General features: G+C 72.7%; 97 protein-coding genes, 1 tRNA gene and 1 pseudogene (1 of these 99 only partly in view). 36 read left to right on the plus strand and 63 right to left on the minus strand.

From position 1 onward, the window contains the following. Nucleotides 1-516 precede the first annotated feature (516 nt). A complete protein-coding gene (locus JXZ78_RS24610) occupies nucleotides 517-1,524 on the minus strand; it encodes a stage II sporulation protein M (RefSeq protein ID WP_030018048.1) in 1,008 nt (335 codons plus the stop codon). Nucleotides 1,525-1,653: 129 nt separating this feature from the next. Here JXZ78_RS24610 and JXZ78_RS24615 point away from each other — a divergent pair, with 129 nt between their 5' ends. Further along, the gene (locus tag JXZ78_RS24615) at nucleotides 1,654-2,706 is read left to right on the plus strand and encodes an RDD family protein (RefSeq protein ID WP_238783350.1); all 1,053 of its coding nucleotides are present in this window, start codon (nucleotides 1,654-1,656) and stop codon (nucleotides 2,704-2,706) included. A gap of 194 nt (nucleotides 2,707-2,900) precedes the next feature. On the opposite strand, the gene JXZ78_RS24620 is transcribed toward JXZ78_RS24615, so the two are convergent. Next, the gene (locus tag JXZ78_RS24620) at nucleotides 2,901-3,515 is read right to left on the minus strand and encodes a hypothetical protein (protein WP_030018046.1); all 615 of its coding nucleotides are present in this window, start codon (nucleotides 3,513-3,515) and stop codon (nucleotides 2,901-2,903) included. A 132-nt stretch (nucleotides 3,516-3,647) separates the two neighbouring features. Next, entirely contained in the window at nucleotides 3,648-5,105 is a 1,458-nt protein-coding gene (ahcY, locus tag JXZ78_RS24625; protein WP_030018045.1) for an adenosylhomocysteinase, read from the minus strand. Between the two features lie 865 nt (nucleotides 5,106-5,970). Between ahcY and JXZ78_RS24630 the strand changes: the two genes are divergently transcribed. Then, nucleotides 5,971-8,481: a fructose-specific PTS transporter subunit EIIC gene (locus tag JXZ78_RS24630; RefSeq protein ID WP_030018063.1), complete on the plus strand. Its 2,511-nt coding sequence runs from the start codon at nucleotides 5,971-5,973 to the stop codon at nucleotides 8,479-8,481. Nucleotides 8,482-8,905: 424 nt separating this feature from the next. On the opposite strand, the gene JXZ78_RS24635 is transcribed toward JXZ78_RS24630, so the two are convergent. The 7 genes from JXZ78_RS24635 to JXZ78_RS24665 all read right to left on the minus strand — a co-directional run bounded on the left by JXZ78_RS24635 (nucleotide 8,906) and on the right by JXZ78_RS24665 (nucleotide 16,742). Beyond that, nucleotides 8,906-9,865: a cation diffusion facilitator family transporter gene (locus tag JXZ78_RS24635; RefSeq protein ID WP_030021696.1), complete on the minus strand. Its 960-nt coding sequence runs from the start codon at nucleotides 9,863-9,865 to the stop codon at nucleotides 8,906-8,908. Nucleotides 9,866-10,031: 166 nt separating this feature from the next. Beyond that, nucleotides 10,032-11,297, minus strand: a complete 1,266-nt coding sequence (manA, locus tag JXZ78_RS24640) for a mannose-6-phosphate isomerase, class I (protein WP_030021695.1) — start codon at nucleotides 11,295-11,297, stop codon at nucleotides 10,032-10,034. 90 nt (nucleotides 11,298-11,387) lie between these two features. Next, nucleotides 11,388-12,530 (minus strand): SIS domain-containing protein, encoded by a 1,143-nt coding sequence (locus JXZ78_RS24645; RefSeq protein WP_238783351.1) that lies wholly within the window; start codon nucleotides 12,528-12,530, stop codon nucleotides 11,388-11,390. A 64-nt stretch (nucleotides 12,531-12,594) separates the two neighbouring features. After that, nucleotides 12,595-12,777, minus strand: a complete 183-nt coding sequence (locus JXZ78_RS24650) for a Trm112 family protein (protein ID WP_030021694.1) — start codon at nucleotides 12,775-12,777, stop codon at nucleotides 12,595-12,597. A 122-nt stretch (nucleotides 12,778-12,899) separates the two neighbouring features. Beyond that, complete coding sequence (locus JXZ78_RS24655) at nucleotides 12,900-14,258, minus strand: phosphomannomutase/phosphoglucomutase (RefSeq protein WP_030021693.1); 1,359 nt, start codon at nucleotides 14,256-14,258, stop codon at nucleotides 12,900-12,902. A 203-nt stretch (nucleotides 14,259-14,461) separates the two neighbouring features. Continuing rightward, nucleotides 14,462-16,096 carry an L-lactate permease gene (locus tag JXZ78_RS24660; RefSeq protein ID WP_030021692.1) on the minus strand — a complete coding sequence of 545 codons (1,635 nt, stop codon included), beginning with the start codon at nucleotides 16,094-16,096 and terminating at the stop codon, nucleotides 14,462-14,464. A 202-nt stretch (nucleotides 16,097-16,298) separates the two neighbouring features. Beyond that, nucleotides 16,299-16,742, minus strand: a complete 444-nt coding sequence (locus JXZ78_RS24665) for a DUF3499 domain-containing protein (RefSeq protein ID WP_078624427.1) — start codon at nucleotides 16,740-16,742, stop codon at nucleotides 16,299-16,301. A 271-nt stretch (nucleotides 16,743-17,013) separates the two neighbouring features. Between JXZ78_RS24665 and JXZ78_RS24670 the strand changes: the two genes are divergently transcribed. Continuing rightward, a complete protein-coding gene (locus JXZ78_RS24670; protein ID WP_208870180.1) occupies nucleotides 17,014-17,553 on the plus strand; it encodes a metallopeptidase family protein in 540 nt (179 codons plus the stop codon). Nucleotides 17,554-17,592: 39 nt separating this feature from the next. Here JXZ78_RS24670 and JXZ78_RS24675 read toward each other — a convergent pair whose 3' ends face one another. The 3 genes from JXZ78_RS24675 to JXZ78_RS24685 form a co-directional block, all read right to left on the minus strand. Next, a complete protein-coding gene (locus tag JXZ78_RS24675; protein WP_030021689.1) occupies nucleotides 17,593-19,146 on the minus strand; it encodes a DUF5719 family protein in 1,554 nt (517 codons plus the stop codon). Next, a complete protein-coding gene (locus tag JXZ78_RS24680; RefSeq protein WP_030021688.1) occupies nucleotides 19,143-23,069 on the minus strand; it encodes a glycosyltransferase family 2 protein in 3,927 nt (1,308 codons plus the stop codon). Before JXZ78_RS24680 ends, JXZ78_RS24675 begins: the two co-directional genes overlap by 4 nt. 293 nt (nucleotides 23,070-23,362) lie before the next feature. After that, nucleotides 23,363-23,626 (minus strand): WhiB family transcriptional regulator, encoded by a 264-nt coding sequence (locus JXZ78_RS24685; RefSeq protein WP_003983763.1) that lies wholly within the window; start codon nucleotides 23,624-23,626, stop codon nucleotides 23,363-23,365. Between the two features lie 706 nt (nucleotides 23,627-24,332). Here JXZ78_RS24685 and JXZ78_RS24690 point away from each other — a divergent pair. The 3 genes from JXZ78_RS24690 to JXZ78_RS24700 are packed head-to-tail and all read left to right on the plus strand — an operon-like array spanning nucleotide 24,333 to nucleotide 27,216. Beyond that, entirely contained in the window at nucleotides 24,333-24,830 is a 498-nt protein-coding gene (locus JXZ78_RS24690; RefSeq protein WP_030021687.1) for a cysteine dioxygenase, read from the plus strand. Nucleotides 24,831-24,886: 56 nt separating this feature from the next. Further along, the gene (gene cofD, locus JXZ78_RS24695) at nucleotides 24,887-25,843 is read left to right on the plus strand and encodes a 2-phospho-L-lactate transferase (protein ID WP_030021686.1); all 957 of its coding nucleotides are present in this window, start codon (nucleotides 24,887-24,889) and stop codon (nucleotides 25,841-25,843) included. After that, on the plus strand, nucleotides 25,840-27,216 hold the full coding sequence (locus JXZ78_RS24700) for a coenzyme F420-0:L-glutamate ligase (RefSeq protein WP_050502680.1): 1,377 nt from the start codon (nucleotides 25,840-25,842) through the stop codon (nucleotides 27,214-27,216). Before cofD ends, JXZ78_RS24700 begins: the two co-directional genes overlap by 4 nt. 30 nt (nucleotides 27,217-27,246) lie before the next feature. Here JXZ78_RS24700 and JXZ78_RS24705 read toward each other — a convergent pair whose 3' ends face one another. The 3 genes from JXZ78_RS24705 to JXZ78_RS24715 form a co-directional block, all read right to left on the minus strand. Further along, nucleotides 27,247-28,161: a DNA-3-methyladenine glycosylase family protein gene (locus tag JXZ78_RS24705; RefSeq protein ID WP_030021684.1), complete on the minus strand. Its 915-nt coding sequence runs from the start codon at nucleotides 28,159-28,161 to the stop codon at nucleotides 27,247-27,249. A gap of 132 nt (nucleotides 28,162-28,293) precedes the next feature. Next, complete coding sequence (manB, locus tag JXZ78_RS24710; protein WP_030021683.1) at nucleotides 28,294-29,376, minus strand: mannose-1-phosphate guanylyltransferase; 1,083 nt, start codon at nucleotides 29,374-29,376, stop codon at nucleotides 28,294-28,296. Nucleotides 29,377-29,449: 73 nt separating this feature from the next. Continuing rightward, the gene (locus tag JXZ78_RS24715; protein WP_238783352.1) at nucleotides 29,450-30,847 is read right to left on the minus strand and encodes an N-acetylmuramoyl-L-alanine amidase; all 1,398 of its coding nucleotides are present in this window, start codon (nucleotides 30,845-30,847) and stop codon (nucleotides 29,450-29,452) included. Nucleotides 30,848-30,973: 126 nt separating this feature from the next. Between JXZ78_RS24715 and JXZ78_RS24720 the strand changes: the two genes are divergently transcribed. From JXZ78_RS24720 to JXZ78_RS24735, 4 genes are all read left to right on the plus strand, one after another. Beyond that, nucleotides 30,974-31,726, plus strand: coding sequence for a TIGR03089 family protein (locus JXZ78_RS24720; protein WP_030021681.1), 753 nt, complete (start codon nucleotides 30,974-30,976; stop codon nucleotides 31,724-31,726). A 186-nt stretch (nucleotides 31,727-31,912) separates the two neighbouring features. After that, on the plus strand, nucleotides 31,913-33,259 hold the full coding sequence (locus tag JXZ78_RS24725; RefSeq protein ID WP_030021680.1) for an LCP family protein: 1,347 nt from the start codon (nucleotides 31,913-31,915) through the stop codon (nucleotides 33,257-33,259). Nucleotides 33,260-33,488: 229 nt separating this feature from the next. Continuing rightward, nucleotides 33,489-35,324 carry an LCP family protein gene (locus JXZ78_RS24730; protein ID WP_030021679.1) on the plus strand — a complete coding sequence of 612 codons (1,836 nt, stop codon included), beginning with the start codon at nucleotides 33,489-33,491 and terminating at the stop codon, nucleotides 35,322-35,324. Nucleotides 35,325-35,434: 110 nt separating this feature from the next. Then, nucleotides 35,435-37,417, plus strand: a complete 1,983-nt coding sequence (locus tag JXZ78_RS24735) for an LCP family protein (RefSeq protein WP_030021678.1) — start codon at nucleotides 35,435-35,437, stop codon at nucleotides 37,415-37,417. On the opposite strand, the gene JXZ78_RS24740 is transcribed toward JXZ78_RS24735, so the two are convergent. The 3 genes from JXZ78_RS24740 to JXZ78_RS24750 all read right to left on the minus strand — a co-directional run bounded on the left by JXZ78_RS24740 (nucleotide 37,405) and on the right by JXZ78_RS24750 (nucleotide 41,265). After that, the gene (locus JXZ78_RS24740; protein ID WP_030021677.1) at nucleotides 37,405-38,511 is read right to left on the minus strand and encodes a polyprenyl synthetase family protein; all 1,107 of its coding nucleotides are present in this window, start codon (nucleotides 38,509-38,511) and stop codon (nucleotides 37,405-37,407) included. The two genes, JXZ78_RS24735 and JXZ78_RS24740, sit on opposite strands and share 13 nt — an antisense overlap. A 36-nt stretch (nucleotides 38,512-38,547) precedes the next feature. Beyond that, nucleotides 38,548-39,981, minus strand: a complete 1,434-nt coding sequence (locus tag JXZ78_RS24745; protein WP_050502679.1) for an MFS transporter — start codon at nucleotides 39,979-39,981, stop codon at nucleotides 38,548-38,550. 225 nt (nucleotides 39,982-40,206) lie between these two features. Then, nucleotides 40,207-41,265 carry a glycosyltransferase family 2 protein gene (locus JXZ78_RS24750; RefSeq protein ID WP_030021675.1) on the minus strand — a complete coding sequence of 353 codons (1,059 nt, stop codon included), beginning with the start codon at nucleotides 41,263-41,265 and terminating at the stop codon, nucleotides 40,207-40,209. 188 nt (nucleotides 41,266-41,453) lie between these two features. Between JXZ78_RS24750 and JXZ78_RS24755 the strand changes: the two genes are divergently transcribed. Together JXZ78_RS24755 and JXZ78_RS24760 are read left to right on the plus strand one after the other, a co-directional pair. Next, complete coding sequence (locus JXZ78_RS24755) at nucleotides 41,454-42,926, plus strand: LCP family protein (RefSeq protein ID WP_238783353.1); 1,473 nt, start codon at nucleotides 41,454-41,456, stop codon at nucleotides 42,924-42,926. A 43-nt stretch (nucleotides 42,927-42,969) separates the two neighbouring features. Next, complete coding sequence (locus JXZ78_RS24760; protein ID WP_033038451.1) at nucleotides 42,970-43,674, plus strand: hypothetical protein; 705 nt, start codon at nucleotides 42,970-42,972, stop codon at nucleotides 43,672-43,674. A 36-nt stretch (nucleotides 43,675-43,710) separates the two neighbouring features. On the opposite strand, the gene JXZ78_RS24765 is transcribed toward JXZ78_RS24760, so the two are convergent. Then, a complete protein-coding gene (locus JXZ78_RS24765) occupies nucleotides 43,711-44,265 on the minus strand; it encodes an acyl-CoA thioesterase (protein ID WP_030021674.1) in 555 nt (184 codons plus the stop codon). Nucleotides 44,266-44,469: 204 nt separating this feature from the next. Between JXZ78_RS24765 and JXZ78_RS24770 the strand changes: the two genes are divergently transcribed. Then, complete coding sequence (locus JXZ78_RS24770) at nucleotides 44,470-45,813, plus strand: LCP family protein (protein WP_030021673.1); 1,344 nt, start codon at nucleotides 44,470-44,472, stop codon at nucleotides 45,811-45,813. A gap of 83 nt (nucleotides 45,814-45,896) precedes the next feature. Here JXZ78_RS24770 and JXZ78_RS24775 read toward each other — a convergent pair whose 3' ends face one another. After that, nucleotides 45,897-47,069 carry an acyl-CoA dehydrogenase family protein gene (locus tag JXZ78_RS24775; protein ID WP_030021672.1) on the minus strand — a complete coding sequence of 391 codons (1,173 nt, stop codon included), beginning with the start codon at nucleotides 47,067-47,069 and terminating at the stop codon, nucleotides 45,897-45,899. Between the two features lie 199 nt (nucleotides 47,070-47,268). Between JXZ78_RS24775 and JXZ78_RS24780 the strand changes: the two genes are divergently transcribed. Continuing rightward, nucleotides 47,269-48,609 (plus strand): UDP-glucose dehydrogenase family protein, encoded by a 1,341-nt coding sequence (locus JXZ78_RS24780; RefSeq protein ID WP_030021671.1) that lies wholly within the window; start codon nucleotides 47,269-47,271, stop codon nucleotides 48,607-48,609. A gap of 67 nt (nucleotides 48,610-48,676) precedes the next feature. On the opposite strand, the gene JXZ78_RS24785 is transcribed toward JXZ78_RS24780, so the two are convergent. The 3 genes from JXZ78_RS24785 to JXZ78_RS24795 are packed head-to-tail and all read right to left on the minus strand — an operon-like array spanning nucleotide 48,677 to nucleotide 51,533. After that, the gene (locus tag JXZ78_RS24785; protein ID WP_030021670.1) at nucleotides 48,677-49,882 is read right to left on the minus strand and encodes a dipeptidase; all 1,206 of its coding nucleotides are present in this window, start codon (nucleotides 49,880-49,882) and stop codon (nucleotides 48,677-48,679) included. Then, nucleotides 49,879-50,418, minus strand: a complete 540-nt coding sequence (gene purE / locus JXZ78_RS24790) for a 5-(carboxyamino)imidazole ribonucleotide mutase (protein ID WP_030021669.1) — start codon at nucleotides 50,416-50,418, stop codon at nucleotides 49,879-49,881. The genes JXZ78_RS24785 and purE overlap by 4 nt, the downstream gene beginning before the upstream one ends. Continuing rightward, entirely contained in the window at nucleotides 50,415-51,533 is a 1,119-nt protein-coding gene (locus JXZ78_RS24795) for a 5-(carboxyamino)imidazole ribonucleotide synthase (protein WP_030021668.1), read from the minus strand. Before JXZ78_RS24795 ends, purE begins: the two co-directional genes overlap by 4 nt. 165 nt (nucleotides 51,534-51,698) lie before the next feature. On the opposite strand from JXZ78_RS24795, the gene JXZ78_RS24800 reads away from it, so the two are divergent. Next, nucleotides 51,699-52,136: a protease inhibitor I42 family protein gene (locus JXZ78_RS24800; RefSeq protein WP_050502678.1), complete on the plus strand. Its 438-nt coding sequence runs from the start codon at nucleotides 51,699-51,701 to the stop codon at nucleotides 52,134-52,136. Between the two features lie 135 nt (nucleotides 52,137-52,271). Further along, the gene (locus tag JXZ78_RS24805) at nucleotides 52,272-52,802 is read left to right on the plus strand and encodes a GtrA family protein (protein WP_030021666.1); all 531 of its coding nucleotides are present in this window, start codon (nucleotides 52,272-52,274) and stop codon (nucleotides 52,800-52,802) included. A gap of 93 nt (nucleotides 52,803-52,895) precedes the next feature. Here JXZ78_RS24805 and JXZ78_RS24810 read toward each other — a convergent pair whose 3' ends face one another. Both JXZ78_RS24810 and JXZ78_RS24815 read right to left on the minus strand, forming a co-directional pair. Next, nucleotides 52,896-54,143: a sensor histidine kinase gene (locus JXZ78_RS24810; protein WP_030021665.1), complete on the minus strand. Its 1,248-nt coding sequence runs from the start codon at nucleotides 54,141-54,143 to the stop codon at nucleotides 52,896-52,898. A 58-nt stretch (nucleotides 54,144-54,201) separates the two neighbouring features. Then, a complete protein-coding gene (locus JXZ78_RS24815; protein ID WP_030021664.1) occupies nucleotides 54,202-54,882 on the minus strand; it encodes a response regulator transcription factor in 681 nt (226 codons plus the stop codon). A gap of 521 nt (nucleotides 54,883-55,403) precedes the next feature. On the opposite strand from JXZ78_RS24815, the gene JXZ78_RS24820 reads away from it, so the two are divergent. Next, nucleotides 55,404-56,933 (plus strand): peptide MFS transporter, encoded by a 1,530-nt coding sequence (locus tag JXZ78_RS24820; protein ID WP_030021663.1) that lies wholly within the window; start codon nucleotides 55,404-55,406, stop codon nucleotides 56,931-56,933. A 75-nt stretch (nucleotides 56,934-57,008) separates the two neighbouring features. On the opposite strand, the gene JXZ78_RS24825 is transcribed toward JXZ78_RS24820, so the two are convergent. The 6 genes from JXZ78_RS24825 to JXZ78_RS24850 form a co-directional block, all read right to left on the minus strand. Beyond that, a complete protein-coding gene (locus JXZ78_RS24825; protein ID WP_238783361.1) occupies nucleotides 57,009-58,436 on the minus strand; it encodes a hypothetical protein in 1,428 nt (475 codons plus the stop codon). A 53-nt stretch (nucleotides 58,437-58,489) separates the two neighbouring features. Continuing rightward, the gene (locus JXZ78_RS24830; RefSeq protein ID WP_030021660.1) at nucleotides 58,490-59,623 is read right to left on the minus strand and encodes a hypothetical protein; all 1,134 of its coding nucleotides are present in this window, start codon (nucleotides 59,621-59,623) and stop codon (nucleotides 58,490-58,492) included. Nucleotides 59,624-59,655: 32 nt separating this feature from the next. Continuing rightward, nucleotides 59,656-60,687 (minus strand): COG1470 family protein, encoded by a 1,032-nt coding sequence (locus tag JXZ78_RS24835; RefSeq protein ID WP_030021659.1) that lies wholly within the window; start codon nucleotides 60,685-60,687, stop codon nucleotides 59,656-59,658. An 82-nt stretch (nucleotides 60,688-60,769) separates the two neighbouring features. Continuing rightward, nucleotides 60,770-61,543, minus strand: coding sequence for an LPXTG cell wall anchor domain-containing protein (locus JXZ78_RS24840; protein ID WP_030021658.1), 774 nt, complete (start codon nucleotides 61,541-61,543; stop codon nucleotides 60,770-60,772). 381 nt (nucleotides 61,544-61,924) lie between these two features. After that, nucleotides 61,925-62,422, minus strand: coding sequence for an ATP-binding protein (locus JXZ78_RS24845; RefSeq protein ID WP_030021657.1), 498 nt, complete (start codon nucleotides 62,420-62,422; stop codon nucleotides 61,925-61,927). A 180-nt stretch (nucleotides 62,423-62,602) separates the two neighbouring features. Continuing rightward, nucleotides 62,603-62,971, minus strand: a complete 369-nt coding sequence (locus JXZ78_RS24850; protein WP_030021656.1) for an STAS domain-containing protein — start codon at nucleotides 62,969-62,971, stop codon at nucleotides 62,603-62,605. A gap of 261 nt (nucleotides 62,972-63,232) precedes the next feature. On the opposite strand from JXZ78_RS24850, the gene JXZ78_RS24855 reads away from it, so the two are divergent. After that, nucleotides 63,233-64,240: an RNA polymerase sigma factor SigF gene (locus tag JXZ78_RS24855; protein ID WP_030021655.1), complete on the plus strand. Its 1,008-nt coding sequence runs from the start codon at nucleotides 63,233-63,235 to the stop codon at nucleotides 64,238-64,240. 143 nt (nucleotides 64,241-64,383) lie between these two features. Here JXZ78_RS24855 and JXZ78_RS24860 read toward each other — a convergent pair whose 3' ends face one another. From JXZ78_RS24860 to JXZ78_RS24905, 10 genes are all read right to left on the minus strand, one after another. Further along, nucleotides 64,384-64,833 (minus strand): hypothetical protein, encoded by a 450-nt coding sequence (locus tag JXZ78_RS24860; protein ID WP_030021654.1) that lies wholly within the window; start codon nucleotides 64,831-64,833, stop codon nucleotides 64,384-64,386. Between the two features lie 187 nt (nucleotides 64,834-65,020). Beyond that, on the minus strand, nucleotides 65,021-66,226 hold the full coding sequence (gene hutI, locus JXZ78_RS24865) for an imidazolonepropionase (RefSeq protein ID WP_050502676.1): 1,206 nt from the start codon (nucleotides 66,224-66,226) through the stop codon (nucleotides 65,021-65,023). Nucleotides 66,227-66,255: 29 nt separating this feature from the next. Continuing rightward, on the minus strand, nucleotides 66,256-67,581 hold the full coding sequence (locus JXZ78_RS24870) for a formimidoylglutamate deiminase (RefSeq protein WP_030021652.1): 1,326 nt from the start codon (nucleotides 67,579-67,581) through the stop codon (nucleotides 66,256-66,258). A 74-nt stretch (nucleotides 67,582-67,655) separates the two neighbouring features. Continuing rightward, nucleotides 67,656-68,891: an allantoate amidohydrolase gene (locus JXZ78_RS24875; RefSeq protein ID WP_030021651.1), complete on the minus strand. Its 1,236-nt coding sequence runs from the start codon at nucleotides 68,889-68,891 to the stop codon at nucleotides 67,656-67,658. Between the two features lie 59 nt (nucleotides 68,892-68,950). Next, on the minus strand, nucleotides 68,951-70,609 hold the full coding sequence (gene hutU, locus JXZ78_RS24880; protein WP_030021650.1) for a urocanate hydratase: 1,659 nt from the start codon (nucleotides 70,607-70,609) through the stop codon (nucleotides 68,951-68,953). A gap of 121 nt (nucleotides 70,610-70,730) precedes the next feature. After that, a complete protein-coding gene (locus tag JXZ78_RS24885; RefSeq protein WP_030021649.1) occupies nucleotides 70,731-71,330 on the minus strand; it encodes a hypothetical protein in 600 nt (199 codons plus the stop codon). Nucleotides 71,331-71,435: 105 nt separating this feature from the next. Beyond that, on the minus strand, nucleotides 71,436-72,479 hold the full coding sequence (locus JXZ78_RS24890) for a proline racemase family protein (RefSeq protein ID WP_078624425.1): 1,044 nt from the start codon (nucleotides 72,477-72,479) through the stop codon (nucleotides 71,436-71,438). Next, a complete protein-coding gene (locus JXZ78_RS24895) occupies nucleotides 72,476-73,477 on the minus strand; it encodes a dihydrodipicolinate synthase family protein (protein WP_208870179.1) in 1,002 nt (333 codons plus the stop codon). The genes JXZ78_RS24890 and JXZ78_RS24895 overlap by 4 nt, the downstream gene beginning before the upstream one ends. After that, complete coding sequence (locus JXZ78_RS24900) at nucleotides 73,474-75,309, minus strand: FAD-dependent oxidoreductase (RefSeq protein ID WP_063726118.1); 1,836 nt, start codon at nucleotides 75,307-75,309, stop codon at nucleotides 73,474-73,476. The genes JXZ78_RS24895 and JXZ78_RS24900 overlap by 4 nt, the downstream gene beginning before the upstream one ends. Continuing rightward, nucleotides 75,297-76,538 (minus strand): NAD(P)/FAD-dependent oxidoreductase, encoded by a 1,242-nt coding sequence (locus tag JXZ78_RS24905; protein ID WP_372498443.1) that lies wholly within the window; start codon nucleotides 76,536-76,538, stop codon nucleotides 75,297-75,299. Before JXZ78_RS24905 ends, JXZ78_RS24900 begins: the two co-directional genes overlap by 13 nt. Nucleotides 76,539-76,723: 185 nt before the next feature. Here JXZ78_RS24905 and JXZ78_RS24910 point away from each other — a divergent pair, with 185 nt between their 5' ends. Next, a complete protein-coding gene (locus tag JXZ78_RS24910) occupies nucleotides 76,724-78,106 on the plus strand; it encodes a type III PLP-dependent enzyme domain-containing protein (RefSeq protein ID WP_078624424.1) in 1,383 nt (460 codons plus the stop codon). Nucleotides 78,107-78,135: 29 nt separating this feature from the next. Beyond that, nucleotides 78,136-79,515, plus strand: coding sequence for an APC family permease (locus JXZ78_RS24915; protein ID WP_030021643.1), 1,380 nt, complete (start codon nucleotides 78,136-78,138; stop codon nucleotides 79,513-79,515). A 34-nt stretch (nucleotides 79,516-79,549) separates the two neighbouring features. Here the strand turns inward: JXZ78_RS24915 and JXZ78_RS24920 are convergent, their stop codons facing one another. The 4 genes from JXZ78_RS24920 to JXZ78_RS24935 form a co-directional block, all read right to left on the minus strand. Continuing rightward, on the minus strand, nucleotides 79,550-80,134 hold the full coding sequence (locus tag JXZ78_RS24920) for a hypothetical protein (protein ID WP_030021642.1): 585 nt from the start codon (nucleotides 80,132-80,134) through the stop codon (nucleotides 79,550-79,552). Between the two features lie 118 nt (nucleotides 80,135-80,252). Further along, on the minus strand, nucleotides 80,253-81,197 hold the full coding sequence (locus JXZ78_RS24925) for a MurR/RpiR family transcriptional regulator (RefSeq protein ID WP_030021641.1): 945 nt from the start codon (nucleotides 81,195-81,197) through the stop codon (nucleotides 80,253-80,255). Nucleotides 81,198-81,342: 145 nt separating this feature from the next. Then, entirely contained in the window at nucleotides 81,343-81,603 is a 261-nt protein-coding gene (locus JXZ78_RS24930) for a hypothetical protein (protein WP_030021640.1), read from the minus strand. A gap of 173 nt (nucleotides 81,604-81,776) precedes the next feature. Next, on the minus strand, nucleotides 81,777-82,793 hold the full coding sequence (locus JXZ78_RS24935) for a LacI family DNA-binding transcriptional regulator (protein ID WP_030021639.1): 1,017 nt from the start codon (nucleotides 82,791-82,793) through the stop codon (nucleotides 81,777-81,779). Between the two features lie 167 nt (nucleotides 82,794-82,960). On the opposite strand from JXZ78_RS24935, the gene JXZ78_RS24940 reads away from it, so the two are divergent. From JXZ78_RS24940 to JXZ78_RS24955, 4 genes are all read left to right on the plus strand, one after another. Then, nucleotides 82,961-83,857: an amidohydrolase family protein gene (locus tag JXZ78_RS24940; protein WP_030021638.1), complete on the plus strand. Its 897-nt coding sequence runs from the start codon at nucleotides 82,961-82,963 to the stop codon at nucleotides 83,855-83,857. Between the two features lie 11 nt (nucleotides 83,858-83,868). Beyond that, complete coding sequence (locus JXZ78_RS24945; RefSeq protein WP_078624423.1) at nucleotides 83,869-84,498, plus strand: cysteine dioxygenase; 630 nt, start codon at nucleotides 83,869-83,871, stop codon at nucleotides 84,496-84,498. 66 nt (nucleotides 84,499-84,564) lie between these two features. Beyond that, nucleotides 84,565-86,034: a purine-cytosine permease family protein gene (locus tag JXZ78_RS24950; protein ID WP_030021636.1), complete on the plus strand. Its 1,470-nt coding sequence runs from the start codon at nucleotides 84,565-84,567 to the stop codon at nucleotides 86,032-86,034. A gap of 10 nt (nucleotides 86,035-86,044) precedes the next feature. Beyond that, complete coding sequence (locus JXZ78_RS24955; protein WP_030021635.1) at nucleotides 86,045-86,464, plus strand: hypothetical protein; 420 nt, start codon at nucleotides 86,045-86,047, stop codon at nucleotides 86,462-86,464. A 441-nt stretch (nucleotides 86,465-86,905) separates the two neighbouring features. Here JXZ78_RS24955 and JXZ78_RS24960 read toward each other — a convergent pair whose 3' ends face one another. Continuing rightward, a complete protein-coding gene (locus JXZ78_RS24960) occupies nucleotides 86,906-88,297 on the minus strand; it encodes a cystathionine beta-synthase (RefSeq protein WP_030021634.1) in 1,392 nt (463 codons plus the stop codon). A gap of 272 nt (nucleotides 88,298-88,569) precedes the next feature. Here JXZ78_RS24960 and JXZ78_RS24965 point away from each other — a divergent pair, with 272 nt between their 5' ends. From JXZ78_RS24965 to JXZ78_RS24975, 3 genes are all read left to right on the plus strand, one after another. After that, on the plus strand, nucleotides 88,570-89,607 hold the full coding sequence (locus tag JXZ78_RS24965; protein ID WP_030021633.1) for an SGNH/GDSL hydrolase family protein: 1,038 nt from the start codon (nucleotides 88,570-88,572) through the stop codon (nucleotides 89,605-89,607). Between the two features lie 515 nt (nucleotides 89,608-90,122). Further along, nucleotides 90,123-91,343 carry an acetyl-CoA C-acetyltransferase gene (locus tag JXZ78_RS24970; protein ID WP_030021632.1) on the plus strand — a complete coding sequence of 407 codons (1,221 nt, stop codon included), beginning with the start codon at nucleotides 90,123-90,125 and terminating at the stop codon, nucleotides 91,341-91,343. Between the two features lie 380 nt (nucleotides 91,344-91,723). Further along, a complete protein-coding gene (locus JXZ78_RS24975) occupies nucleotides 91,724-92,641 on the plus strand; it encodes a hypothetical protein (RefSeq protein ID WP_030021631.1) in 918 nt (305 codons plus the stop codon). Between the two features lie 118 nt (nucleotides 92,642-92,759). Here the strand turns inward: JXZ78_RS24975 and JXZ78_RS24980 are convergent, their stop codons facing one another. Then, nucleotides 92,760-93,062: a hypothetical protein gene (locus JXZ78_RS24980; protein ID WP_208870178.1), complete on the minus strand. Its 303-nt coding sequence runs from the start codon at nucleotides 93,060-93,062 to the stop codon at nucleotides 92,760-92,762. A gap of 110 nt (nucleotides 93,063-93,172) precedes the next feature. Here JXZ78_RS24980 and JXZ78_RS24985 point away from each other — a divergent pair, with 110 nt between their 5' ends. Further along, nucleotides 93,173-93,400 (plus strand): DUF4287 domain-containing protein, encoded by a 228-nt coding sequence (locus tag JXZ78_RS24985; RefSeq protein WP_003984087.1) that lies wholly within the window; start codon nucleotides 93,173-93,175, stop codon nucleotides 93,398-93,400. A gap of 109 nt (nucleotides 93,401-93,509) precedes the next feature. On the opposite strand, the gene JXZ78_RS24990 is transcribed toward JXZ78_RS24985, so the two are convergent. Both JXZ78_RS24990 and JXZ78_RS24995 read right to left on the minus strand, forming a co-directional pair. Further along, nucleotides 93,510-94,367 (minus strand): Bax inhibitor-1/YccA family protein, encoded by an 858-nt coding sequence (locus JXZ78_RS24990; RefSeq protein ID WP_030021629.1) that lies wholly within the window; start codon nucleotides 94,365-94,367, stop codon nucleotides 93,510-93,512. Nucleotides 94,368-94,624: 257 nt separating this feature from the next. Continuing rightward, nucleotides 94,625-95,023, minus strand: coding sequence for a rodlin (locus JXZ78_RS24995; protein ID WP_238783355.1), 399 nt, complete (start codon nucleotides 95,021-95,023; stop codon nucleotides 94,625-94,627). A gap of 225 nt (nucleotides 95,024-95,248) precedes the next feature. Between JXZ78_RS24995 and JXZ78_RS25000 the strand changes: the two genes are divergently transcribed. Further along, nucleotides 95,249-95,410, plus strand: coding sequence for a hypothetical protein (locus JXZ78_RS25000; RefSeq protein WP_157851643.1), 162 nt, complete (start codon nucleotides 95,249-95,251; stop codon nucleotides 95,408-95,410). Between the two features lie 107 nt (nucleotides 95,411-95,517). On the opposite strand, the gene JXZ78_RS25005 is transcribed toward JXZ78_RS25000, so the two are convergent. The 5 genes from JXZ78_RS25005 to JXZ78_RS25025 form a co-directional block, all read right to left on the minus strand. After that, nucleotides 95,518-95,919, minus strand: a complete 402-nt coding sequence (locus JXZ78_RS25005; protein ID WP_030021627.1) for a rodlin — start codon at nucleotides 95,917-95,919, stop codon at nucleotides 95,518-95,520. Nucleotides 95,920-96,056: 137 nt separating this feature from the next. Next, the gene (locus JXZ78_RS25010; protein WP_030021625.1) at nucleotides 96,057-96,365 is read right to left on the minus strand and encodes a hypothetical protein; all 309 of its coding nucleotides are present in this window, start codon (nucleotides 96,363-96,365) and stop codon (nucleotides 96,057-96,059) included. A gap of 235 nt (nucleotides 96,366-96,600) precedes the next feature. Further along, entirely contained in the window at nucleotides 96,601-96,834 is a 234-nt protein-coding gene (locus JXZ78_RS25015; RefSeq protein ID WP_030021624.1) for a chaplin, read from the minus strand. A 284-nt stretch (nucleotides 96,835-97,118) separates the two neighbouring features. Further along, a complete protein-coding gene (locus JXZ78_RS25020) occupies nucleotides 97,119-97,520 on the minus strand; it encodes a rodlin (RefSeq protein WP_030021622.1) in 402 nt (133 codons plus the stop codon). 348 nt (nucleotides 97,521-97,868) lie between these two features. Further along, entirely contained in the window at nucleotides 97,869-98,159 is a 291-nt protein-coding gene (locus tag JXZ78_RS25025) for a hypothetical protein (protein WP_030021621.1), read from the minus strand. A gap of 343 nt (nucleotides 98,160-98,502) precedes the next feature. On the opposite strand from JXZ78_RS25025, the gene JXZ78_RS25030 reads away from it, so the two are divergent. Next, the gene (locus JXZ78_RS25030; protein ID WP_063726117.1) at nucleotides 98,503-99,099 is read left to right on the plus strand and encodes an STAS domain-containing protein; all 597 of its coding nucleotides are present in this window, start codon (nucleotides 98,503-98,505) and stop codon (nucleotides 99,097-99,099) included. Nucleotides 99,100-99,442: 343 nt separating this feature from the next. Here JXZ78_RS25030 and JXZ78_RS25035 read toward each other — a convergent pair whose 3' ends face one another. Next, a complete protein-coding gene (locus tag JXZ78_RS25035) occupies nucleotides 99,443-100,891 on the minus strand; it encodes an MFS transporter (RefSeq protein ID WP_030021618.1) in 1,449 nt (482 codons plus the stop codon). On the opposite strand from JXZ78_RS25035, the pseudogene JXZ78_RS25040 reads away from it, so the two are divergent. Together JXZ78_RS25040 and JXZ78_RS25045 are read left to right on the plus strand one after the other, a co-directional pair. Continuing rightward, nucleotides 100,876-101,430: pseudogene (locus JXZ78_RS25040) on the plus strand (helix-turn-helix domain-containing protein); the annotation flags it as partial. The gene JXZ78_RS25035 and the pseudogene JXZ78_RS25040 sit on opposite strands and share 16 nt — an antisense overlap. Nucleotides 101,431-101,615: 185 nt before the next feature. Then, nucleotides 101,616-102,071 (plus strand): MmyB family transcriptional regulator, encoded by a 456-nt coding sequence (locus JXZ78_RS25045; protein WP_238783356.1) that lies wholly within the window; start codon nucleotides 101,616-101,618, stop codon nucleotides 102,069-102,071. Between the two features lie 457 nt (nucleotides 102,072-102,528). Here JXZ78_RS25045 and JXZ78_RS25050 read toward each other — a convergent pair. Next, nucleotides 102,529-102,610, minus strand: a tRNA-Leu gene (locus JXZ78_RS25050). A gap of 437 nt (nucleotides 102,611-103,047) precedes the next feature. Between JXZ78_RS25050 and JXZ78_RS25055 the strand changes: the two genes are divergently transcribed. After that, nucleotides 103,048-103,827 carry an ABC transporter ATP-binding protein gene (locus JXZ78_RS25055; protein WP_238783357.1) on the plus strand — a complete coding sequence of 260 codons (780 nt, stop codon included), beginning with the start codon at nucleotides 103,048-103,050 and terminating at the stop codon, nucleotides 103,825-103,827. Nucleotides 103,828-103,873: 46 nt separating this feature from the next. Continuing rightward, nucleotides 103,874-106,414, plus strand: a complete 2,541-nt coding sequence (locus JXZ78_RS25060; RefSeq protein WP_030021615.1) for an ABC transporter permease — start codon at nucleotides 103,874-103,876, stop codon at nucleotides 106,412-106,414. Nucleotides 106,415-106,545: 131 nt separating this feature from the next. Here JXZ78_RS25060 and JXZ78_RS25065 read toward each other — a convergent pair whose 3' ends face one another. Then, a complete protein-coding gene (locus JXZ78_RS25065; protein ID WP_030021614.1) occupies nucleotides 106,546-107,856 on the minus strand; it encodes an SAM-dependent methyltransferase in 1,311 nt (436 codons plus the stop codon). 223 nt (nucleotides 107,857-108,079) lie between these two features. Next, nucleotides 108,080-109,483 (minus strand): NAD(P)/FAD-dependent oxidoreductase, encoded by a 1,404-nt coding sequence (locus tag JXZ78_RS25070; protein ID WP_030021613.1) that lies wholly within the window; start codon nucleotides 109,481-109,483, stop codon nucleotides 108,080-108,082. A 497-nt stretch (nucleotides 109,484-109,980) separates the two neighbouring features. On the opposite strand from JXZ78_RS25070, the gene JXZ78_RS25075 reads away from it, so the two are divergent. After that, nucleotides 109,981-110,253: a type II toxin-antitoxin system Phd/YefM family antitoxin gene (locus JXZ78_RS25075; protein WP_030021612.1), complete on the plus strand. Its 273-nt coding sequence runs from the start codon at nucleotides 109,981-109,983 to the stop codon at nucleotides 110,251-110,253. Continuing rightward, nucleotides 110,250-110,519: a type II toxin-antitoxin system RelE family toxin gene (locus JXZ78_RS25080; protein ID WP_030021611.1), complete on the plus strand. Its 270-nt coding sequence runs from the start codon at nucleotides 110,250-110,252 to the stop codon at nucleotides 110,517-110,519. Before JXZ78_RS25075 ends, JXZ78_RS25080 begins: the two co-directional genes overlap by 4 nt. Nucleotides 110,520-110,610: 91 nt before the next feature. Here JXZ78_RS25080 and JXZ78_RS25085 read toward each other — a convergent pair whose 3' ends face one another. The 4 genes from JXZ78_RS25085 to eno form a co-directional block, all read right to left on the minus strand. Then, nucleotides 110,611-111,552 carry a Ppx/GppA phosphatase family protein gene (locus JXZ78_RS25085; RefSeq protein WP_030021610.1) on the minus strand — a complete coding sequence of 314 codons (942 nt, stop codon included), beginning with the start codon at nucleotides 111,550-111,552 and terminating at the stop codon, nucleotides 110,611-110,613. Next, on the minus strand, nucleotides 111,549-112,103 hold the full coding sequence (locus JXZ78_RS25090; RefSeq protein ID WP_030021609.1) for a DUF501 domain-containing protein: 555 nt from the start codon (nucleotides 112,101-112,103) through the stop codon (nucleotides 111,549-111,551). The genes JXZ78_RS25085 and JXZ78_RS25090 overlap by 4 nt, the downstream gene beginning before the upstream one ends. A 98-nt stretch (nucleotides 112,104-112,201) precedes the next feature. Next, entirely contained in the window at nucleotides 112,202-112,651 is a 450-nt protein-coding gene (locus JXZ78_RS25095; protein ID WP_030021608.1) for an FtsB family cell division protein, read from the minus strand. A 153-nt stretch (nucleotides 112,652-112,804) separates the two neighbouring features. Then, nucleotides 112,805-113,292 carry the 3' end of a phosphopyruvate hydratase gene (gene eno, locus JXZ78_RS25100; RefSeq protein WP_030021607.1) on the minus strand. Its footprint extends 799 nt past the window's final position, so 488 of the gene's 1,287 nt are visible here — the last part of the coding sequence; its start codon lies off the right edge, out of view; it ends in the stop codon at nucleotides 112,805-112,807.

The raw sequence follows: 113,292 nt of genomic DNA on the forward strand, positions 1-113,292 counted from the left end.
CAGGCTCTCCGGGCGCTTCCCTTCGGTCTTGCGTTTCCGACTCTATCAGATCCTCGCGGTCCTGATTTTCGCCGGTGCGTTTCGGCCTTTCGGCTTCTTCGCGGTTCCAACCTTACCAGATCCGTTCCGCGTTTCCGCTTTCCGTTTCCGGCCCCTGTTGGAGCGGGGTGACCGTCCGGCTTTCGCTTTTCGGTCTTTCCGACTCTATCAGATCCGATTCGCAGTCCGTTTCCGGGCTGAATTCGTTTCCGATGTTTGTCGGAGTGGTTTGCCTTTCGACTGTTCCGACTTTATCAGAAGCGTTTCGCCGACCTGAAATCGGCGGAAGTTTCCGGATAAAGATTCGGAGGTGCTTCGTGGAATCGATGTTCCGACCGAAGCAGACGAGAGACTAACTGTCGCGCTCGAACATGTCTAGTCCGTGGCAACCGTTCGAATCTACCTCCCCGCCCTGCCCGTGTCAACGGACCTCTTGGGGAGATCAGAGATTAGCAGGTCAGCGGGGCCTCACGCACATCAGGCCGCGGTCGGTACGGGTGCCTCGCGGTCCGCCTCGTCGACGTCTCCCGTTTCGCCCGATCGGACGGCGCGGCCTCCGAGTACGTACACGTACGCGAGAAAGGCCAGCTCGGCGACGACACCGATGGTGATGCGGGCCCAGGTGGGCAGGCCGGAAGGGGTGACGAAGCCTTCGAGGACGCCCGACACGAACAGCACGGCGGCCAGACCGACGGCCACCCCGAGTGCGGTGCGGCCTTCTTCGGCGAGGGCGGTGCGGCGGGTGCGCGGGCCGGGGTCGATGACGGTCCAGCCCAGACGCAGGCCGATGCCGGCTGCGACGAAGACCGCGGTGAGTTCCAGGAGGCCGTGCGGGAGGAGGAGCCCGAGGAAGGTGTCGAGACGGCCGGCCGATGACATCAGGCCGAGACCGACGCCCAGGTTGAGCATGTTCTGGAAGAGCACCCAGAAGACGGGCAGACCGAGGAAGGCTCCCAGGACCAGGCACAGGGCGACCGCCTGTGCGTTGTTCGTCCACACCTGGGCTGCGAAGGACGCCGCGGGGTGGCTGGAGTAGTACGTCTCGTACTCCCCGCCGGGCCGGGTCATGGCACGCAGGTCCTCGGGGGCGCCGATGGCGGCCTGCACCTCTGGGTGGGTGGAGATCCACCAGGCGATGAGGGCGCCGACCGCGGTGGAGAGCAGGGCCGTCGGCACCCACCAGTGGCGCAGGCGGTAGACGGCGGCGGGGAACGACACCGTGAAGAAGCGGGCGGCGTCGCGCCAGGAGGCCTTGCGCGCGCCGGTGACCGTACTGCGGGCGCGCGCCACGAGGGAGGTGAGGCGGCCCGTGAGGGCGGGGTCGGGGGCGCTGGCCTGGAGGAGGGACAGGTGGGTGGTGGTGCGCTGGTAGAGGGTGATCAGCTCGTCGGCCTCGGCACCGGTGAGGCGGCGTTTACGGCGCAGCAGCTCTTCGAGCCGGTCCCACTCGGCACGGTGGGCCCTTGTGAAGACATCGAGGTCCATGGATTCAGCTCCTGGCGGCGCCGTGAGGTGACTGTGCCGTCAGCTTGGCAGACTGGCCCGGTCGGCAATGGGGCGGGCGGCGGTCCGGGGACGGACCGGTACGGAGTGGGGCAAGGAAGGGCGGCGCAGGTGAACGAGCTCGTGACGGGCGAGGCGGTGGTTCTGGGGCTGCGGCCGGCCCGGCTGCCGAGCCGGGCGCTGGCGGTCCTCGTCGATCTCGCGGTGACCTGGAGTGCCTACGTCCTGGTGTCGTTGCTGCTGCTGAGCGCCACGGCGTCGATGGACGAGGCGGCGAGGGCCGCGGTGTCGGTGGCGTTGTTCGTGCTGGTGCTGGTCGGGGTGCCGATCGTGGTGGAGACGCTGAGCCGTGGCCGGTCGCTCGGGAAGCTGGTGTGCGGGTTGCGGGTGGTGCGCGAGGACGGCGGGCCGGTCCGGTTCCGGCACGCGCTGGTGCGCGGCGCGCTGGGCGCTGTGGAGATCGTGCTGACGATGGGGGTGGTGGCGTGCATCGCCTCGCTGGTCTCGGCCAGGGGGCGGCGGCTCGGTGATGTGTTCGCGGGCACCGTCGTCGTACGGGAGCGGATACCCACCCCGCGCGGGATGCCGGTGCTGCCGCCCCCGCCGCCCTGGTTGGCGGCGGAGCTCGGCGCGCTGGACCTGTCGCGGGTCCCGGACAGCTGGTGGCTGACGGTACGCCAGTACCTGAGCCGAATACGGCAGCTCGATCCGCAGGTCGGCGGGGCGATGGGGGCTCGGCTGGCGGCGGATCTGTGCGGCTGGACCGGGGCGTCGGTGCCGGCGGGGATGTATCCGGCGGTGTATCTGGCCGCGGTGACGGGTGAGCGGCAGGCGCGGGAGGCGCAGCGGGCGTTCGGGGCGCCTTTGGGAGCTCCGGGGCCGGCGGCGGGAGTGTCGGGGAGCGGGGCGGCCGTCCCGGGTGGAGAGGCGCGGGTTCCGGTGCCGACGGTGCATGCGGGCGAGCCGGGGTCGGTGCGTGCGGAGACGCCGTACGCGAGGCCGGCGGCGGAGGGGGGCGGTGCGAGTGCCGGGGAGGCTCAGGGTGGTGCTGGGGAGGCTCAGGGTGGTGCTGGGGGGCCCGGCTCCGGGGCCGGGGAGGCTGGTTCCGGGGACGGGGCTGCGGGGAGCCGGGGACGGCGTACGGGGTTCACGCCGCCGGTGTGAGGGCGGTGCTGTGAGGGCGGTGCTGTGAGGGCGGTGCGCGGCCGGTGAGCCGTGCGGGTGCGGGCGTCGGGCGGTGAGCCTTACGGGCGCGGGTGTTCGGGCGGTGTGCGGTGCTCGGCCGGGCGGTGGCAGGGCCGAGCAGGCGGTGGGACGGCCGGGCGGGCGGTGGCAGGGCCGGGGTGCCCGGCGTTCGGTCAGGTGAAGGCGGAGGGCGGGGTTTCCAGGTCTTCGAGTTCGATGCCGGGGGCCGACAGGACGACGTCGCCGGCGAGGTGGACGGCGTGCTGTTCACCGGTCTCCAGGTCGTTGACCTGGTATTCGTCCGCGGTCAGCGGGCCGTTGTCAGTGGGGTGTGCTGTCCTGTTCACCAAGGCCCAGGACTGGTCGAGCGTGCGGGGTGCGAGGACGGGGGGTGTGAAGGCCACGAGGCGGGTGCGGACAGCTCCGGTGCCGGGGGCGGGGCGGAGCAGCCGGGCGGTGGCGATGAGGAAGGCGGGGGACGCGCCGGTGAAGGCGTGGGCGGGGACGTTGCCTTCGGTGGCGTGATCGCCGGTCGGGTCGGTACGGACCCAGGTGACGCCTTCCAGGGCGGCGCCGCGTACCTGCCAGCCGCCGGCGTGGAGTTCGAGGCGGATGGGGCGGCCGAGGTCGTCGAGGGTGAGGTCGACGGAGCCCGCGTGGTCTCCGGAGGGGGTGGTGAGCTGGGAGACGTAACGCCAGCCGGAGGGGCCGGTGGCGCAGTGGAAGTGTTCTTCGCCGAGGGGGGTGTGGTCGTGCGGGTCGTGGAGGGAGTAGCGGCCGCGGGGCATGGGGGTCCTTGGTCGGGTCCGGTGGTACGGGTCAGGCCCCCGCCGTGGTGCTGGGCGGGGGCCTGGATCACCGGCTGCCGGTGGTGGTGCCCGATGTGCGCGGTGGCGGGGCGGGCACCGGGTGCGCGGGGATCAGTAGCGGTAGTGGTCGGACTTGTAGGGGCCCTCGACCGTGACGCCGATGTAGGCGGCCTGCTCGGGGCGGAGGGTCGTGAGCTTGACGCCGAGGGCGTCGAGGTGGAGGCGGGCGACCTTCTCGTCCAGGTGCTTGGGCAGGACGTAGACGTCGGTCGGGTACTCCGCCGGCTTGGTGAACAGCTCGATCTGGGCCAGGGTCTGGTCCGCGAAGGAGTTGGACATCACGAAGGAGGGGTGGCCGGTCGCGTTGCCGAGGTTGAGCAGGCGGCCCTCGGAGAGCACGATCAGGACCTTGCCGTCGGGGAAGGTCCAGGTGTGGACCTGCGGCTTGACCTCGTCCTTGACGATGCCGTCGATGGCGGCGAGGCCGGCCATGTCGATCTCGTTGTCGAAGTGGCCGATGTTGCCGACGATGGCCTGGTGCTTCATCTTGGCCATGTCGGAGGCCATGATGATGTCCTTGTTGCCCGTCGTGGTGACGAAGATGTCGGCGGTCTCGACGACCTCGTCCAGGGTGGTGACCTGGTAGCCGTCCATCGCGGCCTGGAGCGCGCAGATCGGGTCGATCTCGGTGATGATGACGCGGGCGCCCTGGCCGCGCAGCGACTCGGCACAGCCCTTGCCGACGTCGCCGTAGCCGCAGACGACGGCGGTCTTGCCGCCGATGAGGGTGTCGGTGGCGCGGTTGATGCCGTCGATCAGGGAGTGGCGGCAGCCGTACTTGTTGTCGAACTTCGACTTGGTGACGGCGTCGTTCACGTTGATCGCCGGGAAGAGCAGCTTGCCGTCGCGCTGCATCTCGTAGAGGCGGTGCACGCCGGTGGTGGTCTCCTCGGTGACACCGCGGATCTCCGACGCCAGCTTGGTCCACTTCTGCGGGGACTCGGCGAGGGTGCGGTTGAGGAGCGTCAGGACCGCGCGGTGCTCGTCGTTCTCCGCGGTCTCGACGGCGGGGGCCTTGCCGTCCTTCTCGTACTCGACGCCCTGGTGGACCAGGAGCGTGGCGTCGCCGCCGTCGTCGAGGATCATGTTCGGGCCGCCGGTGGGCGAGTTCGGCCAGGTCAGTGCCTGCTCCGTGCACCACCAGTACTCTTCGAGCGTCTCGCCCTTCCAGGCGAAGACCGGGACGCCCTGGGGGTTCTCCGGGGTGCCGTTCGGGCCGACCGCGATGGCGGCCGCGGCGTGGTCCTGGGTGGAGAAGATGTTGCAGGAGGCCCAGCGGACCTCGGCGCCGAGAGCGGTGAGGGTCTCGATCAGCACGGCGGTCTGCACGGTCATGTGCAGCGAGCCGGTGACGCGGGCGCCGGCCAGCGGCTGCGCGGCGGCGTACTCCTTGCGGATCGCCATCAGGCCGGGCATCTCGTGCTCGGCGAGGGTGATCTCCTTGCGGCCGAAGGCGGCGAGGGACAGGTCGGCGACCTTGAAGTCCTGGCTGTTGGCTGCGGTCGACATTCGGGTTGCTCCCGGGGTCGAGGGTGGTTGGCTGGCAGTCTGCGGCGCGGGCAGGTGGGGACGCCGCCGCCCGGAGTTTCGCGCGGGCGGACGTACCGCATGAGCGGCACACCGTCCACGACGGCATACCGTACGGGCGGTTCCGCGTGGGCGGACACACCTCTCCCCTGGCCGCAGCGCAGTCCGTCGGAGGCCCTCTCTCCCTCGGCCGGCCCGCGGGGCGGACCGCCCGACCGCCATCAGCAGCGACGTCTGGCACTGGGCACGAATCTACACCGATCGCCCCCGGGAACCCCAGCCCGCCCTAGGAAAATACGAGCGGATGGCGAGGGCGGGGGGCTCGGCGGTCGCGGTGCGGGCGTCGGTGGTCGCGGTGTGTGGGCGACGGCGGCGGACACCGGGTGCAGGTGGTGGGGGCGGGAGCGCAGGTGGTGGGGGCGGGCGCGTGGGGGTGGAGGGGGACGAAGGTGAGCATGGCGATAGCGGGCGCTTGGGCGTGGCGGGCGGAAGCGTGAGAGTGGCGGGCGCGTGGAGGGGGCGGGCCTTGGAGAGGGCGGGCGCGTGGAGGGGGCGCGTGGAGGGGGGCGCGTGGGCGTGGGCGAGTAGGGCGGAAGCGTGGGCATGGGGGTGGCGCTTGGGCGTGGAGGGGGCGGGAGCGTGGGTATGGGGGTGGAGGCGTAGGTGTGAGGTGGTGGGCCCAGGGGAGCGGGGCGGAGGGGGCGCGTGGGTATGGCGGGGTGGTGGGGGGCTGGCCTGGGACGGTGTGGCGTAGGGCACTTTGCACCCGCCCCTCCGTATTGCAGGATGCGGGGAGCGCGAGGACACTCGCACGTCACCTTGCGCGCACGTCCGTTAGGAGAGCCACGTGACCACCAGTCCAGCTGATCCCCCCAAGGGCGCGGAGAGGGGCGGGCAAGGGCTGAAACTGCTCGCAGTGACCGCCTGCCCGACCGGCATAGCCCACACGTACATGGCCGCCGAGAAGCTGACCCAGGCGGCCGAGTCGCTCGGCCATGCGATGAAGGTGGAGACGCAGGGGTCGATCGGCGCCGAGAACGTCCTGTCTGACAACGATGTCAGAAACGCCGACGGCATCATCATCGCCGCGGACAAGGACGTCGACCCGGCTCGCTTCGTCGGCAAGAGACTGCTGGTGGTGGGCGTGGCCGAGGGCATCCGCCATCCGGAGGAGCTGATCGGCCGGGTGCTGAGCGCGCCGGTGCACGGAGCGGAGTCCGGGACGGGGTACGGGACGGAGTACGCGGCCGAGGGTGATGGGGCCGGGGGCAGGGCGGAGGGTGACGGGGCCGGGGCCGGGCACGGGGACGGGGACGGGGCCGGGGTGCGGTCCGGCCGGGGTGGTGGGGCCGGGGCCGGTGGGGCCGGGGCCGGTGGCTCCGGGGGCAAGGAGCGCAGCCTCGCGTACAAGGCGCTGATGAACGGTGTCAGTTACATGATCCCGTTCGTCGTGGTCGGCGGCCTGCTGCTGGCGCTGTCCCTGGCGGTCGGCGGGGAGGCGACGCCGAAGGGGCTGGTCATCCCGGAGGGCACGTTCTGGGCACATGTCAACGACATCGGCACCATCGGGTTCCAGCTGATGGTGCCGATCCTCTCCGGCTACATCGCGTACGCGATCGGGGACCGGCCCGCGCTGGTGCCGGGCATGATCGGCGGCTGGATAGCCAACACCGGCGAGCTGTACGACTCCAAGGCGGGCGCCGGATTCATCGGGGCGATCGTCACGGGCTTCCTGGCCGGGTACCTGGTCATGTGGATCAAGAAGGTCAGGGTTCCCCGGTTCGTCCGGCCGATCATGCCGATCATCGTGATTCCGATCGTCTCGACGGCGGTGCTCGGGCTGTTCTTCATCTACGTCCTCGGCCGGCCGATCTCGTGGGTGTTCACGCACCTGACGGACTGGCTCAGCGGGATGACGGGCACCAGCGCGATCGCGCTCGGCGCGGTCCTCGGCCTGATGATCGCGTTCGACATGGGCGGGCCGGTCAACAAGACGGCGTTCCTCTTCGGCACCGGGCTGATCGCGACCGGCAACCAGACCGTCATGGGCATGTGTGCTGCCGCGATCCCGGTGATGCCGCTCGGCCAGGGCCTGGCCACGCTGATCCGCCGGCGCCTGTACTCCGACCAGGAGCGGGAGACCGGCATGGCGTCGATCTTCATGGGCCTGTTCGGCATATCGGAGGGCGCGATCCCGTTCGCGGCGGCCCGGCCCGCACAGGTCATCCCCGCGAACATGCTGGGCGGCGCGGTCGCCGGAGCGGTCGCCGGGATGGCCGGGGTGACGGACGCGGTGCCGCACGGCGGACCGATCGTGGCGATTCTCGGCGCGGTCGGCGGGGTGCCGATGTTCTTCGTGGCCGTGGCGGCCGGGTCGGTCGTGACGGCACTGACGACGGTCGCGCTGGTGGACGTGGCGGAGCGGCAGAAGGGGCGTGCGGCGGCCGGGGAGGTCGGGATGGCCGGGGAGGCCGGGGACATCGGAGCGGCTTCGGGGACGGGTGCGGGGGCGGGGCCCGAACCCGTCCTGGCCGGCGTCGGTGTGGCCGGGGCCTTGGCGGACGGGACGGTGGCGGCCGGGGCGACCGGAGGTATGGCGGTCGGGGCGGCCGGGGTCGCGGCGGCCGAGAGCGCCGTGGCTGAGAGCGCCGCGACCGGGAACACCGTGGCCGGGAACGGTGCGGTTGAGGGCGTCGGGGGCGGTAGTGCTGTGGCTGGTGAGGTGAGAGGTGGAGAGGCTCCTGATGGGGGCGCCTCGGACGCAGGGATGCCGGACGCAGGCGTTTCGGAGGCAAGCACGCCGGACGCAGGAACGCCGGACAAGAGCACGTCAGGTGGAGACATTTCGGGTGGAGCCCCACGCGGTGAAGGTGAGGAACCCGAAGGAGAGGGATCGTACGGGGAGGTGCTTTCCGGGTACCTGACGCGGAAGACCGTGAAGGTGCGGCTGGCCTCTGACGGCAAGGAGGCCGCGATCCGGGAGATGGCGGAGCTCGCGGCGCGTACCGGCAAGGTGGCGGACGTGGACGAACTGGTCCGGGTGGCGCTGGCGCGTGAGGCGCAGGGCACCACCGGTCTCGGTGAGGAGATCGCGATTCCGCACGCCAAGACGGACGCGGTGACCGCCCCCGTCGTCGGCTTCGCGCGTTCCGCCGAGGGCATCGACTGGGACTCGCCGGACGGTACGCGCGCCAAGCTGGTGTTCATGATCTCGGTGCCGGAGGCCGCCGCCGGTGACGAGCATCTGCACATCCTGGCGCTGCTGTCGCGGAAGCTGATGGACGCGGACTTCCGGGCGCGGCTGCGGAGCGCACCGGACGAGACGGCGATTCTGCGGGTGCTGGGCGAGGTCGGGTAGCCGGGCGAGGTCGGGGAGCCGGGCGTCCGAGGGGGCCAGGTATCCGGACAGGCGGGCAGCCGGACAGGTGGGCGGCGGGCAGGCGGGCGGCGGGCAGGCGGGCGGCGGGCAGGCGGGCGGCGGGCAGGCGCCCACCGGACAATCGGCCAACCGGGCAGGCGCCCACCGGGCATCCGAACAGCCGGGCAGCGGGCAACCCGGCACCCGGGCACCCGGACACCCGAACAGCCAGGCAGACGGGCAACCCGACACCCGGGCACCCGAACACCCGGGCAGGCTGCAACCCAGCTCCGGGCACCCGAACAGCCGGGCGCCCGAGCCCCCCCCAACCCACCCAAAGCAGCCAGCCATGGAAACCGGCAGGGCCCCGCACCAGTCCCTTGGGTTCTGGTGCGGGGCCCTGCCGTACGAGGGGGGCCGGCCGTCAGGCTCCGCCCGGGGTCTTGGCCGGGTTGTCGCCCGAGGCGGCGGCGGACTCGTTGTAGATGTCGGGTTCGAGGTAGATCACGCGGGCGATCGGGACGGCGGCGCGGATGCGGTCCTCGGCGGCGTTGATCGCGTCGGCGACCTCCTTGGCCGTGTCGTCGTGCTGGACGGCGACCTTGGCGGCGACGAGGAGTTCCTCCGGGCCGAGGTGGAGGGTGCGCATGTGGATGACGCGGGTGACGGTGTCGCCGTCGACCACGGCCGCGCGGATCTTGGCGACCTGTTCGGGGCCGGCCGCCTCGCCCAGCAGCAGCGACTTGGTCTCGGCGGCGAGGACCAGGGCGATCAGGACGAGGAGGGCGCCGATGCACATCGTGCCGATGCCGTCCCACACGCCGTTGCCGGTGGCGAGGGTGAGGCCGACGCCGCCGAGCGCCAGTACCAGGCCGACGAGCGCGCCGAAGTCCTCCAGGAGGACGACGGGGAGTTCGGGGGCCTTGGCGCGGCGGACGAACTGGGGCCAGGTCTGCTTGCCGCGCAGTTCGTTGGACTCCTTGATGGCCGTACGGAAGGAGAAGCCCTCGGCGATGATCGCGAAGACGAGGACGCCGACCGGCCAGACCCAGTTGTCCAGCTCGTGCGGGTCGTGGATCTTCTCGTAGCCCTCGTAGAGGGCGAAGACGCCGCCGATGGTGAACAGGACGATGGAGACGAGGAAGCCGTAGATGTAGCGCTCGCGGCCGTAGCCGAAGGGGTGTTCCTCGGTGGCGGCGCGCTTGGCCTTCTTGCCGCCGAGCAGCAGCAGTCCCTGGTTGCCGGAGTCGGCGACGGAGTGGACGCCTTCGGCCAGCATCGAGGACGATCCGCTGAAGGCGAAGGCGACGAACTTGGCCGCCGCGATCGCGAGGTTGGCGCCCAGCGCCGCGACGATCGCCTTGGTACCGCCTGATGCACTCATGGGTGGCGCATGTCCCTTCCGTCGACCGGCTGCGGTGCGCAGCCTGCTCCGAGGCCGCTCCGAGGGCTCCTTTACGAACCCTTTAGGCGGGTCATTGTTGCAGCCCGCCCGCGGAGGCGCGCACGGGGCGCCCCCGGACCGGCGCCGGGCCTCCCCCGGACTGCCGTCAGAGCGCCACCGTCGCCCGGAAGACCGTGCCCTCTCCCGTCAGTTCCACACGCTCGCCGGCCGGTACGAAGGCCGACTCGCCGGGCACGAGCGTCAGGTCCGTACGGGATGCGGTGTCCGTACGAGAACCCGCGTCCGTACCAGAGACGGAACCGCCCTCCGAGCCCGTACCGCTCACGTGCAGAGCAACCGTTCCTGCAGTGCACAACAGAATCTGCGGCGTGCGGTCACCGAGGACGCGGGCCGCCCCGCCCGGCGCCAGGACGAAGCGCGAGAGCCGGAACTCGTCGGTCGGGGTCTCGTAGACCTCCTCGCCCGACGCCGTGGCCTCCTCCGGCCGCAGCACCCCCGCGTCGCGGGGCGCGAAGCGGACCACCCGCAGCAGTTCCGGTACGTCCACGTGCTTGGGGGTCAGCCCGCAGCGCAGCACGTTGTCGGAGTTGGCCATCAGTTCCACGCCGAGGCCGCCGAGGTAGGCGTGCGGGATGCCGGCGCCCAGGAAGAGCGCTTCGCCGGGCTGCAGCCGTACGTGGTTGAGGAGCATGGCGGCGAGCACGCCCGGGTCGCCCGGGTAGTGGTGGGCGATGGCGGCGTACGCGGCGTAGGAGTCGGCGTGCGGGCCGCCTTCGCCGGCCAGGCGCTGCGCGGCGGCCGCGGCCTGTTCGACGGTTTCGGCCGTCGCGTCGCGGTCGGCGCCCAGTACGGCGGTGAGGACTTCGCGCAGGGCGGCGTCCTCCGGGGCGGCGCGCAGGATGTCGGCGTACGGCTTGAGGGCGCTGACGCCGAGGCCTTCGAGGAGGGTGGCGGCCTCGGCCGGGTGCCGGAAGCCGCAGAGCCCTTCGAAGGGGGTGAGGGCGCAGATCAGTTCGGGCTTGTGGTTGGCGTCCTTGTAGTTGCGGTGCGGGGCGTCGGCGGGGATGCCGCGCTTCTCCTCGTCCGCGTAGCCCTCCTGGGCCTGGGTCAGGTCGGGGTGGACCTGGAGGGACAGCGGGGATCCGGCGGCGAGCAGCTTGAGCAGGAAGGGCAGGCGGGGGCCGAAGGCGCGTACCGCGTCGGGGCCGAGTTCGCCTTCCGGGTCGGCGGCTATGACGTCGGCCAGCGAGACCGGGCCGGTGCCGCGGTCGGTGCGGGAGGGGGCGCCGGGGTGGGCGCCCATCCACATCTCGGCCTGGGGTTCGCCGGTCGGTTCGGTGCCGAGGAGTTCCGGGATGGCGGTGGTGGAGCCCCAGGCGTAGGGGCGCACGGTGTTGGTGAGGCGGTCCATGTGGCGGGCTTCCTGATTCTTCGTCTGCGGTCGGGCTGCTGCCGGGGCGCGCTCAGGCCTCCCGTGTGCCCGGTGGCCGCGGCCGGGTCCTCATGTTCCCTCGGTGCCGGCGAGCGCGAGGTAGACGGCGGCGAAATCCGTGACGGCGAGGAGTTCGGCGGCCCGTTCCAGGGCGCTGCCACCGTCCGGTTCCAGTTCGCTGACGGGGGTGTCGTGCTCCAGCGCCAGTTCGCGGGCGGCGGGCGCGGCGGAGAGCGGTCCGGTGGCTTCCTCGCGGAGCAGGACGACGCGGGCGTGCAGGGCGGTGGGCTGGTCGACGCGGTCGCGGAAGAAGTCGTCCGGGTCGGCGCCGGCCGCGAACGGGCCGGCGAGCAGCGCGCCGTGCGTGGTCATCGTCTCGGGCAGTTCGCCGGCGAGGGCGGGCCGGCCGGCGAGTCCGGCCAGGACGGTCGCGAAGTGCCGGCCGACGGCTCCGGAGACGGTGCCCTCGGTCCAGATCAGCGGGAGCGCGTCGGCGAGTTCGGCGGCGAGGGTCTTGGCGGGGTTGGAGTACGTCTCGATGGCGGGGCCGCAGCGTTCGGCGACCTGGTCGAGGCGGTCGGCGAGCTGTTCGAGCAGGTCGGAGGTGGCGCTGAGCAGGCCGATCCGGTCGGCGAGCGCGAGCATCGGGATGAGCAGCGACCAGAGGGTGCCGGGGGCGGCGGGCGGCGCGCCCTCGACGTCGAACTCGGCGTCGTACGGCGTGGTGGCCAGCGGTACGGACAGGCCGCGGGCCTGGACGACGGCGTCGGCGAGCTGTCCGCCCGCCGGGGTGACGGCGACGACGGAGCAGCCGCGGCGGTACGCCTGCTCGACGAGTTGCGCGAGTCCGGGGTCGGCGCCGTCCGGGCCGGCGATCAGCAGCAGGTCGAGCGGTCCCGACCAGCCGGGCAGGGTCCAGCGCAGGGCGCCGGGCCGTGCCGCGACGCCGGTGGGCCGGATGAGGGTGACCGGGCAGGTGCCGCCGCCGAGGGCGCCGAAGAGGTCGGCGACGCAGGCGGCGGCCGGTGCCGGGCCCGCCACCAGGACGGTGCGGGGCCGGCCGTCGGGCCGCAGGTCGGCGATGCCGGACTCGGCGGCGTTACGGGCGGCGGTGCGCACCCGTGCCCCGGATTCGGCGACGCCGCGCAGCAGTCCGTAGCGGTCGGCGCCGGCCAGCGCTTCGGGTGCGTCCAACAGGGACTCGTCGAGCATGGTGTGCGCTGCCTCCGATCGCCGGTACGGGCGGGGTGGGGGCCGGACGGCTCCGGCGCCCGGGTCAGGCGGGGCGCCGGGCCTCGTCCACCAGGAGGACGGGGATGCCGTCCCGGACGGGGTAGGCGAGGCCGCATTCCGTGCCGGTGCACCGCAGCTCGGCCGGGTCGGCGTCCGACCGGTCCGCCAGCGGGGCGTGGCACGCCGGGCAGGCGAGGATCTCGATCAGGCTGGCGTCGACCGGCATGGGGGCTTCTCCTTCGGCGGAAATACGGCACTGCCAGCGTACCGCCGGGGCGTGCGGCGGGACGCGCCGCAGGTGGGCGGAGTGGGGCCGGGCAGGGCCCGGCCCCTGGTCCGCTCGGTCTTTCACCCGCGAACGATCGCCAGCACCTCGTCGCGCACCCGCTCGACCGTCTCCTGGTCCCGGGCCTCGACGTTCAGGCGGAGGAGGGGTTCGGTGTTGGAGGGGCGGAGGTTGAACCACCAGTCGGCGGCGGTGACGGTCAGGCCGTCCAGTTCATCCAGCTCCACGCCGTCGTGGCCTTCGTAGGCCGTCTTGATCGCGGCGAGGCGGCCGGTCTGGTCGTCGACAGTGCTGTTGATCTCGCCGGAGGCGGCGTACCGGTCGTACTGGGCGACCAGTTCGGACAGCGGTCCTTCCTGGCCGCCGAGCGCCGCCAGGACGTGCAGGGCGGCGAGCATGCCGGTGTCGGCGTTCCAGAAGTCGCGGAAGTAGTAGTGCGCGGAGTGTTCGCCGCCGAAGATGGCGCCGGTCCGGGCCATCTCGCCCTTGATGAAGGAGTGGCCGACGCGGGTGCGTACGGGCGTGCCGCCGTTCTCCTTGACGACCTCGGGGACGGACCAGGAGGTGATGCAGTTGTGGATGACCGTGCCGCCGGGGTGCTTGGCCAGTTCGCGGGCGGCGACCAGGGCGGTGATCGCGGACGGGGAGACCGGGTCGCCGCTGCCGTCGACGACGAAGCAGCGGTCCGCGTCGCCGTCGAAGGCCAGGCCGATGTCGGCGCCGACCTCGCGGACGCGTGCCTGGAGGTCGACGATGTTCGCCGGGTCCAGGGGGTTGGCCTCGTGGTTCGGGAAGGTGCCGTCGAGCTCGAAGTACAGGGCGTCCAGGTCGATGGGCAGGCCCTCGAAGACGGTGGGGACGGTGTGGCCGCCCATGCCGTTGCCGGCGTCCACCACGACCTTCAGGCGGCGGATGCCGGAGAGGTCGACGAGGCGGCGCAGGTGGGCGGCGTAGTCGGCGAGGACGTCGCGCTGGGTGATGGTGCCGGGGGCCGCCACGGGCTCCGGGGCACCGCCGTCGCGCCACTGCTCCACGAGCGCGCGGATGTCGGCGAGGCCGGTGTCCTGGCCGACCGGGGCGGCGCCCGCCCGGCACATCTTGATGCCGTTGTACTGGGCGGGGTTGTGCGAGGCGGTGAACATCGCGCCGGGCAGGTCCAGGGCGCCGCTGGCGTAGTAGAGCTGGTCGGTCGAGCACAGGCCGATCTCGGTGACGTCGGCCCCGCGCGCCGCGGCGCCGCGGGCGAAGGCCCGGGACAGGCCGGGTGAGGAGGGCCGCATGTCGTGCCCGGTCACGATGGCGTCCGCTCCGGTCACCTGGGCGAAGGCCGCGCCGAACAGTTCGGCCAGCGGCTCGTCCCACTGGTCGGGGACCACACCGCGCACGTCGTACGCCTTCACGATCTGCGACAGATCAGTCACAGCCAGCCCTCCTGATGTCATGACGGGCCCCAAACCTACCCGTACGAGGCCGGCGGGAGGCGGGTTCGGGGGTGGGTTCGGGGTGGGGTCCGGCAGCCCGGGTCATCTTGTGTCCCGCGCCGCGGTGGATCAATCACGGACGAAAGTCCCCTCCCTCAGCCCCGCTCCGCCCCTTTCCGCTGCCTCCCCCTCGCTCCCCGCCCCTAAGGCAGCATCCATCCCAGTACGGCCGTGCTCTGCCCCACCACGATCAGACACATCACCAGCAGCAGCCCCAGGCTCCACGGCAGCACCTTGCGCAGCAGGTCGCCCTCGCGTCCGGCCAGGCCGACCGCGGCACAGGCGATCGCCAGGTTCTGCGGGGAGATCATCTTGCCGAGCACGCCGCCGGAGCTGTTGGCCGCGGCGAGCAGGACGGGTGAGAGGCCGGACTGCCGGGCCGCGGTCACCTGGAGGGCGCCGAAGAGGGCGTTGGCGGAGGTGTCGGAGCCGGTGACGGCGACGCCGAACCAGCCGAGGACGGGCGAGAGGAAGGCCAGTCCGGCACCGGCGGCGGCGACGAAGTGGCCGATGGCGGCGGCCTGTCCGGAGAGGTTCATGACGTAGGCGAGGGCCAGGACGGAGGTCACGGTGAGGAGGGCCAGGCGCAGTTCGCGTACGGTCGAGGCCCATTCCCGTACGGCGGTGGCGGCCCGTACGCCCAGTACGGCGGCGGTCAGCACGCCGGCCAGCAGGACCAGCGTCCCGCCGGTGGCGAGCAGCGGGAGCGAGAAGACGTTGCCGCCGACCGGGTTCCCGTCCGGGTCCGCGACGTCCAGGAAGGGCCAGTCGAAGGTGCGGGTCGCTCGGGCGAGGAGGTTTTTGACGGGCGGGACCTGGGCGAGGGAGAAGACGGCGACGATGAGGGCGTACGGCGCGTAGGCGCGGACGATGTCGGCGCGGGAGTCGCGGACGTCCAGGTCTTCGCTGCGGACGCCGGTCAGGACGGCGGCCCGTACCGGTTCGGAGGCGGGTCTGCGGGTGGCCGGTACGGCGACGAGGGCGGCGGCCCCGGCCAGGGCCGCGCCGATGTCGGCGAGTTGCGCGGAGACGTAGTTGGCGGCGGCGAACTGCACGGCGGCGAAGGCCAGTCCGCAGGCGAGCGCGGGCGCCCAGGTCTCGCGCAGGCCGCGCCGCCCGTCGACCAGGAACACCAGCAACAGCGGTACGACGAGGGCGAGCAGCGGGGTCTGGCGGCCGACGACCGGGGCGACGGTGTCCAGTGGCAGGCCGGTGACCTGGGCGAGTGTGACGACGGGGGTGCCCATGGCGCCGAAGGCGACCGGCGCGGTGTTGGCGACGAGCGCGACGACGGCGGCCCGTACCGGGGAGAAGCCGAGGGCGACCAGCATCACCGCGCTGATCGCGACGGGCGCCCCGAACCCGGCGAGCGCTTCGAGCAGCGCCCCGAAGCAGAAGGCGATGACCAGGGCCTGGACGCGGGGGTCGGCGGAGAGCCCGGAGAAGGAGCGGCGCAGGACGTCGAAGTGCCGCGTGCGGACCGTCATCCGGTACACCCACAGGGCGTTGACGACGATCCACAGGATGGGGAACAGGCCGAAGAGCGCGCCCTGGGCAGCGGCGGACAGGGCCTGCCCGGCGGGCATGCCGTAGCCGAGGCAGGCGGTGGCGAGGGCGACGGCGAGGCCGGTGAGTCCGGCGCGGTGGGCGCGCATCCGTACGGCGCCGAGCAGGACGAGGACGGTGATCAGCGGGAGGGCGGCGACGAGCGCGGACAGGGCGAGCGAACCGGCGACGGGTTCCAGCGGCTGCACGAACTCCCGCTGCGGTACGGACACTCGGCCTCCCGGTGGGCAGCTCCCCCGTCACTTCCGCCATACGGAAGCGGATCTTTCGGGGGTGGAGGCATGGTGGTGCCCGCGGCGAGGCGGCGTCAATGGTGCGGACGGAAGTGACGAAGTGACGGGCGTGGCAGGGGTGACGGGGGTGGCGGGAGCGACCGGGATCCGGCGTCGGAACCCGGTCGCCCTGATCCGGACCTCAGTTGTCCGGCGACCGCAGCACCCGCAGATGTCCCCGGCGGGCGACCTCCATCGGGTGGGCGTCGCGCCCGTTCGGTCCGCTGACCTGTGGGCCGTTGCCGCCGCCCGCCGCGCGTTCCTGGGGCCGGGCCGCCTCGCGCACCGCGTTGGCGAGCGCTTCGAGGTCGTCGCCGCTGGGGCGGGCCGGACCGGTGTCGGTGGCCAGCCGCACGACTTCCCAGCCGCGCGGCGCGGTCAGCCGCTCGGAGTGCTCGGCGCACAGGTCGTAGCAGTGGGGCTCGGCGTAGGTGGCGAGCGGTCCGAGCACGGCGGTCGAATCCGCGTAGACGTACGTCAGCGTTGCGACGGCGGGGCGGCCGCACGCAGTGCGCGAACAGCGACGTACAGGGCTCACGACGTTGGACGGTACCGCACTCTTGAGCGGGCCGCGATGACTCTCCACGACCTCACCCGACCGTGTCGTCCCGGTTCGTCCGGTGCGCCTGACCTGCGGGCGCCCGGGCCGAACCGTGCGGTACGCACTGCGCCGGACGGCGCAGGGCGTCGAAACCCGTCACGACTCTGTACATTTCATGTCATTCCCCATGTCCTTCCCGGTCCGATGCATGGCCGCAAGCGGACTCGACGAGCCTACGACCGGTCGCTCGACGACATGGCACCGGATCCGCCGCTCTCCCGCGCCACCTGCCCCGGGACGGTTACGCTCGGTTCTGATGGACAGCCCCGTACCTCCTCCGGCCGACGCCGGAGGGCCCTCCGCACCGGCCGGCACCGGCGGCACCCCCGCCGCGCCCGGCGGCGCCACGCGGCCGCCCGCACCGGCGGGACCGCGCCCACGCCGCCGCGACCGGCACGGCCGCGGGATGCGCGGCCCGGTCGCCCCGCCCCAGGTGCCGCTCTCGGTGAGCCGCGCGGATTCCTTCGTCGATCTGGTCTACGACTCACGGGACCGGCTGGAACGGCGCTGGCCGCAACTGGCGGACGTCGACTTCCTGGTCGTCGAGGTGCCCGGGTTCGGCCCCGACGGGGACACCGGGCCGGCCGCCGACGAGGAGACGGTGCCGCTGGGCCGGCTGCTGCCCGCCACCGGCGACCAGGCGGAACGGGTGGTCGTCTACCGCCGCCCGGTCGAGATCCGTACCAAGAACCGCGACGAGCGGGCCCTGCTGGTCCACGAGGTCGTCGTCGAACAGGTCGCCGAGCTGCTCGGCCTGGCGCCGGAGTCGGTCGACCCGCGGTACGGGCAGGACTGACCCCGGGCCCGACGCGAGCGCCCCGGCGGCCCGCACGCCTCACTTCAGCAGCAGCCTGAGATCCTCCCCCGCCGTCGGCACCACCACCGTCCCCCGGTCGTCCGGGAGCGTCTGCACGGTGAAGGCGGGCAGGCCGCCCTGGGGCAGGGCCAGGGTCCGTGCCGCGTGGACCGGGCCGCTGCCCGCCGCCGGGGTGACGGTCAGGGCGTAGGAGCCCTTGAGGCCCTGCGGGCGCGGCGGTTCCACGGCGAGGGTGCTGCCGCCCTTGACGGTGTACGTCTTCGACACCGGCGTACCGCCTCCGCTGCCCGCCGACGCGGTGACCGTGACCTTGGCGTCCTTGCCCTTCTCCGGTGCGACGAGGGACAGCGTGCCGCCCTTGTCGCGGTTGTCGGCGACGGTGGCCCGGTCGCCGACCGGCCCGGTCGCCGGGATGAAGGCCATCTCCTGCTTGTCGCCCTTGCCGCGGGTGACCCGGAGGGCCACCGCGACGGGCGCCTTGGAGCCGTCGGCGGGGGTCAGCACCAGCGAGCCCGCCTCGCCCTTGGTGAGGTCCTTGAGGTCGGCGGCGGCCGTCATGCCGCTCTTGACGTGCAGGGTCTCCAGTCCGGCCGGGGTGATCAGGCCGTTCGGGGTGGCCAGCTGCACCTTCAGGTCGGCGTCCTCCTTGCCGGGCGCGACGGCGACGAGGTGGACGCCGGTGGCGTCGGCCGGGATGCCCGGCAGGACCGCGCCGGGCGCGGGGTCGGCCGCCGCGGGCAGCCAGTCGCCGCCCAGCTTCGCGTCGGCGGCCTGCACGGAGGCGCCGACCCGGCCCTCCCGGGCGCCCACGTGCAGGGCCGCGTCCTGGACGGGCGTGCCCGTCAGGGTGGAGATCAGGACGGGCACGGTGGAGTGCGGCGGGACGGTGATGTTCTCGCCGGAGGAGGACTTCAGCGGGCCGTCCTTGCCGCGCAGGTCGAGGTCGACGACGGCCGGGGTGTCGTCGGGGTTGGTGAGGTGGATGTAGTCCTGGCGGTCCTTGGCGGTGCTCACGCCCGGGAACCAGAAGTCGGTGTCGGGCGCCGCGCAGGACAGGCCGAGCAGGCCGCGCCCGTTGCCGGCCGCGACGCTGGTGGTCTGCTGGACGGTCCAGCCGGGCGCGAGGGCGCCGTCGGCGGACCCGGTGAGGGCGGGGGCGTCCGCGCGGTCCGTGGTCGCGGTGACGGGGATGCCGGCCTTCTTCAGGGGCGCGACGGGGGTGGCGCCCGCCTGCGGGCCCTGCTGTCCCTGGCCGGCGCCCGTCTTGCCCTTTCCGTCCTGCCCGCCCTTCCCGTCCGGCTGCTTGCCGGACGGTGCGGGCAGCAGCCCCGCGGTGCCCTCGGAACCGGCCTTGCCGCCCGTCCCTTCGGGGGTGAAGGCGGTGTACGTGGTCTCGCCGACCTCCGACGAGGTGGGCGGCGGGCACAGCAGCGCGGACCGTTCGACGGGCCGCCGGGAGGCGCCCTGGGCCGTGGTGGCGCCCGGCGTGTCCGGTGCGGCGACGGCGGCGACTCCGGTGACCGCGCCGAGAGCCACGGCCGCGCCGATCAGGGACATGATGGTGCGCTTCACTGCTGGTCGCTCCCGTCACGGCGGGGCTCGCGGTAGGAGCCGGGGTACGTCGTGCCGTCGTCGTAGGGCTGCTGCTGGTGCGGCGGCTGCTGGGACGGCTGCCGGCCGTAGTGGTACGGGTCGTAGGCGCCGGGCGGGTAGGGGTCGGCGGCCTGGTCCGGGTCCGCCGGGGCGGGGCCTGCGGCGTCCGCGTACGGCTGCCCGTACGGGTGCTGGCCGTACTGGTTCTGGCCGTACTGATCCGGTGCGTACTGATCCGGTGCGTACTGATCCGGTGCGTACTGGCCCTGCCCGTATCCCGGCTGCTGCTGCCACTGGTCGGACGTCTGCTGCTCGTACCCCTGCTGCGGGTCGTAGCCCTGCTGTCCGTAACCCTGCTGCTGCCCGTACCCCGGCTGCTGCTCGAACCCCGGCTGCTCCCCGAACCCCGGCTGCTCCTCGTAGCTCTGCTGCTGCGACACGGCCGCGTACGGGTCGGCGGTCGGGGCGGCCATCGGATCGGCCGTCGGACCGGCGGCGGGAGGCGCCGCCGGGGCGGTCACCGGCTCTTCCCCGGGCCGCGGGCCCGGGATGCCCGGCTCCGCGCCGTCGGGGGCGGCGGCCTGGGCGGCCCGCAGCCGCCGTGCGCGACGGCCCTCCCCCGAGGCGGCTTCCGCGGGCACCGCGGCCACGCCGTCCTCGGGCAGGTCGTCGTCGATCTCGCGGCGGCGGCCCGGCAGGGCGAGCACCACCAGGACCACGGCGAGCAGGCCCTGGGCCCACAGCCACGCGGTGTGGCCCATGGGGTCGTCGTAGGTGAGGTCCAGGCGGCCGCCGGACGCGGGCAGCGCGAAGCCCTGCGCCCAGCCGTCGACCGTGACCGGCTTCAGCGGCTTGCCGTCGAGGGTGGCCTGCCAGCCCGCGTCGGCGGTGTCGGCGACGCGCAGCACCCGGCCGTCGGCGCCGTCGGGCAGGTCGGTGTGGGCCGCGACGGGTCCGGCCGGGACCGGGACCGGTGCGGTGGCGCGGCCCGCGCGCGTGCCGTCCTTGGTCTCCCCCGGCACGATCGAGACCCGCGAGACGCGCTGGTCGACGCGCCACAGGGCGCTGCCGTCGTCCTGGCTGAGGCGGGTCAGGCCGGGGGTGGCGTCCAGGACGCGGCCCATGGCGCGGGGCGCGCCGTCGCGGACCAGGAGGTAGCGGATCGCGTAGCCGCCGAGCTGATTGGTCTGGTCGGCACCGGAGCCGGCGACGAGGTTGGCGACGATGCCGCCGAGCCGCCGGTCCTCGCCGGTTTCGACGGCGAGGTCGGCGTCGCCGAGGCGGGCGCCGGAGCCGCGTACCAGGGTGTACGCGACATGGCCGGCGTCGCCGTCGAGGACGAGGGTGCGGGCCTGGTCGACGGAGCCGGTGTCCTCGGCGACGAAGGCGGGGACCTGTACGGGGTCGCGGCGCTCCAGCGGCCCGGCCGCGCCGGTGATCATCCAGCTGGCCGCCGCGTACAGCGGGGCGAGCAGTGCGGAGACGGCGATCAGGACGGCGACCGGCTGTTTCCAGCCGAAGCCGAGGGTCTCCATACGGGAGCGGATGCCTTCGGCGCCGACGGCGGCGGCGCTCAGCAGCGCGAGCCCGTAGACGAGGACGGCGGGGCCGGCCCAGGCGGAGCGGTTGGCGAGCACGGCGAAGAGCAGGCCGGTCACGGCCACGGCCCAGGCGATGCGGACCGCGCGCTGCCGGTCGTCGCGCAGGGTGGCCGCCAGCGCGGCCAGCACGATGCCGAGGAGCAGCACGCTTCCGGCGGCCTTCGGGCCGCCGGGGCTGATGCCGACCAGGTCCAGTACGGACGCCGAGCCCGTGCCGAGGTCCAGCCCGGCCTCGCGGAAGAAGCGGGAGGGGTGGGCGAGCAGGGACAGCGACCAGGGTGCCAGGACGACGAGCGGGGTGGCGGCGACGGCGAGGAACCGCAGGACGTAGGGCAGGAGCAGGCCGCGGTTGCCGTCGAGGGCGCGCAGGACGAGCAGGGCGATGCCGAGGAGGACGGCGACGGGCCAGACGACCGGGGTGAAGGCGGTGGTGAAGGTGAGCAGCAGCGCGTACGCCCAGGCGGCGCGCCAGCTCGGCCGGGTGCCGGGGGTCAGCCGCAGGCCGCCGGCGGCGACGGCGGCGCGTGCCATGAGCGGCAGCAGGATCGCGAGGACGGCGGTGCCGATGCGGCCGCCGGCCAGGGCGCCGGTGGCGGCGGGCAGGAAGGCGTAGACGACGCTGCCCCAGGCGCGCAGCAGGCGGGAGGTGACCAGCGGGCGGGAGGCGAAGTAGGCGCTCAGGCCCGCGAGCGGTACGGAGCACACCAGCAGGACGGTGACGGCCAGTTTGGTGCTGCCGAGGAAGAAGGTGGCGACGAGGGCGAGGACGGCGAGGTAGGGGGGCGCGGCGGCGGTGCTGCCGGTGCCGGTGGCGTGCCAGCCGTCGAGGTAACTGGTCCAGAGGTCGCCGAGGCGGTCGGGGGCGGGCAGCAGGGCGCCGCCGGTCAGGGCGCCGGAGCCGAGGAGGGAGCGGCAGGCGACGAGCGAGACGGCGAGCAGGAGGAGGAAGAGCACCGGAGCCGGCCGGCGGGCGATCCGCTTGAGCCGGGCGAACTGTTCGATCTCCAGGTAGTCGGCGTCGTCGCCGCCGGGTCCGGACTCGACGGCGCCGTGCCGTCCGGCGGAGGCGGCTTCGGGGGCGGAGCGTCCGGCGAGGTTGCCGGCGACCTGTTCGACGGTGGCCCGTACGGTCGCGCCGGGTGGCGGGAAGAGCGGCCGCAGTTCGCTCGCGTCCGTCGCGGGGCGGCCGCGTTTCCTGCGCGCGGCGAGGATCGCGCCGGGGCGCAGCAGGGTGCCGATGAGGCCGGCGAGTTCGTCGAGGGCCTGGCCGGGGGCCTTGCCGACGAGGTAGGCGAGGACGCGCAGCAGGGTGCCGAGGACGATGCGCAGGGCGACGTACGGGAGCAGGGCGCCGCGGGTGTTGGCCAGGAGGGTGTAGACGGCGCCGGCCTTGTCGACGCGGTGGGGGCTGGCGGTGGAGCGGCCGACGCAGTCGATGGGGCGGCGTTCGCGGGCGGATGCCTCGGCGTGCCGCAGGACGGCGTCGGGGGCGACGAGGACCTGGTGGCCGGCGGCCTGGGCGCGCCAGCACAGGTCGACGTCGTCGCGCATCAGGGGCAGGCGGCGGTCGAAGCCGCCCAACTGCTCGTACACGTCCCGGCGGACGAGCATGCCGGCGCTGGAGACGGACAGGACGGGCCGTACCTGGTCGTGCTGGCCCTGGTCCTGTTCGCGGCGGTCCAGGCCGGTCCAACGGCGGCCGCTGCGGGCGATGCTGACGCCTGCTTCGAGGAGCTGGCGGCGGTCGTACCAGCTGCGGAGCTTGGGACCGACGACGGCGGTGGAGGGGCTGGAGTCGGCGACCCGCAGGAGTTCGGCGAGCGCGTCGGGTTCGGGCGCGCAGTCGTCGTGCAGCAGCCACAGCCACTGGACGGGTTCGCCGTGCGGGAGTTCCGGGAGGTCGTAGGTGTCGTCGCGCCAGGTGCGGCCGACCGGGTCCCAGCCGCTGGGGCGGCGCAGGTACGGCAGGTCGTCGGGGCCGAGGACGGGGGCGGTGCGGACGGCCTCGTCGACGGCGGTGCCGAAGCCGGAGCGGCGGGCGAGGTGGAGCACCCGGTCGTCGCCGAGGGCCTCGCCGAGCAGCCGGGCGGAGGCGTCCGCGCTGCCGGTGTCGGCGCCGAGGACCTGCTGCGGCGGGCGTTCCTGGCCGAGGAGTCCGGCGAGGACGTCGGGGAGCCAGCGTTCGCCGTCGTGGGAGACGAGCACTGCGGTGACGACGTGCCGGGGGAACTCGGGGGTGCCGTCGTGGTATTGGGCGGCGGCTTGCGCGGCCTGGCCGGCCGGCTGACTGTGCACGGACATCGAGGTAGGGGCCCTCCCCGGGGGTCTCGGGGTCCTCCCCCGGCATAGCGCTGCGCTGTGGACTGCGACGGACGGCGACGCGGTGCGGCCGACGGCACGGGTCGTGGCCGGGTGCCGGTCAGGGCGTCGGTGCGCCTCGGACGCGGCCCCACACTAATGCTTCGGCGGTGCGGGTCCGTCTGCCGCGTACACAGCGGTCCGCCTCCGGCACGTGGGCTGCGGAGGCGGACCGTTGTCTATGGGGGGATATACGGAGAATCGGTGGCCCGGCAGCCGGGCCGTCGCACTGGACGTCAGACCGCTGCCTTCTTGAGCCGGCGCCGCTCGCGCTCGGACAGTCCGCCCCAGATGCCGAAGCGTTCGTCGTTGGCGAGGGCATATTCAAGGCATTCGGAGCGGACCTCGCACGCGAGACAGACCTTCTTGGCCTCGCGGGTGGAGCCACCCTTCTCCGGGAAGAAGGATTCGGGGTCGGTCTGGGCGCACAGCGCGCGCTCCTGCCAGCCGAGCTCCTCGTCCGCCTCTTCGACCAGCAATTCCTGGAACAGCTCGGTCATGTGCGCCCCTCGTCTGTCTTTGCGTCCCCGTGATGCAGCCGTTACCGATGACGGCTGAACGACACGAGTGAAATTACAAGTGTGCCGATCCGGGCCAGTCAAGCCGAGATCTGCTATTGGGCCCCTTATTCACTCTGCGGAACCAAGCCTATGCAGAAAGTGTTCAAATCGGCAAAAAACAGGACACTTCCTCACCCGCATCACCCGTAACTTCCCTCTCACACCCAAGGACGCGACGGGCGGCGCAGCCGTTGCACCGCGTCCACCGAAGCGGGCCAGGTCACATTCAGATCACGAGACCGCAACGGCGCCCGGGAGTGCGCGGTTGTCGCCCGTGTGCTCAGCACCTCGCCTGCACAAACCTTTCGCCGCTCGCAGTAACCGGATGAGGTGAAACATTTCCCCCAAAACAGACACCCGGTTGACATGAGGCCGGGTACCCGGTCTCCTTGCATGCATGCCAGCGATTCCTGCGCTCCGCCTGACCCGTTCCTACGGGTCCCGCTGCGCTGCCCAGGCCCGCTGTCGCTGTTCCAGCTGTTGACGCCACCGAGCTCCAGCTTCTTCTCCCCGCAGTTCCCGCAGCACTCGCCGTACCAGCGGCGACCGCCGCACCCCGCACGGTTCCCGTGCCCGCCGCGCGCCGCCCGCGCCGCGGCGCTCCCCGTCTGCGCCACCTGAGCACCTTGCCGAGGAACTTCCGCACATGAACAGCGACGTCCAGATCGCCGGCGACCCGCTCGCGATCCCGCACCTGCTCCCGCCCGTCCCCGCGCACCCCTCCACCGTCGCCGGGTTCGCCGGACTCGCCCGTGAGATCGCCGCCGACCGGGCCCGCTGGGCCCCGCTCGTGCGCTACGACGCCACCACCCGCTGGTACCACCGGCTGCGCCAGGGGCCGGGCTACGAGGTCTGGCTGCTGAGCTGGCTGCCGGGACAGGGCAGCGGACGGCACGACCACGGCCCGTCCTCCGGCGTGCTGACCGTCCTGGAAGGCGAATTGAGCGAGCGCACCACGGGCGGCAGCCGGACGCTGACGGCCGGCGCGCAGCGCGTCTTCGCACCGGGGTACGTCCACGAGGTCGTCAACGACGCGCTCGTACCCGCCGTCAGCCTGCACGTGTACTTCCCCGGCCTGACCGACATGCCGATGCACAGCGCCCGCTGCGCGGCGGACGCCTCCCCCGCGGCGGTCGCCCCCTGACCGCCGTACCCCCGACCGCCTCCCGCCGGACGGCCGCCCCCTGACATGCTGGGGCCATGCGCATTGTGGTTCTCGCCGGCGGCATCGGCGGCGCCCGCTTCCTGCGGGGTGTGAAAGCAGCGGCGCCGGACGCCGACATCACGGTCATCGGCAACACCGGTGACGACATCCATCTGTTCGGGCTGAAGGTCTGCCCCGACCTCGACACCGTGATGTACACGCTCGGCGGCGGCATCAACGAGGAGCAGGGCTGGGGCCGGGCGGACGAAACCTTCCGGGTGAAGGAGGAGTTGGCGGCGTACGGGGTCGGGCCCGAGTGGTTCGGGCTCGGCGACCGCGACTTCGCCACGCACATCGTCCGTACCCAGATGCTGGGCGCCGGCTATCCGCTCAGCGCGGTGACCGAGGCGCTGTGCGCGCGGTGGAAGCCGGGCGTGCGGCTGCTGCCGATGTCCGACGACCGGGTGGAGACCCATGTCGCCGTGGACGTCGACGGCGAGCGCAAGGCCGTCCACTTCCAGGAGTACTGGGTACGGCTGCGCGCCTCGGTGGACGCGCACGCGGTGGTGCCGGTCGGCGCCGAGCAGGCCAAGCCCGCGCCGGGCGTGCTGGAGGCCGTCGCCGAAGCCGACGTGGTGCTCTTCCCGCCGTCCAACCCGGTGGTGAGCGTCGGGACGATCCTGGCCGTACCGGGCATCCGCGAGGCGATCGCGGACGCCGGGGTGCCGGTGGTCGGGCTGTCGCCGATCGTCGGGGACGCGCCGGTGCGCGGCATGGCGGACAAGGTCCTCGCCGCGGTCGGCGTCGAGTCGACGGCCGCCGCGGTGGCCAAGCACTACGGTTCCGGGCTGCTGGACGGCTGGCTCGTCGACACGGTGGACGCGGGCGCGGTGCCCGAGGTCGAGGAGGCGGGCATCCGCTGCCGGGCCGTACCGCTGATGATGACCGACCTGGACGCGACCGCCGCGATGGCCCGTGCGGCGCTGGCGCTGGCCGAGGAGGTCCGCGCGTGAGCGGCTTCGGGCCCGCGCCGGCCGCCACCAGCGGCCCCGAGACGGCCCCGGCCTACCGGGTGTGGGCGCTGCCCGGCATTCCCGAGGTGCGGGACGGCGACGACCTCGCCAAGATCATCGCGGCCGCGGCGACCGCCGGCGGACTGCCCGGGCTCGCCGACGGCGACGTGCTGCTGGTGACCTCGAAGATCATCAGCAAGGCCGAGGGCCGGATCATGGAGGCCACCGACCGCGAGGCGGCCATCGACCAGGAGACCGTACGGGTCGTCGCGCGCCGCGGCACGCTGCGCATCGTCGAGAACCGGCAGGGCCTGATCATGGCGGCGGCGGGCGTCGACGCCTCCAACACGCCGGCCGGGACCGTCCTGCTGCTGCCCGAGGACCCGGACGCCTCGGCGCGCGCCATCCGCGACGGGCTGCGGGAAGCGCTGGGCGTACGGGTCGGTGTCGTCGTCAGCGACACCTTCGGGCGGCCGTGGCGCAGCGGGCTGACCGATGTCGCGATCGGCGCGGCCGGGGTGCGGGTGCTGGACGACCTGCGCGGCGGCGTGGACGCGTACGGCAACTCGCTCAGCGCGACGATCGTCGCCACCGCCGACGAACTGGCCGCGGCGGGCGACCTGGTGAAGGGCAAGGCGGCCGGGCTGCCGGTGGCGGTGGTCCGCGGGCTGCCGCACGTGGTGCGCGAGGACGGCGCGGACGGCGACCCGGACGACGCCGGGGCCCGGGACCTGGTGCGGTCCGCCCCCAACGACATGTTCCGGCTGGGCACCTCCGAGGCCGTACGGGAAGCGGTGACCCTGCGGCGTACGGTGCGCGAGTTCACCGACGACCCGGTGGACCCCGGCGCGGTACGGCGCGCGGTCGCCGCGGCCGTCACCGCGCCCGCGCCGCACCACACCACCCCCTGGCGGTTCGTGCTGCTGGAGTCCGAGGGCGCCCGCACCGGGCTGCTGGACGCCATGCGGGACGCCTGGATCGCCGACCTGCGCGGGGACGGTTTCAGCGAGGAGTCGATCGCCAGGCGGGTGCGCCGGGGCGACGTGCTGCGCAACGCGCCGTACCTGGTCGTGCCGTGCCTGGTCATGGACGGCTCGCACACGTACCCGGACGCGCGGCGCAACGCGGCCGAGCGGGAGATGTTCGTCGTCGCGGGCGGCGCGGGCATCCAGAACTTCCTGGTCGCGCTGGCCGGGGAGCGGCTGGGGTCGGCGTGGGTGTCCTCGACGATGTTCTGCCGCGACGTCGTACGGGAGGCGCTGGACCTGCCGGCGGACTGGGACCCGATGGGCGCGGTGGCCGTGGGCCGCCCGGCGGCACCGCCGCGGCCCCGGCCGGACCGCCCGGCGGACGCCTTCGTGACGGTGCGCTGAGCGCGCCCGCGGTGCCGCGCCCGGCCGTCGCTACAGCCGGGCGATGTCCCCGACGGGGAAGCGCGGGGCGCGGCGCGGCAGGGTCCGGCCCGAGAGCAGGATGAAGCGGGCGGCGCGGTGCCGCTGGCCCTCGTACGGGGCGAGCAGATCGAGCATCTGCTCGTCGGTGCCGTCCCGCCGCCCGGTCAGCGCGTAGCCGACGATGCGCGGCAGGTGCAGGTCGCCGACGGTGATCGCGTCGGGCGCGCCGTTGGAGCGCTGGAGCGCCTCGGCCGCCGTCCACGGGCCGATGCCCTGGACCAGCTGGAGCCGGTGCAGCGCGTCCGGGAGGTCCATGGCCGCGGCCTCTTCGAGGCGGCGGGCGACCCGTACGGCCCGCACGATCGTGGCCGAACGCTTGTGGTCGACGCCCGCGCGGTGCCACTCCCACGACGGGATCAGTGCCCAGCCACGCGGATCGGGCATCACCCGCAGCCGCTCGAACGGGCCGGGCGCGGGCTCGCCGTGCCGCTGGAGCAGCAGGCGCCAGGCGCGGTACGCCTCGTCGGCGGTGACCTTCTGCTCCAGGACCGAGGGGATCAGCGATTCCAGGACCAGGCCGGTGCGGGCGAGCCGTACGCCGGGGTGGCGGCGGCGCGCCTCGTGGACCAGGCGGTGCCGCGGGGTGAACGCCGCCGGGTCGTCGCCCTCCCCCAGGAGGGCGGGCAGCCCGTCCAGCATCCACTCGGCGCCGGGCCCCCAGGCCTCGGCCTCGACCTGTCCGGCGCCGGGCCGCTCCCGTACGCACAAGGTGGCCGGCCCCTGCGGCGTACGGCTGGCCCGCCAGACCGCGCCGTCCGCCACCCGGAACGCCGGATCGCCGGGGCCGCGACCGAGCACGCCGAGGGTGCGGCGCAGGTCGTACGGGCCGGGCGGGGCCCAGGTGCGGCGGTGGGGGGCGGGCATCCGGCCAGGGTAGGTGATGCGGGTGGGCGGTGGCGGGGGCCCAGGCTCCAGTGGGGTTCCGGAGGAGTTCCCGAGGGGGCTGCCCGGCGTCCCGGGTGGTGCCCGTGTGCCGCCGCGACGCCGCCCTCCGGCTTACTGGTCGGAGGAGAAGCGGACCGAGGCCGCGGGTATCTCGGCGTCGCACCACACCCGTATGCCCTCGCGCAGTTCGTTGTCGGCGCCGACGCGGGCGCCGTCGCCGATGACCGCGCCTTCCAGCACCGTGCGCGCCCCGATGTGCGCCCCCGCGCCGATCAGGGAGTCGCGGACGCGGGCGCCCGGCTCGACGACGGCGCCCTCCAGGACGGCGCTGCCGTCGACGCGCGCGCCCGCGCCGATCCGGGCGCGGGGGCCGACGGCCGAACCGCCGGTGATCTTGGCGTCGGGTGCGACCTCGGCGGTGTCCATGACCAGGCGGTCCCCGCAGCGGCCGGGGACGGCCGGGGACGGGGCGCGGCCCAGCACCAGGTCGGCGGAGCCGCGGACGAAGGCGTGCGGGGTGCCCAGGTCGAGCCAGTAGGTGGAGTCGACCATGCCCTGGAGGTGGGCGCCGCTCTCCAGCAGGCCGGGGAAGGTCTCGCGTTCGACGGAGACCGGGCGGCCGGCCGGGATGGTGTCGATGACCGAGCGGTTGAAGACGTAGGCACCCGCGTTGATCTGGTCGGTGACGATCTCCTCGGGCGTCTGCGGCTTCTCCAGGAAGGCGGTGACCCGGCCGGTCCCGTCGGTGGGCACCAGGCCGAACGCGCGCGGGTCGGCGACCTTGGTCAGGTGCAGGGAGACATCGGCGCCGGTGGTGCGGTGGGTGTCCACCAGGGCCTCGATGTCCAGTCCGGTGAGGATGTCGCCGTTGAAGATCAGGACCGGGTCGCCGGGTGCCGAGTGCAGGCGGGAGGCGACATTGCGGATGGCGCCTCCGGTGCCCAGCGGCTCCTCCTCGGTGACGTACTCCAGGTGCAGGCCGAGCGCGGACCCGTCGCCGAAGTACGGCTCGAAGACCTCGGCGAGGTAGGAGGTGGCCAGCACGATGTGCTCCACACCCGCGGCGCGGGCGCGCGCCAGCTGGTGGGTGAGGAAGGGGACACCGGCGGCCGGGACCATCGGCTTGGGCGTGTGCACCGTCAGCGGGCGCAACCGGGTGCCCTTGCCGCCGACCAGGAGGATCGCTTCAGTCACCTTGTCTTCTCTGCTTCCTGCTGGGGTCGGCCGGTCGGCGGACCAGTGTAGGCAGATACTTTCGAACGGACTTTCAGCGCCCCTGGAGGCGGGCCGCCGAATGGCGCGCGGTGCCGAGCTTTCTGTACAGGCGGTCGCCGGGGCACTTGGTGTTGAACCCGTCCCGGTGCCCCGAGATGGCGTGCAGCTTAGCCCTGGTGCCCTTCGGGAACCGGTTGCCGCCGCCGGACACCAGGGTCGTGACGGCGCGCGGATCGACTCCGTACAGGCCGAGCTTCCAGGCCGTCAGTTTCGCCACCGCGGAGACGGACGCGGCGGACGGATTTGCATTCTCGAACGTCCCGAGGACAGCGATGCCCATGCTGTTCTGGTTGAAACCGCGGGTGTGCGCGCCCATCACCGGCTTGCTGACGCCGCCCGCGCGGCCTTCGTAGACGATGCCGCACTTGTCGATGAGGAAGTTGTAGCCCATGTCGCGCCAGCCGCTGCTCTTGACGTGGAAGCGGTAGATGCCGCGCAGCACCGAAGGGGCCTGCCGGCACGTGTAGTTGTTGCCGGTGGCGCTGTGGTGGACGAAGGCCGCCCGGACGCTCCTGGTGTACGCGAACTGCCGCTCGCGCAGCCGTTCGTCGGCGCCCCAGCCGGCCCGGGTGACGATGGCCGGGCGCGGGCCGACGTGAGAGCGGGGGGTGGTGGGGCGTGAGGTGGCGGTGGGCCGGGGGGTGGGCTCGTCGTCGTAGTCGTCGCCGGGGCCGGCGGGCTTGCCCAGCGCGGGGAGGCGGAAGACGCCGAGCAGGGCGTCGAGGGCGGAGCCGACGGTTCCGGTGTTGCGGGGCGGCTTCGGGCGGCCTGCGCCGGAGGGCTGTTCGCCGGTCCGCGCCGCCCGTACCTGCGGGGTGTCCTGGCCGGGGTCGACCAGCTCCAGGCGCATCCCGGCGGGCAGGGCGCGGCGTACGGCCGTCCGGGCGCCGCCGTCGCGGTCGCGCTCGCGTTCCGGGACGACGCGCAGCTCCACGGCGTCCGAGGCGCCGACCCACAGGGGTGCGGTGCTGCCCCGTACGGAGCCGCCCCGGCGCTCGGCGGACCGCGGGTCGGGGGCGTCGTCGTCATGGGCCTGGACGTCCTGCCAGCCGGACCAGCCGGTGCTGCCGACGGGGCGGGTACGGACCTGGACGTCGCCCTGCAGTTCGGCTGCCGGGTCGTCCCAGACGACGCCGACCAGCGAGAACGGGGCGACGCCGCGGGCCGACAGGCCCTGGGCGCCGGCGGCCGCGCTCCGGTCCGAGGTGTGCAGGGGGCGCAGGGGCAGGGAGCGGGTGCTGCCGGGAATGCCGGCGGGTACGGCCCGGGCGGAGGTGGCGGCGGGAGCGGTAACGGGTGCGGCGGTGGTCGCCCCGGCGGGCAGGGCGAGCGGGAGGGCGAGGGCCGCGGTGCACGTCACGGCGATCGAGGTAGCAAGAATGGCACGCATGGAGAAAGCGTGAACGAATGGGACATAACATGCCATTCACGAACCTGACGGCGCGTCGGCCCGGGCGCCCCCGCCCGCCCGCCGTCCGGCTGACCGACGGCCGCCGCCGCGCGTACCCTGACGCCGATGAACACCACCGATCGCACCCCCGCCGACCTGCTGCGTTCCGCACTCGCCGCGGACCCGGCCCGCCCGCTCGTGACCTTCTACGACGACGCCACCGGCGAGCGCGTGGAACTGTCCGTCGCCACCTTCGCCAATTGGGTGGCGAAGACCGCCAACTACCTCCAGGGCGACCTCGCCGCCGAACCCGGCGACCGCCTGGCGCTGCTGCTGCCTGCGCACTGGCAGACCGCGGTCTGGCTGCTGGCCTGCTCCTCGGTCGGCGTGGTCGCGGACGTCGGCGGCGACCCGGGCACGGCGGACCTCGTCGTGAGCGGGCCGGACACCCTGGAGGAGGCCCGCGCCTGCACGGGCGAGCGGGTGGCGCTGGCGCTGCGCCCGCTGGGCGGCCGCTTCCCGCAGGCGCCGCAGGGCTTCGCGGACTACGCGGTCGAGGTGCCGAGCCAGGGCGACCGGTTCGCGCCGTACACACCGGTCTCCCCGCAGGACCCGGCGCTCGCCGTGGACGGCCGGGAGCTGACCGGCGCCGAGGTGGTGGCGGCGGCGCTGGCCGACGCCGCGGAGCGCGGGCTGACCGAGGGGTCCCGGCTGTTGTCCGGCCTGCCGTACGACAGCTGGGCGGGCCTGTCCGCCGGGCTGCTCGCCCCGCTGGCCGTGGGCGGCTCGGTCGTGCTGTGCCGCAACCTGGACCGGCTGGCCGCGGACGGCCTGGCGCAGCGCGAGGAGAGCGAGCGGGTCACGCACCGCGCGGTCTGACGGGCCGCGCCCCGGGCTCCCGCCCCCTGTCCCCCGTCCGGCGGACACCTGACCCTCCGTGAGGGGCCGGTCCGCCCCCGGCGGGTCATGATCTTTGGATACGGACGCCCCTGCGGGCCCGTCCGCCCGCCGGGCGGTGGCTCCGCGCGGGCGGGACGCCGACTCCGGAGGGATGGGGACGCACACGTGAGCGACAGCCCGGAGAACCCTTCCGGCCGGCCGGGTCCGCGCGGCCCGCGGGACGCCGGCGGCGAGCCGGGTGCGCGCCCGGGCCCGCTCGCGGCCCCGCCGCTGGACCTCACGGCGGAGAGCGGCGCGACGGCCACCGGTCCGCGGCCCGGGCGCCGGTGGCTGCGCCGGGCCGCCCTCGGGCTCGCCGGGCTGGTGCTGGCCCTGGCCGGTACCGGCTGGCTGCTCTACACCAAGCTGGACGGCAACATCCGTACCGACCACGACACCCGTAACGAGCTGGAGAAGTACGAGGCGGAGCGGCCCAGGTCGGAGCCCGGGGGCGCGGAGAACGTCCTGCTGATCGGCTCCGACCGGCGCTCCGGGGAGAGCAACGGCAAGTACGGCGAGGACAACGGCACCCAGCGTTCGGACACCGCGATCCTGCTGCACGCGGCGGCGGACCGCAGGAGCGCGACGGCGGTCAGCATCCCGCGCGACCTGATGGTGCGCATTCCCGCTTGCAAGCGTTCCGACGGAAAGCAGTCGGTGCCGCAATTCATCCAGTTCAACTGGGCGTTCGAGTTCGCGGGGGCGGCCTGCACGATCCGTACGGTCGAGAAGATGACCGGCATTCGCATCGACCACCACATGATCGTGGATTTCGCCGGATTCAAGAAAATGGTGGACGCGGTGGACGGTGTCGACCTCTGCCTGGAACGGCCCGTCCATGACGACGAGGCACATCTGCGGCTGCCGTCCGGCTGGCAGACGCTGCGCGGGGAGGAGGCGCTCGGCTACGTCCGGGCCCGCAAGAGCCTCGGCGACGGCAGCGACACCATGCGCATGGAGCGCCAGCAGCAGTTCCTGGCGGCGCTGGTGAACAAGGTCCAGAGCAACGGCGTCCTGCTGCACCCCGGCCGGCTCTATCCGCTGCTGGACGCCGCGACCAGCTCCCTCACCACGGACGAGGGGCTGGCGTCACTGCGGGGTCTGTACGAATGGGTCCGTGGTATGCGCAGCATTCCGACCGACAAGGTGCAGTTCCTGACCGTTCCGCGCCAGGAGTACCGCTACGACACCGACCGCGACGAACTCGTCCAGCCGGACGCCGAGCAGCTCTTCCGGCAGCTGGGCAAGGACCGCCCGGTGACCGTACGGCCCGCTTCGACGACCCCCGCGCCGGCCCCCGCGGCGTCCGCCGTACCGGGCCGGGCGCGGGGCGCGGCGGACGCGCCGCACTCCCCGGGCCCGGCATCCGGATCGCGTAAGAATTCCGCGGACGAGGCGACGAACGGTTCCGCCCTCCCGTCCGCGACGCCCACCTTCCGGGGAACGACCGCCGAACGCGGGATCTGCCGCTGAAAGCTCGGCAAAAATACGCTCGGCCGCGCGAAAGCTGCCGAAAAGATGGGGTGAATTGCCCAGTTGTAGGGGAGTGGAATGTGTCACGGGCGTCGCTCGACGCTGAACTGGGCGGATAGTGTGAGCGATCCGGTCCGCACGACCAGGCTGACCGCGTATTGCACAACCGACCGACCGAGCGCCTTGAGGGGGAGGCGCCGCGTGGCACCGACGGAGGACACAAGGCACCGTGGACGCGCAAGGCCGTGGGCGAGGGGACGACATCGATCCCGCCGATCAGTGGGTGTTCGACCCGAACACCGGCACCTACGAGTTGCGGCTGGACCCTGGCGACGCCCCGGCGACGCAGCCGGCCGCCCGCAAGGGGCCGGCGCCCGGACGCGGCCGTGGCACGCCACGGCCCGAGGGAGGCCGGGGCGCTCCCCCGCCCCGCAGCGGTACGGGACAGCCCGGGAGCGGTACGGGACAGCCCCGCAGCGGTACGGGGCAACCCGGCAGCCGTACGGGGCAAAACGGTTCTGGAAGCGGTGGCCCCGGCCGGGACACCGACACCCGCGAGCTGCCCGCGCAGCGCGACCGGCGTGCCGGGAACCGCTCCGCGCCGCCCGGCGGCGGCGCGCCGAGCCGTCGTAAGCCCAAGCCGAAGAAGTCCGCGAAGAAGAAGGCGCTCTACTGGACGTCCGGCGCGCTCGGCTTCGTCCTCGTTGCGGGCTGCGGCGGCGCGTTCTTCCTGTACCAGCAGCTGAACGGGAACATCTCCAAGGTCGACGTCGGCAAGGAGAACCCGGCGGTCAAGGACGGCCCGGTCAACATCCTCGTCATCGGCACGGACGCCCGCTCCGGCAAGGGCAACCAGGGCTACGGCGACGCGGGCAGCGTGGGACACGCGGACACCACGATCCTGATGCACATCTCCAAGGACCGCTCCAACGCGACGGCCCTGAGCATCCCCCGCGACATGATCACCGACATTCCGGACTGCCCGACGAAGAAGGACGGCGCCACCAGGAACATCCCGGGTGAGCGCAACGTCCGCTTCAACACGAGCCTGGGCCAGGAGGACCGCGACCCCGGCTGCACCTGGCGCACCGTCGAGAAGATGACCGGCCTGTCCATAGATCACTTCATGATGGCCGACTTCAACGCGGTCAAGGAGCTGTCGGAGGCGGTCGACGGCGTCGAGGTGTGTGCCGCGAAGCCGATCGACGACCCGAAGTCCCATCTGCACCTGCCAGCCGGCAAGAGCATCGTCAAGGGCGAGCAGGCGCTGGCCTTCGTCCGTACCCGGCACTCCGTCGGCACCGGCAGCGACCTGAGCCGCATCCAGCTCCAGCAGCAGTTCCTCAGCTCGATGATCCGCAAGATGAAGTCCGGCGACACCCTCACCAGCGTGCCAAAGCTCTACGACCTGGCCCAGGCCGCCACCAAGGCGCTGACCGTGGACACCGGGATCGGCAGCGCGGGCAAGCTGGTGGACCTGGCCAAGGACCTCAGCCGGGTCGACATCAAAAACATCACTTTCGCCACAGTTCCCGTCCTGGACAACCCGAAGGACCCCGCGACCGTCGTACTGGACGAGGTGAAGGCCGGACCGCTGTTCCAGATGATCCGCGCCGACCACTCGCTGTCCAAGACGAAGGAGAAGAAGAGCAAGGGCACGTCGGACGACAAGAAGGTTCCCAAGGCCCCGGCCGACAAGGTCCGGGTGGACGTCAGCAACGGCGGCGGACCGATCGGTGCCGCCCAGGAGACGGTGGACTGGCTGCAGAACAGCAAGGCCGCGAAGCTGTCGACCAACGCCGGCAACGCGCCGACGAAGCTGGCCGCGACCCGGCTGGAGTACGCGCCGAACCAGGCCGACCAGGCGGCGGCCCTGGCCGACTGGATGGGCCTGCCCAAGAGCGCGCTGAAGAAGACCACCGCGGACGCGGGGCCGAAGGTCCCGATGAAGCTGATCCTGGGCAAGGACTTCGAGGGACCGGGCAAGTCGATCGAGGCGCCGACGAAAACGCCGGACGGCGTGCAGAACGTGAACGCCGACGACCAGAACGTCTGCGCCAAGTAGCCGGACACCGGCCGGGCTCCCCGGCCGGTCCGCGGCTGCACGGGGCAGCCGGAAAGACCAAGCGAGCCCCGGCCGCCGTGACCGGCGCCGACTGACGGGGGAGAAACCCAATGCGGCACAGCAGTGCGCGTGGCGACGGGCCACGACGGCGCCGGCCCGACGCCGAGAGTCTGGGCTGGGACGACAGCCTGTACGGGAACGGGAACGGGAACGGCGACGGACGGGACGGTGCGCCACGGCCGGCGGGCCAGGGGGGTACGCCTCCCCCGGACGCCCCCGGCGCCCCGGACGCCCCCGGTGTCACCGGCACGCCGTCGGCGGGCGGCGGCACGGCCGTTCCCCCGGTGATCACCGGTGGGGTGTCGGGGCCGCCCGTGATCACCGGCGGCGTCGCGGGCCCGGCCATGGGCGGCGACGCCCCGGCCGGCCAGTCCCCCGCACCGGGCGTCACGGGCACGGCCGTCACGGGTACACCGGCTGCCGGTACGGCTGCCACCAGTACCCCCACCGCCACCGCCACCGCCCTCAAGGAAGCCGCGGACCCCGGCTCCTCCCCCGCCGACGGCTCCGAGCCCGAGGCCAAGGGCTCCCGCCGCGCGCGCAGACCCCGCAGCAAGGCCCGGCGCGTCCTGCGCTGGAGCGCGATAACCCTGGCCGTGCTGATAGTCGGCACGGCCGGCGCCGGTTACTGGTACTACGAGCACCTCAACGGCAACCTCCGCAAGGACGCCCTGGACCTGGGCTCCGGCGGTCTGGAGAAGCCCGAGCCGAACGCGTTCGGGCAGACTCCGCTGAACATCCTGCTGCTCGGCTCGGACGGCCGGAACAGCGAGAAGAACATCGAGCTGGGCGGCGCCCGCCAGGACGCGGACCGCAAGCCGCTGGCCGACGTGCAGATGCTGCTGCACGTCTCCGCCGACCGCAGCAACATGTCGGTCATCTCGATCCCGCGCGACACCCGCGTGCCGATCCCGGAGTGCAAGGACCCGGACGACGGCAAGGTCTACCCGCAGACCACCGCGGCCATCAACACCTCGCTCCAGCACGGCGGCCCCGGCTGCACCGTCGCCACTTGGAAGGAGCTGACCGGCATCTACATCGACCACTTCATGATGGTCGACTTCGCCGGCGTGGTGGACATGGCGGACGCGATCGGCGGCGTACCCGTGTGTGTGGACAAGAACATCTACTCGCACGACAAGAAGGGCCACGGCAGCGGCCTGAAGCTCACCGCGGGCACCCACTCGGTCAAGGGCGTGCAGGCCCTCCAGTGGCTGCGCACCCGTTATGGCTTCGAGGACAACACCGACATCGGCCGGGCCAAGGCCCAGCACATGTACATGAACTCGATGGTCCGCGAGCTCAAGGCGGGCACCAAGCTCACCGACCCGATGAAGCTGCGCGACCTGGCCGAGGCCGCCACCAAGGCACTGACCGTGGACGAGGGCCTGGGCACCGTGAAGAAGCTGTACGACCTGGGCGGCGACCTCCAGCGGGTGCCGACCGAGCGGATCACGATGGTCACCATGCCCTGGCAGTACGCGGCACGCGGCGAGTACGTCGTGCCCAAGCCGGGCGACGCCGAGCAGACCTTCTCCCTCGTCCGCAACGACACCGCGCTGGACGGCAAGGACAAGAAGAAGAAGCCCGCGCCCGACCCGCAGCCGACGACGGCCAAGGACAAGCTGGAGGTCGTCGTCCAGAACGGCACCAACAGCACGGTCACCGGCCCGGTCTCCGGCCGCGCGAACGTGATCGCCGGCCACCTGGCGTCCCTCGGCTACACGAGCGCCGGCACGGACTCCCGCCTCACCACCCAGGCCGACACCACGATCACCTACCCGGCCAAGGAGGGACGCGGCGACGCCCTCGCCCTCGCCAAGGCCCTCGGCCTGCCCAAGGACGCGGTCAAGGAGTCGCGTTCGGCGACCCGTATGCGGCTGGTGATCGGCAACGACTGGCGCAAGGGGACGTCGTTCCCCAAGCCCTCGGAGGCCGAGAAGGAGGCCGACAAGGCGCCGGACAGCGCCGACGCCCTCAACGGCGAGGACAAGAAGGCCTGTATGAAGGTGAATCCGGCCTACACCTTCTGACCGGACCGCGCCCGAGCGCGGCCGGGCGGCACCGCCGGGCCCGGGGGCAGGGTGCAGTGCGCGCCGTGCGGGCCCGCCGGCGCGCAGGCGTTCGCGGTGGTCCGCACCTCGTCGTCGACGCGCCGGTGCAGGGGCGCGGTGAAGGGCGAGGCGGGGGCCAGGGTGTCCAGCAGGGCGTGGGCGCGCTGGTGGAGGCCGGCGAGGAGGTGCCGGTACGGGGTGAGGACGTCCGGGGCGAACATCATGGCGGCCAGCCGTCGGCGGTCGGCGGGCGAGTCGGCGGCCCGGCCGAGGAGTTCCACCGCCTGCTCCCGGTCCGCGTCGGTGGCCGCGTGCAGCAGCTGGACCAGGAGGTAGGTGGCGGTGCGGTTGCCGAGGTCCTCGCTCTGGCCGGAGCGCAGGTCGTCCTCGTCGTTGCGGAACTGCGCGAGCATCCCGACGGCCTGCCCGAACTCCCCCCAGGCGGCCGCCCGCGGGTCGTCGGCGCCGTCCGCGCCGAGCGCGAGGCGGGCCGCCATCGTGGCGGCCATGGCGTAGACCGAGCCGCTCTTGTGCCGGTAGACCGTCAGGACGTCCTCGGGGCCCGTCCCGGTCGGTGAGCCGAGGATGTCACCGACCTGCCCGTCGCAGGCGGCGGTCCAGCCGTCGAGGTAGTCCGCGGTCAGGCGTTCACGCAGGGGCCCGGGCACCGGCAGCGCGGCCAGCGCGCGCAGCGGCAGGGCGTAGCCGCATTCCAGGGCGGCCGTCATGACGGCGGCCGGGTCGCCGCCGTACAGCCGGGTGCCGAGGTCGCCGTCCGACACGTCGTCAAAGGTGTTGGCGGCCCGCCACCACAGGGTGTGCACCCCGGCCACCGGGACGGCCGGTTCGAGGGTGCCCTCGACGGCGCCGTGCACAAGGAGCGGCAGCGCGCATTCGAGAGGGGTCCGCCTGCCGTGGGTGACGAGCCGTTCGAGCGCGGGCCGCAGATGCGCGAACCGGGGCCGGTAGGCGTCGAGCAGCCCGGCCAGGTACTGGCCGACCTGCGGGACGGTCTCGGTGAGCCGGGCTTCGGGGCTCGGCCGCACGGCGGCGGGCCGGGGCTGAGGGGACAAGCGTGTCTCCGTACGGTCGGGGGGATCGGTCCGGTGTCACATCGGGAGGTCCCGCGCCGCCGGTGCGCCGAGGCGGTCCTGCGGCTGCCGGTCGGCGGGTGCGGCCGCCGGGGGCAGGCCGCGGGCGAGAACTGCGGCGGCCGCCGAGGTCGTGGTCAGCGCGGTGGTGGTGACCGCGAAGGCGGCGACCACGTCGGCCGTGGCGCGCACCTGGGCGAAGAAGAGGAAGCCGTAGACGCACACGCCGAGCGCGGCGCCGAGCTGCTGGGCCGTGGAGACCACGCCGGACGCCGCGCCCGCGACCGGTTCCGGCACGGCGCGCAGGGTCACGGACAGGGCGGGGGTGACGCACAGGCCCAGCGCGCCGCCGACGGCGCACACCGCGCCGAGCAGCCAGCGGGGGTCGGTGCCGAGGGCGCTCACGGCGCAGCCCGCGTACCCGGCGGTCGCCGCGAGGGAGGCCAGGACCAGCAGCCGGACCTCCGCGCCGCGGGCCAGCCGCGGCGCGATCAGCGACCCGGCGGCGAACGCGACCGCGGCCGGCACCATGCCCGCTCCGGTGGCCAGCGGGCTCCAGCGCAGTCCCTTCTGGAGCAGCAGCCCGAGCATCAGGACGAACGCGGCGAGCCCGCAGTTGACCAGGACGATCAGCAGGATGCCGCGCCGGAAGCCGTCGGCCCGCAGCAGCCGCGGCGGTACGAGCGGGGAGCCGCCCCGGGCGTCCAGCGCGCGTTCGTGGCGCAGGAAGCAGGCGGCGACCGGGACGGAGGCGGCCAGGCAGGCCGGTCCCCACCACACCATGCCGCCCGCGCCGCCGGCCACCAGAGGGACGGCGCACAGCCCGATCGCGGCCGCCGCGAGGCCCACGCCGGGCAGGTCGGCGCGCACCGGTTCGCGGCGTACGGGCGGGTGTCCGCCCGCCGCCCACGGCAGGAGGGTGAGCGCCAGGACGCCCACCGGTACGTTGACGAGGAAGACGGCGCGCCAGCCGAGGCCGAGGACGTCCGCCGACAGCAGCCAGCCGCCGAGCAGTTGCCCGCCGATCGCGCCGAGGCCCATCACCGCGCCGATCGCGGCGTACGCCCTGCGCTGGGCCGCGCCGGTGAACAGGGTCTGCGCGGCGCGGTAGACCTGGGGCACCATCAGGGCCGTACCGGCGCCCTGGAACAGCCGGGCCAGGACCAGGACGGCAGTGGTGGGCGCCGCCCCGCAGGCGATCGAGGCGCCGGTGAAGACGGCCATGCCGAGGCCGAAGACCCTCAGGGAGCCCAGCGCGTCCCCCAGCCGGCCGCCGGCGGCCAGGCCGAGCGCGTAGACCAGCTGGTAGCCGGCGAGGACGAGCTGCTGCTGGCTGCCGTCCGCGCCCAGGTCCCGTTCCAGCGCGGGCATCGCCACGACCACGACGAAGACGTCGAGGTTGGCGAGGAACGTGCCGCACAGCAGGACAACCAGCGCCGCCCAGGGACGCACGGGGGCACCTCCAGCCGCTCACCTGACACGGTACGTGACGGATAAGACACGTATCGTAGCCATGTCAGGGTGTCTGTGCCCAGCCCGCGTTTGCTGCTGTGGCGGAAGGTACGTGCGGTACGGGTGGGGCGGTGGCGCGTGGACGGCGCGGCGGCGCCGCGCACCCGGCGGACGTACCCGGGAGAACGGGGACGCGTGAGCCGGGCGCGCGGGCCGCCCGCGGGGTCACTCCGCGGCGGCCGGCTGCGGCGCCGGTACGGCCGGGCGGCGGCTGGCGATGACCTTCTCGGCCAGCGACCGCGGGCTGGTCAGGAAGCCCCAGCCCCACGACATGTGCATGGTCGCCAGGGCGACCGGGATCTGGGCGCGGGCCTTCAGCGGCAGGCCCTTGCCCGCCGGGACCGAGCCCGCCGCGATGGCGGCCAGGTACCCGGCCGGGACGGCGAAGCCCCACGGCGTGACGAGGGCGCCGACCACGGCGCCCGCCGCGATGGCGCACACGGCGGTCGGCGGCGCCAGGTACCGCAGGTTGATCGAGCCGGAGTGGTAGCGGGCCACGACGTGGCGCCAGCGCCCGTAGTCCTTGTACTGCTTGGCGAGCGCGCGGACGCTGGGCCGCGGCCGGTACTGCACCTTCAGCTCGGGCGAGAACCAGATCTGCCCGCCCGCCTCGCGGATGCGGAAGTTCAGCTCCCAGTCCTGGGCGCGGATGAACTCCTCGTTGTAACCGCCCTGCTGCTCCAGCGCCTCGCGCCGGAAGACACCCAGGTAGACCGTGTCGGCCGGGCCCGCGGCGCCGCCCGTGTGGAAGGCCGCGTTGCCCACGCCGATCTTGGAGGTCATCGCGGCGGCGACCGCGTCCTCCCAGGCGTTCTCGCCCTCGGCGTACATGATGCCGCCGACGTTCTGCGCGCCGGTCTCCTCCAGGAGGCGGACCGCGGTCGCGATGTAGTTCGGCGAGAGCATCCCGTGGCCGTCGACGCGCACCACGACGGGGTGCCGGGAGGCCTTGATCGCCGCGTTCAGGGCGGCCGGGGTGCGGCCCGTGGGGTTGGGCACGGTCACCACACTGGCCCGCTCGTTGGCGGCGTTCTCGGCGACCAGCTCGGCGGCGATCTCGTCCGTACGGTCCGTCGAGGGCCCGAGCGCGATCACCACCTCCATCTCACCGGCGTACTCCTGTTCCAGGATGTGCTGGACCGAGCTGCGCAGATGACGTTCCTCGTTGAGCACCGGCATGATCACGGAGACGGCCGGGAGCTGCTGCGGTGGCGTGGCGTTCATCGCGGTCACGTTACCGCGTATGGGGGACGGGGGCCGACGGCAGGCGGGTGGCCCTGGGACCGGCGTCCGGCGTGTGGCGCTTTACAGCCGATCATATGGGCCTACGGTGACCCGGCCTGCTCGTCCACGCCTCCCCCGCACCTGTCCCCGCACTCCGTCCGCCCCGACCCTGCCGCGGAGGTGTCCCCATGACCGCACCGCACCGCACGTCCCGTTCGCCCGCCCGTCACCGGCGACGGGACGGCCGGCCCCGCTGGGGCCTGCGCATCACCGCGGGCGTCTCGCTGCTGCTGCTGGCCGCGGGCGGGGTCGGGCACGCCATGGTCACCGGCGTCGAGGACGGCATCGCCCGGGTGGACGCCTTCAAGGGGCTGGGCAACCGGCCGGACAACAGCGGCGGTGACGGCATGAACTTCCTGGTCGTCGGTACGGACGGCCGGGCCAAGCTCTCCCCCGAGGAGAAACGCCGGTACCACCTGGGCGGCGAGCCGTGCCACTGCACCGACACGATCATGATGGTGCACCTGTCCGCCGACCGGAACCGCGCCAGCGTGGTCAGCCTGCCGCGCGACTCGTACGCGCAGACGCCCCCGCACACCGACGCGACCACCGGCAAGCACCACCGCGGCCACCCCGTGAAGCTGAACGCGGCGTACGCCGAGGGCGGCCCCGGCCTGACCATCCGGACCGTCGAGCGGATGACCGGTGTGCACATCGACCACTACCTGGAGGTCGACTTCACCAGCTTCATGAAGACGGTGGACGCGGTCGGCGGCGTGAACATCTGCACCAACCGCCCCCTGAAGGACAACTACAGCGGCCTGGACCTGCCCGCCGGACGCTCCCGGCTCAACGGCGGCCAGGCCCTCCAGTACGTCCGCGCCCGGCACCTGGACAGCGCCTCCGACCTCGGGCGGATGCAGCGCCAGCAGCGTTTCCTCGCCGCGCTCATGCACAAGATCACCAGCTCCGGCGCGCTGCTCCACCCGGTCCAGTTCAAGGAGATCACCGACGCGCTGCTGGAGTCCGTACGGGCCGACGAGGGGTTCGGCGCGGACGAGATGGTCGACCTCGGCCAGGCGCTGCGCGGCTTCAACCCGTCGTCCTCCGAGTTCGCCTCCGTACCGCTGGGCGACATCGACTTCCAGGTGCCGAACGTGGGCTCGACCGTGATGTGGAACGAGGACAAGGCGAAGCGGCTCTTCCAGGCGCTGCGCGAGGACCGGCCGCTGGCCGTGCGGCGGCCCGGACGGCAGCGCGCGACGGTCGTGGACGTACCGCCCGCCACGGTCCGGGTGCAGGTGGACAACGGCGCGGGCCGCACGGGGCTGGGCCGCGCGGTGGACACGTCCTTGCGCGCCACCGGCTTCGACACCACCGGCACCCCGGGCAACGCCGCCACCCGCACGCGGCGCACCGTGATCTCCTACGACCCGCGCTGGGACCGCTCGGTCCGCTCCCTCGCCGCCGCCCTGCCCGGGGCGGCCCTGCGCCAGGTTCCCGGGCAGGGCCCGGTGCTGCGGGTGACCGTCGGCAAGGACTTCAAGGCGGTCCACCGGGTGCGCTCCGACGACCCGACCCAGCCGACGGGCGCCGGTGACTTCGGGACGCTGACCGGCGACGAGGCGGCGTGCCCCGGGCCGCCGGGACCCCGGTCGTGAACCCGGTTGCCGAGGTCATGTGTACCCAGTACAGTCCCCACCCGTGAGCGAAAAACGATCACCACTCAGCGACCGGTGGTTCCTCGACCAGATCGCCGCCGTCATGCAGCAGTTCCAGCGCTCACAGCCGGGCAGCCAGGTGCCGGGCGCTCCGCGGCACTCCGGCCACGAGGACCTGACCGCCCGCGCCGCGCGCCTGTCCGCGCAGCGGGCCCGGCTGGAGCAGGAGGAAGCCGCACTCCAGGCGGACGTGGAACGCCTCAACCACGCCCTCGTCCCCACCCCGGCCCGCAGCTCCGACTCCGGCCCCGCGCCACGACCGGCCCGGTCGGCCCCCGTCCCGCACCTCGACATCGGCGCCGACGACCTCACCCTCACCGAGGCGGGCCGCATCCGCCGCGCCTACAAGGTCACCGAAGCCGCCCTGCCGCGCCTCGTCCTGGAGGCCGCGGCGGACGGCTTCGACGCACCCGCCATCGCCCGCGACCTCGCCGTCACGCCGTCGTACGTCTACCGCATCCTGCGCGAACGCGTCCGCTACAGCTGGCGCCTCGACGTACGCGACGGCGGCACGTGGGCCGTACGGAGCAGCGGTCAGGACGTCGTGGACCGCGCCCTCGGCAGCGACACCCGGCTCGCCGAAAAACTCCTCGCCGAGTCCGGCGCCGACCGCGTGCTGCTCTGGGAAGGCGCCCGCACGACGGACGCGAAGGCGACCCTCGACCTGGCACGCCCCGAAGGAACGTGACCACCCGCGCCGCGCGGCACCGCCCCGCGCGTCGTCCTACGCGTCGTCGATCCCGTCCGCCACCCGCTGCGCCCGCAGCTCCTTGATCGCGCGCCGCCGGGCCAGCCGGTGGGTGCGGCGGATCTGGGCCTCCTGGTAGCGGCGCTTGTCCCGCTCGGTCTCCGGGACGACCGGCGGTACGGGACGGGGCTTGCCCTCCTCGTCCACCGCCGCGAACACCAGGTAGGCCGACCCGACCTGCGTCGCGGGCGTGGACTCGTTCCAGCGCTCGGCCAGCACCCGCACCCCGACCTCCATCGAGGACCGCCCGGTCCAGTTGACCTGGGCCTTCACATGCACCAGGTCCCCCACGCGGACCGGCTCCAGGAAGGCCATCTCGTCCATGGAGGCGGTGACCGCGGGCCCGCCGGAGTGCCGGCCGGCCACCGCGCCCGCCGCGTCGTCGACGAGTTTCATGATCACGCCACCGTGCACCGTGCCGAGCAGGTTGGTGTCGCCTGCCGTCATGATGTGCGACAGCGTCGTCCGGGAGACGGAAGTGGGCTTGCCCGGAAGGTCGGCCTCCGGGCCGGTGGTGACGAGATCGGTCATGCGCCCACTTTATGCGCGGGCGCACCTCCCTTCCCGCGCGCCCACCCCACACCCCTGACCAGGGGCTCCCATGCCGGTTTGATCGCCTCCGTCCGCATTGCGCAAGCGGCGCTCCGTGTCACTTTGCATCAGCTCTGCAACAGCGACGGCCCGATCTCGTACCTCCCCTGTATGGGGGAGCCGTGGGGCAGGCAGACTTCCCCCATGAACGAGTGGCCTGGGTCCGACGACAGAGACCGGTACGGACGTGGCAGCGGCGCCGAGCCGGAGGGCGCGCGCGCCATGCCGCACGTACGGCGTGGCGGTCCCGACGGACCCGGTGGCCCCGGCGGTCCGGGTGGCCCCTACCCCGGGCCGGGGCAGCAACCGGGCGAACCGCCGCTGCCGCCGCACCTCTCCCCGCGCCGCCGCCCCTCCGTCCCGCCGCAGGGCCAGGGCCCCGACCCGTACGGCAACAGCTACGACGGCGGGCACGGCGACGGCTACAACACCGGCCAGGTCTACGGCGGTGGCCGCGGCGGCGGACAGGGTGGCGGACAGGGCGGCGGCCGTGCCCCGCGCCCCGCGCCCAACTGGGGCCGCCGCATCAAGTGGACCGTCCTGACGCTGGTCGCCGTCCTCCTCGTCACCTCGGTCGCCACGTACTTCTGGGCCGACGGCAAGCTGCGCCGCGAGGTCGACCTGAGCACGGTCATCGACCGGCCCGAGGAAGGCGACGGCACCAACTACCTGATCGTCGGCTCCGACAGCCGCGAGGGCATGTCCGACGAGGACAAGAAGAAGCTGCACACCGGCTCCGCCGAGGGCAAGCGCACGGACTCGATGATGATCCTGCACGACGGCGGCAACGGCCCGACCCTGATCTCCCTGCCGCGCGACTCGGACGTCGAGATCCCCTCGTTCGTCGGCTCCAAGTCCGGCAAGAAGTACGCCGCCAAGGGCCGCCACACCAAGCTCAACGCGGCCTACGCCGAGGACGGCCCCGAACTGCTGGTGCGCACCGTCGAGCACAACACCGGCCTGCGCATCGACCACTACGTCGAGATCGGCTTCGCGGGCTTCGCCAACATCGTGGACGCGATCGGCGGCGTCGAGATGGACATCCCGAAGGCCTTCAAGGACAAGAAGTCCGGCGCCGACTTCCAGGCCGGCAAGCAGACCCTCAACGGCGAACAGGCCCTCGCCTTCGTCCGCACCCGCTACGCCTTCGCCGGCAGCGACCTGGACCGCACGAAGAACCAGCAGAAGTTCCTCGCCGCCCTGGCGAGCCAGACGGCCACCCCCGGCACGATCATCAATCCGTTCAAGCTCTACCCGACGATGAGCGCGGGCCTGGACACCGTGATCGTCGACAAGGACATGGGCCTGTTCGACCTCGGCTCGATGTTCTTCGCGATGAAGGGCGTCACGGGCGGCGACGGCAAGTCGATGAACATGCCCATCGCGGGCAGCGTCGGCGGCAACCTCCGTTGGGACAAGGCCAAGGTCGCCCAACTCGTCGGACAGCTGAAGAACGACGAGCCGGTGACGGTGAGCGGGAACGAGTAGGCGAGACGGCGCCTCCGGACAACCGGAGCACCGCGAGAGCCCCCGGCCGAAGCCGGGGGCTCTTGCGGTGGGCGGCCGTGCCGTTACGGCAGGTTCCGCGCCATCACGATGCGCTGGACCTGGTTGGTGCCCTCGTAGATCTGCGTGATCTTGGCGTCGCGCATCATGCGCTCCAGCGGGTAGTCGCGGGTGTAGCCGTAGCCGCCGAGGAGCTGGACGGCGTCGGTGGTGATCTCCATGGCGGCGTCCGAGGCGTAGCACTTGGCGGCGGCGCCGAAGAAGGTGAGGTCCTCGGGCTTGCCGCCCGCGGAGATGCGCTCGGACTTGGCGGCGGCGGCGTAGGTGAGCTGGCGGGCGGCCTCCAGCTTCATGGCCATGTCGGCGAGCATGAACTGCACGCCCTGGAAGTCGCCGATCGGCTTGCCGAACTGCTTGCGCTCCTGGACATAGCCCTTGGCGTAGTCGAGGGCGCCCTGGGCGATGCCGAGGGCCTGGGCCGCGATGGTGATGCGGGTGTGGTCCAGGGTCTTCATGGCGGTGGCGAAGCCGGTGCCCTCCGCGCCGATCATGCGGTCGGCGGGGATGCGGACGTTGTCGAGGTAGACCTCGCGGGTCGGGGAGCCCTTGATGCCGAGCTTCTTCTCCGGGGCGCCGAAGGAGACACCCGCGTCGTCCTTCTCCACGACGAAGGCGGAGATGCCCTTGGAGCGCTTCTCCGGGTCGGTGACGGCCATCACCGTGTAGTACTCGGAGACACCGGCGTTGGTGATCCAGCGCTTGACGCCGTTGAGCACGTAGTCGTCGCCGTCGCGTACGGCCTTGGTCTTCATGCCGGCCGCGTCGGAGCCCGCGTCCGGCTCGCTCAGGCAGTACGAGAACATCGCGTCGCCCTTGGCGAGCGGGCCCAGGTACTTCTTCTTCAGCTCCTCGGAGCCGGAGAGGATCACCGGGAGGGAGCCGAGCTTGTTGACGGCCGGGATCAGCGAGGAGGAGGCGCAGACGCGGGCGACCTCCTCGATGACGATGACGGTGGCCAGCGCGTCGGCGCCGGCACCGCCGTACGCCTCGGGGACGTGCACGGCGTGCAGGTCGTTCAGGGTCAGCGCGTCCCTGGCCTCCTGGGGGAAGCGGGCCTGCTCGTCCACCTCGGCGGCGAACGGGGCGATCTTCGCCTCGGCGAGCGAGCGCACCGACTCGCGGAGCATGTCGTGCTCCTCGGACGTCCGGTACAGATCGAAATCAGCGGTTCCCGCCAAGGTTTCTCACTCCCCTGAGAGCTGACTGCAGTGCTAACTACCGTTAAGTAACCCGAATTCTAGGGGGCTGTACGGCACCGGGGATACGTGAGTTACCCGACAGCACCCGTACGGTCCCGGCCACCGGGCCCGGACCCCCGGGACCCGGCCGGACTATGCTCAGGCAGCGCACTCCTCCCCGTATGCACCTGGAGCACCCATGGCCCTGAAGATCACCGTGATCGGCACCGGCTACCTCGGCGCGACGCACGCCGCGGCCATGGCGGAGCTGGGGTTCGAGGTGATGGGCCTGGACATCGACCCGGCGAAGATCGCGATGCTGGAGCGGGGCGAGACCCCGATGTACGAGCCCGGCCTGGAAGAGCTGCTGCGGGCGCATGTCGCGGGCATCGAGGGCGCCAGCGGGCGGCTGCGCTTCACCACCTCCTGGGAGGAGCTGGCGGACTTCGGCGACGTGCACTTCGTGTGCGTGAACACGCCGCAGAAGCACGGCGAGTACGCCTGCGACATGTCCTACGTCGAGTCGGCCGTCGAGTCGCTGGCCCCGCTGCTGCGGCGCCCGGCGCTGGTGGTCGGCAAGTCGACGGTCCCGGTGGGCAGCGCGGCGCGGCTGGCGAAGCGGCTCGTGGAGCTGGCGCCGGCCGGCGAGGACGTGGAGCTGGCGTGGAACCCGGAGTTCCTGCGCGAGGGCTTCGCCGTGCAGGACACCCTGCACCCGGACCGGATCGTGATCGGTGTCGACGGCGGGCGGGCCGAGGAGCTGCTGCGGGAGGTGTACGCGACGCCGGTGGCCGAGGGCTCGCCGTTCGTGGTGGCCGACTTCCCCACCGCCGAGCTGGTCAAGACGTCCGCGAACTCCTTCCTGGCCACGAAGATCTCGTTCATCAACGCCATGGCGGAGGTGTGCGAGGCGGCCGGCGGTGACGTGGTGAAGCTGGCGGAGGCGATCGGCCACGACGAGCGGATCGGCAAGAAGTTCCTGCGGGCCGGCATCGGCTTCGGCGGCGGCTGCCTGCCCAAGGACATCAGGGCGTTCATGGCGCGCGCCGGTGAGCTGGGCGCCGACCAGGCCTTGACGTTCCTGCGCGAGGTCGACTCGATCAACATGCGGCGCCGCGGCCACATGGTCGAGCTGACCCGGGAGGCGGTCGGCGGTTCCTTCCTCGGGACCCGGGTCGCCGTCCTGGGCGCCACGTTCAAGCCGGATTCGGACGACGTACGGGACTCGCCCGCGCTCAACGTCGCCGGGCAGATCCACCTCCAGGGCGGCCAGGTGACGGTCTACGACCCCAAGGGCATGGAGAACGCGCGGCGCGTGTTCCCGACGCTGGGGTACGCGGACTCGGCGCTGGAGGCGGTGCGCGGCGCCGACGTGGTGCTGCACCTGACCGAGTGGCGGGAGTTCCGGGAGCTGGACCCGGCCGCGCTGGCCGAGGTGGTGGCCACACCGCGCATCCTGGACGGGCGCAACGCGCTCGACCCGGAGCTGTGGCGCAAGGCGGGCTGGACGTACCGGGCGCTGGGCCGTCCGCAGGCCTGAGACGGGAACGAACGACGAGGGGCCGGGCTCATCATGAGCCCGGCCCCTCGTGGCGCTGTCGCGCTGCTCAGCCGTCGAGGGCGTCGAGGCCGTCGAGCTGGTCGATCGTTGCGACGGACGGTCCGCGCTCGGCCTGCACCGCGCGGGCGACGTCCTCCGCGCCGCGCAGCGTGCGGACGGCGTTCTGCCAGGTCAGCTTGGCCAGGTCGGCCGTGGACCATTTGCGGTCCAGGAGTTCGGCGACCAGGTTCGGGTAGCCGGACACGTCGGCGAGGTCGGCGGGGGTGAAGGCGGTGCCGTCGAAGTCGCCGCCGATGCCGATGTGGTCGACGCCGGCGACCTCGCGCATGTGGTCGAGGTGGTCGGCGACGGTCGCGGCGGTGGCGAGCGGGCGGGGGCTCGCCGTCTCGAAGGCGCGGTGTATCGCCATGCCCTCGGCGGTGGTGTCCAGGTGGTGGAAGCCGTGGGCGCGCATGTTCTCGTCCGCCCGCAGCGTCCAGTCCACGGCCTCGGGCAGGATGAACTTCGGTACGAAGGTGGCCATCGCGACCCCGCCGTTGGCGGACAGCCGCTCCAGCACGTCGTCCGGGATGTTGCGCGGGTGGTCGCAGACCGCGCGCGCGGAGGAGTGCGAGAAGACGACCGGCGCGACGCTGGTGTCCAGCGCGTCGCGCATGGTGTCGGCGGAGACGTGCGAGAGGTCGACCAGCATGCCGAGGCGGTTCATCTCGCGGACGACCTCGCGGCCGAAGGCGGTCAGGCCGTGCGCGCGCGGCTCGTCGGTGGCCGAGTCCGCCCAGGCGATGTTGTCGTTGTGGGTGAGCGTCATGTAGCGCACACCCAGTTCGTACAGCGCGCGCAGAGTGGCCAGCGAGTTGTTGATGGAGTGGCCGCCCTCGGCACCCATCAGGGACGCGATCCGGCTCTCGGCGCGGGCCGCTTCCATGTCGTCGGCGGTGTACGCCAGGCGCAGGTCGCCGGGGTGGCGGACGGCGAGCTGCCGCACCACGTCGATCTGTTCGAGGGTGGCGCTGACCGCCTGGTCGCCGGTGTAGTCGGTCCGTACGTACACCGACCAGAACTGCGCGCCGACGCCGCCGGCCCGCAGCCGGGGAATGTCGGTGTGCAGGTGACCGGTCTGGTCGCCGGCGATGTCGCGCCGGTCGAGGTCGTAGCGGACCTGCTCGCGCAGGGCCCAGGGCAGGTCGTTGTGGCCGTCGACGACGGGGTGTTCGGCGAGCAGCGCGCGGGCCGCCTCCAGGGACGCGCTCACTTGCCGCTCCCGAAGCCGAAGCCGGCCGGGGTGGCGACCTTGTTGCGCAGCCGCTTGCCCTTCTCGGTGGCCTGCTCGTTCAGGTGCTGCTGGAACTCGCGCATCCGGGCCAGCAGGTCGGGGTCGTGGGCGGCGAGCATCCGGGCGGCGAGCAGCCCGGCGTTGCGGGCGCCGCCGACCGAGACGGTGGCGACGGGCACCCCGGCCGGCATCTGCACGATGGACAGCAGCGAGTCCATGCCGTCCAGGTACTTCAGCGGTACGGGCACGCCGATGACCGGCAGCGGGGTGACCGAGGCGAGCATCCCCGGCAGGTGGGCAGCTCCCCCGGCGCCCGCGACGATCGCCTTCAGGCCGCGGCCGGCGGCCTCCTCGCCGTACGCGATCATCTCGTGCGGCATCCGGTGCGCGGAGACGACGTCGACCTCGTAGGGGATCTCGAACTCGTCCAGGGCCTTGGCGGCGGCCTCCATGACGGGCCAATCGGAGTCGGAGCCCATGACGATGCCGATGAGGGGGGAGCTGCTGCTGGTCATTCGGTGATGGTTCCTCGCAGATAGCCGGCGGCGTGCGCGGCGCGCTCTCGCACGTCGGCCAGGTCGTCGCCGTAGGTGTTGACGTGTCCGACCTTGCGGCCGGGCTTCACGTCCTTTCCGTACATATGGATCTTCAGCTGCGGGTCCCGTGCCATGCAATGGAGGTACGCGGAATACATGTCCGGATAGTCCCCGCCGAGGACGTTGGCCATCACGGTCCACCGCGCGCGCGGGCGGGGGTCGCCGAGCGGCAGGTCGAGGACGGCCCGCAGGTGGTTGGCGAACTGCGAGGTGATCGCGCCGTCCTGGGTCCAGTGACCCGAGTTGTGCGGGCGCATGGCCAGCTCGTTGACGAGGATGCGGCCGTCGGCGGTCTCGAACAGCTCGACCGCGAGGTGGCCGACCACACCGAGTTCGTGCGCGATGCGCAGCGCCAGTTCCTGGGCCTGGCCGGACAGCGCGTCGGAGAGGCCGGGGGCGGGCGCGATCACCGTGTCGCAGACGCCGTCGACCTGGACGGACTCCACGACCGGGTACGCGACGGCCTGGCCGTGCGGTGAACGGACCACGTTGGCGGCCAGTTCCCGGACGAAGGGGACCTTCTCCTCGGCCAGAACCGGCACTCCGGCGCGGAACGGCTCGGCGGCCTCCTTGGAGGATCGTACGATCCAGACGCCCTTGCCGTCGTAGCCGCCGCGGACGGTCTTGAGGACGACGGGGAACCCGTCGGTCTCGGCCGCGAAAGCCGCTACGTCCGCCGGATCGGCGACGATGCGGTGCCGGGGGCAGGGTGCCCCGATCGCGTCGAGCTTCGCTCGCATCACCCCCTTGTCCTGGGCGTGCACCAGCGCGTCGGGTCCTGGCCGGACGGGGATACCGTCGGCCTCCAGGGCCCTCAAGTGCTCGGTGGGGACATGCTCATGATCGAAAGTGATCACGTCACAGCCACGGGCGAAGGCGCGCAGCGTGTCCAGGTCGCGGTGGTCGCCGATGACGACCTCGCTGACCACCTGGGCCGCCGAGTCCTGCGGGGTGTCGCTGAGGAGCTTGAACTTGATGCCGAGGGGGATGCCCGCCTCGTGGGTCATTCGGGCGAGCTGACCGCCACCGACCATGCCGACTACCGGGAACGTCACGCCCCCAGGGTATCCGCCCGCCCACGGAGCCCGGTCACCGCCTTGGAGGAACGTACGAACGCAAGTGCGCCACTCTCACCGTTCCGGCCTCCGGCGATCGGCGCGGGCGGTAGGCTCGCCGCCCGCGCCGAGGGGAAGGAACGCATGAGCGAGGGCCGGACGTCCGGGCGCACCAGGGCCGTGGGGATCGTCGTCGCGGTGGCGGCCCTGGCCGCCGCGGTCTACGCGGTGATCTCCCAGCTGTCCCGTCCCGCCGTCTTCGACGAGGACGACCGGGAGATCACGGTCTCCCCCGGCACCCACTTCTCGATCCGCCTCAAGGACAACCCTTCGACCGGCTTCCGGTGGGTCCTCGCCACGCCGGAGCCGGACCCGGCCGTACTGCGGAGGACCGGTGGGCACTACGACGCCGACGAGCCGGCCCGCCCGGGTTCGGGCGGCCTGCGCTACGTCGATTTCATGGCGCGGAGTGCCGGACATACCGAGGTGACTCTCAGATACTGCTTCCGCTGCGGCACCCCGCAGGCCGACGAGCAGGACGAGAACAGCCGGACCCGGCGGTTCCGCGTGACCGTGGACTGACATGTCCCGTACGCCCCTGCCGTCCCGGGTGGCAGGCAGCACACAGGTCCCCTGGTTAGCATGAGCGTGCGGTTGCACGGGGGTGACCGTGCAGGAACGCCCACGACCGCCCACCACAGGAGCTGAACGATCACGATGAGTGAACGGAGCGCACTGCGGGCCCGACTGGACGCGCTGGCCCGCGAACTCATGAAGTTCGGCGCCGTCGGGGGTGCGGGGGTCCTCGTCAACTTCGTCGTCTTCAACCTGGTACGGCACCTGACCGAGCTGCCCGTCGTCCGGGCCAGCGTGGTGGCGACCGTCGTGGCCACCGGTACGAACTACCTCGGCTACCGCTACTTCACCTACCGGGACCGCGACAAGAACGGGCGGACCAAGGAGCTGACGCTCTTCCTGCTGTTCAGCGTCGTCGGCCTGGTCATCGAGAACGGCGTCCTGTACGTGGCGACGTACGGGTTCGGCTGGGACACCTCGCTGCAGAGCAACGTCTTCAAGTTCCTCGGCATCGGCCTGGCCACGCTCTTCCGCTTCTGGTCCTACCGCACCTGGGTGTTCCGCGCGCTGCCCGCGCGCGAGGCCGTGGAGACCGCGGAGTCCTTCCTGGCCGAGGGCGCGCGACCGCAGCGGGCGGCGAGCGCGGCGGCTGCCGAGCGGCCGCAGGACTAGAGCGCGGCCATGGACGGCCCGCGCAGCTGAAGACGGCCGCGCGGCCGGGGGGGGGAGCCGGGCGGCCCGTGTCTCTGCGGGCCCCCCTCCGGCTCACTCCGGCGAAGGCTCCGCCTCACGGGCGAGGAAGAGCGCGAAGACCGGCGGATACTGCTGGAGGAGTTCCAGCCGTCCGCCGTCCGCCTCTGCCAGATCACGGGCCACGGCCAGCCCCAGTCCCGTCGAATTCCGGCCACTGACCGTCCGCTCGAAGACCCGCGAGCCGAGGTCCGGCGGTACACCCCGGCCGGCGTCCGTGACCTCGACGACCGCCTGGTTGCCGGTGACCCGGGTGCGCAGCGCCACCGTCCCGTCCCCGTGCATCAGCGAGTTCTCGATCAGGGTGGCGAGGACCTGGGCCACCGCCCCGGGGGTGCCGACCGCCCGCAGCCCCTTCTTGCCGGAGCGGACGATGGCCCGGCCCGCGCTGCGGTAGGCCGGGCGCCACTCCTCGACCTGCTGCTTGACGACCTCGTCGAGGTCGAAGGCGACGGCGGAGCCGGAGCGCGGGTCGCGGGAGTTGGTCAGCAGCCGCTGGACGACGTCGGTGAGCCGCTCGACCTGGCCCAGCGCGATGCTGGCCTCCTCCTTCACCGTGTCCGGGTCGTCGGTGAGGGTGATCTCCTCCAGCCGCATGGACAGCGCGGTCAGCGGCGTCCGCAGCTGGTGGGAGGCGTCGGCGGCGAGCCGGCGTTCGGCGGTGAGCATCCGCGCGATGCGCTCGGCACTGGCGTCCAGCACGTCCGCGACCCGGTCCAGCTCCTGCACCCCGTACCGGCGGTGGCGCGGCCGCGGATCACCGGAGCCGAGGCGTTCCGCGGTCTCCGCGAGGTCGGTCAGCGGCGCGGTCAGCCGACGGGCCTGCTGCACGGCGAGCACCACCGCGGCCAGGATCGCCAGGATCGCGACAGCCAGGATGACCAGCAGCGTCCGGCCGATCTCGGCACTCACCGCGGAGCGCGGTTCCTCGACGGTGACGGTCTCACCGCGGTCGCCGTGCTGGGTCGAGGCGATGACGTCACCGGACGGCCGGGAGCCGATCTCGATCCGGGACCGGCCCGGCACCTTGATCTCGGCGTACCGCTTGGCGGTGATCTGCTCCGAGAGGATCTCGGGCGTCAGCTTCTCGCCGCTGCCCAGCCGGCTCTCCACGATGCCGACGAGCCGTACGGCCTCGGCGGCGACGCTGTCCTGCGCCCCCGACTGGATGGTGCGGGTCTCCACGATGACCAGCGAGACGCCGAAGACGGCGATCACGACGAGCACCACGGCGAGAGTGGAATTGATCAGACGGCGGCGCACGGTGTCCTCCGGGCGGGATGCGTTCGTTCTTCTACTTCTTCCCGCCCGGCGGCGGGTCTCAGCTCTTCTCGAAGCGGAAGCCGACGCCGCGCACGGTGGCGATGTACCGCGGGTTGGCCGCGTCGTCGCCGAGCTTCTTGCGGAGCCAGGAGATGTGCATGTCCAGCGTCTTCGTGGACGACCACCACGTGGTGTCCCAGACCTCGCGCATCAGCTGGTCCCGGGTGACGACCCGGCCCGCGTCCCGCACCAGCACCCGCAGCAGGTCGAACTCCTTGGCGGTGAGCTGGAGTTCGTCGTCGCCCATCCAGGCGCGGTGCGACTCGACGTCGATCCGTACGCCGTGCGTCGCGGGCGGCTGCTGCGGCTCGACGGACGAGCCGCGGCGCAGCAGGGCGCGGACGCGGGCGAGCAGTTCGGCGAGCCGGAAGGGCTTGGTGACGTAGTCGTCGGCGCCGGCGTCCAGGCCGACGACGGTGTCGACCTCGTCGGCGCGGGCGGTGAGCACGAGGATGGGGAAGGAGTGGCCTTCGTTGCGCAGCCGGCGGGCCACCTCGAGGCCGTCCATGCCGGGCAGGCCCAGGTCGAGGACGACCAGGTCGATGCTGCCCTGCAGACCGGCGTCGAGCGCCGTGGGGCCGTCCTCGCGCACCTCGACTTCGTAACCCTCGCGGCGCAGGGCGCGGGCGAGCGGCTCCGAGATGGACGCGTCATCCTCGGCGAGCAGTACACGGGTCATGGGCCGATGGTAGTCCCAGGTCTTACCTCCCCGGGCGGGACCCGGTGCGCCCGGAGGTGGCCGGAAAACGTCCCGCGGACGGCGCGCCGGCGGCGTGCGCGCGGCCGGCGGGCGATCAAGGGGCGGGGTGCGCTCCACGGCCGCGGACCTGCGTACGGTTCCCGGTTGATCATGTGACCGTTGTCTCAGTGGTCCCACCGGTGCGGCTGCTGGACGTATGGTGTCCCAACGTCCGTAGCACAGCCTCGGGACCCGTGACGCTCACGAGCCGTCATCGGTCCCTGTTGTGTGCGGGGCTGGAACCACCAGTCTTGATACACAGTGAATGACCTGTCGACCGGGTCCACCGCGCACACAGCACGGGGGCGTGGATCCCGGTGTCGCGAGTGTCCTGCCGATTCCTCTTCCAGTGGCGTCGGCCCCCGAGGACGTGGGGGCGGGCAACGTGACGCCGGTGCCGGTCAGCCGACCCGGGCGCGCTGCGGTCTCCTCACGCGTCCCGAGCACACCTAGGAAGCACCATGGCGTCCAGCCTGACGAAGGACGCCGGCGCGCAGGGGAACCCTGCCAGCGACGGCAAAACCTTCTTCGGCCACCCCCGCGGACTGGCCACCCTCTTCATGACCGAGATGTGGGAGCGGTTCAGCTTCTACGGCATGAGGGCACTCCTCGTCCTCTACCTCATCTCGGGCGGCGCCGACGCCAAGGTGGGCGAGCAGGGCGGCGGCCTGGCCATGACCGCCGCGACCGCCTCGGCGATCTACGCGGTCTACATGGCGATGGTCTACCTGCTCGCCATGCCCGGCGGCTGGTTCGGCGACCGGGTCTGGGGCCCGCGCAAGACCGTGATCATCGGTGCGGGCGTGGTGATCGTCGGTCACCTGACGCTGGCCCTGCCCGGCCAGGGCACCTTCTTCGCCGGTCTGGCCCTGGTGGCGCTCGGCTCGGGTCTGCTCAAGGCCAACATCTCCACGATGGTCGGCCAGCTCTACGACGGCCCGCAGGACCCGCGCCGCGACTCCGGCTTCACGATCTTCTACATCGGCATCAACCTCGGCGGCGTCTCCGCCCCGCTGGTGGTCGGCACCATCGGCCAGAGCATCAACTGGCACGTGGGCTTCGCGACCGCCGGTCTCGGTATGGCGCTGGGTCTGGTCGGCTTCCTGTTCGGCACCCGCAACCTGAACCCGCGCAGCAGCGAGGTCCCGACCCCGCTCACCCGTGAAGAGCGCATGGGCTGGCTGCGCAAGGGCCTGATCTGGACCGTCGTCGCGGCCGTCTTCTACGGCATCGTCGTGGCCACCGGGACCTTCACGCTGAACTGGGCGCTGATCCCGATCAGCCTGCTCGGCATGATCATTCCGATCTCGGTCCTGGTGCGCATCAAGCGCGACAAGGAACTGACGCAGACCGAGCAGACCAAGGTCAGCGGCTACATCTGGTTCTTCGTCGCCGCCGCGATCTTCTTCATGATCTTCGACCAGGCCGGTTCGACGCTGAACGTCTTCGCCGACAAGAACACCGCGGACACGGTATTCGGCCTGCAATTCCCGTCGACCTGGTTCCAGTCGGTGAACTCGGCCTGGGTCCTGGCGCTCGCACCGCTGTTCGCCGCGGCGTGGACGGCGCTGGCCCGGCGCTCGAAGGAGCCCAGCACGGTCGTGAAGTTCGCGATGTCGATGCTGCTCGTCGGCGCCTCGTACTTCGTGTTCATCGTGCCGATGCAGATGTCCTCCGGCGGCGACAAGGTCAGCCCGATGTGGCTGATCACCGTCTACATGATCCAGACCATGGGTGAGCTGTGCCTCTCCCCGGTCGGCCTGTCGGTGACCACCAAGATGGCCCCGCAGAAGTACGCCAGCCAGATGATGGGCGTGTGGTTCCTCGCCGTCACCACTGGTGACTGCGTGGTCAGCCTGATCTCCCTGGCCGGTGCCGACCTCAGCGGTGTGGGGGTGGTGGCGTCCGAAGCGGCGCTGGCCGTCCTGGCCGGTGTGGCGATCTGGATGTCCCGCAAGAAGATCGAGGCGTCCATGGGTGACGTCCACTGACGCTGTCGTAGCGCGTCCCCGATACGCGGAGGGGCTCGGTGCCATGGGGCACCGGGCCCCTCCTGCGTTCCGCCGTCAGCGGCGCCGCAGCGCCCGGCCGGGTACGAAGGTGAAGACCGCGCCGCCCAGCAGGACCACCGTGCCCGCGACCAGGGCGAGGGCGCGCAGGCCGCCGTGGTCGCCCGCGCCGGTCTCCGCCAGGCCGCCCGACGTGCCGCCCGTGCTCGTGGGGCCCATCGAGCCGCCACCCGCCGTGCCCCCGCCGCCCGTACCGCCGCCCGTACCGCCGGACGCGGACGAGCCGCCGCCGGTGCCGCCCTGCTGGGCCGTCGTGTCCAGGGCCAGGGAGACGCCCGGGTCCTTCTCCGGGGTGCAGGTCGTGGTCGTCCCCAGGGCGTTGACGGTCAGCACACCGGGCGTCAGGGTCGCCTTCCCGGTGGCGCCCGGGGTGTAGGTGCCCTTCAGGTCGGGGATCGCGATCGGCTGCCCGGACTTGATGGGCTCCTTGTTCGCCGGGCCCTCGGTCGTGACCGCGCCCTTGTCGGCGCCGCCGACCCGTACCTGCAGGGACGGTTTGACCGCGCCGGCCGGGATGTCCGCCGGGCTGTCCATCACCGACTTCGCGAACTTCACCGTCAGGTCGTAGGCACCGCCCTTCTTGGTGGCGTTGATCTGCACCGGGGAGGTGGCCTTCTTGTCGCCGATCGGGGTCTTGCAGGCGTACGGGACCTGGACCTGCTTGCCCTCGTAGGAAGTGCCGTCGGGGTCGCCCCCGCCTCCGGAGGAGCCGGAGGAGCCGGAGGAGCCACCCGTGCCTCCCGTACCGCCGCCGGTCGAGCCGCCGGTGTCCGAACCGCCCGCTGCGCCGCCGCCGGTACTGCCCGCGCTCGTGCCGCCGCTCGCCGTGGAGCCGCCGGTGCTGCCGGTGCTGCCGCCCGTGCCGCTGCCGCCGGTGTCGCCGCCCCCCGTACCGCCGCCGGTGGTGCCGCCCGGGCCGCCGCCGTCCGTCACCTTGATCGTGGCGGCGGGCCGCACGTCCTCCTTCGGGGTGCATTTCGTGTCGGTGGAGATCGGCTTGTTGACGTTGATGTTGTAGAAGCCGGGCGCCAGGGTGATCTCGCCGGGCTTCTCCAGCTTCAGGGTGCCCTTCATGTCGGAGAGCTTCATCGGGCTGTTCTTGGGGATCGGCGGGTTCTGCCGCGGCCCCTGGACGCTCAGCTCGCCGCTCTGCGCGCCGCCCACCTTGATCTTGCCGCTGGGCTGCACGGTGTCCTTGTCCAGGTCGAGGATGTCGGGGTTCTTGGACGCGGCCTCGACCGTCCGCCACACCACCTCGACCTCGTCGCCGACCTTCGCCGTCGCGGGCGCGGTGATCTCCACCTTGGTGGTGCCCTGGATCGCGGGCAGTCCCGAGATCGGCGGCGGTACGCACTCGGTCCGGTACGCCGTCTCCGCGGCGTCAGCCGGTCCGGCGGCCGCCAGTATGCCCGCACCGGCGAGCATCAGGGCGAAGCCGCCCGCGCTCGCTCTCCTGCGTTGCCTCGTCACGTGGCACATCACGTGGAACCTTTCGATGTCGGAGGGTCGGTGGGTGGTGCAGTGGTGGCGGACGGTGCGGTGTCCGGGGTGAACCACGGCAAGGGGGCGGCGGCATCGCCGTCCGCGGGGGCGGGCTCCGGCGTGCGGGGCGCGGGGGCGCGGGCGCCGCGGTGACGTCCCGCGGCCGCCGGACGCCGGGGCGCCCGCGGTACGGCCCTCCCCCACGGCCGGCCCTTCGTACGGGCCGATCCCGGGCGCGGCCGGACCCGGTCGACGACCGCCATGCCGATACGGAAGACGGCGGCCGGCACGACGACGCACAGCAGGATCCAGAACAGCGTCACGCCCCAGGGCCGCCCGACGCCCCACGGCTGCTCGGCGAGCACCTTGCCGCCGTACTTCAGCGACACGAGGTAGTCGCCGTGCGCCCCGGCGGGCAGCTCCACCGGCAGTTCGATGCGCTGCTTCCGCCCGGCGGGCACGGTCCCCTGCCACTGCCGCTCCTCCCACTGCGGGGCGAAGACGCCGTGCGAGGTGCCGACCTCGAAGACCGGGTCCCTGGCCGGGGTGGAGCCGACGTTGCCCACGGTGACCACGAGCCGTCGCTGCGCCGGTGCGCCGAACCAGGTCAGCAGGCCGCTGGAACCTTCCAGCCGCGGCGGCGCCAGGACGCTCAGCCGCCCGCCCGGGTCCTGCCGCGGCAGCGGCGCGACGGGGTGCCCGGCCACCGTGAACGGGGCGTCGGCGCTGGCGGTCGCGCCGGTCACGGTGGCGGCGTGCACGACGCACGGGCAGGGCTTCGGCGGCTCGGCGACCGGCAGGTCCTTGCGGAAGGAGCCGTCCGGGCCGGTGGTCACGGCCCGGCCGTCGCCGTTGGCGCACGCGTTGGTGCCGCCGATCATGTTCTGTCCGCAGATGAGCAGGGTGAGCAGCGTCCCGGGGCGCCAGCCGCTGCCGGTCACGGTGAGGGTGCCGCCCTTGCCCGCTTGCCGGGCGGAGAGGTGGAGGCGGGGGGTGGCGGCGGACTGGGCTGCTGGGGCGGTCTGGGGGGCGGCTGAAGCCATGGTCGGTACGGGCAGCAGGGCGAGGCAGAGAAGGACGAGGAAGGGGCTCATCCGGCCGGCCGTCCAGCCCCTCGTCCAGCAGCCCATGCGGCCGGTCATGCGGCCGGTCATGCGTCCGGTCATGCGTCCGCCCCCGCCCGGGCGCCCGTTCCTAAGGCCGCATACGGCTCCTGTGGCGGCCCCTGTGGCGCTTCCGCCGCCGGAGAGCTCTGCCGAAGCCCCGCCGCCCGCCTCCGGCGCCGTACGCGCCACAGGGCCGCGCCCGCCAGCAGCCCCGCGGGCGGCAGCGCGGCAGCACTCCACGGGACCGCCGTGTAGGAGGCCGCCGCCGTCCCACGCGCGCCGCCCGGCGCCGTGGCCGTCAGCCGTACGTCCACCGAGTCCAACGCGGGCGGATCGGGCCACGGCTCGGTCAGCGGGACCCGGCGGCCCGGGGGCAGCGTGACGGGGAGGGTGCGCGCCGCGCGGCGCAGGGCCGGTCCGAAGAGCCCGTCGGCGTCGACCGCGAGTCGTGGCGTGAGCGTGGTGTTGCCGCGGTTGACCAGCGCATACCGGATGACGGCCGCGCTTCCCCGGCGCTCCACCGCCACGTCCTCGACGCTCAGCGCGGCCAGCACGGGCCCGGTCACCCGCAGGTGCACCGCGACCGCGGCCGTCCTGCCGCCCCCCTCGGCGACGAGCGCGGCCGGGTGGTCGCCCGGGGTCGCGTCCCTGGGGACGGTCACGGTGAAGGGCACGGCCGCCCGGGTGCGCGGTGGCACCCGTACCTCCTTGCCCGCCGTGGCGATCCAGCCGCCGGCCCCGGCCGGTCCGCCGCGCAGCCGGAGCGTCACCGCGCTGCCGCCGGGGTTGGTGAGCGACAGCCGGTCGTTGAGGACCGCGCCGGGCGCGCCTTCCAGGTAGAAGTACGGGCGGTCCTGGGCGCTCGGCCGCGCCTCGCCTCCGGGGGCGGGCGCGGCGGTCCAGGGCCCGCCGCCCGGGACGGAAGCGGACGGGCCGGGCACGGACGGACCGGACGCGGACGGACCGGGCACGGACGGACCGGAAGCGGGAGCGGGTCCGGGCGCGGCGTACGCCCCGGCCGGGCTCAGCAGCGCGACGGCGGCCGCGAGAGCTGCGCCCGGGACCACCGAGCGGGTACGGGACGGCATCGGCGGCTCCTGGGGCTGGTGCAGGTGCTGTGCTCGTACGCGTGCGGGGTGGGGGCGGGGCCCTGGAAACGCGGTACCGGACTCAGGCGCGCTTCTGGTTGCGCCGGGTCAGCCAGAGGACGCCCGCCGCGCCGGCGAGGAGCACCGTGCCACCGAGCGTGCCGAGGGCGACGGCGGAGTCGGCCGGGCCGGTCTGCGGCAGTTCTCCGCCGCCGGAGGTGCCCGTCGATCCTCCGGTGCTGCTCCCGGAGCCGCCCGTGGTGCCGCCGGTGGACCCGCCGGAACCACTCGTTCCGCCGGAACTTCCCGTTCCGCCCGCGCTCTTGACGTCCAGGGTGAGCGACGGCTTCGGGTTGTTGACGGGGGTGCAGGTGGTGGTCGTCCCGAGGGCCTTGATGGTGAGCGTGGACGCGGTGAAGGTGACCTTGCCGCTCTTCCGGGGCGTGTAGGTCCCGCTCAGGTCACTGATCTTGATGGGCGTGTTGGCGGGGATCGCCTTGTCGTTGGGCGGCCCGGACACGGGCACGGTGCCGCTCTCCGCGCCGCCCAGCTCGATGAGCGCGCTCGGCTTCATGGCGCCCGCGCCCAGTTCGACGGGGCTGGAGGAGACGCCCTTCTGGAAGGACATCACGAGCTTGTACGCGCTGCCGCTCCGCGTGCTCCTGATGTCGATGGGCGAGACCGCGCCCTTGTTCCCGATCGGCGTCTTGCACTGGTAGTTGACGTCCACCACGTCGGCCTGCGCGGCCGGCGCGGTGAGCAGGACCGCGGACCCCGCCGTCAGCGCCACGGCCGCGGCCAGGCCGGCCGCGCGGCGGCGGGGGCGCGCGGCGTGCTGTTCGTAGAAGCGGGCCACCTTGAGTTCCCCTTCTCGCGGTTGAGCGCCGCCCGATGTTACTGACGGCACATCAGATCGGTGGCTCAAGGTACGCCGGGGACCTTGTCGAGGGAAGTCACAGAACAGGCCGGATCCGTACGGCGCGGGGCGCCAGGGGAAGGCGGGGAGCGCGTCGAGCGGGGCGGGAGGGGCGTAAGGGGCACCCAGGGGCGTAGGGGGTACGGGATGCGCAAGGGGGACGGAATGCGTACGCGCCACAGGGCGCGCGGCCGCGGAGCCACGCCACCCCGGTCACGCCGTACCGGCCACACGCCCGGTCGCGGCGCACACCGCCGCGCCCCGCGCTGCCCCAGGACACGAGGGGCCCCAGGGCGCGAAGACGGGCCCCGCCCAGGGGCCCTAAGAGGGAGCTGCCAGCTCCGCCCACACGGTCTTGCCCGTGCCGTCCGGGTTGCGTACGACTCCCCAGTCCAGACACAGGCGCTGCACGATGAACATGCCGTGCCCGCCGGGCCGCCCCGCCCGGTGGGGGGTGCGGGGCGCGGGCGAGCCCGCGCCGAGGTCGGTCACTTCGATGCGCAGCACCTTGGCGTTGCTGCGCAGCCGGAGTTCCTCGGGCCCCTCGGCGTGCAGGCAGGCATTGGTGACCAGCTCGGAGACCACGAGCAGGACGTCCTCGGCGGCCGCCCGCTGGTCGGCACCGGCGGCCGGGAGCCAGCCCCAGTCGTGCAGGCCCTGCCGGGCGAAGTCACGGGCTCGCGCGACGGCTCCCTGCACACCCGCCAGGCGCAGCCTGCGGATCTGGCCGGCCGGCACGGCCGGGGAGGCGGAGGGAGCGCCGGCGTTGCCCGGCTCCGGGCCGAGGTCGCCCGGCGGGTACGGCCGGGTGGTGCTCATCAGCGCTTCACCTCACCGATTCGCCATTTCACGGATAGCGGTTACCTGACAGATTCAACAGATTCAGATGTCTCCTGCCCGACGGGACCGTGAGAACACCCACTTCTTGGGTACGGAAGTTGTGACGCGGGCAACGCGCACGGGAGGAACCCCCGTGGAGCAGCGCCTGCGCCGCCACCGTCAGTCGGCGAGAGCCTTGTCGAGGGAGTCGTGCACGGTGAACACCGCGTCCGCGCCAGTGATCTCAAAGACCCGCGCCACCACCGGTTGCATCCCGGCCAGATGTACCCCGCCTCCCGCGGCCTCCGCCTTCAGGCGGGCGCCGAGCAGCACGTTCAAGCCGGTGGAGTCCATGAACTCCAGTTGCGAGCAGTCGACGACCAGTCGCGCGAAGCCGTCCGCGACGCACCCTTCAAGTGATTCCCGCAACAGGTCCGCGGTGTGGTGATCCAGCTCACCCGCGACGGTCACGATCGCGCTGGCACCTTGATGCCGGATCGCGACATTGAGCCGTCCCCGACTGGCACTGCCGACCGTCCCGCGGTCCATGCGCGTGCACCCCTCTTGCTGTCTCGGCGTCCGATTGCTTACGACTGCGCTGACCGAACACTACGCCTTCGATCCACACAGCTGGTAGCCGAACAATACGTAATTCTCAGCAAACCCGGACAACACGCACTTGCCATCTTCCGGCAAACCCAGGTAGGCGTAGTAAGGACACATTCGAAACGGCCGGCTTTGGAGGCGCCGCACACCGCAGCTTCGCGTAGAGGCATCGGCAGCCATATGCCGAGAACGATGGAGGACAACATGTCACCCCGGCTCGACGAATTGCGCACCGAAGACACCACGGAGACCGCGTCGTCGACTCCCTTGTCAGAGACCACCCTCGCAGAGGCCGCTCTCCAAGAGGCCGTCCTGTCCGAGGCCGCCCTGCCCGAACAGTCCCAGACGTCTCATTCCCCGCAGATCACATCTGAATCGTCCGCAGCGGACACGACGGGAATCCCCGAGCTCGACGGGCTGCCCGAGATCCCCCCGTACGCCGAGGTGGGGCCGGTGGACGCGCGGGCCCTGTCCAAGACCCTCTTCGAGCGGCTGGAGTCGCTGGAAGAAGGCACGCACGAATTCGCGTACGTCCGCAACACCCTGGTCGAACTCAACCTCGCGCTGGTGAAGTTCGCGGCCTCCCGGTTCCGCTCCCGCAGCGAGCCCATGGAGGACATCGTCCAGGTCGGCACCATCGGCCTGATCAAGGCGATCGACCGCTTCGAGCTCGGCCGCGGCGTGGAGTTCCCGACGTTCGCCATGCCGACCATCGTCGGCGAGATCAAGCGTTTCTTCCGTGACACCAGCTGGTCCGTACGCGTGCCCAGGCGCCTTCAGGAGCTGCGTCTGGACCTGGCCAAGGCCGGTGACGAGCTGGCGCAGAAGCTGGACCGTTCCCCGACGGTGAGCGAGCTCGCCGAACGCCTCGGCATCACCAACGACGAGGTCGTCGAGGGCATGGCCGCGAGCAACGCCTACACGGCCAGCTCGCTGGACGCCCAGCCGGAGGAGGACGACAACGAGGGCGCGCTGGCCGACCGCATCGGCTACGAGGACCACGGCCTCGAAGGCATCGAGTACGTGGAGTCGCTCAAGCCGCTGATCGCCGAGCTGCCCCCGCGTGACCGCAAGATCCTCTCGCTCCGCTTCGTCGCCAACATGACGCAGTCGGAGATCGGCGAGGAGCTGAACATCTCTCAGATGCACGTGTCGCGGCTGCTGTCGCGCACGCTCGTCAAGCTCCGCAAGGGGCTGATGGTCGAGGAGTGAGTCCGGCGGACACTTCGCGGTCGCTGCCGGCCTGACGGCCGGCATCTGCCCGCGTGGAAGAGGGCCTGCCCCGGAATGTCCGGGACGGGCCCTCCTCTGCTGTGACGGCGCTGTGGCGGGTGCCTGGCGCGCTGTACGGGTGCCTACCGCGTCGGTACGGGGGCGAGCAGCGTGGTGATGATCTCCTCGCCTTCCAGGCCCGGGCCGTTCTCCTCCGTGAAGGCGACGGTGACCTTCACGTCGTCGCCCGCGGCGAAGTGCGCGCCGGCGGCCGGCGTGAGGTCGAGCTTCAGGGCGCGGCTCCGGTAGTCGCAGGTGAGCGCGCCGACCGCGACGGTGCCGGTGGCGGACGACGCCGGGCCGGCCGGTCCGTCCGTCGTGACCGCCTTGCCGGTCAGCCCCCAGGTGTAGCCGGTGTCGCAGGAGTAGCCGAGGTGCACCGAGAGCTGCTGTCCGTCGAGCGTCACCCTGTCGATGGAGATCACGTTCGCCTTCGCCGCGGCGGCCGGTGCCGTGGCCAGGGCGGCGCCGCCGAGGACGGCGACGGTGGCCGCGGTGCCGGCGAGTCGGGCCTTGAGGCGGGTCGACTTCATGAGGTTCCTTTCCCCCCGCGCCGTCACCCTGGCCGAGCGCCGGAGCACCTCCGGCGGAGCTGGCTCCGGCGGGTTTTCTCCGGCTGTGCGGGTGACTGCGACAGTTGTTCGTGTCGGTCCCGGACCTTACGTGATCTACGCAATGTCCGGAACCGGAAACCGTGAAGTCGCCGCTCGAAGCCGCCGGTCAGACGCGTACGCCCCGGTGCCAGACGTCGGAGACGAGGGGGACGCCCGGGCGGTAGGCGAGGTGGACGTGCGAGGGCGCGTCGAGGAGCGCGAGGTCGGCGCGGGCGCCGGGGGCCAGGCGGCCGACGTCGGTACGGCGCAGGGCCGCCGCGCCGCCGGCGGTGGCGGCCCACACGGCCTCGTCGGGCGTCATCCTCATGTCCCGTACGGCCAGCGCGATGCAGAACGGCATCGAACTGGTGAAGGACGAGCCCGGGTTGCAGTCGGTGGACAGCGCGACGGTGGCGCCCGCGTCGAGCAGGGGGCGCGCGTCGGGCCACTGCGCGCGGGTGGAGAACTCGGCGCCGGGCAGCAGGGTCGCGACGGTCGCGCTGTGGGCGAGGGCGTCGATGTCGGCGGCGTCCAGGTGGGTGCAGTGGTCGGCGGAGGCGGCGTCGAGTTCGACGGCGATCTGCACGCCGGGGCCGTGGTGCAGCTGGTTGGCGTGCACGCGCGGCAGCAGGCCCTTGGCCTTGCCCGCGGTCAGAATGGCGCGGGCCTGGTCACCGTCGAAGGCGCCCTGCTCGCAGAAGACGTCGATCCAGCGGGCGTGCGGGGCGCAGGCGTCCAGCATCGGGCCGGTGACCAGGTCGACGTAACCGGCGGGGTCGTCGGCGTAGTCGGGGGAGACGATGTGCGCGCCGAGGAAGGTGACCTCGTCGGTGTGGGCGGCGGCGATGCGCAGGGCGCGGGCCTCGTCCTCGACGTTCAGGCCGTAGCCGGACTTGGTCTCCAGGGTCGTGGTGCCCTGGCGGAGCGCTTCGGCGAGGTACTTGGCGACGTTGGCGTGCAGCTCTTCGTCGGTGGCGGCGCGGGTGGCGGCGACGGTGGTGCGGATGCCGCCGGCGGAGTAGGCGCGGCCGGACATCCGGGCGTTGAACTCGGCGGTGCGGTCGCCGCCGAAGACCAGGTGGGAGTGGGAGTCGACGAAGCCCGGGATACCGGCCCGGCCGCCCGCGTCGACGTGACTGTCAGTGGCGGGTGCTTTGCTTGTCGTACCGACCCAGGCGACGCGGTCGCCGTCGAAGACGACGGCCGCGTCCTGGATCAGACCGAGGGGGCCTTCGCCGAGGGAGGGGTCGTTGGTGACGAGGGTGGCGATGTTGGTGATGGCGGTGGTGCGGCCGGTGGCGGCGCGCTCCGCGGCCGTGCTGCTGGGGTTCATCGTGGGGGTGCTCTCCTTCGGCCGCGGTGTCAGCCGTGTACGGCCGCGATGGCCTCGGCCAGTGCGATGGGGACGTCGGGCACGAGCGCGTGGACTCCGTCGCGGACGACCTGGCGGCCGCCGACCACCGTGTGGCGCACGTCCGCCCCGGAGGCGGCGAATACGGCCGTCTCGGCGCCCAGCCGGGGCAGCGGTCCCGCGGTGCGTACGGAGTCCAGCGCGACCGTGGTGAGGTCGGCGAGCGCGCCGCGTTCGATGGTGCCCGCCTCGTCCCAGCCCAGGGCGGCGTGGCCGTCGGCGGTGGCGGCCCGCAGCAGGGCGTTGGCGGTCCAGTGGCCGCGGGTGCGGGTGCGCAGCCGTTCGTCCAGCTCCATCGCGCGGGCCTCTTCGAAGAGGTCGATGACGGCGTGGCTGTCGCTGCCGAGCGACAGGGGACTGCCGGCGGCCTGGAGCTGGACGGCGGGGCCGATGCCGTCGGCGAGGTCGCGTTCGGTGGTGGGGCACATGCACACGCCGGTGGTGGCCGCGCCCAGCAGCCGGACGTCCTCGTCGGTGAGGTGGGTGGCGTGCACGGCGGTGGTGCGGCGGCCCAGGACGCCGTGGGCGGCGAGGAGTTCGGTGGGGGTGCGGCCGTGGGCCGCGCGGCAGGCGTCGTTCTCGGCGGTCTGCTCGGAGAGGTGGACGTGCAGCGGTGCCTGCCGCCGGTCGGCCCACTCCGCGACGGTGCTCAGCTGGTCGGCGGGCACGGCGCGTACGGAGTGCACGGCCGCCCCGATGCGGGCGTGCGGGCGGCCGTCCTTCAGGGCGGCGGCGCGCTCGGCCCAGGCGTCGGCGGTGCCGTCGGAGAAGCGCAGCTGGTGGTGGTCGGGCGGGGCGCCGAAGCCGGACGAGAGATAGGCGGTGTCCAGCAGGGTGATGCGGATGCCCGCCTCGTCCGCGGCGGCGATCAGGGCCTCGCCCATCGCGTTGGGGTCGGCGTAGCGGGTGCCACCTGGTCCGTGGTGGAGGTAGTGGAATTCGCCGACGCAGGTGATGCCCGTCAGCGCCATCTCCGCGTACACGGCCCGTGCGAGGGCGTAGTAGGAGTCGGGGGTGAGCCGGGAGGCGACCTGGTACATCACCTCGCGCCAGGTCCAGAAGGTGCCGGAGCCGACCTGGACCGTGCCGCGCAGGGCCCGGTGGAAGGCGTGCGAGTGGGCGTTGGCGAGGCCGGGGAGGGTCAGGCCGCGCAGGGCGACGGCGCCCTGCGGCGGGGTGGGCACCTCGGTCCGTACGGCGCTGATACGGCCGTCGGCCGGGTCCACGTCCACGGCCACGCCCGGCTCGACGTGCGTGCCGAGCCAGGCGTGTTCCAGCCAGTACGTCTTCGGGGCGGCCGGCCTCGGCCCGTCGCCTCCGGGGCGCGGGGCCGGTTCGGCTTCCTGCGGCGTCACCTGCACGCCAGGCCCTCCAGTACGTCGGCGAGTGCGGTCACCCCGGCGATGCAGTCGTCCTCGGCCGCGCGTTCGGCGGGCGAGTGCGAGACGCCGGTGGGGTTGCGTACGAACAGCATGGCGGTGGGGACGGAGGCGGACAGGATACCCGCGTCGTGTCCGGCGCCGGTGCCCAGCACGGGCACCTCGCGGGCGCCGCCCGGGCGGTGGTCCGCCGTGTGGGTGAGGATCTTGGCCAGCTCGTCCCGCAGGGCGTGCCCGAACTCGACGACGGGGGTGAAGGACTCCCGGGTGACCCGGACGTCGACCCCGTCGCGCGCGCCGTGTTCGGCGGCCGCCCGCTCGATGGCGGCGACGACGGTGTCCAGCGTCTCCTGGTCGGCGGCGCGGGAGTCCAGCCAGCCGCGGACCAGCGACGGGATGGCGTTGACGCCGTTCGGCTCGACGCTGATCTTGCCGAAGGTGGCCAGCGCGCCGTTCGGCTCGGCGCTCTTCCGGGCGGCGAGCACGGTCGCGGCGTAGGTGAGCATCGGGTCGCGCCGGTCCGCCAGGCGGGTGGTGCCCGCGTGGTTGGCCTCGCCGTGGAAGTCGAACCGCCAGCGCCCGTGCGGCCAGATGGCGGAGGCGATGCCCACGGGGTCGCCGGTCAGGTCGAGGGCACGGCCCTGTTCGACGTGGAGTTCGACGAACGCGCCGATGCGGGCGAGGCGGTCGGGGTCCGGGCCGATGGCGTCCGGGTCGTGGCCGGCCCGCTCCATGGCCTGCGGCAGCGTCACCCCGTCACCGTCCCGCAGCTGGTGGGCGGCCTCGACGGTGAGCTGTCCCGCGCTGAGCCGGGAGCCGACGCAGGCCAGACCGAAGCGGGCGCCCTCCTCGTCGCCGAAGTTGACGATCGCCAGCGGCTTGGCGGGCTCGGCGCCGCGGCGGCGGAGTTCGTCGAGCGCGGCGAAGGAGGAGACGACGCCGAGCGGCCCGTCGAAGGCGCCGCCGTCCGGCACGGAGTCGAGGTGGGAACCGGTGACGACGGCCTCGCCGGGGGCCACGTCCGCGGCGGACGCGGCGCCCAGCCAGGCCCACTGGTTGCCGTTGCGGTCCTGCTCGTAGGCGAGTCCACGGGTGCGGGCCTGGGCCTCGAACCAGGCCCGGCAGTCGGCGTCGGCGCCGGTCCAGGCGAAGCGGCGGTAGCCGCCGGAGGCGGAGTGACGGCCGATGGGCGCGAGGTCGCGCCACATCTCGTGGAAGGACGGCGCGCCCGGCCCGGCGGCGGCCGCCGGGCCGTCGTGCGTCGAGGTCACTCGCCCTCCCGCATCGGGATGCGCACGCCGCGTTCGGCGGCGACCTCGTCGGCGCGGTCGTAGCCGGCGTCGACGTGGCGGATGACGCCCATGCCCGGGTCGTTGGTCAGTACCCGGCGGATCTTCTCGCCGGCCAGCGGGGTGCCGTCGGCGACCGTGACCTGTCCGGCGTGGATCGAGCGGCCCATGCCGACGCCGCCGCCGTGGTGCAGGGAGACCCAGGAGGCGCCGGAGGCGACGTTGACCATGGCGTTGAGCAGCGGCCAGTCGGCGATGGCGTCGGAGCCGTCGAGCATCGCCTCGGTCTCGCGGTACGGGGACGCCACCGAGCCGCAGTCCAGGTGGTCGCGGCCGATGGCCAGCGGCGCCTGGAGGGTGCCGTCGGCGACCATGTCGTTGAAGCGCTCGCCCGCCTTGTCGCGCTCGCCGTAGCCGAGCCAGCAGATCCGGGCCGGCAGGCCCTGGAAGTGCACCCGCTCGCCCGCCAGCTTGATCCACCGGCCGAGCGACTCGTTCTCCGGGAAGAGGTCCAGGATGGCCCGGTCGGTGGCGGCGATGTCCTTGGGGTCGCCGGACAGCGCGGCCCAGCGGAACGGCCCCTTGCCCTCGGCGAACAGCGGCCGGATGTAGGCGGGCACGAAGCCGGGGAAGGCGAAGGCGCGCTTGTAACCGGCGAGTTCGGCCTCGCCGCGGATAGAGTTGCCGTAGTCGAAGACCTCGGCCCCGGCGTCCATGAAGCCGACCATGGCCTCCACGTGCTTGGCCATCGACTCGCGGGCCCGGCGGGTGAAGTCGGCGGGCTGCTCGGCCGCGTAGGCGGCCATGTCCGCGAAGTCCACGCCGAGCGGGAGGTAGGCCAGCGGGTCGTGGGCGGAGGTCTGGTCGGTGACGATGTCGATCGGCGCACCGTCGGCGAGCATCTGCGGCAGCAGTTCCGCCGCGTTGCCCAGCAGGCCGATGGACAGCGGTTTGCGCTGGTCACGGGCTTCGACGGCGAGCTGGAGGGCGTGCTGGAGGCTGTCGGCCCGCACGTCCAGGTAGCGGTGCTCGATGCGCCGCTCGATGGCGCGCGGGTCGCAGTCGATGCAGATCGCGACGCCGTCGTTCATCGTGACGGCGAGCGGCTGGGCGCCGCCCATGCCGCCGAGCCCGGCGGTGAGGGTGATCGTGCCGGCCAGCGAGCCGTTGAACTTCTTCGCGGCGACGGCGGCGAACGTCTCGTACGTGCCCTGGAGGATGCCCTGGGTGCCGATGTAGATCCACGAACCGGCGGTCATCTGCCCGTACATGGTCAGGCCCAGGGCCTCCAGGCGCCGGAACTCCTCCCAGTTGGCCCAGTCGCCCACCAGGTTGGAGTTGGCGATCAGGACCCGCGGCGCCCACTCGTGCGTCTGCATGACGCCGACCGGCCGCCCGGACTGGACGAGCATGGTCTCGTCCTGCTTGAGCGTGGTCAGCGTGCGGACCATCGCGTCGAAGGAGCGCCAGTCCCGGGCGGCCTTGCCGGTGCCGCCGTAGACGACGAGCTTGTCCGGGTGCTCGGCGACCTCCGGGTCGAGATTGTTCTGCAGCATGCGCAGCGCGGCTTCCTGCTGCCATCCCCGGGCGCTCAGTTCCGTACCGCGCGGTGCCCGCACGGGTCGCGGTCCTGACATGGGCCGTGCCTCCCTGACGTCGATGCGAATGGATCGAGCTATTCACATCTTGGGGTGCTGAATAGGGCTAGTCAACAGGTCGGGGCGGTCCGTCCGCCGCCCCGGCCCGCCGGCCACGCCCTCAGTCCACCGTCTGGTCGCCGTCCGGCACGTCCGTCACCGTGACCTTCGCGCGCGGCTGCCCCAGGCCGTCCGCCACCGCCGCCGCCAGGCCGCCGGGGTCGGGCTCGGCCGGGAACGGCACGGTCTCGCCGTCCCCGTAGCTCTCGATCGCCTTCGTGAAATAGCCGGGGAGCCAGGCACCGACCGCGCCCCTGACCTCGACCGCGGCCACGTCCCGGCCGCCCACCCGGTCCCGCAGGGCACCGAGGATGCGGTCGGAGCGGTACTCCCCCGGCACCTGGAACAGGCTGGCGTGCGCCCCCACCAGGCCGCCGTCCGCGAGGCGGACCGTCACGGTCAGACAGCTGGTCACGCTCGGGTAGAGCAGGGTGCCGCCGGGAGCGGCCTCGCGGACCTGGCCCTCGGTGATCCGTACGGCGAAGGCCGGGGCCGGGGCGGGAGCCGGGACCGTGTGCGCAACGGAAGCCGGCACCTCGCCCGTACCCGTGCCGGAAGCCGTCGCCGTTCCGCTCTGCAACGCCAGCACCGCGGCCGCGGCGGCCAGCGTGCAGGCTCCGCGCCGCGCGTGCCGCCGGCCCGATATCCCCTTGGTGAACATGTACTCCGCTTCCTCTCCGCTCGTGCGCGACGGCCGCGCACGACAGTTCACCTTCGCAGCCGCACACCCGGAACCGGGAACCCGCCACCGCCTCCGCCACGGGCGCTACAGCACGAATCCCCGGGGGAACGGGTCGGTCGGGTCGAGGACGTACCGGGCCGTGCCCGTGATCCAGGCCCGACCGGTGACCGTGGGCACGACCGCCGCCCGCCCGCCGACCCGCTCCGTGCCCACCAGCCGGCCCGTGAAGCGGGTGCCGATCAGGGACTCGTTGACGAAGGGCCGGTGCAGCGGGAGCGCGCCGCGCGCGTGGAGCTGGGCCATCCGGGCGCTGGTGCCGGTGCCGCAGGGCGAGCGGTCGAGCCAGCCGGGGTGGATGACCATGGCGTTACGGGAGTCCGAGCCGTCCGGTCCCGGTGTGCCGGGGGCCGTGAACTGGACGTGGTGGCAGCCGGAGATGGCCGGGTCGGCCGGGTGCACGGGCCGGTCGCGCTCCTCGACCGCGGCCATCACCGCCAGCCCGGCGGCGATGATGTCGTCCAGGTGGGCGGCGGCGAACGGGATGCCCAGCGCGGCGAGCGGGGTGATCGCGTAGAAGTTGCCGCCGTAGGCCAGGTCGTAGCGGACCTCGCCGTAGCCGGGCACCTTCACCACGGCGTCCAGTTCGTGCGCGTACGAGGGGACGTTGTGCAGGGTGACGTGCTCGGCGCGGCCGTCGCGCACCGCGACCCGGGCGGCCACCAGCCCGGCCGGGGTGTCCAGCCGTACGGTCGTGACGGGCTCGGTGACCGCCACCATGCCCGTCTCGACCAGGACCGTCGCGACGCCGATCGTGCCGTGCCCGCACATCGGCAGGCATCCGGAGACCTCGATGTAGACGACGCCCCAGTCGGCGTCGGGCCGGGTCGGCGGCTGGAGGATCGCACCGCTCATGGCGGGGTGCCCGCGCGGTTCGTTGACCAGCAACTGGCGGATGTGGTCGAGGTGTTCGGTGAAGTAGCGGCGGCGTTCGGCCATGGTCGCGCCGGGGAGGGTGCCGACGCCGTCGGTGACGACGCGCGTCGGCATGCCCTCGGTGTGCGAGTCCACGGCGCCGAAGGTGCGCACGCTGCGCGCGGCGAACGGGGCCGAAGTGCCGTCGGCCGTCACCGCCCCTCGGCTTTCGCCCAGATCTCCAGCGCCTGGACGGCGCCGCGCATGTCCGCGTCCAGCTGCCGCCGGTGCTCGGGCAGCAGCGGGCCGCGCGGCGGCCGGCAGGGCCCGCCGTACCGGCCCACGAGGTCCATCCCGCGCTTGATCGCCTGCACGAACTCGGTCCGCGAGTCCCACCGGAACGCGGCGACCAGCGGTTCGTACAGCTCTCGCGCCTCGGCCACCCGCCCGGCCCGGGCCAGCTCGTAGAGGCGTACGCAGGCGGCGGGGAAGACGTTGGGGAAGCCGGCGAACCAGCCGGTGGCGCCCATCAGCAGTGCCTCCAGCACCAGGTCGTCGGCGCCCGCCACCACGTCCAGGCCGGGGGCCTGCTCCTTGACGTGCAGCACCCGTCGGATGTCCCCCGAGAACTCCTTGACGGCCACCACCCCGTCGATCGCCGCGACCTCGCGCAGCGTCTCCGGCGTCAGGTCGACCTTCGTGTCGAGGGGATTGTTGTAGACCATCACCGGCAGGCCGACGGCTGCGACCTCCTCGAAGTGCCGCACCACCTCGGCGGTGTTGGCCCGGTAGAGCGTGGGCGGCAGGCACAGCACGCCGTCCGCGCCGTCCTCGGCCGCCAGCTCCGCCCAGTACCGCGCCTGGTGCGAGCCGACCCCGTGCACGCCCACGACGACCCGCGCGTCCCGCCCCACCGCCGCGACGGCCGTACGGGCCACCGCGCGCCGCTCGTCGTCGGTGAGGGAGGAGTACTCCCCGAGCGAACCGTTCGGACCGACGCCGTGACAGCCGCTGTCGACGAGCCAGCGACAGTGCTCGGCGTACCGGTCCAGGTCCGGCCGGAGCCCGGCGGGGGCGCTCCGGTCCTCGGCGTACGGGAGGGTGGTGGCGACGATGACGCCGGTCAGGGGCGTACGGGAGGCGGCCGTGCCGGATGTACGGGACGTGGGGGACGGGTGGGACGTACGGGACTGCGGCGTCGCGTGGTCCGTCATGTCGGGTCCTCTCGGTACGGTGCGGCGGGGTCGGGAGCGCCGGGGTCGAGGGCGGTGGGGTCGAGGGCGGTGGTGGCGCGGGGCTCGGGACCGGGTGCGGCCAGGTCGGCGAGGCGGACCGGCTGGGCGATCGGGCGCCGGTCGGCCGTCTGGGGGTCGGGAAGGGTGCCGGGGCCGCAGAGTCCGGCCGCGTTGCGGGCGCAGATCCGGCCCTGGCAGGGGCCCAGGCCGACGCGGGTGGTGAGCTTGAACGTGCACATGCCGTCGGCCGCGAGGCCGTCACTGGCGTCCGGACCCCGCTCCCCCACCGCCGTACGCAGGACGCCGTACGGGACCTCCTCACAGCGGCAGACGAGCGTGTCCTCACCGAGCCAGGTGTGCCAGCCGTCGCGTACGGGATGGGCGGCGGCGAGCAGCCGGGCGAAGCGGCGGCCCGCGAGGACCCGCCGCCGGGCGGCCGGGCCGCGTGCCACCACGTCGGCCGGGGCCCACCCGGCCGCGTCACCGCGGTGCTCCGCCCAGTGGGCCGCCGCCAGCCCCGCCAGTTCGCCTTCCGCCGCGGCGAGTGCCGCGCCGCCGATGCCGGTGGGCTCACCCGCCGCGTACACGCCGGGTACGGAGGTCTGCTGCCGGGCGCCGACCGCGACCCAGGTGTTGTCGCGCAGCGCGCAGCCCGCGGCGAGGGCGAGTTCCAGTTGCGGGGTGAAACCGTAGCCGACGCAGACCGCGTCCACGTCCTCGATGCGGCGTTCGCTGCCGGGGCTGATCTGCCATTCGGGGGTGAGGCGCGCCACCGTCACCGCCTCGACGCGGTCCCGTCCGTGCGCCGCCACGACGGCCTGGCGGGTCCGGTAGGGGACGCGGTGTCGTGCCAGCCTGGCGGCGTAGGTGAGCAGTTCGGGCAGTTTGGCGTGCCCGTCGCGGAGCGCGGCCACGGGGGTGCGCAGCCAGGCGGCGGGCGAGCCCGCCTCGTACACCCCGAGGACGCGCGCGCCCACGGTGAGCAGCGACGACGCGACCGGCAGCAGGAACGGTCCGGTGCCGGAGACCACCACCCGGCGGCCGATCGCCGTCCGCTGGCCCTTGGCGAGGGCCTGCGCCGCGCCCGCCGTGACGACGCCCGGCAGGTCCCAGCCGGGGAACGGCAGGGCCCGGTCGTACGCGCCGGTGCACAGGACGAGCGCGGCGGTGCGCAGTGTGTGGGCCGTGCGGCCGGGGGCGTCGGCAGGGCCTTGGAGGACGTGGACGGTCCAGCCCGCATCCGTTCGGTCCTGCGTCCCCGAGGGCGGGCCACCGCCCGGTTCCAGCGCCCAGACCGTGCTCCCCGGCAGCCATGCGATGCGCGGGTGTTCCTGTACGGCGCGGACCGCCGCGCCCCGCGCCGGGCCGTCCGCCGCCTGCCGGAGGAACTGCCCGCCCGGCCGCTCCCCGTCGTCCACCAGCGTCACCCGCGCCCCGGCTCCGGCTGCCGCCAGCGCCGCCGCCAGGCCCGCGGGCCCGGCGCCCACGACGACCACCGGCACCGTCACCTCACGCGCCGCCCCCGGGGTCGTGCCCGCGCCCGTCTCCGGGGGGAGACACGGCAGCCGCGCGCCCTCCTGCGTCTCGATGCGGTCGCCCGCCTCGACCACGCGCCAGCAGGCCCGTACGTCCGGTACGCCGTTGACGACCACCAGACAGTCGTGGCAGACGCCGATCCCGCAGAAGATCCCGCGCGGGCGGCCGCCGCGGGTGGTCCGCCAGGAGGCGCGCCCGGCGGCCAGCAGGACCGCGGCAGCCGTCTGGCCGGTCCGCGCCCACCGCTCGGCGCCGTCCACCGTCACGCGGAACACCGCGCCTCCTCCGCCGCCAGTCCCGGCCGGGCCACCCGGTACGGCTCCGGGTCGAGGCACGGCGGTTCGCCCGCGTACAGCTGGGCGAGGAGTTCGCCGGTCGCGGGTGCCAGGCCGATGCCCGCGCCTTCGTGTCCGGTGGCGTGCCACAGGCCCGGCAGGCGCGGGTCCGGGCCGATGACCGGGAGGTGGTCGGGGGTGTACGGGCGGAAGCCGCCGTACGCGCGGATCACCGGGACGTGGCCCAGCACCGGGAACAGCGCCGTCGCCTTACGGGCGAGCTCGCGCAGGACGGCGACGCGGAAACGTTCCTCGAAGCCGGACCGCTCCCGGCTGGACCCGATGAGCACGGTCCCGCCCCGGGTCGCCTCGACGACCGTCGAGGTCCGCAGGTCCGCGTCGCCGCTGCCGACGGCGCCCACGTAGTCCGCGTCGTACACCTTGTGCCGGACCGTGCCCGGCGGCAGCGGCGCGGTGACCAGCACCAGGCCCCGGCGCGGCTGGACGGGCAGCGGCGCGCCCGCCTCCCCCGCGAACCGGCCCGCCCACGGCCCGCAGGCGTTGACGACCGCCCCGCACGGCAGCGTCCCGGCCGAGGTGCGCAGCGCCGTCACCCGCCCGCCCGGTCCCCGCTCCACACCGAGCGCCCGCACTCCGGCCCGCAGGATGCCGCCGCGCCGCCGTACGGCATCGAGCAGCGCGGCGGCCGCCGCGACCGGCTGGACCTGGGCGTCCTGCGGGTAGTGGACGGCGGCGCGGACGCCCGGGGCGAGGTGCGGCTCATAGGCGTGTACGTCGTGCGGGCCGACCTCGCGGGCGGTGACCCCGGCGGCCCGCTGGGCGGCGGTGAACCCGGCCAGCGCCCGCGCGCCCGCCTCCCCGAGGGCGACGACCAGGCCGCCCTTCGTCTCGTACTCGCACCGCTCCGCGAGCCCCGTGCCCAGTTCCTCACCCAGTTCCTCACCCAGCTCCGCGAGCAGCCGTGGCCAGCGGGCCGACGAGGCCAGCGCCAGGTCGAGTTCGGGTCCTGGCGGCTTGTCGGAGACGAGCAGGTTGCCCTCGCCGTGGGCGGTCGTGCCGGAGGCGAGCGGCGCGCGGTCCAGCACGGTGACCCGTACGCCGCGCCGGGTGAGCGCCTCGGCGCAGGCCGCGCCGATGATGCCGCTGCCGACCACGACCACGTCGGGGTACGGGGGCCGGGGCGGCGGGTACGGGGAGCCCTGCCGCACCGCCGGTCTCGCCTGGACGTGCCGGTATCGCGTCAACCCGCACCACCGTTCCGCGTCGCGCGTCTGCGTGAAGGGACCCCTCGTGAGAGCGCCGTGACGTTATTGCCGCGTGCCGAAGAGGTCAACACCGCCTGCGCGTGCGCCGGTCGATGGCAGCCACGGCGGGCAGGTGGTGGAGTGGTGGCATGAGCCCCGCGACGCCCCCGCCCCCGCCGTCTCCCGACTCCTCCGCAGGCCCCTCCCCGGCCCCCGCCCTGCGCGACCGCGCCGTCGCGGCAGCCGTCACCCAGGGGCTGGTGAGCGCCGCCGACCCCGTCGCGGGGCTGCTGGACATCACCGGAATCCGCCGTTCCGCCGCCGAATTGCGCGCCGCTTTCGACGAGTTCACCGCGCCCGGCACGCCGGTGCTGCACGCCTTCGCCGTCAAGGCCGCCTCGCTCGTCCCCGTCCTGCGGCTGCTCGCGCAGGAGGGCCTGGGCTGCGAGGTCGCCAGTCCCGGCGAACTGGCGCTGGCCCGCGCGGCCGGTGTGCCGCCGGCCCGCACCGTGCTGGACTCGCCCGCCAAGACCCACGCCGAGCTGCGCGAGGCGCTCGCCCTCGGCATCGCCGTCAACGCCGACAGCTTCGGCGAACTGGACCGCCTGGACGCCCTGACCGCCTCCGCGCCGACCACCTCGCCGCTGGGCCTGCGCGTCAACCCGCAGCTCGGCGGCGGCAGCATCGACGCGATGAGCACCGCCACCGGCACATCGAAGTTCGGCGTGGCGCTGCGCGACGCGGACGCCCGCGAGCGGGTCGTACGGACCTTCCTGGACCGGCCGTGGCTGACCCGGCTGCACGCCCACGTCGGCTCCCAGGGGATGCCGCTGGAGCTGATGGCGGACGGGGTGCGGGTCCTGTACGAGCTGGCCGAGGAGATCAACGAGAAGGCCGCGCGGGCCCAGGTCACCACGCTGGACATCGGCGGCGGCCTGCCGGTGAACTTCGCGTCCGACGCGGTGGCGCCCACGTACCGCGACTACGCCCGGCTGCTGCACCGCACCGTGCCCGGCCTCTTCGACGGCCGGTACGGCCTGGTGACCGAGTTCGGCCGCTCGCTGCTCGCCAAGCACGGCCTGGTCCTGGCCCGTGTCGAGTACGCCAAGTCGGCCGGCGGGCGGCGCATCGCCGTCACCCACGCGGGCGCGCAGGTCGCCACCCGTACGGTCTTCGCGCCGGACGCCTGGCCGGTGCGGGTGGCCGCGTACGACGCGCAGGGGCGCCCCAAGACCGGTGAACCGGTCGCCCAGGACGTCGCCGGGCCCTGCTGCTTCGCGGGCGACCTGGTCGCCCGGAACCGGCCGCTGCCGCCCCTGGAGCCGGGCGACCACGTCGCCCTCCTGGACACCGGCGCGTACTACTTCTCCACCCACTTCGCCTACAACTCGCTCCCGCGCCCCGGCGTGCACGGGTACGCGCCGGGCCCGGACGGCGCCCCGCGCTGGGCGACCGTGCGTGCCGCGCAGCGCCTGGCCGAGCTGGTCGCCGAGAGCGGCGGCGGGTACGGGGACGCGCTCACCCAGCTCTAAAAATCTTGTGCAGCGGGCATGCCGGGCTCATGCGGACCCCCTCCACGGACTCCTCAGGACCGGCCGGCCCGAACGGCCCGAGCGACCCGGACGGCCAGGACACCCCGCTGCGCCGCGCCATCGGTCCCAAACTGCTGATCCTGCTGGTGGTCGGGGACATCCTCGGCACCGGCGTGTACGCCGTCACCGGCAAGGTCGCGGGCAAGGTCGGCGGCGCCCTGTGGCTGCCCTTCGTGATCGGCTTCGGCATCGCCGCGCTGACCGCCGCCTCGTACGTGGAACTGGTCGGCAAGTACCCGAAGGCGGCGGGGGCCGCGCTCTACACGCAGAAGGCGTTCCGGGTGCCGTTCCTGACGTTCCTCGTCGCCTTCATGGTGATGTGCTCGGGCCTGTCCTCGGCGAGTGCCGCGGCCCGCGCCTTCAGCGGCGACTATCTGCGTACCTTCGCCGACCTGCCGCCGACCCTGGTGGCGGTGGTGTTCGTGCTGGCGCTGGCCGCGCTGAACCTGCGCGGTGTGGCGGAGTCGGTCAAGGCGAACGTGGTGCTGACCCTGGTCGAGGTGTCCGGCCTGCTGATCATCATCGGGCTGGGGGTGTACGCGGTCTGGACCGGCGGCGGGGAGCCGGCGCGGCTGGCCGAGCTGGACACCGGCGGTACCGGTTTCGCGGTGCTGACCGGCGTACTGGGCGCCACCGGACTCGCCTTCTTCGCCTTCGTCGGCTTCGAGGACTCGGTGAACATGGCGGAGGAGACCGCGCACCCCGGCCGCAGCTTCCCCCGCGCGATCTTCCTCGGGGTGGGGATCACCGGCACCGTCTACGTCCTGGTGGCCCTGGTCTCGTCGCTGCTGGTCGACCACCGGCGGCTCCAGGAGTCGTCGGCGCCGCTGCTGGAGGTGGTGCACGCGGGCGGCGTGACGTTCCCGCCGACGGTGTTCGCGCTGATGGCGCTGTGCGCGGTCACCAACTCCGCGCTGATCAACATGATGATGGCCTCCCGGCTGTGCTACGGAATGGCCAACGAGCGCATCCTGCCGCGTGCCGTGGCCCGCGTCCTGCCGGGCCGCCGCACGCCCGTCGTCGGCATCGCGCTGACCACGGCGCTGGCCCTGGGGCTGGTCCTCACCGGCGAGATCGAGGGCCTGGGCGACACGACGGCCTTCCTGCTGCTGTGCGTCTTCGCGGTCGTCAACGTGGCGGTGCTGGTGCTGCGCCGCGACCGGGTGCCGCACCACCACTTCCGTACGCCCACCGCCTTCCCGGTGCTCGGTGCCGCCGGGGCTCTCCTCCTGGCCAGTCCGCTGGCCGACCGGGCGGTCGAGGTGTACGTACGGGCCGCCGTGCTGGTGGTGATCGGCATCGCGCTGTGGGGCGTGAACCGGCTCGTGCTGCACGTACGGGGAGAGTGACTCCCGGCCGTCGGAGCAGCTGCCGGACCGGCCGTCAGACCTTCGCCGCCTTCGGCCGGGCCGCCTTCGCCCCGCCGGGGCGCGCGTCCTTGGCCGCCACACCCGTCGTCAGGTAGCCGCGCACGTCCCGCCCGGCGGGCCCGCCGCGTACGGCCGCCTCCGTACGGACCCACAGCAGCGCGTCGTGCTCCCGCTCCCAGCAGCCCAGCCACAGCGCCTTGGCCCACAGCCCGAGGCCCGCCCCGGCCAGCAGCATCCCGCCCGCCGCGGGCAGCGCGAACGAGGAGCCGAGCGCGGCCAGGAAGGCGAGCAGCAGCCACCAGCGGTGGGCCCGCCGCCAGACCCGCAGCGTCACGGCACGGTCCTGGAGGATCGCCGACTTACCGGCCCGGGACGCCGCCTTCGCCAGGCGCGCGTACCGCTTGCGGCGCACCGCGAAGACCGCGTACGCCGCGACGATGAACAGCGCCGCCCCGGCGAACACCCCGATCCGCCGCCCGGTCAGCCCGGGCACCAGCACGCCCGCCCCCGCGGCCAGCACACCCGGCCACCACAGCCACCCGGCCGGCGCCCGTACCAGCACCGCCACCCGCGCCAGCGCAACAGCCCCGCGACCCACGACAACCTCCTCCTCGCTCCACGATCCGGCTACGGATCGACGTCACGGCGGCGGATGGTAGCCAGCCCGTCTGAGAATTCCGTGAAGCCGGCCGTCAGGCCCGTGGAGCGGTGGCGGCTCACTCCACGAACAGCCCCCGCTCGGCCGCCTTCGCGTCGAACTCCTCCAGCCGCGCCTGCGCGTCCGGCAGCGCGTCACACATCGCCTCCAGCAGCACCCGGCCGAGCAGCATCGGCGCGCAGGCCGTGTCGAAGGCGAGGCCGGTGCCGACGGCGGCGGGCAGCAGCAGGTCGGTGTGGCGGGCGACCGGCGCGAAGGCGCTGTCGGCGACCGTCACGACGGTCAGACCGGCGGCGCGCGCGTACTCCAGGGCGTCCACCACCTCGCGCGGGTGGCGCGGCAGCGCGAAGCACAGCAGGGTGCTCGCGCCCGCCTGCACCGCCGCGTCGATGCGGTCGGTGAGCATCGTGCCGCCCTCGTCGAGCAGCCGGACGTCCGGGTGGACCTTGCGGGCGAAGTACGCGAAACCGGCGGCCTGCGCGGTCGCCGCCCGCAGCCCGAGGACCGGCAGCGGCCGGGAGGCCGCGAAGAGCCGGCCCGCCCGGACCACCGGGCCCGGGTCGGCCAGGACCGCCGCGAGGTGCCGCAGATTGTCGATCTCGGCCTGTACGGCCTGCTGGTACTCGTTGCTCGCCTCGGTGCCGCGCGCCGTCGCGGCGGGCACGACCTCCCGCAGGTGCTTGCGCAGCGCCGGGTAGCCGTCGAAGCCGAGGGCGACCGCGAAGCGGGTCACCGAGGGCTGGCTGACCCCGGCCAGTTCGGCGAGTTCGACGCTGGAGAGGAAGGGCGCGTCGGCGGCCCGGCGCACCATGCAGTGCGCGATACGCCGCTGGGTCGGGGTGAGGCGGTGCCCTTCGAAGAGCTTCTGGAGACGCGCCGCCGTGCCGGTGGCCGCTCCAGGGCCGGGCTCCGGCGTTCCGTGCGCCCCCTGGCTGCCGTGCACCCCCCGCGTGCCCGCTTCCGCCGCCGTGCCGCCGCGGTCCTCGCCGCCGTCCCCGTTCATCGCTGCCTCCCGGCCGTGTTCGCGGCCGTGCTCCCGGCCTTCGTGTCGTTCCTGGTCGTGCGGGGCGGCGGCGTACCGCGCGGGTCCCGTCCCGCCGCCCGACTGTACGTAATCGGGACGCGCTCCCCGCCCCTTTCCCCCCGCTTCACAGCGCCGCCGGCCCGTCCAGCAGCCCCTCCGCCACCACCACGTCCGCCGCCGGCGGCCGATCCGCCATCCGCGCGTCCAGCGCACCGGCGGCCTGGGCGAGGGTGAGGGCGTTGCTGCTGATGAAGGCGAGGGCGTCATAGCCGTCCGCGCCGAGACCGCGCCCGTCGAGGGCGACCGTGCGCGCGGGCCCGGCGGGGCCGTCCGCGGCGGGTGTACGGCCGGGCCGTCTGTCCTGGTCCGGAGTCCGGGACGGCATGGTGCGCGGCTCCCTTCCCCGACAGCCCTTATTCACTCACTGATGACTCTGCATGACGATATACAGTCGGGCAAGAGTGCGGGGCGTGGTCGGGCAAGAGGGCAGGACCGCGGGGTACGGCCGGGCAGCACCGCGGGACCGCGGAGCCGGCACCACGAACGTCCGGCGCCCCCTCACACCCGTACCGCCGACCCCCGCTCGCTCAGCCGCGGCGCGCACAGCATCCGCTTGCGCCGGACGCGCCGCCCCTCGACGGCCGCGACGGCCAGCCGTGCCGCCTCCGCGGCGATGCCGGCGAGTCCCCAGTCCAGTGTCGTCAAGGGCGGGGTGAGCACCTGGGAGACGGGGTGGTCGTCGAAGCCGACCACCGAGACGTCCCGGCCGACCGCCAGCGATGCCTCGGCCGCCGCCGCGTAGACCCCGTACGCGATCGAGTCGGAGAAGCAGAACACCGCCGTCGGCTTCACCCCGCCCGGCCCGCCACCGCCCAGCACGCGCCGCGCGACCGCCGTCGCCTCGCCCAGTTCCTGCGCGCACGGCAGGACTTCGGCGGTGATGCCGAGGCGCCCGGCCGCCTCCCTCACGTACACGTCGGCGGGCCGGTCGGGGGTGGACGGGCCGGTCGGCGTCAGGACGGTGACCCGGCGGTGGCCCAGCCCCACCAGGTACTCCAGTACGGCGTCGATCCCGGCGCGGTTGTCGAACAGCACCTCGCCCGCCGTACGGGCGCGGCGCAGCGAGTCCCCGATGGAGACCACCGGCACCGCCTCGGCGATCTGCGCCCAGCCCGCCGCCGAGGGGTCGACCGGTGACACCAGGAGGCCGTCGACGCGCTGGTCGCGCAGTTGTTTGGCCAGGGCGAGTTCGCGCTGCGGGTCGCCGCCCGCGTCGAGGATCAGGGCGTAGCGGTCGCCCGCGAGCAGCTCCCGCCCTATCGCCGCCATCAGCTGCTGCTGCCACAGGTCCTGGAGGTCCCCGGCCAGCACACCGACCATGCTGGTCCGGCCGCTGGCCAGGGCGCGGGCGATGGGGTCCGCCTCGTAGCCGAGTTCGGCGGCGGCCTTGCGCACCCGCTCCTCGGTCTCCTTGGAGACGTGCGTGCCGCGCAGGGCGTAGGAGACGGCGGCGGTGGAGAGCCCGGTGGCCTCGGCCACCTCGCGGAGGGTGGGGCGCTTACGGGGCCTGACCATGCCGGAAGCCTACCCAAGGCAGCGGCGTCTCCCGCGTGTTGCTTCGCCCGCCCGCCGCCGGGTGCGCGCGGGCGCCCCTGCCGTTCCCTTGACGCCGTTCCGGTTAATCGCTTCACTCAATCGCATCACTGAAGCGGTTAACCTCCTCCACCCACGGGAGGAAGTCCGTGCCTTCCGACGTCCACCAGCACGTGTGGCCACCGCGGTTCACCGACCTGCTGCGCACCCGCCGCGCACCGCCCCGCCTGGACGGCTGGACGCTGCACCTGCCCGGCGAACCCCCGTACACCGTCGATCCCGCCGACCACGACCTCACCGCCCGGACGGAACGGGCCCGCGCCGACGGGCTCGACCGGGCCCTGCTCTGCCTCTCCAGTCCGCTCGGCGTCGAATTCCTGCCGCCCGCCGAGGCCGTCCCGCTGCTCGACGCCTTCCACGAGGGCGCGCTCGCGCTGCCCGCGCCCTTCGGCGTCTGGGCCTCTCCCTGCCTGTCCGCCCGGATTCCCGACCCCGCCTCCGTCGTGCGGCTGCTGCGCAGCGGCTGCGTCGGGCTGCAACTCCCCGCCACCGCCTTGCTCGACGCCGCCGGGTGGGCCCGTTGCGCGTCTTTTCTCGATGCCGCGGAACACCTGGGCAGGCCCCTGTTCATCCACCCCGGGCCCGCTCCCCCGGCCCCGCCGGGCAGCCCTCCGTGGTGGCCCGCCCTGGTCCCGTACCTCCAGCAACTGCACGCCGCCTGGTTCGCCTTCCGCGCCTTCGGCCGCCCCCGCCATCCGCGCCTGCGCGTCTGCTTCGCCGCTCTCGCGGGCCTCGCCCCGCTGCACGGCGAACGGCTCGCCGCGCGCGGCGCCCGGGACCGCGGGCGCGTCGATCCCGGCGTCTTCTACGACACCTCCTCCTACGGCACACGCGCCGTGGACGCGGTCGTCCGCGCCGTCGGCATCGACGCCCTGGTGCACGGCAGCGACCGCCCGTACGCCGTACCGGACGTGCCCGACCTCGGCGCCACCGCCGTGCACGCCCTGCGCACCGCCAACCCCGCCCGCCTCCTCGGCCCGGCGTAAGGAGCCCGCACATGTCCCCCGAGGTCCCCGCGGCACCCCCGCCGCACGACGTCCCCGCGCTCTTCACCGCCCTCCCCGCCCGCAACCTCGGCAAGCGCGAACTGCGCACCCTGGTCGACCGGCTGGCCGCCGCGCCCGGCCTCTGGCGCGGCGAGGTCGCCTTCTCCGACGCCGAGCGGCACTACGCCTCCCTGCACCGCGACACGTACGTGGACGTCTGGCTGCTGTGCTGGACCCGGCAGAACGACACCGGCTGGCACGACCACGACCTCTCGTCCGGCGCGGTCCGGGTCGTCCAGGGCGTGCTGACCGAGTCCAACCCGCGGATCGGCGGCGCGCACCTGGCCGCCCCCGTCCGGGCCGGCGCCTCCTTCTGCTTCGGCCCGGACCACATCCACCGGCTCACCGGCGCCACCGACGACGCGGTGTCCCTGCACGCGTACTCGCCGCCGCTGTGGCGTCTGGGGCAGTACGCCATCACCGAAGACGGGCTGATGCGCCGTCTCTCCGTCTCGTACGCGGACGAGCTGCGCCCGCTGGAGCCCACCGCCTGCCCGGATCTCCGTACGCCCGCGTCCCGGACCGCGCCCACGGCCGTACCCGGAGGCCCCGGCACCACCTTTCCCGGTCCCGGGTATTGATTTTTCCATTCACCCACACTGATCCTGCATGAACTCATACAGCCGATGCGCGGAAGAGGGCAGCCGATGGCGGCAGTGGTGGAACAGCGCACGATCGACGTCGTCCCGGACGACGAACGCCACGGCACGCCGGTCAGCCAGTTCACCCTGTGGCTCGGCGCCAACCTCCAGATCACCGCCGTCGTCACCGGCGCGCTGGCCGTCGTCTTCGGTGCCAACGCCTTCTGGTCCCTGATCGGCCTGCTGCTCGGCAACCTCCTCGGCGGCGCGGTCATGGCGCTGCACTCCGCCCAGGGGCCACGGCTCGGCCTGCCGCAGATGATCACTTCCCGGGCCCAGTTCGGGGTGCGCGGCGCGGTGGTGCCGCTGGCCCTGGTCATCGTGATGTACATCGGCTTCTTCGCCAGCGGCACGGTCCTGGCCGGGCAGGCGGTCGGCGAGCTGACGCACCTGGGCGCCACCCCGGGCATCGTCGTCTTCGCCGTGGTCACCGCCGTCGCCGCCGCGGTCGGCTACCGGCTCGTCCACATCCTGGGCCGCGTCGCCAGCATCGTCTGCGCGCTGGCCTTCCTCTACCTCGGCGCGCGCCTGCTGGAACGGGCCGACCTGGCCGTACTCCTGCACGACCGGTCCTTCTCCTTCCCGCTCCTCCTCCTCGCCGTCTCGCTGTCCGCCTCCTGGCAGCTGGCCTTCGGCCCGTACGTCGCCGACTACTCCCGCTACCTCCCCCGGCACACCTCCACCCGTGCCACCTTCTGGTGGACGCTGTCCGGCTCGGTCCTCGGCTCGCAGTGGTCGATGACCTTCGGCGCGCTCGCCGCCGCCGCGGCCCCCGCCGCCTTCGTGGGCCACGAGGTCTCCTACGTCGTCTCCCTGGGCGGCACCGGCCTGATCGCCTCGGCGCTGTACTTCGTCATCGCCCTCGGCAAGCTGACCATCAACGTGCTGAACACCTACGGCGGTTTCATGTCGCTGGTCACCAGCGTCAGCGGCTTCCGCAAGCCGGGGGCGCCCGGCGCCGGAGGCAAGGGGAGCACTGTCACGCCACGCGGCCGGGCCGTCTACATCACCGGCATCATGCTCGCGGGCACCGCCGTCGCCCTGCTCGGCAAGGACTCCTTCCTCACCTCGTTCAAGGACTTCCTGCTGTTCCTGCTGACCTTCTTCACGCCCTGGTCGGCGATCAACCTGGTGGACTACTACCTGATCTCCAAGGAGCGGTACGACATCCCGGCGCTCAGCGACCCGGCGGGCCGCTACGGCGCCTGGAACGGCCGGGCGCTGGCGGTGTACGCGGCCGGGGTGCTGGCCCAGTTCCCCTTCCTGGCCACCCACTTCTACACCGGCCCGCTGGTCTCCCCGCTCGGCGGCGCCGACCTCTCCTGGCTCGTCGGCCTGGCCGTACCCGCCGTCCTGTACTGGGCCGTCGCCCGCCACGACACCGGCCGCATCCCGCCCGCCGGCGCCCAGGAGCCGGGTTCCACCCCCACGAATACGGGGGAAAGCCCTACCGCGCGGCCCGCTTCCCGTCCGTAATCTCGGCAGCATGGCTACCCATGACCCGGAGTTGCGGAAAGAACTCGACGCGACCCTGCAGACCCGCAAGGAGCTGGGGCCGGAGTACGAGTCGGAGTTGGTCGAGCGCTTCCTGGAGAAGCTCGACACGTCGGTCGACCAGCGGGTGCGCCGGCAGTTCGCCCAGCAGCAGATGCAGGTCGCGCGCGGCGCGCAGCCGCCCCGTCCACGGTCCGAGCCCGGCAACGGCTACGGCGAGCGCTTCGGCTTCGCCACCGTCTCCCTGGTGCTGGCGATCCCGCTGTCCGCGATCGGCGCGGCCCACGCGGACCTGATCGGGATGCTGGTCAGCTGGGCCGGGATCGTCGGCGTCAACGCGCTGCACACCTCCGGCCTCTTCGGGTGGGCGGCGCCCGGGAAGCGCAAACGGGAGGCGGACGGATGGGACTGAGCCGCCCGGCGCGCGGGCCGGGCGGCGGCCGGCGCACGGGTCGTTCCGCGGACCGGCGCGCGGGTCGTTCCGCGGATCGGCGCGCGGGGCGTTGCGCGAGCCGGCGCGCGAGTCCGGGCGCGGACCGGCGCGAAGGCCGGTGCGCGGGGACCGCCGCACCCCGGCCGGAGCCGGGGGCGGGACGACGGCGGTCCCCGCGGGGACGCGGACCGGGTCAGGGCCGGTCGTCGCGTCCGGGCGATCTGCGGAAGGTCCGGGAGCCGCTCCGGAAGTCCGTATCGCCACCGTCACCACTGTGCCGGGCCCGTGTTAAGCCCGTGCTGCGGGCGCGTGACGCATACGTAGCCCTTGCGGTCTCCGCCCGTTTCCTGACGGCCACTTGACGCCGGCTGTCCTCGGCGCCGCGCACCGCCCGTCCCGGGCTCCCCGGCGTCCCCGTGCTTACGCCTGCTTGGCGTCCCGCGCCAGGAAGGCGAGCAGGTCCTGCCGGCTCACCACGCCCGTCGGCTTGCCCTCGACGAGCACGATCGCCGCGTCCGCCTTCTCCAGGACCGCCATCAGGTCACCGACCGGCTCGCCCGAGCCGACCTGCGGCAGCGGCGGGCACAGGTGCTTCTCCAGCGGGTCGTCGAGCGACGCGCGCTGCGCGAACAGCGCGTCCAGCAGCTCGCGCTCCACGACCGAGCCGACGACCTCCGCCGCCATCACGTCGGGGTGCCCGGCGCCCGGCTTGACGATCGGCATCTGCGAGACGCCGTACTCGCGCAGCACCTCGATGGCCTCGCCGACCGTCTCCTCCGGGTGCATGTGGACCAGCGAGGGCAGCGCGCCCTCCTTGTGCCGCAGCACGTCGCCGACGCGTGCCGCGGGACCGGCGTCCTCCAGGAAGCCGTAGTCCGCCATCCACTCGTCGTTGAAGATCTTGCTGAGGTAGCCGCGGCCGCTGTCCGGCAGCAGGACCACCACCACGTCGTCCTCACCGAGCCGCTCGGCGACCTCCAGGCCCGCCACGACCGCCATGCCGCAGGAGCCGCCGACCAGCAGGCCCTCCTCCTTGGCCAGGCGCCGGGTCATCTGGAAGGCGTCCTTGTCCGAGACCGGCACGATCTCGTCGGCGACCGTCCGGTCGTAGGCGCTCGGCCAGAAGTCCTCACCGACGCCCTCGATCAGGTACGGACGGCCCGAGCCGCCGCTGTAGACCGAGCCCTCCGGGTCGGCGCCGACGACCTTGACCCGGCCCTCGCTGGCCTCCTTCAGGTAACGGCCGGTGCCGCTGATGGTGCCGCCGGTGCCGACGCCCGCGACGAAATGAGTGATCTTTCCCTCGGTCTGTTCCCACAGCTCGGGACCGGTCGTCTCGTAGTGCGAACGCGGGTTGTTCGGGTTGCTGTACTGGTCCGGCTTCCAGGCGCCCGGCGTCTCACGGACCAGCCGGTCCGAGACGTTGTAGTACGAGTCCGGGTGCTCCGGGTCCACCGCCGTCGGGCAGACCACGACCTCGGCGCCGTACGCCCGCAGCACGTTGATCTTGTCCGTGGACACCTTGTCCGGGCAGACGAAGATGCACTTGTAGCCCTTCTGCTGGGCCACGATCGCCAGGCCCACCCCGGTGTTTCCCGAGGTCGGCTCCACGATGGTGCCGCCCGGCTTCAGCTCGCCGGACTTCTCGGCGGCCTCGATCATCCGTACGGCGATCCGGTCCTTCACGGAGCCGCCCGGGTTGAAGTACTCGACCTTCACCAGGACGGTCGCCCGGATCCCCCGGGTGACGTTCCTGAGCTTCACCAGCGGGGTGTTGCCGACGAGCTCGATCATGGATTCGTAAAACTGCACGGTGGTCTCCGCTGTCGGGGGCGCGCTGTCCTGCGCCCATCCGACCAGCCTATTGCCCGCCCCTCATGGAGTCGCCGCGCGTTGCACGGCCCGCCCGACGGGGCACCACCTTGGTACGGCACTTCTCGCCGCCGCCACCACGACGCCCCGGCCCGGGCCCCGCGGCCCGCCTCCGCCACCGACTCCGCCCGCCGCTCCGACTCCGTCCGCCCGTCACTCCGCACGACATTCCGTACGTTTTCGCACGCACTGCACGGGGAGGTGCCCGGCCTATGCCGATGACGATGTCCAGGGCGAGGGTGGCACGGCGGATCGCCGCCGCCGCCGCGGTGGGCGGCGGCGGGATCGGTCTGCTCGGCGTGGCCGGTGTCGGCCTGCTGCTGACCGAGGTCCGCCTCGCCCGCCGTACGGTCGGCGGCTCCAGCGCCCAGCCGCCCTGCGCGGACGGCCGCTACGGCTCCGCCTTCGCCCACCGCACCGACCGGCCCGCGCTGCGCCTGGGCTTCCTCGGCGACTCCACGGCCGCCGGACAGGGCGTCCACCGCCCCCGCCAGACCCCGGGCGCCCTGCTCGCCTCCGGGCTGGCCGCCGTCGCGGAGCTGCCGGTCGACCTGCACAACGTGGCGCTGCCCGGCGCCCAGTCCGACGACCTCGACCGGCAGGTCACGCTCGTCCTGGCGGGGCCGGGGCCCACGCCCGACGTCGTCGTCATCATGATCGGCGCCAACGACGTCACCCACCGGATGCCGCCGGCCCGCTCGGTGCGCCTGCTGTCCGACGCGGTCCGCCGGCTGCGCGAGGCGGGCTGCGCCGTGGTCGTCGGCACCTGCCCCGACCTGGGCACCATCGAGCCGGTCTACCAGCCGCTGCGCTGGGTCGCCCGCCGCCTGTCCCGGCAGCTGGCCGCCGCACAGACCATAGGGGTGGTGGCGCACGGCGCCCGTACGGTCTCCCTCGGCGACCTGCTGGGACCCGAGTTCGAGGCGCACCCCCGCGAACTGTTCGGCCCCGACAACTACCACCCCTCCGCCGAGGGCTACGCCACCGCCGCGATGGCCGTCCTGCCCACCCTTTGCGCCGCACTCGGCCTGTGGCCCGAAGAGGAGCACCCGGAGCCGTACCGCCGCGAAGGCATCCTCCCGGTGGCCGAGGCCGCCGCCCAGGCCGCGGACGAGGGCGGCACCGAAGTCACCGCCACCCGCGCCCCCTGGGCCCTGCTCAAACACCGCAGGCGGCGGCAGATCCCCACACCGGAGCCGACGGAGGCCGCAGAGAGGACCAGCCCGTCCCGGGGCACCTCCCAGCGCTGAGCGGGAAAGCTCACGGACGAGCAAGACGAAATCGCCCGGGCCGGCAAAACCGGCCGGCCCGGCGTTCGAGGACGAGCGAGCGAAACCGGCCGACCCGTCACTTGAGGACGAGCCAAGCAAACCCAGCCCGTCCAGCGCTTGAGAACGAACCAAGCGAAACCAGCCCGTCCGGCGCTTGAGAACGAACCAAGCAAGATCAGCCCGTCCGGCGCTTGAGGACGAGCGAAGCGAAACCAGCCCGTCCGGCGCTTGAGGACGAGCGAAGCGAAACCAGCCCGTCCGGCGCTTGAGGACGAGCGAAGCGAAACCAGCCCGTCCGGCGCTTGAGGACGCCCGCCGCAGGCGCACCGTGCCCGCAGACACACATACGCCGCACCCCCATCCCCCGCAGCCAAGCGCAGCGATAAGCACCCGCTTAGAAAAGAGTTCCGCATCACAAGCGCTACCGCGTGACCTCCGCCCTACGGCCGGGTAACTTCCCCCTCAGCCCTGCCAGTCCTCCCCCTGGAGCCGTCATGCCCGAAGCCGTGATCGTTTCGACCGCCCGCTCCCCGATCGGCCGCGCCTTCAAGGGCTCCCTGAAGGACGTACGGCCGGACGACCTGACCGCCGGCATCATCCAGGCCGCCCTCGCCAAGGTCCCCGCGCTCGACCCGGAGGACATCGACGACCTGATGCTCGGCTGCGGCCTGCCCGGCGGCGAGCAGGGGCACAACCTGGGCCGGATCGTCGCCGTGCAGATGGGCATGGACCACCTGCCCGGCTGTACGGTCACCCGCTACTGCTCGTCCTCCCTCCAGACGACCCGGATGGCGCTGCACGCCATCAAGGCGGGCGAGGGCGACGTCTTCATCTCGGCCGGCGTGGAGACCGTCTCGCGCTCCGTGAAGGGCACCTCGGACGGGATGCCCGAGACCCACAACCCGCTGTTCGCGGACGCCGAGGCGCGTACCGCCGCCCGCGCCGAGCAGGAGGGCGTCGACTGGCACGACCCGCGCGCGGACGGCCTGCTGCCCGACCCGTACATCGCGATGGGGCAGACCGCGGAGAACCTGGCCCGCGCCAAGGGCGTCACCCGCCAGGACATGGACGAGTTCGGCGTACGGTCCCAGAACCTCGCCGAGCAGGCGATCAAGAACGGCTTCTGGGAGCGCGAGATCACCCCGGTGACCACGCCGGACGGCACGGTCGTCAGCACGGACGACGGCCCGCGCGCGGGCGTCACCCTCGAAGGCGTTCAGGGCCTCAAGCCGGTCTTCCGCCCCGACGGCCTGGTGACGGCGGGCAACTGCTGCCCGCTCAACGACGGCGCCGCGGCCCTCGTGATCATGTCCGACACCAAGGCCCGCGAGCTGGGCCTGACGCCGCTCGCCCGGATCGTCTCCACCGGCGTCAGCGGCCTGTCGCCGGAGATCATGGGCCTCGGCCCGGTCGAGGCGTCCCAGCAGGCCCTGCGCCGCGCGGGCCTGGGGATCTCCGACATCGACCTGGTGGAGATCAACGAGGCGTTCGCCGCGCAGGTGATCCCCTCGTACCGGGACCTCGGCATCGACCTGGACCGGCTGAACGTCAACGGCGGCGCGATCGCTGTGGGCCACCCCTTCGGGATGACCGGCGCCCGCATCACCACCACCCTGATCAACTCCCTCCAGTGGCACGACAAGCAGTTCGGCCTGGAGACGATGTGCGTGGGCGGCGGCCAGGGCATGGCCATGGTCGTCGAGCGCCTGAGCTGACCCCGGCCGGCGGGGCGCCGTCCACGGCGGACGGCGCCCGGCCGACGGGTACGGACCGCGGACGCGCCCCGGTTCCGCGACCGTCCGTGTCCGTACGTCCCCCATCCGCGCCACACCCGCACCCTGTGTCCCAACTGACGTACACAGAGCGACCGTCGGTGAGCTGGGTCACCGGTTGACGAGATCGCGATCAAATCGCCCCCAGGATTGTGACCAAACCCCCCACGTGGCCACGTCCTCGCAGGTCAGCGCGGTGTCACCCGAACGCACCAGGACCGAATCCCCGCCCGGTCGAGGACCTGCGGCACTGGGCCCGGTCGCCGACGACCGGCAGCCTGATGTAGGAAGTCGGGGGACATTCTGCTAATGGGAGTACGTCAGTGAGCGCCATCACTCTTGCCCTGCTGCTGGCCGCGGCGGTCGCCGTGGCCCTGGGAGCGGCCGCCCTGTACACCGCCCACGCGCTGCGCCGCCAGGTCACCGGGCTGCGCGCCGAGCTCCTCGCCGCGTACGCGGACGCCCGCGCCGAGGCACGCGCGCAGTCCGCCGCGCCGAGCATCCCCGCCGCCCGCACCACCCCGGACGCGGGGCACGCGCTCGCCGACATACGGGCCGCCGTCGCCGACGCGCTGGCCGAGGAGCGGGAGCGCGAACTCGCCGAGGCCCGCGCGTTCTGGGCCGCCCAGGAGGCCAGGGACGCCGCCGACGCCCCGTCCCTGATGGGCCCGCTGGACGGCGGCATCGACCACTTCGACCCGCACGAGCGCCTCGACGACGTGTACTTCCTGCCCCGGCAGGCGGACCTCGCCGGGCTGGAGCCGCTGCTCGGCCCGGACGCGCCGCACGCCGCCGACGGGCCGGGCGCCCTGGAGGCGCTGGAGGTGGAGGCGCTGGAGAGCGAGGCCGCCGAGGAGGCGGAGTCCGCCGAGCTGGCCGCCGCGCGCCGGCGCCACCCCTCGCACCCGGACTTCACCCCGGCTCCCGCCGTCGGTGACCACGAGCGCACCGTCGGCCGCCTGGAGGAGCTGGCCCGCGACCGCACCCCGCTCGCGGACGTCCGCCCCGGCCCGCTCGGCACCCTGGACGTCTACGTCTTCACCGACGGCACCACGATCTGCATGACGCCCGGCCACCGCGAGACCGCCGAGCGCGTCGCCGCGGCCCTCCGCGCGGGCAGCGCCCCCGTCCTCCTGGGCGGCTCCGGCATCTCCGGCGCCTACGCCCTGACCTTCTCCTGGGGCCCCGCCACCACCGACAGCGTCTACATCCTCGCGGACCGCGTCATCGCGTCCCTCTGAAAATCGTCCCGCCCGCGCCGTAATACGTCCTGCCCGCGCCGGAGAACGTCCTGCCCGCGCCGGAAAACGTCCCGCCCGCGCCGAAGAATCCGGCCGGAAGCAGCCGTTCCCCGGGGGCTCAGCAGCGCGCCGAGGCCCCCCGCACCAGCTCCACCGCCGCCGCCAGCGCGCGCTCGTCGCCGGCGGCGCGTACCGCCTCCACCAAGTCGTGCCCGGCCACCGCCACTTGGTCACCGACCGCGAACATCCCGGCGTCCGGGATCTCCCGGGGCTCCCGTCCCGGCTCCTCGACGTGCTGCGCCCGTACCGCCAACTCACGGGCCAAGGCGAGCGCTTCGGCCGCCGCGCCGCGCGCCAGGGCGCTCTGCGGCAGCGCCCGCAGGCGGTCGGCGAGGGCTTCCACGGCAGTCTGCAAAGGCATCACGTCAAGCACAGGCCGAGCTTATGCGCCACTCCCGGGTGGTTGCCAACACCCCAACGGTCAGGCACGGTGGGCTGAAGGACCAGCATCGAACGCGTCCGGAGGCGCCGATGTCTCAACTCTTCTCCGAAGAGACCCACCGGAACCTGCTCTCCCGCATCCCCCACTGCACCGGCCGCGAAGTCTCCGACTGGCTTCGCACGGTGGATGAAGGCCCCGCTCTCTTCCGCTTCGAGGAGAAGGTCAGCTGGCTCCGGGGCGAGCACAATCTCGCTTACGGGCACGCCAAGGCGATCGTCCACGAATACGACCTCAGGCGCGCCGCGCGCAAGCTTTAGCCGTGCCCGCCGAGAGACATGGCGAAGGGCCCGTGGGAACGCCCACGGGCCCTTCGTCAGGTCTCCGGCCGGGTCACCGCGGCGGGCGTCGCCCGCCGCGGTGCCCGCCTCAGTCCCGGAGGATCGAGATCAGCCGCAGCAGCTCCATGTAGATCCACGCCAGCGTCACGGTCAGGCCGAACGCGGCCAGCCAGGACTCCTCGCGCGGAGCGCCGTAGGCGATGCCGTCCTCGACCTGCTTGAAGTCCAGGGCCAGGCACAGCGCGCCGAGCACCACGCCGACGACGCCGAACAGGATGCCCAGGCCGCCGCTGCGGAAGCCGAGGCCGTCACCGCCGCCGAAGGCCATGAACAGCACGTTGACGAACGACAGCAGCACGAAGCCGAGCAGCGCGATCATCAGGTACCGCGTGAAGCGGGCGGTGACCCGCACGATGCGGGTCTTGTAGGCGATGAGCATGGCGACGAAGACCGCCATGGTGCCCATCACGGCCTGCATGGGCGCGCCGGCCAGCTTCGGCACGTCGTTGATCGCGCCGCTGAGCGCGCCGAGGAACAGGCCCTCGAACGCGGCGTAGGTCAGGATCAGGGCCGGCGAGGGCTTGCGCTTGAAGGACTGGACGAACGCCAGCACCATCGCGATCAGCCCGGCGCCGACGGCGAAGCCGAGGCTCTTGGTCAGGAAGATCCAGCCGACGGCCGCACCGGCGATCACGGTGCCGAGCGTCATGCCGGTACGCAGCACGACGTCGTCCATCGTCATCCGACGGGTCTGCGGCGCGTACTGCGGCGTCTGGGTGCCCGGCGCGGCATCCTGGGCGTACGGGTTGCCGCCCTGGGCGTACGGGTTGGTCCCGGCGTAAGGGTTCGCTGCGGCCCCGGCCTGCGGCGGCGCGTCGAAGCCCGCGTAGCCGTTGTTGTCGCGGCTGAACCCCCGTCGCGAGAAGACCGGGTTGCTGCTCCTCATCTCACTCCTCCATGGCCGCCGTGCGCGGCCTTCCCACAAGGGTAATGGCTTGGCAAAAGCACGTTCTAGTTCTTGAGCAGGATCTTCACCGCAACTTCGGGTGATCAATCCCGCACGGGGACGATTCCCCCGGTGGATCACGTCCGTAGGACGTACGGGAGGCCGAGAAGGTGCCCGGACGCCGTTGAGGGACCGTACGCGGGTGGCGTGCGGTCCCTCAACGGGTTTCGGCGGCCGGCGGGCGGCCGCCGGACGGGTCACTCGTTGTTGACGCCGTTCTGGGAGAGGATCGGCAGCTTGTCGATGAGGTGCGACAGCGCCTGGTCCTGCTGGGACTCGGTCGAGTTCTCGACACACTGCTGGTGCTGGTCCGAGGACAGGATGTCCTGCACGCCGATGTTGACCAGGGCCACGATGTTCTGGACGTTCGTGACCGGGATGCCGATGCACAGCTTGTTCAGCGAGTCACCGATGAGCGTGGCGTCCGGGCTCATGTCGCCCTCGGTGCCGCCGTTGCCGAATGCCTGCGCCGAGTGGTTGCCGTTCGCCGTTCCGGTGTTGCGGCCGTCGCCCACCGCCATGGCCTGCGGAGCGGCCGCCGCGGAGATACCGACCAGAGACGCAGCAACCGCCACGCTCGCCATCATCTTGTTCATCTCGAAACCCCTTCAGGAAATGAACTCCCATGACGAAGGGAGCCCTGTAAGAAACAACCCGGCGCAGCCCGGAAAGTTGCGCATCATCACCCGAACAGATCGACATTCCAGCGTCCTGCCCGAAATGCCACTCTTCCGTGTGGGCTTTCGGCAGCACGTTCCGGGGACGATTCTCCCGGCCCCGCCGGACAGCGAAAGGACAAGGCTTACCGCATGGTCGCCCCCGTGGACGCGATGCGCGTGAAAGAGGAAATCGTCGCGGCGGTGCGCCGCGGCGACGACGCCGGCGTCGACACCCTGCTCGGCCGCTTTGCCCGGGTCGCCGATCTGGAAGCGCTGATGAGTCTGCGCAGAGCTCTGCTGGAACAGCCGGACGAGTGCGGCTGACCTCGGCACGCGCACCGGCCCCGGGAAAACACCGCAGGGAAAAGGGCCCGCGCCGCCGGACGGCGACAGCGCGGGCCCTCACCCCGGTCACGCGGCGACGGCACCCGTCACTGGTTGTTGGTGCCGTTGACGGAGAGGACCGGCAGCTTGTCGATGAGGTGCGACAGCGGCCCGTCGCCCTGGACCTGGGTCGAGTTCTCGACACACTGCTGCTTCTGGTCCGAGGACAGCAGATCCTGCACACCCACGTTGACCAGGCCCACGACGTTCTGCACGTTGTCGATGGGCACCGCGATGCAGGGCTTGTTGAAGGAGCCCTGGATGAGCGCGAACTGCGGGCTCATGTTCCCCATCGTGGAGAAGTTGCCGTACGTCTGGGCCGCGCCGTTGCCATTGACCGTGGTGACCTTGCGGTGGTCTCCGACGGCCGATGCTTCTGGAGCGGTGGCGGCCGCGATACCGACAATGGAAGCAGCCGTGGCCACTGTTGCCAGCGCCTTGTTGATCATATGTGATCCTTCGCGTTTCGGGATGCTCTTTACCCGGGGGCAGTGTGCACAACTCGGTGTGACGAGCTTGGTTGTGCTCCATCACTCAAATGATTTCGCGTACAACTGAGCGGCACAGTTGTACCGCGGGCCGGGCCTTACTTACGGGCCGGCTTGGCCACCTCGACGCCCCTGAGCCCCGGCGTCTTCTGAGTGACATCCCCGACGGTGTTCAGCAGCTTCTTCGTGGCAGTGGAACTCTGCAGATCACTGGAGGTGTTCTCGACGGTCCGGACCACCGGATCGAGCTGCCGGCCGTCCAGCTGCTTGTTCTTCAGGGCGTCCGCAAGACCACCGTTCAGGCTGAAACTCGGCACCTGCCCCGGTGCACCGGCGAAAACGGGGGACGCCGCTCCCAGAGCCATGACGGAACCGGCCAGAAACGCGGCCGTCTTCGCGTACTTCACTTTCCGCTGTCCTTTCCTGAGCGGTGCTGGCGACCGCCGCGGCCGAAAACTTCGCGCGGCCTCCCCGGCTCTCTCCGGACCACCGCTTTTTCGGTGTTCAACAATGTCGGCCCGAAAGAGAAACCCATCCGTTTCACCACTTCCCGGCCCCCTCCGACGCGAAGGGCCCCGGCACGCTTGGCTGGCGCGCCGGGGCCTTTCGCTCCATCCACTGCTACCCGTTCGACGCGGTGCGTCAGTCGTTGACGCAGGTGTTGCCGAACGCCGGGTTCAGCAGACCGATGATGTCGATCGAGTTCCCACAGAGGTTGATCGGGATGTGGATCGGGACCTGGAGAACGTTGCCGGAGAGGACGCCGGGGGAGTTCTGGGCGGCGCCCGAGGTACCCGCGTCGGCGAACGCCGGAGTGGCGGCTCCGGCCGCCATGAGCGTTCCAGCAGCGACTGCGGCAACCTTCGCGTACTTCACTTTCAGCCCTTTCCGCAGCGGAGTCTGAAACGGTCACGTCCTTCGTGCCGCACGGGCGCCCTCTAGATCGCCCGTAACACCGCTACCAATATGTGTAACGATTCGTCCGCGCCGACGAAACTCCTGCGAAGTCGATTTTCACGAGGAATCGCCCGAATGGTTCAGCGCGGCACAGATAGAAGAGTGGGGTAATGCGGGGACTGCTCGCGCTTTTTTAAAGCGCAAAGGCCCGAGTCGTTCAGGAGGAGAGAACCGACGCCCCGGGCCTTTTACGGCAGACCGGCTCAGCTGTTGTTGACGCCGTTCTCGGACAGCAGCGGGAGCTTGTCGATGATGTGCGACAGCGGCTGGTCGCCCTGCGACTCGGTCGAGTTCTCGACACACTGCTGGTTCTGGTCCGAGGACAGGATGTCCTGCACGCCGACGTTGACCAGGGCCACGATGTTCTGCACGTTCGTGATCGGGATGCCGATGCAGGGCTTGTTGAGCGTGCCTTCGATCAGGCTCAGCTGCGGGGCCATGTCGCCCTCGGTGCTGGAGTTGCCGAACGCCTGCCCTGCACCGTTGCCGTTGGCTGTCGACGTGCCACGACCGTCACCGACCGCCATGGCCTGCGGAGCCGCCGCGGCCGAGACGCCGACGATGGACGCAGCTACGGCCGTCGTGGCCAGGAACTTCTTGATCACGATTCACCCTTCTCGAAGCGGAGTGCCCGTTTCCGGAGCGTCCTGGACAACTCGCGTCCGCCAGTTCAGTTTCGCCGGTTCACCCGAATGCCACGAAACCGTAGACACATATCACCGCGCCATCGCCCGCCCGGGTGCGCATGCGCCAATCAAAAGCCCCCGACTCCGGGCAGCCGTCGTCAAAATCGCGAAAATGAGCGAAACCGCCATCGGCTCCGCCCACCGTGCCATTCCCCGCCCCGGCTGTCATAATCCCGCCGCACAGAGAAAGGCCCCGCGACACGCGGGGCCTTTCCTGGTCTCAACGGGTGGGCGGGCCCAGGAGCCGCCCGTCCCGCGGAAGCCGGCTCACTGCTCGACGTTGCCGATCGCCAGGCCGACCTTGGTCACGTTCTTCTTGTACTTGAACTTGTACGTGTCGTTGTCGTTGTACGTGTACGCCTTGTTGTCGTTGTACTCGTTGTGCTCCTTGTGCACCCGGTCACAGTGGAACTTGCCGTACTTGGCACCGCAGTTGTTGCCGGCGCTGAGGCGCGGCGCGTCGTCCCACGACGCGGCGGAGGCCAGGCCCGAGAGCGGGACGACGGCAAGGGCGGCGATGGCGAACGAGCCCGCGGTACGACCGATGAACTTGCGCATGCTTTCTCTCCTCGTGCGCAGAAATGTGACACGGGATGTCTACCGCGGCCGTATGTGATCGAACACGCGCTGCCATGTGATATATCTGTTCGGGTCCGAAGTGCGACCATTTGCAGCACCAGCGTTTCCCCCGTGGAAATGCTTGCGCTATCCACGGCGACACGCATTCGTGCGGTGCGCCGAATGCGGGACCGGCCCCCGGGGCCCGGCACCCGCCGGCGCCCCCGCACGGCGGGCACGCCCCGTGCCGGCGCCGGGGAACGGAGCGCCGCCCGGCACACTGGACGGGAGCGGGGACGCGCCCCGGGAGCCCGGCCGGTCCGGGCGCACACGTGGAGGAGCGATGGCCCAAGGCAGGCGGCACCTGACGATCACCACGGTCGTCGACGCCGAGGAGTGCGCTGTGCTCCGGGTGGCCGGGGAACTGGACGTGCACGCGGAGCGGCAGTTCCTGGACGAGTCGGGGGCCGTGATCGCGGCCGGGCACCGGTTCCTGGTGCTGGACCTGACCGCGCTGCGGTTCTGCGACTCCCGCGGCCTGAACTGCCTGCTCGCCCTGGAGTGGCTGTGCCGCCGCATGAACGGCCGCCTGCTGCTCGCCTCCCTGGGCGTCCGTGTCCTGCACGTCCTCCTGGTCACCCGGGCCGTGGACGCGCTGGCCTGCTTCCCGACCGTCGGCCACGCGCTGGCCGCCGTCCCCGAGGAGATCCGCCCGGCCTGGCCCCCCGGCGGAACGACGCCCGCAGACGGTGACGGCAGCGACAGCAGCAGGAGCAGCCGGAACGGCGCAGCCGAGAACAGCGGGAACGGCGCGAGCGAGAACCGCGGGCCCGGGATCGACGGGAGCGGGACCGGCACCAAGTCCCGCGCCACGGACGCATACCGCTCTCACGGCCAGGGACCGACGCAACGCGACGGCCGGGGCAGCACCGCCCCGTAACCGTCCGGCGGAAATGCGCACCGGGGACGGCCGGAGCGCGCGCCAGGTGTGACGACGTCGAACTCGGTGAGCAGCCTTGTCGTCCCACCAGCGGGACAACACCGTACGGCACGGGAGTTCACCGCCTTTCCCGTGCCGGAGAAGCAACCCCGGACCTTTCCGGACCCCGGCGGCCGGCGCCCGGCGACCGACGACGAACCCTTCACCCCACCGCACGGAATCCTCTGTAACCAGCAGCGAACGTCCACCCGAACCCGCCGATGTCACCCGGCACCACGGACCGATCCTGTGACATGCGGGGCAAGGGCAGCACGGTGGGGATTCCTTCCGCCGCCCCGGGTTGTCACACGCGGGACGTCCGCGGGGGCAGGAGGTGCAGGAGGGCGGCGGTGAGGACGGAGAGCGCGGTCAGTACGACCGTCGAGACGCCGAAGCCGTACACGAGACCGCCGGTGGAGGCGAGCGCCGCGAACAGCGCGCCGATCCCGGCGACACCGGCCGCCTCGGACGCCTGGACCGCGGTGAGGATGCCGCCGGAGGCCGCACCGGCGTCCTCGGGAGCGATCCCGGAGAGCGCCATGCCGATCAGCGAGGTGGCCACGATGCCGCCGCCGAACCCGTACAGCAGCAGGCCGGGCATCAGGGCCATCGCCTGGCTGCCCGGGCCGGCCTGCTCGACCGCCACCCACACCGCCAGCAGCCCGACGCCCATGAGGACCGCGGAGGCCGGTACGACACGCTGGCCGAAGCGCGCGACGAGCTTCCCGCACAGCATCGCGGAGACCGAGGTCAGGACGGCCATGGGCGTGAACTCCATCGCGGAGCCCAGCGGGGTGAAGTCCAGCGCCTTCTGGAGGTAGAAGGCCAGCAGGAAGACGAACGCTCCGTTCACGCCGTAGAAGAACAGCGCGGTCGGCAGACCCATGGAGAAGCCCCGCTGTGTGAAGAGCCGCGGCGGCAGCAGCGGCGCCCCACCGCTGCGCGCGACCCGCCGCTCCCAGACGATGAACAGCGCCAGCAGGACCGCACCGCCCGCGATCTCCAGCGCACGCACCGTGGTCCAGCCCTGTTCGGCGCCGATGACCAGCGCGTGCACCAGGCCGAAGAGGCCGAAGCCGAGCAGGACGACTCCGCCGAGGTCCAGCTTCGTCGCCGTCCGCTCGCCGTGGTCCTTGACCAGCATCAGGGCGCCGGCGAAGGTGACCAGGCAGAGCGGCACGTTGACGAGGAAGACGGCGCGCCAGCCGAGGCCGGCGATGTCCCACTCGACGAGGAAGCCGCCGACGATCTGGCCCGCGAGCACCCCGACGCCGATCACGGCTCCGTACAGGCCGATCGCCCGGGTCCGCTCCTCGTCCCGCTGGAAGGTGACCTGGACCAGCGCCAGCACCTGCGGAAGCATCACCGCGGCCGCCAGTCCCTGCACGACGCGGGCGCCGACCAGGAAGCCCTGGCTCTGGGCCACCGCACAGGCGACCGAGGTCACCGCGAAGCCGGCGACACCGGTCAAAAAGACGCGCCGGCGGCCGAGGATGTCACCGAGGCGGCCGCCGGTCACCAGTCCGGCCGCGTACGCCAGCGTGTAACCGGTCGGCACCAGCTGGATGTCCGCGAAGGTGGCATGCATCCGCGCCTGGATGGAGGGATTCGCGACATTCACGATGAAGATGTCGAGGAATCCCATGAAGGCGCCGAGCAGCAGAATCCACAGGGCGGCCCGCTGCGCCTTCGTCGCCGCCGGTGGTCCCGTGACGGAACCGGTCTCCGCCGTGACGGATGTGTGGCGCTCCACTGCTCTTTCCGTTCTGGACAACTCGACTGCCTTTCACTGCACCTGTGCAAAAGGGGGGTGGGCCGACGCGCAGCGCATGGCAGACCGACCCCCGCTCAGGCCGGAAAGCTCGCCACGTAGGTGTGCGGGTCGCCCATCGCGCAAAAACCGCGTCCGGCGGTGGGGCCGGCCGGCAACAACGGGCGGAGCCGACGGCGCATCACCGTGTGCCGCCAAGTCCCAAACCGGGGGCGGTCATTGCGGGACCGTGCGGGCGGGCACTCATTCAGTGTCAGGGACATGGTTACGCGGGCCAAGTCGGTCTTTATGCTATTGCTGTGACCACCACGCCAGGCGCAGAGTCGGAGCCGCGCCGCGATGACCTCCGTGCCTTCCTGCGGAGCCGCCGGGCCCGGCTGTCGCCGCAGGAGGTGGGTCTGCCGGCGGGCAGCCGGCGCCGTACTCCCGGACTGCGGCGCGAGGAGGTGGCCTCGCTGGCCGGGGTCGGCCTCACCTGGTACACCTGGCTGGAACAGGGGCGCCGGATCTCGGTGACGACGAGCATCCTCGACGCGGTCAGCGGCGCCCTGCGTCTGGACCGTACCGAGCAGGCGCACCTCTACCGGCTCGCCGTCACGCCCCGCCCCGTCAGGCCCCCGCGCCCGACGCTCCGGCCGGCGCCGCGGCCACCGTCCCGGAGCAGGTCGTCCGCCTCGTCGAGGAGTGGCTGCCCAGCCCCGCCTACGTGCTCGACCGCCACTGGCGCTTCCTGTGCGGGAACGCGGCGGTGCAGCGGGTCTTCGGCTCGGTGCAGGCGCGGCAGAGCTGCCTGGACGGGTTCCTCGGGGCCGGCGGTCCGCACGACGTCCTGACGGAGTGGGATGCGATGGCCCCGTCGCTGGTGGCGGAGTTCCGCGCCGAGGCGGCCCGTTATCCGGACGACCCCGCCTTCGCCGAGATCATCACGAAACTGTCGCGGCGCAGTGCGGAGTTCGCGCGGCTGTGGAGTCTCCATGAGGTCCGGGACACGGCGCTGGGGGTCAAGGCCGTCCACCATCCGGAGGCCGGGCGGCTGGTGTTCGACCGTACGACGGTCCAGATCGCCGACCACGCCGAGCTGCGCGTCGTCCTGCTCCTTCCCACGGCCGGTACCGGCACACGGGAGCGGCTGGACGCACTGGCGCCCGCCGGGTCGGGCTGACGGACAGCGGGCGGCAGCGAGAGCAGGACCAGGACCAGGAGCGGAAACGCGACAGGCCGGGCATGGTGCTGGACCGGTGCGACACCGACCGGCGCCCGGTGGGCAGCGTGTTCCTGAGACCCGGGGTTCCGCCCTTGCCGGCCGAGCGGCTGCGGGCGCAGCACGCGCCGGTCAACCGGTCCCCGGCGGGTCCACCCGGTTCCCCGACGGCTCCACCCGAGCCGACGCCGGCCGGCTCCTCCGCCGGGCCGGTTTCGCCCGGGCCGTCAACCCCCGCCCCCGGCACCGCCGTCGCCCCTCGCCCGACGGCGGAAAACGTCCGGCGGCGCGCGTTCCCGCGGCCGTGCCCGCCGTCCACGCGCGACAGCGCCACGTGCTCCCGCCGTGCTCCCACGGTGGTCGCGCGCAGCGCTACCTGATCAGCGTTCCCCCAGGTCAACCGGGCCTTGCCGTACTGTGCCCGGAGCCGGACTTGAACCGGCACGGCCCGAAGGCCAGCGAGGTTTAAGCTCGCCGTGTCTGCATTCCACCATCCGGGCCTGGGATCCCCCATGCCACCTCAAAGGGGGCAGCACGAGCCTAGCCCGCAGTGCCCGCCGAACAGGGGCCCGTCTTCCCGAGGTTGTCTTATTTTATTGGCAACTGAGGGGTCATCAGCGGCTGGTACGGGCCTTCGGCACATGCCTGTGGCCCACCCCCGCCGCTCCGGAGCCTGCCGTCGGCCCTGTCCGGATTGACGGAAACTCGATGCCGTGCGTGCGCCCCCGCGAGCGCCCTTCCGCCCCCTCGGCCCTGTCGTCACCTCTCGGGGTCTCCGTCATACCCAGGGATGACCGCCCGGGTCCGCGCTACGCCCCAGGGCTCCCCCAGGACGGGCTCAGGGGCTGACGTTGGCGTGCCGGCGCCTCCCCCACGATGGAAAAGGGCGCTTTCACCCGGCCCCCACGGCCCCGACGTTCGACAGGAGTCCCTTCCCGTGACCAGCCCCCACACCGGCGTTCTCACCGCCACCCGCGCCACGGTGGCCGCACGCGCCACGGATCTCACCAAGGTCTACGGACAGGGCGAGACCCAGGTGGTCGCGCTGGACCAGGTGTCCGTGGACTTCCGGCAGGCCGAGTTCACCGCGATCATGGGCCCCTCGGGGTCCGGCAAGTCCACCCTCATGCACTGCATGGCCGGACTGGACGCCATATCCCGCGGCTCGGCCCTGATCGGCAGCACCGAGCTGAACGGTCTGAAGGACAAGAAGCTCACCCAGCTGCGCCGCGACAAGATCGGCTTCATCTTCCAGGCGTTCAACCTGCTGCCGACGCTGACCGCGCTGGAGAACATCACGCTGCCGATGGACATCGCGGGCCGCAAGCCCGACCGGCAGTGGCTGGACCAGGTCGTCCAGACCGTCGGCCTGTCCGGGCGGCTCAAGCACCGGCCCGCGCAGCTCTCCGGCGGCCAGCAGCAGCGCGTCGCGGTGGCCCGCGCGCTGGCCTCCCAGCCCGAGATCATCTTCGCCGACGAGCCGACCGGCAACCTCGACTCCCGCTCCGGCGCCGAAGTTCTGGGCTTCCTGCGCAACTCCGTACGGGAACTGGGCCAGACCGTGGTGATGGTGACCCACGACCCGGTGGCGGCGGCCTACGCGGACCGGGTGATCTTCCTCGCCGACGGCCGCATCGTCGACGACATGGCCGACCCGACCGCCGACCGGGTCCTGGAGCGCATGAAGGGCTTCGACGCCAGGGGCCGCGTCAGCTGACCGGTAACAGCAGCCAGCTCACCGCCTCACTCCCCCAGGACCCACCATGTTCCGTACCGCCTTGCGCAACGTGCTCGCGCACAAGGCCCGGCTGCTGATGACCGTCCTCGCCGTCATGCTCGGCGTGGCCTTCGTCTCCGGCACCCTGGTCTTCACCTCCACCCTCTCCGACGCCACGCAGAAGAGCTCGCAGAAGGGCTTCGACGGCGTCGACGTGGTCGTCCAGCCGCACCGCTCGGACGCCGCCGGCACCCCGCCCGGCAAGGCCCCCGGCCTGAGCCAGGCACTGCTCGACAAGGCCGGGAAGGTCCCCGGCGCGGCCGGTGCCACCGGCACCGTCGACGGGTTCACCGCCATCGCCGACAAGAAGGGCAAGCTGGCCGGCAACGGCACCAGCTCCCGCGGCCGCAACTACTACCCCGGCGCGGACGGCAAGGACGCCCGCTTCCCGATGACGTCCGGTACCGCCCCCAAGGGCGCGCACGAGATCGCGCTGGACTCCGGGACCGCCGAGAAGACCGGCTACAAGGTCGGCGACACCGTACGGCTGTCCGTCGACGGCCCGGTCCGCGAGGCGAAGGTCTCCGGCATCTTCACCACCGACGACGGCGCGGTCTCCTCCGGCGGCAGCCTGGCGCTCTTCGACACCGCGACGGCGCAGAAGCTGTTCGCCGCGCCCGGCGAGTTCAGCGAGATCGACGTCAAGGCCGCGCCCGGCACGTCCCAGGACGCGCTGAAGGCGGCGGTCGACAAGGTGCTGCCGGACACCGCCGAGTCGGTCACCGGCCAGAAGATGGCCGACGACCAGGCCGAGATGATCGCCAAGAGCATGGACAGCATGAAGACCGGCCTGCTGGTCTTCGCCGGTATCGCGCTGTTCGTCGGCATCTTCATCATCGCCAACACCTTCACGATGCTGGTCGCCCAGCGCACCAAGGAACTGGCCCTGATGCGCGCGGTCGGCGCCAGCCGCCGCCAGGTCACCCGCTCGGTGCTGATCGAGGCGTTCGTGGTCGGCGCGGTGGCCGCCGTCACCGGTCTGCTGGCCGGTATCGGCATCGGCGCCGGGCTGCGGGCGCTCACCGGTGCCCTCGGCGCCGTCCCGGAGGGCCCGCTGGTCGTCGCCCCCTCCACCGTCGTCGTCTCGCTGCTGGTCGGCACCGTGGTCACGGTGCTCGCCGCCTGGCTGCCGGGCCGCCGCGCCGCGAAGATCCCGCCGGTCGCCGCGATGAACAGCGTGCACGCGGCGGCGACCACGAAGTCCCTGGTGGTGCGCAACGCCATCGGCGCCGTCCTGGCCGGCGCGGGCATCGCCTGCGTCCTGGGCGCCACCGCGATCGGCGCCGACGGCAAGGGGCTGATGGCACTCGGCGCCGGGCTGCTCCTGATCGGCGTCTTCGTGCTGACGCCGCTGCTGTCCCGCCCGCTGATCGCGGCCGCCGCGCCCGTCCTCCGCGCATTCGGCATCTCGGGCAAGCTGGCCCGCCAGAACGCGGTGCGCAACCCGCGCCGTACGGCCGCCACGGCCTCCGCCCTGATGATCGGGCTGACCCTGGTCACCGGCCTGACCGTGATCGCGGGCAGTGTCCAAAAGGGCGTCGACAAGATGGCGACCGACGCCCTGAAGGCGGACTACGTCGTCGGCATGGCCTCCATGGGGCCGCTCTCCCCCGACGTGGCGGCGAAGCTGGCGGCCGACCCGCAGGTCACCGCCTCCAGCCCGCTGCGCAACGCCGCCGCCCGGATCGGCGGCGAGACCGAGTCCCTGACCGGGGTCGACGGCAAGGCGATCGGCGAGCTGACCAACCTGAAGTTCACCGCGGGCTCCTTCGACGGGCTCGGCACGCCGGGCTCCGGCCGCGCGGTCGTCGACAGCGGCACCGCGAAGCAGCACGGCTGGCAGGTCGGCTCGTCCTTCGAGACGACCTTCGAGGACGGCAGGAAGGGCCGGCTCACCGTCTCCGGTGTCTTCGAGGGCAACGACATGCTGCGGGGCATCCTGCTCGACACCTCCGAGCTGGCCCCGCACCAGAAGCACCCCACCGACGCGCAGGTGATGGTCAAGACGAAGGGCGGCGCGAGCGAGGCCGCCAAGGACGCCCTGACCGAGTCGCTCGGCAAGAACCCGGCGATCGCCGTGCAGGACAAGAAGGACGTGTCCGAGGGCATCGCCCAGATGATCAACCTGATGCTGAACATGCTCTACGGGCTGCTCGCCATGGCCGTGGTCGTCGCGGTGCTCGGCGTGGTCAACACCCTGGCCATGTCGGTCTTCGAGCGGTCGCAGGAGATCGGCATGCTGCGGGCGATCGGCCTGGACCGGGTCGGCATCAAGCGGATGGTGCGGCTGGAGTCGCTGGTGATCGCGCTGTTCGGCGGGGTCCTCGGCATCGGCCTGGGCGTCTTCTTCGGCTGGGCCGCCGGTGAGCTGATCGGCAGCTCGATGTCCACCTACGAGCTGGTGCTCCCGTGGGGCCGGCTGGGCATCTTCCTGGCGCTCGCCGCGGTGGTCGGCATGCTGGCCGCGCTGTGGCCGGCCCGCCGGGCCGCGAAGCTGAACATGCTGGAGGCGATCAAGGCGGAGTAGCCACCGCCCGTACGGCAGTACGCCGGTGCCCGTACCGCGCCGCAACGGCACAGGCACCGCACGGCACGACCCCGGTGCCCGGTCCGCTCCCCGCGGACCGGGCACCGGGGTCGCCGTGTGCCGTACGGGCGTCAGCCGCGCCAGTCGCGGCTGCGCAGCGGCAGTCCGGAGGCGCCGGAGTCCGGCGTGCGGACCGCGAGCACCTGGTTGACCCCGATCCGGTTCTGCTCGAAGGACAGCGCGGAAGCGGCCATGTACAGCCGCCAGACCCGGGCCCGGCCCGGCGTCGTCAGCCGCACCGCCTCCTTCCAGTGCGCCTCCAGGTTGGCCACCCAGGCGCGCAGCGTCAGCGCGTAGTGCTCGCGGATCGCCTCCACGTCCCGCACCTCGAACCCGGCGTCCTCCAGCTGCCCGACGGTGCGGCCGACGGGGGCCAGCTCGCCGTCCGGGAAGACGTACCGGTCGATGAACTCGTCGACGTGGTAGGCGTCCTCGTCCGCCAGCGGGCGGCGGGCGATCTGGTGGTTGAGCAGCCGGCCGCCGGGCTTGAGGAGGGCGTACAGGTCGGCGGCGTACTCGGCGTAGCGGGCGCGGCCGACGTGCTCGGCCATGCCGATCGAGGAGATCGCGTCGAACGGTTCGTCGTGGACCTCGCGGTAGTCCTGGACGCGGATCTCGATCCGGTCGGCGAGGCCCGCCTCGGCGACGCGCTTGCGTCCGTAGGTGGCCTGCTCCTCGGAGAGGGTGATGCCGACGACCCGGACGCCGTACTCGCGTGCGGCGTGCAGGGCCATCGAGCCCCAGCCGCAGCCGACGTCCAGCAGCCGCTCGCCCTCCTTCAGACGCAGCTTGCGGCAGATCAGGTCCAGCTTGTCGCGCTGGGCCTCTTCCAGGGTGGCCTCGGGGCTCTCCCAGTAGGCGCACGAATAGACCATGGACGGGCCGAGCACCAGCTCGTAGAAGTCGTTGCCGACGTCGTAGTGGTGGCTGATGGCCTCCTTGTCACGGCGCAGCGTGTGCAGCGGGCCGTGGCTCTTGGGGGCCTCCTCGGCCGGCGGCTTGGGCGGTACGGGCAGGCCCGCCAAGGCCACCAGGTCACGGACGGCGGCGCGGACCTCCGGCTTGGCCAGGGCCCGCAGGGCGGCGGCACGCTGCGGCTTGTCCGCCGCCGTACCGCGCTCCCACACCATCCCCGACAACAGGTCCAGCGCCTCGTACAGATCGCCCTCCACATCGATCTCACCGGCCACCCAAGCGCGCGCGAGCCCCAACTCCCCCGGCTTGAACATGAGGCGGCGCAGGGCGCGGCGATGGCGGATGACGAGGGTGGGTGCGCCCGGCGGGCCGTACTCGCTGCGGTCCCAGGCGCGGATACGGACCGGGAGCGGGGCTCCCAGCACCTCCTCGGCGAGCTTGGAGAGCCGTCCAGCGGCGTCGGCCATGTCGCACACCTCCGTGTTCGAGAAGGGCGAAGACAGTTTCACCCACCATGTAAACGCCGTGCGGGCGCCCGCTAGTCCCGTTCGTTCGTAAGGGAACAGCAAAACGACCACGGTCCGCCACAACGAATACGCCGAAGGGGCGGCCGCACCACGGATGGCGGCCGCCCCTTCGGCGGTGGTGTACGGGTGACGTCCGCTGCCGGACGTCACTCCCGACGGAAGGTCAGGAGGCCTTGGCCTCCGCCTTGTCGCCGCTCTTCGCCTTGTCGTCGGCCGCGGCGGCGGGCGCCGGGGCCGGCTTGGCGGCCTCGTAGAACTCCTCGCGCGGGTTCTCCATGGCGCCGAGCGAGGTGATCTCGCGCTTGAGGAACATGCCGAGGGTCCAGTCGGCGAAGACACGGATCTTGCGGTTGAAGGTCGGCATCGCCATGCCGTGGTACGCGCGGTGCATGTACCAGGCCAGCCGGCCCTTCAGCTTGATCTTGGTCTTGCCGAGGACGATCATCGCGACGCCCTTGTGCAGACCGAGGCCCGCGACCGCGCCCTTGTTGGCGTGGCTGTACTCCTTCTGCGGGAAGCCCCGCATGCCGGAGATCACGTTGTCGCCGAGGACCTTGGCCTGGCGCAGCGCGTGCTGGGCGTTCGGCGGGCACCAGGCGTTCTCATTGCCCGCCTTGCGGCCGACCAGGTCCGGGACCTGGGCGTTGTCGCCCGCGGCCCAGATGTAGTCGGTGCCCTGCACCTGGAGGGTGGCCTGGGTGTCCACATGGCCGCGCGGGCCCAGCGGGAGACCGAAGCGGGAGAGCGCCGGGTTCGGCTTGACGCCCGCGGTCCACACGATGGTGTTGGAGTCGACCTCCAGGTCGTTGCTCAGCACCACGTGGCCGTCGACGCAGGACTTGGTGCTGGTGCCGAGGTAGACCTCGACCCCGCGGCTCTCCAGGTGCTCCTTGCCGTAGGCACCGAGCTTGGGACCGACCTCGGGGAGGATCTTGTCGGCGACGTCGACCAGCAGGAAGCGCATGTCTTCGCGCTTGACGTTGTTGTAGTACTTCGCGGCGTCGCGGGCCATGTCCTCGACCTCGCCGACGGTCTCCGCGCCGGCGAAGCCACCGCCGACGAAGACGAAGGTCAGCGCCTTGCGGCGGACCTCTTCGTCGGTCGTGGAGTCGGCCTTGTCCAGCTGCTCCAGGACGTGGTTGCGCAGGCCGATGGCCTCCTCGATGCCCTTCATGCCGATGCCGTTCTCGGCGAGGCCGGGGATCGGGAAGGTACGGGAGACCGCGCCCATCGCGATGACCAGGTAGTCGAAGGGCAGCTCGTACGCCTCGCCGACCAGCGGCGAGATCGTGGCGACCTTGCGGTCCTGGTCGATGGTGGTGACGCGGCCGGTGAGGACCTCCGCCTTCGGGAGCACGCGTCGCAGCGGCACCACGACGTGGCGGGGAGAGATGCTGCCGGCAGCAGCTTCAGGGAGGAAGGGCTGGTACGTCATGTACGAGCGCGGGTCGACGACCGTGACCGTCGCCTCGCCGTACCGCATCTTCTTGAGGATGCGGCGTGCCGCGTACAAACCTACGTACCCACCGCCTACAACGAGGATCCTGGGACGCTCCGTGGTGCTCATGCAATCGAGTATCCACCCCCACTCGGAGCACCCCTCGTGAGCCCCTTCACAAGGTTGTGGGAGGGGTCTGCTACACTCCGCCGCCCCGTGATCGACGCCATAGCCCCAAGAGGGAACCAAGGCACCTCCCTGAGCGTTGGACACCCCCGTTGATCAGGGATTGTGCCCTCCAGGACGACTGGACCACCCCGCACGTAAGCATCTCTTTAACACCCCTGAAAACCGCACATTCTTGCGGCACCGAGGACCTACGGCCCAAGAAGTAGGGCCCGCTGCCCGGTTTGCACGGTCAGCGAGCCCTTTTTTCATGTGAAGAGTTTCACGAACTTTCTTCGCGACGCGGGCCCGAGAGCCCCCTGAAGGGACCCTTCCGGCCCTGGACGGGGACACGGAGAGGTGGTCGCGGACTCCGGGACGAACCCTGCCACCGCCGCCCGAGGCGGAGGATTCGGAGCCGACGTCGCGACGGTGTACACGGGCACGCGTACACTGAACGCATGGCTGAGAGCACCGTGACCGTACGGGAAGCCCGCGCGCATCTCGCGGACCACATCAACCGCGCCGAGCAGGGCGCGCCCACAGTGATCACTCGCAACGGCGTGCCGGTCGCGGCCGTCGTGCCGATCTCGGACTTCGACGCCCTGGAAGAAGCGGCCGATGTCCTGCTCGCCCGCGAGGCGGAAGCAGTCCTCACCGAGGGCGGCCCGAGCGTGAGCATGGCCGAACTGCTGGCGGATCTGTTCACCGAGAACCGCCGAGACGCGGCGTGAAGTACGCGTTCCGGTTCACCGCGGCGGCGCAGCGGCAGTTGCGGGCCATCGAGCGGCCCGCCGCCATGCGCATCCTCGCCGCGCTGACCGCGCTCGGCGAAGACCCGTACCGCGAAGACGCCGACATCAAGAAGCTGACCGGTCCATCGGGTCTCTACCGGCTCCGCATCGGCACCTACCGGGTCGCCTACCTGGTCGAGGACGGCGAACTCGTCATCCTCGTCGTCAAGGTCGGAGACCGGCGCGACATCTGCCGCGACATCTGACGAGCGGGCCGCCCGGGCTTCCGTGTCCGGGCGGCCTTCTTGTCCGGTGGGTCAGCCGGCCCCGAAACCGGGCGGCCACTCCCCCGGATCGCTACACGCAGCTCCAGGCGATGCCGTCCAGGATGTCGTGTTCGGAGACGACGACCTCGTCCGCGCCCACCCGTTCCATGATCGACAGGAGGACGAGGGCGCCCGCGCCGATGACGTCGACGCGGCCCGGGTGCATCGAGGGGATGGCGGCGCGCTCGTCGTGGGTGGCGGTCAGCAGGTGGTGGGTGATCTCGCGGACCTTGGCGAGCGGGACGCGCGTGTGGTGGATGGCCTCGGAGTCGTAGCCGGGCAGGTCCAGGGCGATGGCGGCGATCGTGATCACCGAGCCGGCCAGGCCGACGAGGGTGGCGGTCCGGTCCAGGGGGACGGTCCGCGCGGCCTCGTCCAGGGCGCGGTCGATGTCCGCCCGTACCGCGCTGATCTGCTCGTCACCGGGCGGGTCGATGATCTCGCCGTCCCGTACGAGGTGCCGCTCGCTCATCCGTACGCAGCCGATGTCCACGGAGCGGGCGGCCTGGACGGTCCCGGAGCCGAGGACGAACTCGGTGGAGCCGCCGCCGATGTCGACGACCAGGTAGGGCTTCGCGAGGTCGGTGCGGCCGGTCAGCTCCTTGGTGGCGCCGGTGAAGGAGAACTCTGCCTCCTGGTCGCCGGTGATCACCTCGGGCTCGACGCCCAGGATGTCCACCACGCCGCGCACGAAGTCGTCCCGGTTCTCGGCGTCGCGGGAGGCCGAGGTGGCCACGAAGCGGACAGTCTCGGCGCCCAGCTCCCGGATCGCCCCGGCGTACTCGCGGCAGGCCGCGAAGGTGCGCTCCAGGGCCTCGGGGGCGAGCCGGCCGGTACGGTCCACGCCCTGGCCCAGGCGCACGATCGTCATCCGGCGGTCCAGGTCCTTCAGCTCACCGGTCGCCGGGTCGAGGTCGGCGATGAGCAGGCGGATGGAGTTGGTGCCGCAGTCGACGGCCGCTACGCGCTTCATGCGGTCGGGTCTCCTTCGCCCTCGGTGGTGTCCGTGCCGTCGGTGCAGGGGGTCACGCACGGGCCCTTGCGCCACCACGCCGGCAGCATCGCGAGCGCCTCGTCGCCGAGCGGGTTGACGCCGGGGCCGGCCGCGAGCGAGTGGCCGACCAGGACGTGCAGGCACTTGACCCGGTCGGGCATGCCGCCCGCGCTGGGGAAGTTCTTGAGCTCCTCGATGGCGTCCCGGCGGCGGATGTAGTCCTCGTGGGCGGCCCGGTACTTGTCGGCCAGCTCCGGGTCCGTGGCCAGCCGCTCGGTCATCTCCTTCATCACGCCGTTGGCCTCCAGCGTGCCGATCGCGGAGGCCGCGCGCGGGCAGGTGAGGTAGTAGAGCGTGGGGAAGGGGGTGCCGTCCTCCAGGCGCGGGGCCGTCTCGACGACGTCCGGCTGTCCGCAGGGGCAGCGGTGCGCGATGGCGCGCAGGCCGCGCGGCGGACGGCCGAGCTGTTCCTTGAAGGCCGCGATGTCCGCATCGGTGGGCTCGGTGCGCTCGGTCTGCGGCGGGGGCATGAGGTGTTCAGACACGGACGTGGGTGCTTTCGGTCGTGGCGGTGGTGGAGACGGCGGCGCCGTGCGGCGGGCCGGGCCGGGCGCGCGCCCCGCACAGGCTACTTGTCGGCGGCGTCCAGGCCGTTCCAGATGTTGTCGTACCAGGGGTCTTCGGTGGCGGCCTGGCCGGTGCGCCGCTTTCCCGTGCCGGATCCGTCCTGGACGATGAAGCCGGTCTCGCCGGGCCGGACGTAGTGCAGATGCAGCCGCGCCTGCTGGCGTACGTACTCCGGGTCCTGCCAGCGGGCCTTCTCGTCGCGCAGCTCGTCGGCGCGCAGCTGCGCCTCGGCGGCCTGGCGGCGCTGGTCGGCGATCTCGGAGCGCTGCGAGATGTACTGCCGGGTGGGGTAGGCGAGGGCGACGACCAGGGAGCACAGCACCAGCGCGAGCAGCGCCGCACGGCCGGTCAGGCGGCCCCGGCGGGGCCGTCCGGCGCGCTGGACCCGGGCGGCGGCCTGCTCGCCGAGCGCCTTGAGCCGGGTCGCGGTGGAGAACCGTTCCGCGGACACGTCGCCTCCCCTGGGTCACCGGGCCCGGGAGGGCCCGGCCCGCAGCACGTACGTCCCCGGCAACGGTACGGGACCGCTGCCGGGGACGTACGTATTCACGGCTTCCGGGGCCGTTCGCGGCCCGCGGGGCTCAGCTTCTCGCCGACGCCGGTGTCAGTCCGCGACGCGGAACCGCGGGAAGGCGGAGCGGCCCGCGTAGACCGCCGCGTCGTCGAGGATCTCCTCGATGCGCAGCAGCTGGTTGTACTTGGCGACGCGCTCGGAGCGGGCCGGGGCGCCGGTCTTGATCTGGCCGCAGTTGGTGGCGACGGCCAGGTCGGCGATGGTGACGTCCTCGGTCTCGCCGGAGCGGTGCGACATCATGCACTTGAAGCCGTTGCGCTGGGCCAGCTCGACGGCGTCCAGGGTCTCGGTCAGCGAGCCGATCTGGTTGACCTTGACCAGCAGGGCGTTGGCCGAGTTCTCCTCGATGCCGCGGGCCAGGCGCTCCGGGTTGGTGACGAACAGGTCGTCGCCGACCAGCTGCACCTTGGAGCCCAGGCGCTCGGTGATGACGTTCCAGCCGGCCCAGTCGTCCTCGAACAGCGGGTCCTCGATGGAGACCAGCGGGTAGGCGGCGACGAGCTCCTCGTAGTACGAGG

Origin of the sequence: Streptomyces monomycini, assembly GCF_022271435.1 — a bacterium.
Taxonomy (GTDB): Bacteria; Actinomycetota; Actinomycetes; order Streptomycetales; family Streptomycetaceae; genus Streptomyces; species Streptomyces monomycini.

Excerpts from the sequence above, each read along its gene's own strand:
- JXZ78_RS24670 (WP_208870180.1), top strand. The coding sequence starts at position 17,014 with ATGGACAGCCCCGTACCTCCTCCGGCCGACGCCGGAGGGCCCTCCGCA.
- JXZ78_RS25030 (WP_063726117.1), top strand. The coding sequence starts at position 98,503 with ATGGCCCAAGGCAGGCGGCACCTGACGATCACCACGGTCGTCGACGCC.
- JXZ78_RS24690 (WP_030021687.1), top strand. The coding sequence starts at position 24,333 with ATGAACAGCGACGTCCAGATCGCCGGCGACCCGCTCGCGATCCCGCAC.
- JXZ78_RS24610 (WP_030018048.1), bottom strand. The coding sequence starts at position 1,524 with ATGGACCTCGATGTCTTCACAAGGGCCCACCGTGCCGAGTGGGACCGG.
- JXZ78_RS24715 (WP_238783352.1), bottom strand. The coding sequence starts at position 30,847 with ATGCGTGCCATTCTTGCTACCTCGATCGCCGTGACGTGCACCGCGGCC.
- JXZ78_RS24650 (WP_030021694.1), bottom strand. The coding sequence starts at position 12,777 with ATGCCGGTCGACGCCAGCCTGATCGAGATCCTCGCCTGCCCGGCGTGC.
- JXZ78_RS24645 (WP_238783351.1), bottom strand. The coding sequence starts at position 12,530 with ATGCTCGACGAGTCCCTGTTGGACGCACCCGAAGCGCTGGCCGGCGCC.
- JXZ78_RS24780 (WP_030021671.1), top strand. The coding sequence starts at position 47,269 with ATGGCCCTGAAGATCACCGTGATCGGCACCGGCTACCTCGGCGCGACG.
- JXZ78_RS24965 (WP_030021633.1), top strand. The coding sequence starts at position 88,570 with ATGCCGATGACGATGTCCAGGGCGAGGGTGGCACGGCGGATCGCCGCC.
- JXZ78_RS24915 (WP_030021643.1), top strand. The coding sequence starts at position 78,136 with ATGCGGACCCCCTCCACGGACTCCTCAGGACCGGCCGGCCCGAACGGC.
- JXZ78_RS24635 (WP_030021696.1), bottom strand. The coding sequence starts at position 9,865 with ATGAGTGCATCAGGCGGTACCAAGGCGATCGTCGCGGCGCTGGGCGCC.
- JXZ78_RS24850 (WP_030021656.1), bottom strand. The coding sequence starts at position 62,971 with ATGGACCGCGGGACGGTCGGCAGTGCCAGTCGGGGACGGCTCAATGTC.
- JXZ78_RS24835 (WP_030021659.1), bottom strand. The coding sequence starts at position 60,687 with ATGCCGTCCCGTACCCGCTCGGTGGTCCCGGGCGCAGCTCTCGCGGCC.
- JXZ78_RS24685 (WP_003983763.1), bottom strand. The coding sequence starts at position 23,626 with ATGACCGAGCTGTTCCAGGAATTGCTGGTCGAAGAGGCGGACGAGGAG.
- hutU (WP_030021650.1), bottom strand. The coding sequence starts at position 70,609 with ATGTCAGGACCGCGACCCGTGCGGGCACCGCGCGGTACGGAACTGAGC.
- JXZ78_RS24720 (WP_030021681.1), top strand. The coding sequence starts at position 30,974 with ATGAACACCACCGATCGCACCCCCGCCGACCTGCTGCGTTCCGCACTC.
- ahcY (WP_030018045.1), bottom strand. The coding sequence starts at position 5,105 with ATGTCGACCGCAGCCAACAGCCAGGACTTCAAGGTCGCCGACCTGTCC.
- JXZ78_RS24970 (WP_030021632.1), top strand. The coding sequence starts at position 90,123 with ATGCCCGAAGCCGTGATCGTTTCGACCGCCCGCTCCCCGATCGGCCGC.
- JXZ78_RS24955 (WP_030021635.1), top strand. The coding sequence starts at position 86,045 with ATGGCTACCCATGACCCGGAGTTGCGGAAAGAACTCGACGCGACCCTG.
- JXZ78_RS24620 (WP_030018046.1), bottom strand. The coding sequence starts at position 3,515 with ATGCCCCGCGGCCGCTACTCCCTCCACGACCCGCACGACCACACCCCC.
- JXZ78_RS24945 (WP_078624423.1), top strand. The coding sequence starts at position 83,869 with ATGTCCCCCGAGGTCCCCGCGGCACCCCCGCCGCACGACGTCCCCGCG.
- JXZ78_RS24820 (WP_030021663.1), top strand. The coding sequence starts at position 55,404 with ATGGCGTCCAGCCTGACGAAGGACGCCGGCGCGCAGGGGAACCCTGCC.
- JXZ78_RS24805 (WP_030021666.1), top strand. The coding sequence starts at position 52,272 with ATGAGTGAACGGAGCGCACTGCGGGCCCGACTGGACGCGCTGGCCCGC.
- JXZ78_RS24925 (WP_030021641.1), bottom strand. The coding sequence starts at position 81,197 with ATGAACGGGGACGGCGGCGAGGACCGCGGCGGCACGGCGGCGGAAGCG.
- JXZ78_RS24855 (WP_030021655.1), top strand. The coding sequence starts at position 63,233 with ATGTCACCCCGGCTCGACGAATTGCGCACCGAAGACACCACGGAGACC.
- JXZ78_RS24770 (WP_030021673.1), top strand. The coding sequence starts at position 44,470 with ATGAACGAGTGGCCTGGGTCCGACGACAGAGACCGGTACGGACGTGGC.
- JXZ78_RS25090 (WP_030021609.1), bottom strand. The coding sequence starts at position 112,103 with ATGCCCCCGCCGCAGACCGAGCGCACCGAGCCCACCGATGCGGACATC.
- JXZ78_RS24860 (WP_030021654.1), bottom strand. The coding sequence starts at position 64,833 with ATGAAGTCGACCCGCCTCAAGGCCCGACTCGCCGGCACCGCGGCCACC.
- JXZ78_RS24930 (WP_030021640.1), bottom strand. The coding sequence starts at position 81,603 with ATGCCGTCCCGGACTCCGGACCAGGACAGACGGCCCGGCCGTACACCC.
- JXZ78_RS24895 (WP_208870179.1), bottom strand. The coding sequence starts at position 73,477 with ATGACGGACCACGCGACGCCGCAGTCCCGTACGTCCCACCCGTCCCCC.
- JXZ78_RS24800 (WP_050502678.1), top strand. The coding sequence starts at position 51,699 with ATGAGCGAGGGCCGGACGTCCGGGCGCACCAGGGCCGTGGGGATCGTC.
- JXZ78_RS24830 (WP_030021660.1), bottom strand. The coding sequence starts at position 59,623 with ATGGGCTGCTGGACGAGGGGCTGGACGGCCGGCCGGATGAGCCCCTTC.
- JXZ78_RS25085 (WP_030021610.1), bottom strand. The coding sequence starts at position 111,552 with ATGAAGCGCGTAGCGGCCGTCGACTGCGGCACCAACTCCATCCGCCTG.
- purE (WP_030021669.1), bottom strand. The coding sequence starts at position 50,418 with ATGACCAGCAGCAGCTCCCCCCTCATCGGCATCGTCATGGGCTCCGAC.
- JXZ78_RS25070 (WP_030021613.1), bottom strand. The coding sequence starts at position 109,483 with ATGAGCACCACGGAGCGTCCCAGGATCCTCGTTGTAGGCGGTGGGTAC.
- JXZ78_RS24735 (WP_030021678.1), top strand. The coding sequence starts at position 35,435 with ATGCGGCACAGCAGTGCGCGTGGCGACGGGCCACGACGGCGCCGGCCC.
- manA (WP_030021695.1), bottom strand. The coding sequence starts at position 11,297 with ATGGACCGCCTCACCAACACCGTGCGCCCCTACGCCTGGGGCTCCACC.
- JXZ78_RS24885 (WP_030021649.1), bottom strand. The coding sequence starts at position 71,330 with ATGTTCACCAAGGGGATATCGGGCCGGCGGCACGCGCGGCGCGGAGCC.
- JXZ78_RS24815 (WP_030021664.1), bottom strand. The coding sequence starts at position 54,882 with ATGACCCGTGTACTGCTCGCCGAGGATGACGCGTCCATCTCGGAGCCG.
- cofD (WP_030021686.1), top strand. The coding sequence starts at position 24,887 with ATGCGCATTGTGGTTCTCGCCGGCGGCATCGGCGGCGCCCGCTTCCTG.
- JXZ78_RS24990 (WP_030021629.1), bottom strand. The coding sequence starts at position 94,367 with ATGAGGAGCAGCAACCCGGTCTTCTCGCGACGGGGGTTCAGCCGCGAC.
- hutI (WP_050502676.1), bottom strand. The coding sequence starts at position 66,226 with ATGAACCCCAGCAGCACGGCCGCGGAGCGCGCCGCCACCGGCCGCACC.
- JXZ78_RS24980 (WP_208870178.1), bottom strand. The coding sequence starts at position 93,062 with ATGCCTTTGCAGACTGCCGTGGAAGCCCTCGCCGACCGCCTGCGGGCG.
- JXZ78_RS24755 (WP_238783353.1), top strand. The coding sequence starts at position 41,454 with ATGACCGCACCGCACCGCACGTCCCGTTCGCCCGCCCGTCACCGGCGA.
- JXZ78_RS24680 (WP_030021688.1), bottom strand. The coding sequence starts at position 23,069 with ATGTCCGTGCACAGTCAGCCGGCCGGCCAGGCCGCGCAAGCCGCCGCC.
- JXZ78_RS24765 (WP_030021674.1), bottom strand. The coding sequence starts at position 44,265 with ATGACCGATCTCGTCACCACCGGCCCGGAGGCCGACCTTCCGGGCAAG.
- JXZ78_RS24825 (WP_238783361.1), bottom strand. The coding sequence starts at position 58,436 with ATGCTCGCCGGTGCGGGCATACTGGCGGCCGCCGGACCGGCTGACGCC.
- JXZ78_RS25025 (WP_030021621.1), bottom strand. The coding sequence starts at position 98,159 with ATGCGCAAGTTCATCGGTCGTACCGCGGGCTCGTTCGCCATCGCCGCC.
- JXZ78_RS24910 (WP_078624424.1), top strand. The coding sequence starts at position 76,724 with ATGAGCCCCGCGACGCCCCCGCCCCCGCCGTCTCCCGACTCCTCCGCA.
- JXZ78_RS25060 (WP_030021615.1), top strand. The coding sequence starts at position 103,874 with ATGTTCCGTACCGCCTTGCGCAACGTGCTCGCGCACAAGGCCCGGCTG.
- JXZ78_RS24875 (WP_030021651.1), bottom strand. The coding sequence starts at position 68,891 with ATGTGGCGCGACCTCGCGCCCATCGGCCGTCACTCCGCCTCCGGCGGC.
- JXZ78_RS25065 (WP_030021614.1), bottom strand. The coding sequence starts at position 107,856 with ATGGCCGACGCCGCTGGACGGCTCTCCAAGCTCGCCGAGGAGGTGCTG.
- JXZ78_RS24750 (WP_030021675.1), bottom strand. The coding sequence starts at position 41,265 with ATGAACGCCACGCCACCGCAGCAGCTCCCGGCCGTCTCCGTGATCATG.
- JXZ78_RS24985 (WP_003984087.1), top strand. The coding sequence starts at position 93,173 with ATGTCTCAACTCTTCTCCGAAGAGACCCACCGGAACCTGCTCTCCCGC.
- JXZ78_RS25005 (WP_030021627.1), bottom strand. The coding sequence starts at position 95,919 with ATGATCAACAAGGCGCTGGCAACAGTGGCCACGGCTGCTTCCATTGTC.
- JXZ78_RS24935 (WP_030021639.1), bottom strand. The coding sequence starts at position 82,793 with ATGGTCAGGCCCCGTAAGCGCCCCACCCTCCGCGAGGTGGCCGAGGCC.
- JXZ78_RS24995 (WP_238783355.1), bottom strand. The coding sequence starts at position 95,023 with ATGAACAAGATGATGGCGAGCGTGGCGGTTGCTGCGTCTCTGGTCGGT.
- JXZ78_RS24845 (WP_030021657.1), bottom strand. The coding sequence starts at position 62,422 with ATGAGCACCACCCGGCCGTACCCGCCGGGCGACCTCGGCCCGGAGCCG.
- JXZ78_RS25075 (WP_030021612.1), top strand. The coding sequence starts at position 109,981 with ATGGCTGAGAGCACCGTGACCGTACGGGAAGCCCGCGCGCATCTCGCG.
- JXZ78_RS24795 (WP_030021668.1), bottom strand. The coding sequence starts at position 51,533 with ATGGTCGGTGGCGGTCAGCTCGCCCGAATGACCCACGAGGCGGGCATC.
- JXZ78_RS24950 (WP_030021636.1), top strand. The coding sequence starts at position 84,565 with ATGGCGGCAGTGGTGGAACAGCGCACGATCGACGTCGTCCCGGACGAC.
- JXZ78_RS24705 (WP_030021684.1), bottom strand. The coding sequence starts at position 28,161 with ATGCCCGCCCCCCACCGCCGCACCTGGGCCCCGCCCGGCCCGTACGAC.